A 115,343-nucleotide genomic window follows, 5' to 3' on the forward strand; every position below is an offset into this window, starting at 1 on the left:
TCGTCCGGCAATACAAACCGTACTGAATCCCTTATTCTCCGGTATACGCGAGATGCAATAACGGATACGGCTTTCCAAGGTCATCAACCTCTGAACGTCCCGTCACCTTAAATCCCATCTTCTTATAGAATCCAACGGCTTGTTCATTTTGCTCATTAACGTTGGTCGTTAACCTGGGGGCCAGCATCAGTGCATGCTCAACCAGCCATTTCCCCACACCACATCCGCGAACATCAGGATCGACGAATAAGGCATCCATATGTTCATCTGTGAGCAGCATAAAGGCGATGGGTTCATCCTGTTCCGTTACCGCAACCCATAGTGGAGCTTCTGGCAAAAACGAACGGACCAGTTCTTCCAGCTCAATACGGTAATCAGATGAGAGAAAATGGTGAGTGGCATCGACTGAACGACACCAGATAGAAACTAACTTATCGCTTTCGTCCGTGCATGAACGACGAATGGTCAGAGCCATAGCATTCTCCTTTTATCTTTACTGCACTATTCTACAGCAAGGGGATGTGAAACTTTCTCACCTTGGGCATACAGACTCGACATTCGTATGATTCCTGGGTATCTTCAGCTATCTGGATGTCTAAACGTTTAAGCGTATGTAGTGAGGTTATCAGGTTATGCCAATTCGCGTGCTGGACGAGCTACCCGCCGTCAATTTCTTGCGTGAGGAAAATGTCTTTGTCATGACGACATCTCGCGCTTCCGGTCAGGAAATTCGTCCACTAAAGGTACTTATCCTCAACCTGATGCCGAAGAAGATTGAAACGGAAAACCAGTTTCTGCGTTTACTGTCGAACTCACCGCTACAGGTGGATGTTCAACTATTACGCATTGATGCACGTGAGTCACGTAACACTCCTACCGAGCATCTAAATAACTTTTACTGTAATTTCGAGGATATCTGCGACCAGAACTTCGACGGACTGATCGTGACCGGCGCGCCGCTGGGTCTGGTTGAATTTAACGATGTGGCTTACTGGCCGCAGATAAAACAGGTTCTGGAATGGGCAAAAGACCACGTCACGTCGACACTGTTTGTCTGTTGGGCGGTACAGGCTGCACTTAATATTTTGTATGGCATTCCCAAACAAACCCGCACGGACAAACTCTCGGGCGTCTATGAACACCATATTCTGCATCCTCATGCCTTGCTGACGCGTGGTTTTGATGACGCATTTCTGGCACCGCATTCACGCTATGCTGATTTTCCAGCAGCACTTATCAGGGATTACACCGATCTTGAGATCTTTGCGGAGACGGAAGAGGGTGATGCCTATCTGTTTGCCAGCAAAGATAAGCGTATTGCATTCGTGACGGGCCATCCAGAATATGATGCCCATACTCTGGCCAGTGAATATTTTCGTGACGTCGAAGCGGGTTTAACTCCGGATGTTCCATACAACTATTTCCCGAAAGACGACCCGCAAAACAAACCGCGGGCAACCTGGCGCAGCCATGGTAATTTGCTGTTTACCAACTGGCTCAACTATTACGTCTACCAGATAACGCCATACGATCTGCGTCACATGAATCCAACGCTGGATTAATCTTCTGTAGCCAGCGATCCTTAAGCGTTTCAGCATATTGAATCAGGCACCTTCGGGTGCCTTTTTTATTTCCGAAACGCACCTCATCATGTAATTAATTTTTATTTTTAATGTTATCAATAAGTTAATTGATAATTAAATTAAAAATGGAAATTGTTTTTGATTTTGAAATTTAATTGAGTAGTCTTAGTTGTGCTGAACGAAAACCGCACAACGATCCTTCGTTCGCATTGGGGATGGTTTTGGATCAATGACGAGGAACTACGCAATGAATCAACAGGCAACAACAACCAATGAGCTGGTGTTTACCAGACCGCATGGCGAGCAAGAACAGCAAATTCTGACTGAAGAAGCGGTGGAGTTTCTGACTGAACTGGTGACACGATTTACACCAAAACGGAATAAGCTTCTCGCTGCACGTATTCAACAGCAGCAGGATATTGATGACGGTAAGTTGCCTGATTTTATTTCGGAAACAGCTTCCATTCGTGAAGGTAACTGGAAAATTCGTGGTATTCCTGATGACTTGCAGGATCGTCGTGTAGAGATCACCGGGCCTGTTGAACGCAAGATGGTGATCAACGCGCTGAATGCGAACGTCAAAGTCTTCATGGCTGATTTTGAGGATTCACTGGCCCCCGAATGGAGCAAAGTCATCGACGGGCAAATTAACCTGCGTGATGCGGTAAACGGTACCATCAGCTACACCAATGAAGCCGGTAAGATTTACCAGTTGAAACCCAATCCGGCGTTATTGATTTGCCGTGTGCGTGGCCTGCACTTGCCGGAAAAACATGTGACCTGGCGCGAAGAAGCGATTCCCGGCAGCCTGTTCGACTTTGCTCTCTATTTCTTCCACAACTATAAAGCGTTGCTGGCAAAAGGCAGCGGTCCCTATTTCTATCTGCCGAAGACTCAGTCCTGGCAAGAAGCTGCCTGGTGGAGTGAAGTCTTCAGCTATGCCGAAGACAGATTTAACCTGCCGCGCGGAACTATCAAAGCTACGTTGCTGATTGAAACGCTGCCAGCTGTCTTCCAGATGGATGAGATCCTGCACGCACTGCGTGACCATATTGTGGGCCTGAACTGCGGCCGCTGGGATTACATTTTCAGCTATATCAAAACGCTGAAAAATCACCCGGATCGTGTTCTGCCGGATCGTCAGGTCGTGACGATGGATAAACCTTTCCTCAGCGCGTACTCGCGTCTGCTGATTAAAACTTGTCACAAACGCGGCGCATTTGCGATGGGCGGTATGGCGGCATTCATCCCCAGCAAAGACGCCGAACGTAACAACCAGGTACTGAACAAAGTTAAAGCGGATAAAGCGCTGGAAGCCAATAACGGTCATGACGGGACCTGGGTTGCTCACCCGGGGCTTGCAGATACCGCAATGGCGATTTTCAACGATGTGCTGGGGGAAAACAAAAACCAGTTATTCGTGACCCGTGATGAAGATGCGCCGATCACCGCAGAACAGCTTCTCGCTCCATGTGAGGGTGAGCGCACTGAAGAAGGGATGCGCGCTAATATCCGCGTTGCTGTGCAGTACATCGAAGCGTGGATCTCCGGCAATGGCTGTGTGCCGATTTATGGTCTGATGGAAGACGCGGCGACCGCCGAAATCTCCCGAACCTCTATCTGGCAGTGGATCCACCATGAAAAAACGCTGAGCAACGGCAAACCTGTCACTAAATCCCTGTTCCGTCAGATGCTGGCAGAAGAAATGCTGGTTATTCAGGACGAACTGGGCGAACACCGCTACAGCAGCGGGCGTTTTGACGATGCCGCGCGCCTGATGGAGCAAATCACCACTTCTGACGAACTGATCGACTTCCTGACCCTGCCGGGTTACCGCCTGCTGGCTTAACTCACCACATCATAATATGGAGCATCTGCACATGAAAACCCGTACTCAACAAATCGAAGAATTACAAAAAGAATGGACACAACCGCGCTGGGAAGGCATTACCCGCCCATATAGCGCGGAGGAAGTGGTGAAATTACGTGGCTCAGTCAACCCGGAATGTACGCTGGCGCAGCTTGGAGCGGCGAAAATGTGGCGTCTGTTGCACGGCGAATCGAAGAAAGGCTACATCAACAGTCTCGGTGCGCTGACCGGTGGTCAGGCGCTGCAGCAAGCGAAAGCCGGTATTGAAGCGGTCTATCTTTCTGGCTGGCAGGTCGCGGCAGATGCTAACCTGGCTTCCAGCATGTACCCGGATCAATCGCTGTACCCGGCGAACTCGGTGCCGGCAGTGGTGGATCGGATCAACAACACCTTCCGCCGCGCGGATCAGATCCAGTGGTCTACCGGTATTGAACCGAACGATCCGCGCTATGTGGACTACTTCCTGCCGATCGTCGCTGATGCTGAAGCCGGTTTTGGCGGCGTACTCAACGCTTTCGAACTGATGAAATCGATGATTGAGGCTGGTGCAGCGGCTGTTCACTTCGAAGATCAGCTCGCCTCCGTGAAAAAATGTGGTCATATGGGCGGCAAAGTGCTGGTACCGACTCAGGAAGCTATCCAGAAACTGGTGGCGGCACGTCTGGCGGCTGACGTGATGGGCGTACCGACGCTGGTTATTGCCCGTACCGATGCTGACGCGGCAGATTTGATCACCTCTGACTGCGATCCATACGACAGCGAGTTCATTACCGGCGAGCGTACCAGTGAAGGGTTCTACCGTACCCATGCGGGCATTGAACAGGCAATCAGTCGCGGCCTGGCCTATGCACCGTATGCTGATCTGGTGTGGTGTGAAACTTCCACCCCGGATCTCGAGCTGGCTCGCCGCTTTGCCGATGCGATCCACGCTAAATATCCAGGTAAACTGTTGGCCTACAACTGTTCACCATCGTTTAACTGGCAGAAGAACCTGGACGACAAAACCATTGCCAGCTTCCAGCAGCAGCTGTCGGACATGGGCTATAAATATCAGTTCATTACTCTGGCGGGTATCCACAGCATGTGGTTCAACATGTTCGATCTTGCACATTCCTATGCGCAGGGCGAAGGCATGCGCCACTACGTCGAGAAAGTCCAGCAGCCAGAATTTGCGGCGGCGAAAGACGGTTACACTTTCGTATCCCATCAGCAGGAAGTGGGTACCGGTTACTTCGATAAAGTGACGACCATTATTCAGGGCGGTGCGTCATCCGTTACTGCGCTGACGGGGTCGACGGAAGAATCACAGTTCTGATTGTCCTGATGCCCGGTGGCACTGTGCTTACCGGGCCTACGGATCTTCGTAGGCCGGATAAGTGAATGCGCTATCCGGCAATCTCCGGTTCTGGATGAGGGCAAAAGATGTCGCGTGGCCTGGAATTACTGATTGCTCAAACCATCCTGCAAGGCTTTGATGCGCAGTATGGCCGATTTCTGGAAGTGACGTCCGGTGCGCAGCAGCGTTTTGAACAGGCCGACTGGCATGCGGTTCAGCAGGCGATGAAAAGCCGTATCCACCTCTACGATCATCATGTGGGCCTGGTGGTGGAACAGTTACGCTGTATTACCGACGGCAAAAGTACCAATGCGGAGTTTTTACTTCGCGTCAAAGAGCATTACACCCGGCTATTGCCGGACTATCCGCGCTTCGAGATTGCGGAGAGCTTTTTTAACTCTGTTTACTGTCGGTTATTTGACCATCGTTCGCTGACTCCCGAGCGTCTGTTTATTTTTAGCTCCCAGCCAGAACGCCGCTTTCGAACCATCCCACGTCCGCTGGCGAAAGACTTTTTCCCTGATTCAGGATGGGAATCGATGCTCGCGAGGGTACTCAGCGATCTGCCTCTGCGTCTGCCGTGGCAGAACAAAATTCGTGATATCCATTACATCATCGGACACCTGACGGAAACTTTTGGTGCGGATGTGTTGCAGCGCTGCCATTTGCAGGTGGCGAATGAACTTTTTTACCGCAATAAAGCCGCCTGGCTGGTTGGGAAACTCATAACGCCTTCCGGTACTTTGCCATTTTTACTGCCGATACACCGCACCGACGAAGGTGAGTTATTTGTTGATACCTGTCTGACAACCGCTGCGGAAGCCAGTATCGTGTTTGGCTTTGCCCGCTCTTATTTTATGGTTTATGCCCCGTTGCCTGCGGCGTTAGTGGAGTGGCTGCGCGAGATCCTGCCCGGTAAAACCACCGCCGAGTTGTATATGGCGATTGGCTGTCAGAAGCATGCGAAAACAGAAAGCTATCGCGAATATCTGCTCTATCTTGCCGGGAGCGACGAGCAGTTTATTGAGGCGCCGGGAATACGCGGCATGGTCATGCTGGTTTTTACGCTGCCGGGATTCGATCGGGTATTCAAAATTATTAAAGATAAATTTGCGCCGCAGAAAGAGATGTCTGCTGCCCATGTCCGTGCCTGTTATCAACTGGTGAAAGAGCACGATCGTGTCGGACGCATGGCGGACACCCAGGAGTTCGAGAACTTTGTATTGGATAAGCGGCAAATCGCCCCGGCGCTGATGGCACTGCTGCTACAGGAAGTCCCTGAAAAGATAACCGATCTTGGCGAGCAGATCGTTATTCGACATCTGTATATCGAACGCCGGATGGTACCGTTGAATATCTGGCTGGAGCAGGTGGAAGGGCAGCAACTGCGGGATGCAATTGAAGAGTATGGCAACGCTATTCGTCAGTTAGCCGCTGCCAATATTTTCCCTGGTGACATGTTATTTAAAAATTTTGGTGTCACCCGCCACGGGCGTGTGGTGTTCTACGACTATGATGAAATTTGTTACATGACGGAAGTGAATTTTCGCCATATCCCACCGCCGCGTTACCCGGAGGATGAGCTGGCAAGTGAGCCATGGTACAGCGTTTCTCCAGGTGACGTTTTCCCGGAGGAGTTCCGTCACTGGCTGTGTGCCGATCCGCGTATTGGACCGTTGTTTGAAGAGATGCACGCTGATCTGTTTCGTGCCGACTACTGGCGGGCGTTGCAGACCCGAATTCGGGAAGGACATGTGGAAGATGTCTACGCTTACCGCCGCAAGCAACGATTTAGTGTGCGTTACAATCAGCAGGACTAGCGTAATTTTGCGTTAATTGCCTGACGTCGCTGTGCCTATCAGGCTCCGGCGATCTCCGGTTTGTAGGCCGGGTAAGGCGTAGCCGTTACCCGACAAAAATGCCTTAACGAATCCCGCCGTATGCCAGCGTTACCTCTTTCGCCGCTTTAATCGCCATCGCGCCAAACTCAGTAACGCGATCGTCGGTGATACGGGAAATCGGTCCGGAGATAGAGATGGCGGCAAATGGCTCACGATACTCATCGTAAATGCACGATGCCACGCAGCGCAGGCCAAGTGCATGCTCCTCGTCATCAAACGAATAGCCACGTTTACGCGTCTGGGCGAGGTCTTCTTTCAGATGTACTGGCGAGACTAGTGTGGCGTGAGTATAAGCATGCAGGCCTTTACGGTGCAGCAGACCAGTAACCTGTTCTTCGCTTAATTGTGCCAGGAATGCTTTTCCCGCGCCGGAAGCGTGCATTGGCAGCTTGCCGCCAATGGGGGCAGACATACGCATCAGCTGTGTGCACTGCACCTGGTCGATAATAATGGCCTGATGGTCGCTCTGATCCAGCACCGCCAGGTTCACTGTTTCGCCGGAGTCTTCCATCAGCTTACGCAGAATCGGATGGACAATCGCCAGCAGGTTGCGGCTTTGCAAAAAGCTGCTGCCGACGATAAACGCATGTGCGCCCACGGCCCAGTGTCCCAGCTCGCCAACCTGGCGGACAAAACCCTGTTGCTGCATCGTGGTCAGCAAACGGTGCGTGGTGGAATTGGGCAAACCAGCTTGTTGCGCCAGTTCGGTCAGCGCTACGCTGCCGTTGGACTCAGCAATCCACTCCAGTAATTTCAGGCCTCGGGTCAGAGACTGAACCTGCCCGGTTGCAGGCGTAGTAGTGGCGGCAGGTTTTCTACCGCGTTTCGCGGGGACAGTGGCAACCATGGCAGACTCCTTTTCTGTATCGTGGAAATCATTTTCGTTTTATTCAATTATAATGCAAGAATTCCTGTACTGATCGGATGAGTGAAGCTGAACATGTCTCATGTTGGCTGTTGTTTGCTTTTCCGTCATTAATCTTTGTGCGAGTATGGTTCGTTGAGCTTTTTTCGGTCTGGTTGAGCGTTGTCGGGAGTCAGTGTGAGTAGCAAAGTTGAACAATTACGTCAGCAGTTAAAAGAACGTATTCTGGTGCTGGACGGCGGTATGGGCACCATGATCCAGAGTTATCGTCTGAGTGAAGAGGATTTCCGCGGCGAGCGCTTTGCCGACTGGCCGAGCGATCTGAAAGGCAACAATGACCTGTTGGTGCTCAGTAAGCCGGAGGTGATAACCGCGATCCATAACGCCTACTTTGAAGCGGGCGCAGATATCATCGAAACCAACACCTTCAACTCCACGACCATCGCCATGGCGGATTACCAGATGGAATCCCTGTCGGCGGAAATCAACTTTGAAGCGGCAAAACTGGCACGTGCCTGTGCGGACGAATGGACGGCACACACGCCGAACAAACCGCGCTATGTCGCGGGTGTCCTCGGCCCGACTAACCGCACCGCGTCTATCTCACCGGATGTTAACGATCCCGCCTACCGTAATATCACCTTTGACGGACTGGTGGCGGCTTACCGTGAATCTACCAAAGCGCTGGTGGAAGGTGGTAGCGATCTGATCCTGATTGAAACCGTTTTTGACACGCTTAACGCGAAAGCGGCCATATTTGCAGTGAAAACAGAGTTTGAAGCACTGGGTGTTGAGTTGCCGATCATGATCTCCGGCACCATCACTGACGCCTCAGGACGTACGCTTTCTGGTCAGACGACCGAAGCATTTTATAATTCACTGCGCCACGCCGACGCGCTCACCTTCGGCCTTAACTGTGCTTTAGGTCCGGATGAGTTGCGCCAGTATGTGCAGGAACTGTCACGTATTGCTGAATGCTACGTAACCGCGCACCCGAATGCTGGTCTGCCGAACGCCTTCGGTGAGTACGATCTTGACGCTGATACCATGGCGAAGCAAATCCGCGAATGGGCACAAGCGGGTTTCCTGAACGTGGTTGGTGGTTGCTGCGGCACCACGCCGGAACACATCGCAGCAATGAGCCGCGCGGTTGATGGCCTGGCCCCGCGCCAGTTGCCGGAAATCCCGGTTGCCTGCCGTTTAGCCGGGCTTGAACCTCTGAATATTGGCGACGACAGTCTGTTCGTCAACGTTGGTGAGCGTACCAACGTCACCGGCTCGGCCAAATTTAAGCGCCTGATCAAAGAAGAAAAATACAGCGAAGCGCTGGACGTTGCCCGCCAGCAGGTGGAAAGTGGCGCGCAAATTATCGATATCAACATGGATGAAGGGATGCTCGATGCCGAAGCGGCGATGGTGCGTTTCCTCAACCTGATCGCCGGTGAGCCGGACATCGCTCGCGTGCCGATTATGATTGACTCCTCGAAATGGGATGTCATCGAAAAAGGTCTGAAGTGCATTCAGGGTAAAGGCATCGTTAACTCCATTTCGATGAAAGAGGGTGTAGAAACCTTTATCCATCACGCGAAGTTGCTGCGACGCTACGGTGCGGCGGTGGTGGTTATGGCCTTTGATGAACAGGGTCAGGCCGATACCCGTGCCCGTAAAATTGAGATTTGTCGCCGGGCGTACAAAATTCTCACCGAAGAGGTGGGCTTCCCGCCGGAAGACATTATCTTCGATCCAAACATCTTTGCGGTTGCGACCGGTATTGACGAACATAACAACTACGCGCAGGACTTTATCGGCGCGTGTGAAGATATCAAACGCGAACTGCCGCATGCGCTAATCTCTGGCGGCGTCTCTAACGTCTCGTTCTCGTTCCGTGGCAACGATCCAGTGCGCGAAGCCATTCACGCGGTGTTCCTGTACTATGCCATTCGTAACGGTATGGACATGGGGATCGTCAATGCCGGACAACTGGCGATCTATGACGACCTGCCGGCCGAGTTACGCGATGCGGTGGAAGATGTGATCCTCAACCGCCGCGATGACGGCACCGAGCGTCTGCTGGATCTGGCCGAAAAATACCGTGGCAGCAAAACCGATGATACCGCCAACGCCCAGCAGGCGGAGTGGCGTAGTTGGGATGTGAAAAAACGTCTCGAATATTCGCTGGTGAAAGGCATTACTGAGTTTATCGAACTGGACACCGAAGAGGCTCGCCAGCAGGCAGCACGCCCGATTGAGGTCATCGAAGGGCCGCTGATGGACGGTATGAACGTCGTTGGTGACCTGTTCGGTGAGGGTAAAATGTTCCTGCCGCAGGTGGTGAAATCTGCCCGAGTGATGAAACAGGCGGTGGCATACCTCGAACCCTACATTGAAGCCAGCAAAGAAAAAGGCTCCAGCAACGGCAAGATGGTTATCGCTACCGTGAAGGGCGATGTGCACGATATTGGCAAGAACATTGTCGGCGTGGTGTTGCAATGCAACAACTACGAAATCGTCGACCTTGGCGTGATGGTGCCAGCGGAGAAAATCCTCAGAACCGCGCGTGAAGTGAATGCCGATCTGATTGGCCTCTCCGGGCTGATTACCCCGTCGCTGGACGAAATGGTCAATGTGGCGAAAGAGATGGAACGTCAGGGCTTTACTATCCCGCTGCTGATTGGTGGTGCAACGACGTCAAAAGCGCACACAGCGGTGAAGATCGAGCAAAACTACAGTGGGCCAACGGTCTATGTACAGAACGCCTCTCGCACCGTTGGCGTGGTTGCCGCTTTGCTGTCCGATACACAGCGCGATGATTTTGTCGCCCGTACGCGTAAAGAGTATGAAACGGTGCGTATCCAGCATGCGCGTAAGAAACCGCGTACTCCGCCAGTGACACTGGCTGCCGCGCGTGAGAACGATCTGGCGTTCGACTGGGCAAGCTACACACCGCCGGTGGCTCATCGTCTCGGTGTGCAGAGCGTTGAAGCCAGCATCGAAACGCTGCGTAATTACATCGACTGGACGCCGTTTTTTATGACCTGGTCGCTAGCCGGGAAATATCCACGCATTCTGGAAGATGAAGTGGTGGGTGAAGAGGCGAAACGTCTGTTTAAAGACGCCAACGATATGCTGGATAAACTCAGCGCCGAGAAAACGTTGAATCCGCGCGGTGTGGTTGGCCTGTTCCCGGCTAACCGTGTCGGCGATGACATTGAGATCTATCGTGATGAAACGCGCACACATGTGCTGAATGTGAGTCATCATCTGCGTCAGCAAACGGAAAAAGTCGGCTTTGCCAACTACTGCCTGTCTGACTTTGTGGCACCCAAACTGAGCGGCAAGGCGGATTACATCGGTGCCTTTGCGGTCACTGGCGGTCTGGAAGAGGACGCGCTGGCTGAAGCTTTCGAGGCGCAGCACGATGACTACAACAAGATCATGGTGAAAGCGATTGCCGACCGTCTGGCAGAAGCCTTTGCAGAATATCTGCATGAGCGTGTCCGTAAAGTTTACTGGGGCTACGCGGCGAACGAGAATCTCAGCAATGACGAACTGATCCGTGAGAACTATCAGGGTATTCGTCCGGCACCAGGTTATCCGGCGTGTCCGGAACATACCGAGAAAGCCACTATCTGGGAGCTATTGGATGTGGAAACGCATACCGGTATGAAACTCACGGAGTCTTTCGCCATGTGGCCTGGCGCATCAGTCTCCGGCTGGTACTTCAGTCATCCGGACAGTAAGTACTACGCGGTGGCACAAATTCAGCGCGACCAGGTTGAAGATTACGCCTTCCGTAAAGGGATGAGTGTGGCGGAAGTTGAGCGTTGGTTAGCGCCTAATCTGGGCTATGACGCCGACTGATTCACAAAACTGTCATCTTTCTTTACAACAAACAGGGCACTCAATGAGTGCCCTGTCTCTTTATTACATTTAAACCCTTATACTGAAGGGAACTTGTGCGCATTGTAGGCATGAGTTCAGGAACATATAAATATAAGGAGAACCTGATTCCGTGTTAACTCTGCTACACCTGCTTTCTGCTGTCGCTATGCTGGTTTGGGGCACTCACATTGTGCGTACTGGTGTGATGCGTGTCTTTGGTGCCCGTTTACGCACTGTGCTTAGCCGAAGTGTTGAAAAGAAGCCGCTCGCCTTTTGTGCGGGGATTGGCGTCACTGCACTGGTGCAAAGCAGTAACGCGACCACTATGCTGGTGACGTCGTTTGTCGCCCAGGATCTGGTGGCGCTCACGCCTGCGCTGGTCATTGTGCTTGGTGCCGATGTGGGGACCGCGCTGATGGCGCGTATCCTGACTTTTGATCTCTCCTGGCTGTCGCCACTGCTGATTTTTATTGGTGTGATCTTCTTTCTGGGGCGTAAGCAGTCCCGCGTCGGACAGTTGGGGCGCGTAGGCATCGGGCTGGGGCTGATCTTACTGGCGCTGGAGCTGATTGTGCAGGCGGTGACACCGATCACTCAGGCAAATGGAGTGCAGGTTATTTTCGCCTCGCTAACCGGCGATATCATGCTTGATGCGCTGATTGGCGCAATGTTCGCGATTATCAGCTACTCCAGCCTGGCGGCGGTTCTGCTGACGGCAACGTTGACCGCAGCGGGTATTATCTCGTTCCCGGTCGCCTTGTGTCTGGTGATTGGCGCGAACCTGGGCTCCGGTTTACTGGCGATGCTGAACAATAGCGCAGCCAATGCAGCAGCACGCCGTGTGGCGCTTGGCAGTCTGCTGTTTAAGCTGGTGGGCAGCCTGATTATTCTGCCGTTCGTTCATCCGCTGGCCAATCTGATGGATGAACTGCCACTGCCGAAATCTGAATTAGTGATCTATTTTCACGTCTTCTACAACCTGGTGCGCTGCGTAGCGATGGTACCGTTTGCCGAGCCGATGGCGCGCTTTTGCAAACGTATTATCCGTGATGAACCCGAATTAGACGCCCATCTGAAACCCAAGCATCTGGATGTCAGCGCGCTGGATACGCCGACGCTGGCGTTGGCCAATGCTGCCCGTGAAGCCCTGCGTATTGGTGATGCAATGGAGCAGATGATGGAGGGTCTGAAAAAGGTAATGCACGGCGAGCCGCGCGAAGAAAAAGAGCTGCGCAAGATGGCCGACGACATCAACGTGTTGTACACGGCGATCAAACTCTATCTGGCGCGGATGCCAAAAGATGAGCTGGCGGAAGAGGAGTCCCGGCGCTGGGCGGAGATTATCGAAATGTCGCTCAACCTGGAACAGGCTTCCGATATTGTTGAACGAATGGGCAGTGAAATTGCCGATAAGTCGCTGGCCGCGCGTCGGGCATTTTCTCTGGAAGGGTTGAAAGAACTGGATGCGCTCTACGATCAGTTACTAAGCAACCTGCAACTGGCTATGTCAGTGTTCTTCTCCGGTGATGTGACCAGTGCCCGTCGTCTGCGTCGCAGCAAGCACCGTTTTCGCATTCTTAACCGTCGTTACTCGCATGCGCACGTCGATCGACTGCATCAGCAGAACGTCCAGAGTATCGAGACCAGTTCACTGCATCTTGCATTACTTGGCGACATGCAGCGTCTGAACTCATTGTTCTGTTCTGTTGCCTACAGCGTGCTGGAACAGCCGGATGAAGACGATGAGCGGGATGATCATTAACTGACGGTGATACCTGATGACGCTGTGCTTCCAGCCTACCGGACTGCGTAGCGCCATCAGGCGTTAATTAAAAGCAGTGACCTGCTTCAAGGGCTACCGCTTCTTCACCCGCTTTGAATACGTAAGTGGTGTTCGGGCCGCCAAGAATGGCTTTATCGTTACTTACTTTGATCCAGTTCCCCTCCGGCAAACCAATCACTGTCAGTTCCGGTGCGACAACCAGCAGCTCGCGAATACGCTGTTCACGCGTTTCGCCTTTGTGGCCTTCCGGCAGCGCGTTGGTGAAGTGCGGGTTGATTTGTAGTGGGAACAGACCCAGGGCGTCAAAACCTTTTGGATCGACAATTGGCATGTCATTCGTGGTACGGATAGTCTGGCAGGCGAGGTTCGCACCCGCACTCCAGCCGATGTACAGCGCGCCGCGTTTGACCACGCCAACAATTGGTGCCAGCAAGCCACGCTCACGGCTCTCTTTCAGCAACTGGAAAGTGTTACCTCCGCCGACAATCACCACTTCAGCGTTCTCAATGGCTGCGACCGGATCGGCAACGGTATGAATGCCTGTGACATCGACGCCCATTGGCGCAAAGATGGCTGCCGTTTTCGCTGTATAGTCGTCCCAGGTTTGCGTGACACCAGCAAACGGAATAAACACCGCAGAGCGGCGACCGTTCAACTGCTCAGCGATCAGTGGCAGCGCGTGTTCCATCCAGCCTTTGCCTGGCAGTGTCGAGTTACTCAATAAAAGCAGTTCCATCATTTCTCCAGATAATCAGTAAATTACAAACCACAGTAATGCTACCACCGTCAGTGTAACACCTTACTGATATGGCTCACGATGTTGGAGATGAGGTTGTGGAAAGCGCCTCGCAATAATGCGTAATTTTTCAGGATGCTGCGATTGATACGAGAAACGATAACGGTGGAGAGGGGAGGCAGCTGTGTGCCAATAGCAGTCGTTGCTAACTTTGGCCCATATTCATCAATGGGCGCAGGTCAATCTGTACGCTAATTGTTTTGCGCTTAAGTTCGGAACTCTAGTGCCGATAGTAAAATTAAGTACTTTTGCCTTAAGGAAGCAAGGTTTGAAAGATTTTTCAAAATACTCAAAAGCGTTAGGGATGGCTAAGTTCTATGTTTATGCATTTTATGACACTGAAGATGCAGCTAAAAAGCCGTTTTATATAGGCAAAGGCAAGTCAGAACGCTGCCTTGATCATATAAAGTATAATGATGACTCTCCGAAATCAGAACGAATTAATCATCTGTTAAAAACAGGAAATCTGGGTATCGACATACTACGCCATGGCATGGATGAGGCAACCGCGAAGCTTGTTGAAGCAACATGTATTGATCTCTTAGGTGTTGGAGAACTGACCAACAAAGTACGAGGAAGCAGCTCCCTTATGGGGCGAATCACGCTGGATGAGCTCAACCATCTCCTTCTTAAGCAAGAGACGGAAATCGCACCTGAACATGCCGGGCTCGCTTTTTTGCTAAACAGCACCTACAAGTCTGGCATGAGTGCACTTGCATTATATGAAGCTACACGTGGCGTCTGGGCAAAAGTACCAAAAGATGAAAACCTACAATTTGCATACGCCACCTACGGCGGTTTAGTGATGGAAGTTTACGAGATACAGTGCTGGTTAAAGGCAGGCTCTCAGCAGTACTTTACCCGGGAACTGGTCATCCCTCCCGAAACCAACCGTTCAGAGTTTGTTGGACGAATCGCATCACCAAAAATCAGAGAATTATACGTAGGCAAGCTAATCAAAAAATCGCGTAGTCATGGTAGCCCTTTCGTAAAAGTCGGGCTGGCGCAATAAACTGACCTGCTTCCCGTTGATTAATACACCTCAATACTAGTCATGTTGTTGAGGCTACCAATGTCCGCTCCTCGCTCTCAGCGGACTTTCAGCCAACCGACATAAATCCCCTTAAACCTCAATCCCTTTTTGCTTCACTTCTTTCCTGATAATACGTTTAATCCAGGCAGCAAGCGATTCATCGCCGTCCTGTTTTTGTGCTTCTTCCATTGCTTTTCGCAGTTCTGGATCCAGACGGAATTGAAACGGGGGATTGCCTCTTCTTTCATTCATGTGTGTTGACACCTTAATTACACAAGAGTGGTGTGAGCATGTGTGATGACACATTACTCTCACACATTAAAAATGACAACGCCCCGAAAGTGCAGCAACACGATCAGGGCGTTTAACCACAACATTATACGAGGTAATGCTATGGCTGATGCTAATCGTACCACTAACGCCCGTTCGGCGTCTTTTTCTCTCCTGCCTGAAGCTGATCTATTCCACTTTCCACTCGCTGAGGCCTTTCGCCATCTCGACTGTAGTCAACTCTCCACTGAAGAAAACCTGGCACTGTCATTTGGCTGCGAAGAGATGCTGGCCGGTCTGTATCACACGCTGAATGTTATGGGTGAAAGCCTGCTGACAATGGCGGGTGAAAAACAGGAACGTATGTCCAATGAGAGCGTTTGCCAGTTGGGGCACAGCCTGATGAACATCAGCCAATTGATTCCTGCACTGGCTGAGTTAGAAGCGAAAGCGGATCAGCAACTGTTCGCTATGCCTCGAATTGCGTAGTGGCAAAGACAAATAAGAGCGCCCATCCCCGGCGCTCTACTCCTGCTCTCTTACCCCGCTCGCGCAAATTCAGCAGCTTCGGCAATCAGTGCGTCGTCCGGGCGCATGCCGGTGTACATGGCGAACTGCTCCACGGCCTGTAAGGCAATCACTTCTGCACCGCTGATAGTCTTTTTACCCAACTGCTGCGCCAGTTTTATCACCGGCGTTTCTGGTGGCAGGGCGACGACATCAAACACCACGTGGGCGTTAGCGACCATCACTTTGCTGTACGCCAGTTCATCGCTTTCTTTACCTCCGGCCATACCGACGGGGGTGACGTTGACCAGAATGTCACAGGCAATCCCTTCCGGCTGTGGCTGCCATTGAAAACCGTACTGTCTTGCAAGCACCGGGCCGCTTTCCCGGTTGCGGGCAGCAACGATCACATCGTGAAAACCGGCATCGCGAAACGCGGCGATGACCGCCTTGCCCATCCCACCGCTGCCGCGAATCATGACGCGAGCGCCGTTATCAAGCTGGTGGCTGGCAATCAGGCTTTTTACTGCAATATAGTCGGTGTTAAAACCCGTTAGCGTACCGTTGTCGTTGACGATAGTGTTCACGGAATCAATAGCTTGCGCAGAGGGATCGATGACATCCAGAAACGGCATGCAGCTCTCTTTAAACGGCATCGATATCGCGCAGCCGCGAATACCTAACGCTCGCACGCCTTTCACCGCAGCCTCGATATCCTGAGTGCTGAAGGCTTTGTAGATAAAGTTTAACCCCAACTTTTCATACAGATAGTTGTGAAATCGCGTGCCGAAGTTGCCGGGCCGACCGGCAAGCGACATACACAGCTGGGTGTTGCGATTAATCATGTTAAATCTCCCTGGCGTGCGCCAATACGTATTGCTCGGCTTCCTGTGACCAGATCCCATGATGGCGTTCCAGGATATCGCGCAAAGCCGGATCGTCTATCTGCGTCAGCGCGGTTAATGGCAACGCTTTGCCGGTGTACACCAGTTTTTTTCCGCCGCCTACAGCCGGAAGCTCCAGCGTTGTTTCACCTGCCGCATTCAGCCCGAGAATGTGCGTCACCACTTTTGCAGCCTGTACTTTTTTCTCTTCAATCAGTTTTACTGCCGCGCGCATATCGTCAGTATTACCGCCAGACGTCCCGACGTAATGGGTGAAAGCGTAGTGGACATCGTAGAAGTTAATCGGCGCGGTGAACTGCTTATCCTGCGGACCGGCAAAGAAGTTCATACAGCCATCGGCTGCCAGCAGGGAAGAGGCCAGCGTGACCAGTTGCTCGTTCGGCACAAACACAAAGATGTCGTCAAATCCGTGACCGCCGCTCAGCGCCATCAGCGTGTCATAAGACGCTTCCTGGGCGTGAAGATAGTGGATCTGTGTTTGTGGCTCCGACGGATAGTGTTTGCGGGCGTAGCTTAGTTTGTCTTTGTTGGTATCGGTTACCACCAGCAGTGCCGGATTAACCGGGCCGTGCAACGCATAATCAATCGCCAGCAGCCCCATTGGACCGGTGCCGCCGAGGATTAGCGTGCGCCCCTGCGGACGAATGCCCATCTTGTGGTTATAGGTGCCTTCCTGCAGGTGATAGTTGGCGTTGAATGCGCCAATCACGCAGGACAGTGGTTCAACCAGGGAGCCTTCAAAATAGGTCTCTCCTTCGTAGGCGAGCAGGCAGTCCTGCTCCATTACTTCATTGGGAATGACAACGCGCGTCGCCTCACCGCCAACCCAGGGAAAGGAGTAGCCGGGGCAGTCCGGGCGATCCGGGAGTTGCAGGTTAGCCTGAATCACATAGCGCTGGCCGGGTTGAAACTTATGCTGCCATTTTTTCCCCACGGCGAGAATATCGCCGCAAAACTCGTGGCCGATGATGATCGGGTTGATGGCCACATCGTCCGGTACTTTTTTGTGGTTCTCGCCCTGATTCGCTTCTTTCCAGGAAGAGAGGCACAGGCTGTCGGTGACGACCGAAGCCAGAATTTCATCGTCCTGCATTTCCGGAAGATCGAAAGTTTCCAGGCGCAGATCGCGTTTGCCATAAAGGCGTAAAGCTGTCGTTAACATATATACCACCTCTTTCCCTGTATCTTCTGGGAATAGTTATTTGAAGGTGCCCCGGTAGAGACCGGGGCGAATAATCAGGACAGGAAGCCCAGCGCATGACCGATAATCCCCAAACCAAACAGGGCAAAGATCAGCCATACCGGATTAATTTTCTTGTTAAGCAGCCGTACCATCAGCAGTGTCAGCGCCAGCGCCAGCAGGCCAGGGCAAAGCTGATCGAGAATGTTTTGTACGGTCATGGTGACAGTGGTGCCGTCTGCGCCAGGCGTTTGCGATACCACCAGCGGTACGTTGATGCTGGTCCATTTGGTGACCAGAACCCCCATCACAAACAGGCCGAGAATCGATGCGCCTTCGGTTAGTTTTTGCAGCAGATTGCCGCCCATATCGCTGACGATGTTGACTCCTTTACGAAAGCCAAGCTGTAAGCCGTACCACTTCATCGCCAGACGCACCGCGTTGAAAATAAAGAAGAACAATAACGGACCGAGAATGTTGCCGGAGAGCGCTAAAGATGCACCGAGCGCGGCGGTAATCGGCCGTAACGTGCCCCAGACCAGCGGGTCGCCGACGCCGGCAAGCGGACCCATCAGGCCGACTTTGATGCCATTGATCGCACCGTCGTCAATTTCTGCACCGTTGGCGCGTGCTTCTTCCATTGCGGCGGTGACGCCGATCACCGGTCCGCACACCGCCGGAGTGGTGTTGAAGAACACCAGATGACGCTTAAGCGCCGCGACCTGATCCTCCTTCAGTGGATACAGGCGTTTAATGGCGGGGATCATGTCGTAGCAAAAACCCAGCCCATGAATGCGTTCAAAGTTGAATGATGCCTGTTGCAGGTTGGAGCGAACAAACATGCTAAACAGGTCCGATTTGGTCAGTTTTTTCTGTTCCATGATGGGCTCCGTTAGTCGTCAAGTTGGTCAAGGGCGGTAGATGTGGTGGCTTGCGCCTGCGGTTCGGCTTTACGCCATTGCGGGTTCAACTGGATATAAACCAGCGCGATAATTACGCCCACACCGCCAAAGGCCAGCAGGCTCAGGTCGAGATAGCCCCCGGCGATAAAGCCGAGGAAGAAGAACGGCATCAAATACTTCACGCCCATCATGCGCAGCACCATGGCGTAACCGACCACCACGATAAAGCCACCAGCAATCTGCAGGCCGCGAGTGACGAATTCCGGGATAGCATTCAGCATATTGCTGACCATGTCGGCGCTAACAAACAGCGAAACAATCAACGCCGGAATAGCGACGCGTAGCGCCTGCACACCCAGCGCGGAGACGTGAAGGATATCGATGGTACGAAAGCGCGCGTCTTCCGCTGCTTTATCTGCCGCGTGCTGGAACACCACGGTGATAGTACGGGCAAAGACGGTGAGCACCTGGCCTGCGGCAGCTACGGGAAGCGCAATCGCGATACCGGTTGCGATGCTCTGCTGGCCGACGATCACCAGAATGGCGGAAATAATACTGGCGAGTGCCGAATCGGGGGACTGCGCTGCACCAACGTTCATCCAGCCGAGCGCGATCAGCTCCAGCGTGCCGCCGAGCATAATCCCGGTTTTTAAATCACCAAGAATTAAGCCAATAACGGTACAGGCGATGAGCGGGCGGTGGGTCTGGAATTCATCCAGCACGCTGCCCATTCCGGCAATACAGGAAAATAGAAATATGGCGATAATTTGTAGGGTACTTATTTCCATAATATGGCACCTTCAGAGTGTGATCATCCCTGCCTGTTACAGCCTTAATACACAGGCGCTTTTATACATGGCATCCTTCAGGCTGCCTCGGCGTTGGCTACGTTCGTTCACCCGAATCACTTGCCAGAGTGAGCTCATCGGGATTCACTCATTTTCAGCCTTGATGCAACTTGAATGATTTTGTGTATATTTATTCAGCGAAAGATTGTTCTTTTATTTTTTCGAGAATACTAATCGATGGGTCGGAAGCCACGACGCGTAAATCCAGAGTGACGCCTAATTGATCCAACTCACGGAACGCATTAATATCATCATCATCTAGCGAGACCGCTTTGGTTAATTGTTTTTTACCCGGTCGCCAGGCCATGCCACCAATATTTAAGGTGGCTATTTTCACGCCTTGTTTTACCATTGCCAAGGCATCCTGTGGGCGGGTAAATAAATAAAATACGGTTTCGTCTTTATATTGCGGATTGTGATATACCGCGACCGCCTTTTCGATATTGACTACGTTAACTTTCATCCCTGGCGGGGCAGCCTGGCGCAATAATGTCCGGCGTACTTCATCGTTATAGACGTCATCGTTACAGATAATAATCCGTTGGGCATTCGCCACCTTCGACCAGACGGTGGTGACCTGACCGTGGATCAGGCGGTCATCAATACGAGCAAGGGTAATGTTCATCAGAAATCCTCATCGATCGTTTCCAGTGGCTTCCAGACGACGCAAGTTTGTAGCGCAATGCTCGTCAGGTGTTCACACAGTTCATCCACGTTCATACTGCTCTGGTTGTCCACCAGTTCCAGCGCCAACGGCAGTGACAACCCACTAATGACCCGTATTGCCGGGTTACGCATCGCCAGTGTGGCGGCGGCATTCCAGGGGCTGCCACACTGTAAATCGACGGCTATCAGCCACTCATCGCTAGTGTGGGCGCTCACTAACTTTTCCAGTTTTACCACGATGTCACTGGCGTTTTCACCGGGGACAAATTCCACCGCTTCCACGTTGGCATCGCCGTAGACCATCTGCACCGATTCCAGCATGGCGCAGGCCAGTTTGCCGTGGGCGCAGAAGATTGCATTGACCATAAAATCTCCTTAGCCGCGCGTTTTTCCGCCCGCAATGTTAGTGGTTACTCCGGTAATATAGCTGGCGCGTTCTGACAGAAGATAACAAACAAAATCAGCAACTTCGCTCAGGCGTCCCGAACGGCCAATAGGAATTGAGTTTTTGGTATAGCCCTCGCGCAACTGCTCGACGGTGATGTTGCGGGTCCAGGCCAGCGCTTCTTCATACTCGGGGGTGCGCAGTCCGGTTTTTTCCAGAATGCCAGGTGCAATTCCGACTACACGAATACCGTGTTTGCCCAATTCCTTTGACCAGGAACGGGTAAAGCTATTCAGTGCGGCTTTGGTGGCGGCATAGCAACTTTGACCCTCTGAGCCTTCCAGTCCGCTTTCGGAAGAGACATTCACAATTACGCCGTCATGCTGTTTCACCATCTGGCGTGCCACTGCTTGCGACATTAAGAACACACCTTTCTGGTTGATGTTGACCATTTTTTCAAAAGCAGCTTCGTTGAGTTCATATTGTCCGGCGGGTGCTTTTTCATCGACAAGCAGGCGTGGGAAATTAACCCCTGCATTATTCACCAGTCCGTCAATACGTCCGTAGCGTTGAATAATTTCAGCAACAGTATGATTAACTTCTTTGGCGCTGGAAATATCCGTTGGCCAGAAGTGATATCCGCTATGGCCTTCATATTTACCTTCTCCGCCATGAATATCTGCCATTTGCACATTAGCGCCTTGTGCTAATAATTCTTCGACAATGGCCAGGCCAATTCCGGATGCGCCACCGGTAACAATAATGACTTTATCTTGCAGATTTAACCACGTTTTCATAATAGACTCCCAATTTCAGATAAGGGGATCCCTCATAAAATTAATTACGTCAGGATCAATTTGAATATATTTATTTCAACAATAATTCAGCAGTATGGCTGTTAGTGACTAAACCGTTAATATAATTTCCGCGTAAAGCACCGAGAATACCGCTCAGTTTTTCTTCCCCCATGGCGATGCCGATGGAGTAACGCGCCTGCTTTAATTTATTGGTTTCGATGGAGAGCGTCTTTTCACTCATATTGGTCTCTACCGTTACACCGTTGATATCATAAAAGCGTGAACAAATGTCCCCGGCAACCTGACGGGCATGCAGGTCATCACTCTCTTCGCTGCCGTAAAATGCATGCCAGTTAGCACCATCTCGTATCGCCGGGGAACCAATTCCCACCAGCGCGACATCCAGATTATCCCAGTAGGCGGAAATCGATTTAAAATGTCGTGACTGCATAATCCCGTTACGGATCAGCGGATTTTCCAGAAGCGCCGGGAAATCTGCCAGGTGAGATTCACCCTTGAGCTTTGCCGCTGCGCTGTAAGTCAGCGTGTTGACGTGGTAGCGACTTTCAAGTTTGCCGGAAGGCCCGCCGATGATAGGCACGCAGATAAGCTGACGTGACTGGCTGGCGGGGGATAATCCTTCAACCAGTCCCCTTACCGCGCGCCCCCATGAGAAACCGATAATATCGCCAGGTTCCAGCAAGCGTTCCAGTAACTGCGCGCCGTGCACGCCCATCATCTTGAGCTGTTCATCTTCTTGTTCGCTATCGCAGGAGACCACGACCGCTTCTTTCAGGCCAAATTTCTGTTTTAGCTGCTGTTCCAGCCACAGGTTCTCGTTGTAGTCGTAATTAATGGCGATGGTGACGATGCCCTGCTCGCGACCACGCTTTAGCAAGCGGCTGATCGTGGTGCGATAGATTCCCAGCTCCCGGGCGATTTGCGCTTGTGTCATATCCTGTTCGTAATAAAGCTGCGCTATTTTTACGATCAGGCGGATATCATCGCTGTTTTCCGTCGCCATCTTTGGGCTCCTGCACATTTGTGCAAATCACGAAATTGACTTCTTGATCTGATATAACCCCATCCGTTCCACATCTCAAAGCTATTTTCACTTATTTCATCGCCATGAACTGGCTGATTATGTTGCACATTTGATGTGCTGATAGCGCGTTGCTGGCACAAATGTGCTTGTTGCTGTAATGCGTTGATTCTGTTTATTTTCGCCCAACAAAATTGCAGGCGCGGATTGCTGACACTTTTGTGTAGAAAGGTGTGATTGATCACATATAGCGCTTGGGCATTCGAACACGATTATTTTTTATCGCCCGCAAGGTAGGGTATATTTCTCTGCCAAAGGAGAACTTATGCTGCCCGACTCATCCATCCGATTAAATAAATACATCAGTGAAAGCGGAATCTGCTCGCGTCGCGAGGCGGATCGCTTTATCGAACAAGGGAATGTCTTCATTAATGGCAAACGCGCCACCATTGGCGATCAGGTGATGCCTGGCGACGTCGTCAAAGTGAATGGTCGGTTGATTGAGCCGCGTGAAGCGGAAGATCTGGTTTTTATCGCGCTGAATAAGCCGGTGGGGATCGTGAGCACTACCGAAGACAGCGAACGCGACAACATTGTTGATTTTGTGAACCACAGTAAGCGCGTGTTCCCGATTGGCCGCCTGGATAAAGACTCTCAGGGGCTGATTTTTCTGACCAACCATGGCGACCTGGTCAATAAGATCCTGCGTGCCGGTAACGATCACGAAAAAGAGTATCTGGTGACGGTAGATAAACCGGTCACGGACGAGTTCATTCGTGGAATGGGGGCTGGTGTGCCTATTCTTGGCACTGTCACCAAAAAATGTAAGGTCCGGAAAGAGGCGCCGTTTGTTTTTCGCATCACGCTTGTTCAGGGGCTAAATCGCCAGATCCGTCGTATGTGCGAACACTTTGGCTATGAAGTCACGAAGCTTGAACGTACGCGTATCATGAACGTCGGTCTGTCCGGCTTACCGCTGGGGGAATGGCGTGACCTGACGGATGATGAACTGATCGAACTGTTCAAATTGATTGAAAACTCTTCTTCAGAAGCGAAACCGAAGGCGAAAGCGAAGCCAAAAACGGCAGGTATTAAGCGCCCGGTCGTGAAGATCGAAAAATCCGCTGAGAAAGAGAAAGCGCGCCCGGCTGCAAACGGTAAACGTTTTACCTCGCCGGGGCGTAAGAAGAAAGGACGTTAACGTCTGCCGCGCGTTGGCGTATTCGCTGACCAGGAAAACGATGCTTCCGCATCTGGTTTATAAGCCTGCTTTTTCTTCAACTGGCGGGCTTTTTTTGCCTCTGCTTCGCGCTGAACCATCAGCTTATCGATGTATTCCTTCTTAATACTGTTGGTCTCTGCGTTGGTCAGCAGGCGGCCATGTGCAATGCGGGCGCGGTCAAGCAGCGTTTTCAGCTCACGCTGTTCGCGCTCGGTCATCTCTTTTTGGGTAATGCGGGGGAGTGCCATACGGTTGCCCTCAGTTAGCCTGTTAGCTCAGTGTACGGTAATCTCGGGCTGTCTGATAGCATATAGGCCGGGTAAGCTTGCGCCTCCCGGCACTTTTTTAGTTTTCCTTCACCGCCTGATGGTGTTTCTCATCAATTGGTTTACCGGACCAGTAGCCTGCCAGCAGTGAGCCGGAAAGGTTATGCCAGACAGAGAACAGTGCGCCTGGAAGCGCGGCCAGCGGGCCGAAGTAGATTTTTCCCAGCGCGGCAGCAAGTCCTGAGTTCTGCATTCCCACCTCGATCGCCAGCGTGCGGCAGGTGGATTCATCGAAGCCAAACAGTTTTCCGCCCCAGTAACCACCGAGCAGACCGATAGTGTTGTGCAAAATCACGGCGATAATCACCACAAAGCCGACGGATGCGATGTGTGACGCGGAACCCGCCACGACTGCGCTGATGATCGCCAGAATGCACACCATTGAGAAAGCAGGTAGATACGACTCCACGGCTTTGACTACCCGTGGGAACAGATGGTGAATGACCAGGCCCAGAGCGATTGGGATTACGACAATTTGTAGAATGCTGAGCAGCATTCCCATCACATCCACCTGAATATGCGCATCGACATACAGTCGTGTCAGCAGCGGGGTGGCGACGACGCCTACCAGCGTTGAAACAGATGAAATAGTGACAGACAGCGCCACGTCACCCTTTGCCAGGTAGATCATTACATTGGATGCAGTGCCGCTGGCGACACTACCGACCAGTACCATGCCAGCGGACAGTTCCGGTGGCATATGGAAAGCCAGTGCCAGAATCCAGGCCGCGAGCGGCATCACCAGATAGTGCAGGAAAATACCTGCGGCGACCGGTGCAGGACGTGAGAGTACGCGCTTAAAGTCATCAACTTTAAGATGTACGCCCATCCCGAGCATAATCAGCATTAACAGCGTGGTGACCCATGGGCCAACAGGGGTAAAGGTGGATGGCGTATAATACGCGATAACAGAGAGTAGCAGCGCCCATAACGGGAACAGCCGGGTGAGAGTGGCGAGCATGTTGTTTTCCTTGCACTTTACTCGTCATATTTCAGGCAACAGCGATGTCGCTGTCACCAGAATTATTAAGAGTCGGTTGTGTTTGCTTGTTATAAACAGGCCGGGATCGAGCCCGACCATAGCTATTGTTTATCGCGTGCAGGAATTTTATTCAAACAAATTATGTTCATGTTCCGCTGCGGACACTCTCCCAGTTCAACCCAAAACGGGCCAGATATTTTCGCAGGCGGTCTGCATCGTTAGGATTGGTTTTCTTCTGGCGGGATACGGCAAACAGCTCGCGTCCAGCTTCGGACAATGATGCGCTGCGGCGGCAAACGTCGAGGACCGTTTCTAACTGACGCTTATCAAACAGGTCGATCTCCATATTGATTTCAGGCTGCGAGGTCGTTAGCTGCCAGCTCTCCTGTAACAGCACAATCTCTTCTTCGACAAGAGATAACGTGATGCGCCCCTGTTCGGCCAGTGTCGCCATTCGGGCAACGGATGAACTCAGTTCGCGAAAATTGCCGCGCCATTGCGCCTGTGATGAACAGGCAAACGCCAGATAACGTTCTCGTGCCTCTTTGTCGAAACGGATCTGCATCTGTTTCTTATCGGAAAAACGCTGTAGTTCATACTCTACATTCGGTGCGATATCTTCCCGTCGCTGTGCCAGACCCGGCAGGGCAAAGCGCCACATATTAATACGCGCATAGAGATCCTCGCGGAAACGTCCCTCGGCTACCCATTGCTGCATATCACGATGTGTCCCCGCAATCAGCTGGAAATCACTGTAAACCTCTTTATCCGAGCCAAACGGGAAAAAGGTTTTTTCTTCAATGGCTTTTAACAGCATGGCCTGCTCATCCAGCCCCAGTTCGGCTATTTCATCAAGAAACAACACGCCGCCATCGGCTTCCCGTAATAGCCCTGTACGTGGAGTGAGTGCGCCCGTAAATGCCCCTTTTACATGACCAAACAGCGTGGACATCGCGTTGTCGCCGCGCAGGGTGGCGCAGTTTACCGCCACCAGTTTGCCTGCCACCAGATGGCGCGACTGCCGTAACTGAAAAATACGTTTTGCCAGGAAGGATTTACCCGCGCCGGTAGGACCCGTGAGCAAAATTGGATCGGTAGATCGCAACGCAACGCGCTCAATGCGGTCAATCAGTTTGTTAAACGTAGCGTTGCGCGTATCTATCCCTGCTTTCAGAAAGGAGACGGACTGCTGTTGCTCGCGCAGGAAACGGCTGGTCAGCGTGGCATAACGGCTTAAATCCAGATCGATAACCGAGCAGACTCCGGCGGTGACAGCGTCTTCTGATGAGCCTTTGGGGGCTGGACTGGTTTGCAGCAGGCTGGCGGGCAGGTAGCGGGCTTCCGTCAGCAGGAACCAGCAGATCTGCGCCACATGTGTCCCGGTAGTGATGTGTACCAGATACTCTTCGTTTTCAGTATCAAAGGGGTAATGGGTCGCGAAGTCGAGAAATGCGGCATAGACCTCCTCAAAATCCCACGGATCGTTAATCGTCACTACATGTGCGCGCACCTCGGTGTGCGGGGAAAGTTGCGTAACGTCTTTGATTAGCCTTTGCGCCACGCTCTCATCGCGCGGCTGGTGGAGCAGTTCCAGTCTGTCGATGGGAAAATCAGTCTGCAGACAGAGGCCCACTGTGGGTCGCCATCTCTTAAAGCGGCTCGCCCGCTTGCCGCGATCGTCCAGCACCGTTCCAAGAACACCAATCACCACCCGACGTTTTTTCATGGTTTATCCAGATAGATAAGTTTAGATATTAAAAGATAAGAAATATCGATGAGCGCGGCAACCACCTGTATGAAGATTGAAAATTAAAATCATATAAATCAATAAAATAAAAAATAATCATGGCAATTTATCTTTCTGGCATGCTTCTGGCAATAACCCCTTCGTCAATAACGCTGAAAGCGCAGGGGGTTAAACCCCGCCGGCACGTCAGGAACGGCTGATGCTGTTTTCCGGGAGTGTTCCGTCAGTCGATGACTCAAAACGGGTTCGATTCCCAATTTCATCCTCCAAATGAAAACTGGTTGTTAATCATATAAATAAAAACGGGTTTCGCGCAGTAAGCGGACCCAAAACAGGCTGCCGGTAACGATGCCGTGTGGCAGGCAAAAGGGAATTCCCCTGTCGCTTCGCCTCTGCACCCGCGCCTGGTTCACTCATTAAGGAATAAAAAATGGCTAAGAAAATCACAATTAAAAAAGGTCAGTTAGGTCTTTTATCCCGTAAGGGGGATTACTATCAGGTGCTGGAAACAGGCGAACACCGTTTGCCGTGGCTTAACCCACCGGAAGTGCTGATCGTTAACATGGATGGTAGTGAAGTGCCCGAAGCGTTGGCGGAGTATCTGCGCCGCTTCCAGTCATCATGGGTTGATCAGTATTGCCTTGCGGCTGATTTAACCGATACCGAAGCGGCAGCGCTGTATGCCAACGGTATTCTGCAAGAAATTTTGCCGCCCTCGACACGCCGTTTGTACTGGCGGGCTGACGACGCGCTGCAGCTGGTACGCATGGATACGCGTCAGGTTCTGGTGCCAACAGAGGTTATGAATGCGGTGTTACAACCGCGACGCAATGGTGCGGTAAAGGGACGCGAAGCGATCTTAACGGTACAGATTCCGGCGTGGCACGTTGGTGTGCTGAAAATTGACGGTGAAACGCAGGCATTGTTATCGCCAGGTCTGACCGCGTACTGGAAAGTGAATCATCTGGTTGAAGCCGAAGTGGTTGATACCCGCTTGCAGGTACTGGAAGTTGGCGGGCAGGAGATCCTGACCAAAGATAAGGTCAACCTGCGTCTGAATATGGCCGCTAACTGGCGCTATAGCGACGTATTACAGGCTTTTGGTCAGCTCACCAAACCGGTGGATCATCTCTATCGCGAACTGCAGTTTGCACTGCGTGAAGCGGTGGGTACTCGAACGCTGGATGAACTGCTGGAAGATAAGCAGATTATCGACGAAATCGTGAGTACGCAGGTGAAGAGCCGTATGACGCCGTTTGGTATCGAGGTCGCTTCGTTGGGCGTAAAAGATATTGTGCTGCCGGGAGATATGAAGGCCATATTGTCCCAACTGGTTGAAGCTGAGAAATCGGCGCAGGCTAACGTGATTCGTCGTCGGGAAGAGACTGCTGCGACGCGTTCGCTGTTGAATACGGCGAAAGTTATGGAAAACAACCCGGTTGCATTGCGTTTAAAAGAGCTGGAAACCCTCGAAAGAGTGGCTGAGCGTATCGATAAAATCTCGGTATTCGGTGGACTGGACCAGGTTCTGCACGGTCTGGTGAATATAAAAGGACAGGAACTATAAACGTTAACGGAGTGTACGGCCCGATGATGTTTACACCTGTCGGGCCGTGCACCCATACCGTAAGCCGGATAAGACGATTCACCGCCATCCGGTCTACGGACGTTGTCACTCAAACAGATTATGGTGCAGCTTCTGCACAACCTGCTCAGCTTCAGTACCGGGAACGAGGAAGCACAGGTTATGGCTGGATGCACCATAGCAAATCATGCGAATGTTGAACGGCTCCAGCACGCCAAACACCTCTTTACCCACGCCACAGGCTTTAGACAGGTCGTTACCAATCAGCGCCACCAGCGCGAGACCTTCTTCTACTTCTACCCGGCACAGTGCAGACAGTTCCATGAGCAGAGTCTGTGTCAGCAACGTATCTCCGGTGGAAGTGGAACCTGTGGTGTCCAGGGTTAGCGCCACGCTGACTTCTGAGGTGGTAATCAAATCCACCGAGATATTATGACGTGCCAGAATGCCGAACACTTCCGCTAAAAATCCACGAGAGTGCAGCATATTCAGGCTATGCAGCGTGAGCAGCGTTTGCTTACGACGCAGCGCCAGTGCGCGAAATAGCGGTGGATTCTGGGTTTTATTACACACCAGCGTGCCGCCCGCTTTTGGATCTTTGCTGGAGCCAACAAACACCGGAATATCGCTACGTACGGCGGGTAACAGGGTCGCCGGATGCAACACTTTCGCGCCGAAGGTTGCCATCTCAGCAGCCTCTTCAAAGGCGATTTCATCAATACGTTTAGCGGCTGGAACTACGCGTGGATCGGTTGTGTAGATGCCGGGAACATCGGTCCAGATATCAACGCGCGTTGCGTGCAACGCTTCTGCCAGCAAGGCTGCCGTATAGTCGCTGCCGCCACGTCCCAGCGTGGTGGTGCGGCCTTTGCTTTCGCTACCGATAAAACCCTGGGTAATAACCAGACCTTCATCCAGACGCGGGGCCAGCTGTAGCGTCGCCAGTTCAGCCAGCGCCGAAACATCCGGCTCTGCGCGGCCAAAACGATCGTTGGTTCGCATCACTTTGCGCACATCAAACCACTGCGCCTGCACGTTACGCTCACGCAGGATCTCGACAAACAGCAGGGTAGACATCAGTTCACCGTGGCTGACCAGTTCGTCAGTCAGTGCGGTTGAGGTGGCCAGTGAAGCGGCTTCTGCCAGCGTGGTGATGTTTTCCAGCAGGCGTTCTATCTCTTCGCGGATCACGTTCGGATAGCGCAGGCGTTCCAGGATATCGAGCTGAATTTGACGAATGGAATCGAGCTTCTCGAAGCGTTCGGTTGGCTCCAGTCCTTCTGCCAGTGCGACCAGCAGATTGGTAATGCCCGCCGAAGCGGAAAGTACCACTAAACGGACGTTAGCATCGGAAAGTACCACATCCGCGCTGCGATTCATGGCGTCAAAATCCGCCACGCTGGTACCGCCAAACTTGGAGACAACTAGATTTGTCATAACGACCTCGTGTCAGGGAATGAAAAAAGCGACCATGGCACAAAGGCAGAACGGAAACCGGTGCAGGCGCAAATGCAAATACCGTATTTATAAATAAAATGTGTAGCCTGTACTGTCAACGCTGGGATTATGCGGATTTTTCATGCTGCGTTAGCGATGAGTAACAGCGCTTATAACAGCTATACTTTTGCTGCTTTTCATCCTCGATTCATACAGGCCAGTGCAATGGCATTAAAACAATCACACTTTTCTGTGACTGGCGTTACAATCGATCTCAGTCACAATTCTCAAAATCAGAAGAGTATTGCTAATGAAAAACATCAATCCAACGCAGACCTCAGCCTGGCAGGCACTACAAAAACACTTTGAAGAGATGAAAGACGTTACAATCGCGGACCTGTTCGCGAAAGATAGCGATCGCTTCACTAAATTTTCCGCGACGTTTGACGATCTGATGCTGGTGGATTTCTCCAAAAACCGCATCACTGAAGAGACGTTGGCCAAACTGCAGGATCTGGCGAAAGAGACCGATCTCGCAGGTGCTATCAAATCCATGTTCTCCGGTGAAAAGATCAACCGCACCGAGGACCGTGCGGTGCTGCACGTAGCGCTGCGCAACCGTAGCAATACGCCAATCATTGTTGACGGCAAAGATGTGATGCCGGAAGTGAACGCGGTGCTGGAGAAGATGAAATCCTTCTCTGAAGCGATTATCTCCGGCAGTTGGAAAGGCTACACTGGTAAGGCAATCACTGATGTGGTGAACATTGGTATCGGCGGCTCTGACCTTGGCCCGTTCATGGTGACCGAAGCGCTGCGTCCGTACAAAAATCACCTGAATATGCACTTTGTGTCTAACGTTGACGGCACGCATATTGCCGAAGTGCTGAAGAAAGTGAACCCGGAAACCACGCTGTTCCTGGTCGCGTCTAAAACCTTCACTACTCAGGAAACCATGACCAACGCCCACAGCGCGCGCGACTGGTTCCTGGCGACTGCAGGCGACAACAAGCACGTTGCCAAACACTTCGCGGCACTGTCCACCAACGGCAAAGCGGTTGGCGAGTTCGGTATTGATACCGCCAACATGTTCGAGTTCTGGGACTGGGTCGGTGGACGCTATTCCCTGTGGTCAGCAATCGGCCTGTCTATCATCCTGTCCGTGGGCTACGACAATTTCGTTGAGCTGCTGTCCGGTGCACACGCAATGGATAAGCATTTCTCCACCACGCCTGCAGAGAAAAACCTGCCGGTGCTGTTGGCGCTGATCGGTATCTGGTACAACAATTTCTTTGGTGCTGAAACCGAAGCGATCCTGCCGTATGACCAGTATATGCACCGTTTCGCGGCCTACTTCCAGCAGGGCAATATGGAATCCAACGGTAAATACGTTGACCGTAACGGCAACGCGGTGGATTACCAGACTGGCCCAATCATCTGGGGTGAGCCGGGCACTAACGGTCAGCACGCGTTCTATCAGTTGATTCATCAGGGCACCAAAATGGTTCCTTGTGACTTTATCGCTCCGGCGATTACCCACAACCCGCTGTCGGATCACCATCCGAAGCTGCTGTCCAACTTCTTCGCTCAGACTGAAGCGCTGGCGTTTGGTAAATCTCGCGAAGTGGTTGAGCAGGAATATCGTGACCAGGGTAAAGATCCGGCTCAGCTCGAGCACGTTGTGCCGTTTAAAGTGTTTGAAGGCAACCGTCCGACTAACTCCATTCTGCTGCGTGAAATTACCCCGTTCAGTCTGGGCGCGCTGATTGCACTGTATGAGCATAAAATCTTTACTCAGGGCGCAATCCTCAACATCTTCACCTTCGACCAGTGGGGCGTGGAGCTGGGCAAACAACTGGCAAACCGCATTCTGCCAGAGCTGAACGATGATAAAGAAATCAACAGCCACGACTGCTCGACTAACGGTTTGATTAACCGTTATAAGTCCTGGCGTTAATCTGCGTCTTCCTTTGAACCGCAGCAATAATGAAATTAAAAAGCCGATATTATTATCGGCTTTTTTTATAAGATAATTCCCTTTCTCTTGAACCTTATGTGAAAATTTAATTGAGCTTAATCCTAAAATAATTTTATTACTTTAATGTTTGCTCGATGATTTTCAGAGTTTACGGATATTGTATTTTTATATAATTATTTTAACTAACTGATTTATATTTGTTTATATATTAAAAGTTATTATTAGTGCGTTCTTTTTTCTAATTATCCTAAATTCCCGCGTGCCGTAATTCGCATACTTCGGTTGTGTATACTCGATCTCGCCCGAAATTCTTTTGGGTAAATCTCCATTCATACAATGAAGGGAATTTGTGATGAAAAAAGTTCTGTATGGCCTTTTGGCTATATCTGCGCTTGCGGCGACTTCTGTCCATGCCGCCCCCGTCCAGGTGGGGGAGGCTGCAGGGTCAGCTGCCGCGTCGGTTTCGGCAGGAAGTTCCTCCGCAACCAGCGTGAGCACCGTAAGTTCTGCGGTGGGGGTCGCCCTGGCGGCAACCGGTGGTGGAGATGGCTCTAATACCGGAACCACAACCACCACGACCACCAGTACCCAGTAATCGCGGTACGTTTAACCATAACCACACTTCGGTGTGGTTATTTTGGATTGCCGTAAGCCTGCGGGACTTATCGGCCTGCCGGGTAAGCATAGCGCCACCCGGCAATAATGCGGAGAAGCGTCGTGAAGCGACCAGCGCTCATATTGGTTTGCCTGTTACTGCAGGCGTGTTCTGCCTCAACTGAGGGGCTGGGACATTCGCTGTGGAATAGCGTGTTCGGTACACCTGGCGTACAGATGACGGACGATGATATCCAAAACATACCCTATGCCAGCCAGTATATGCAGCTCAATGACGGCCCTCAGCTGTTTGTGGTGCTCGCTTTCGCAGAAAACGACCAGCAGAAATGGGTGACGCAGGATCAGGCCGTTCTCGTGACACAGCACGGACGTCTGGTGAAAACATGGCTCGGCGGAGACAACCTGATCGAGGTGAATAATCTGGCGGCAGACCCGCTTATCAAGCCAAACCAGATCGTCGACGGTGTCACCTGGAGCCGTACGATGGGCTGGACCGAGCATAAGCAGGTGCGCTACGCCACCGCCCGCTCGGTCTTCAAATGGGATGGCACTGACAGTATCAGGGTTGCCAGCGATGAAACCTCGGTTCGCGTGCTGGATGAAGAGGTGACGACCGATCAGGCCCGTTGGCATAACCGCTACTGGATCGATAGCGACGGGCTGATTCGTCAGTCGAAACAGTACCTGGGCGCAAATTACTTCCCGGTGAAAACCACGCTGATTAAGGCGGCAAAATCATGATGAAACGGACTATTACAGCGCTCCTCGTCAGCCTGAGCGTGTCATCTGTTTTTGCAGCAGGCACTGTCAAAGTGATGACGACAGGCAACACGGAGGCGAAAACGCTGGCCGATGTGGAGCACCTGATCGATCTGGTGGGACAACCGAAACTGGCAAATAGCTGGTGGCCAGCGGCGATCATCAGTGAAGAACAGGCGACCATTACAGCGCAGCGCCAACAACAGGTGCTGTTAGGACGTTTAGCGGCGCTGAGTTCAGAGGAAAGTGGTGACGCCGCTGCCGCCATCAACACGTTACATCAGCAAGTGCAGGTGCTGAAGGTTACCGGCAGACAGCGGATTAATCTCGATCCGGACGTTGTGCGGGTAAGTGACGGCGGTAACCCGCCATTACAGGGCAACTACACGCTTTGGGTCGGGCCAGAGCCAACAGAAATTACGTTGTTTGGGCTGGTAAGTCGCCCGGGGAAGCAACCGTTTGTGGCCGGGCGTGATGTTGCCAGCTATCTCGATGGGCAAAGTTTGCTCAGTGGTGCCGATCGCAGTTATGCGTGGGTGGTCTATCCCGACGGACGTACACAGAAAGCGCCAGTCGCTTACTGGAACAAACGCCACGTAGAGCTGATGCCCGGCAGCACCGTTTTTGTCGGACTCGCCGATGCCGTCTGGAGTACAGCCCCGGATGAAATCAATGCCGACATCCTTCGCACTCTGACCCAGCGGATACCCGAATGATGAGAAAAACTTATCTGCTCAGCTTATTGGCGCTGGGTGTAAGCGTGGCGTGCCACGGTGAAACTTTCCCGGCGCCTGCTGGCCCTTCTCAGTCAGACTTTGGCGGCGTGGGGCTGCTGCAAACCCCGACCGCACGGATGGCGCGTGAAGGGGAAATGAGCCTCAACTATCGTGATAACGATCAGTACCGCTACTACTCCGCGTCTGTGCAGCTTTTTCCCTGGCTGGAAACCACACTGCGCTACACCGATGTGCGTACTAAAAAATACAGCAGTGTTGAGTCGTTTTCTGGCGATCAAACATACAAGGATAAGGCTTTCGACCTCAAATTACGGCTGTGGGAAGAGAGTTACTGGATGCCGCAGGTGGCGGTTGGTGCGCGGGATATCGGCGGGACTGGCCTGTTTGATGCGGAATACATTGTGGCGAATAAAGCCTGGGGTCCTTTTGATTTCTCGCTCGGCCTTGGCTGGGGATATCTGGGAACCAGCGGCAATGTGAGTAATCCGCTGTGTTCGTACAGCGATAAATTCTGTTATCGCGATAACAGCTATAAACAGGCCGGATCTATCGATGGTAGCCAGATGTTCCACGGTCCGGCATCGTTGTTTGGCGGCGTGGAATACCAGACACCCTGGCAGCCATTGCGTCTGAAACTGGAGTATGAAGGGAACAATTACCAGCAGGATTTTGCGGGTAAGCTGGAGCAGAAGAGTAAGTTTAACGTCGGCGCCATTTACCGCGTCACCGATTGGGCCGACGTTAACCTCAGCTACGAACGCGGCAATACCTTTATGTTTGGGGTCACGTTGCGTACCAACTTCAACGATCTGCGGCCCAGCTATAACGACAATGCCCGACCGAAATATCAGCCGCAGCCGCAGGATGCCATCCTGCAACATTCGGTAGTGGCGAATCAGTTAACGTTGCTGAAATACAACGCCGGGCTGGCGGATCCGAAGATTCAGGTGAAGGGCGAGACACTTTACGTCACCGGCGAACAGGTGAAGTACCGTGACTCTCGTGAAGGGATCGAACGAGCGAATCGGATCGTGATGAACGATCTTCCGGAAGGGATCCGCACGATCCGCGTAACAGAAAATCGCTTGAATTTACCGCAGGTGACGACCGAAACGGATGTATCAAGCCTGAAGAACCATCTGCAAGGGGAACCGTTGGGACATGAAACTTCGCTGGTGCAAAACCGCGTCGAACCCGTTGTTCCACAAACTGTCGAGCAGGGCTGGTATATCGATAAGTCACGCTTCGATTTTCATATCGATCCGGTGCTTAATCAGTCGGTTGGCGGCCCGGAAAACTTCTATATGTATCAGTTGGGTGTTATGGGAACGGCGGATCTGTGGGTCACGGATCACCTGCTCACTACCGGCAGTCTGTTTGCCAATCTTGCCAATAACTACGACAAGTTTAATTACACTAATCCGCCGCAGGATTCGCATTTGCCGCGGGTTCGTACCCACGTACGTGACTATGTGCAGAACGACGTGTATGTGAATAATCTCCAGGCTAACTACTTCCAGTCTCTTGGTCATGGGTTTTACGGACAGGTTTACGGCGGCTATCTGGAGACCATGTACGGCGGCGCGGGGGCTGAAGTGCTGTACCGCCCGCTGGATGGTAATTGGGCGTTTGGTATTGACGCCAACTACGTGAAACAACGTGACTGGCGCAGTGCGCAGGAGATGATGAAATTCACCGACTACAGCGTGAAGACCGGGCATCTGACGGCCTACTGGAATCCTTCGTTCGCCCAGGATGTGCTGGTGAAAGCCAGTGTCGGGCAGTATCTGGCTGGAGATAAAGGTGGGACGCTGGAGATTGCTAAACGCTTCGACAGCGGTGTCGTGGTGGGCGGCTATGCGACCATCACCGATGCATCACCAGATGAGTACGGGGAAGGGGATTTTACCAAAGGCGTGTATGTTTCTGTGCCGCTGGATCTCTTCTCCACCGGCCCAACCCGCAGTCGTGCGGCGATCGGCTGGACACCGTTGACGCGTGACGGAGGCCAGCAGCTTGGACGTAAGTTTGGTCTGTACGATATGACCAGCGACAGGAGTGAGAAATTTCGCTGATGTGAGCGTTGTTTGCCCGGTGGCGCTACGCGCATCGGGCAAGCAGCAGGCCAGATAAGGTGCTTACGATCCCTGAATAAAAAATAAACAAAAAATATAGATCTCTGTCACATTTTTGCGTTATACAGGAACTTCGCCACAGAGTAAGAGGTGCTGTTATGACGTCACTATCTCGTCCACGTGTTGAGTTTATCTCCACGATTTTACAGACCGTCCTGAATCTAGGACTGCTCAGTCTGGGCCTGATTCTGGTCGTATTTCTTGGGAAAGAGACGCTGCATCTGGCAGACGTTCTGTTCGCGCCGGAACAAACCAGCAAGTATGAGCTGGTGGAAGGGCTGGTGGTGTATTTTCTCTACTTTGAATTTATCGCACTGATTGTGAAGTACTTTCAGTCAGGTTTTCACTTTCCACTACGCTACTTTGTCTATATCGGGATCACTGCGATTGTGCGCCTGATCATTGTCGATCATAAAGCGCCAATGGATGTATTGATCTATTCTGCGGCGATCTTGTTGTTGGTGATTACGCTGTGGCTGTGTAATTCCAAGCGGCTGAAGCGAGAGTAAAAAAATGGCGCTCCGTAGAGCGCCGAAAAACAGTCACAGGTTGGGATAACATAAGTTGAGGGTTGCAGTGGCATTGCACTGCCCGTTGCCGGGCAAGTACTTCGATGAAACTTAGCCTTTCACACCACCCGCCGTCAGACCGTTGACCAGCCAGCGCTGTGCCAGCAGGAAAACCAGGGTGATCGGAATGGCGGAAAGAACGGCGGCGGCGGCAAAGTCGCCCCACAAATAGTTCTGTGGATTGAGGTACTGCTGCATACCTACCGCCAGGGTGTAGCTGTTCACATCACGCAGTAGCAGTGAAGCGACCGGAACTTCAGTAATTGCGGCGATAAACGACAGAATAAACACCACCGCCAGAATCGGTACCGAAAGTGGTAATAGCACCAGACGGAATGCCTGCCATGGTGTTGCGCCATCCAGCGCCGCCGCTTCTTCCAGCGAACCATCAATCGTTTCAAAGTAGCCTTTAATCGTCCATACATGCAGGGCGATACCGCCGAGGTAGGCGAAGATCACGCCACCGTGAGTGTTCAGACCGATAAACGGAATGTACTGTCCGAGGCGGTCAAACAAGGCATACAACGCCACCAGTGACAGAACCGCCGGGAACATCTGGAAAATTAGCATCCCTTTCAGCAACGTGGCTTTACCCGGAAAGCGCATACGGGCAAAGGCGTAGGCGCAGGTAGTGGAGAGTGCCACGATGCCGATGGCGGTAATTCCGGCGATTTTCACTGAGTTCCACAGCCACAACAGAACCGGGAAGGGAGGCGGTGTGACACGGCCGTCAGCATGTTCAACGCTGAAACCCAATGCCAGCCTCCAGTGTTCCCAGGATATATTTTCCGGGATCAGGCTCCCGGTAGCAAAGTTACCTTCGCGCAATGAAATCGCGATAACCATCAGCAGCGGGAACATAATTGCCGCGATGAAAATCAGCAAGCCTAAGTGCGTCGCGAAGAGGCGCATTTTTTGAGATTTGGGTTGGACCATAGCCATGTTCAATGCCCTCCTTAGTCAAACTTCATTCGTGTGGCTTTCAGGTTCACTATCGCCAGTACACCTACCAGCAGGAAAATCAGCGTCGCAATCGCTGCTGCCAGACCGAAGTCCTGACCGCCGCCGCCTTCAAAGGCGATACGATAGGTGTAACTTACGAGCAGGTCGGTATAGCCTGCTGGCGTGGTGGTACCAAGACGGTCCGGGCCACCGTTAGTCAACAGTTGGATCAGCACGAAGTTGTTAAAGTTAAAGGCAAAACTGGCGATCATCAGCGGCGTCAGCGGCTTAATCAGCAGCGGCAGCGTAATCTTAAAGAAGTTCTGGAACGGGCCCGCGCCATCCATCGCAGAAGCCTCATACAGATCGTCAGGAATCGCCTTCAGCAGACCCATGCACAGGATCATCATGTACGGATAGCCCAGCCAGGTGTTGACGATAATAATCATCGAACGCGCGGTGGTTGGGTCACTGAACCAGGCCGGTTTGATGCCAAACAGTGCGCTTAGCATCATGTTGATTTCACCGAAGCTCTGGTTGAACAGCCCTTTGAAAATCAGAATCGAGATAAACGACGGTACGGCATAAGGCAGAATCAACAGTACGCGGTAAATCGCTTTACCTTTTAGTGATTCCCATTGCACCAGGCAAGCCAGAACCATACCCACGGCAACGGTCAGGATCACGGTCAGGACCGAGAAAACGACTGTCCAGACAAAGATAGCGAAGAACGGTTTCTGGATCCCTTCATCGGTAAATACGCGGGTGAAGTTCTCCCAGCCGATGGTGACGGTATAGCCGGGACTGAGTTTTTCAGTGCCCCAGTTCCCGTCAGCCGTGACCGACTGGTAATAACCGATATCGTTGTTTGCACGGTATTTTACGCCGCTCTGGTTGTTGGTGAGCGTCCCGTCATCCGCCAGGGAGTAGAGTGGCTGCGTGCCAGAGAACTGACGCAGTGAGCTCATAATCACTTTGCTTTCATCAGGCAGTATAGCCGTCAGTTGAGTCAGCGCCTGGCGATTTTGCGTGATGATGCGCAGCGTCGCGCGTTCACCTGTTGGCAGCGTATCGGTTTCTTTCAGTTGCAGTTTTTGCTCGCCGCCAAATTTAAAGGCATCGGAGACATAGTTCTTACCCGTCTCTCCATCGGTGAGGGCCAGTTGCCACTCCGTGCCCGCTGGATACAGACCAAAGTTGTAGGTTTTACCCGCCTGATAAGAACGGTCCATCAGGACTTGCTGGGCGCGTTCAAAGGTCAGTTGGTTGGTACTGCTGTAGTTGGTAAAGGCAATGGCAATGGTGCAAATGAGCGGAAACAGAACAAACAGCCCCATGCCAGCAACACCAGGATAAACATAGCGCCAGGCATAAGTTTTACGGTTAGCAAAAATATACAGACCAGCAGAGCTTAAAATCAGCGTCATGATGGCAAAAAGGTACTCCCCCTGGGCGTACATCAAAACAACAAGGTAACCCACCAGCAGACCAAGCAGACCTATCACTGACCATTTCAGCGTGTCGCTTTGCCACCAGTATTTCTTTTTAATGACATCCATGGGGATCTTCCTCAACAACGGTGAAACTTCCTCGCCGGAGATGTGCCGGATAGCGGCATAAATGCCTTATCAGGCCTACAATCCTCCGTAGGCCTGATAAGCGAAGCGCCATCAGGTACATCGACAGCACTACTTGGTGATACGACCTTGCGCGTCTTTCAGTGCTGCATCGACAGTCTGACGGCCACTAGCGGCGTTGATTACAGCGGTACGAACGGCATACCAGAATGCAGACATCTGCGGAATGTTCGGCATGATTTCGCCTTTCTGGGCGTTATCCATGGTGGCAGCAATACGCGGATCTTTCGCTAATTGTTCCTGGAAGGATTTCAGCGCAACGGCGCCCAGCGGTTTGTCCTTGTTCACTTCATCCAGACCCTGATCGGTCAGCAGGTAGTTTTCGAGGAACTCTTTTGCCAGTTCTTTGTTCGGACTGGCGGCGTTAATACCGGCACTGAGTACACCAACAAACGGTTTAGAGGCTTTGCCTTTGAAGGTTGGCAGCAGCGTTACGCCGTAGTTAATTTTGCTCTTGTCGATGTTCGACCATGCCCACGGACCGTTAATCGTCATTGCCGTTTCACCTTTGTTAAAGGCCGCTTCGGCGATGGAGTAGTCGGTATCCGCGTTCATGTGTTTGTTCTTGATGAGGTCAACCAGGAAGGTCAGACCCGCTTTCGCGCCAGCGCTGTCTACGCCAACGTCTTTGACGTCGTATTTGCCGTTTTCAAATTTGAATGCGTAACCGCCGTCGGCAGCAATCAGCGGCCAGGTGAAGTACGGCTCTTGCAGGTTGAACATCAGGGCGGATTTACCTTTCGCCTTCAGCTCTTTATCCAGCGCAGGGATCTCTTCCCAGGTTTTCGGCGCTTGAGGAACGAGGTCTTTGTTGTAAATCAGAGACAGCGCTTCAACGGCGATTGGGTAGGCGATCAGTTTGCCGTTATAACGCACTGCATCCCAGGTGAACGGATAGAGCTTGTCCTGGAACGCTTTGTCTGGGGTGATCTCAGCCAGCAGACCAGATTGTGCGTAGCCACCAAAGCGGTCATGCGCCCAGAAGATAATGTCCGGGCCGTCGCCGGTCGCTGCAACCTGCGGGAATTTTTCTTCCAGTTTGTCCGGATGCTCAATAGTGACTTTGATGCCGGTGTCTTTCTCGAATTTTTTACCCACTTCAGCGAGGCCGTTATAGCCTTTATCGCCGTTGATCCAGATAACCAGCTTACCTTCTTCAATCTTGGCGAGAGCCGAGGCGGAAAACATCATCGTCGTCAGTGCGGACAATGCGAGGATGCGTGCGCCAGTTTTGATTTTCATAGTTCCCATCCTGTTTGGTGATTTTTCAGAGGTGGCTTAACGGTTACTAGTTTCTTTATACGACAACCTCTTTCCATCCTCCTTACCCCTACGCCCCACCCATTCTTTATGTGATCTGTGTTGCATAAATGTGAGTAATGCGTGCTGGCGCACATAAAAACCCACTGATTTTTGCAGGCGCCATCACGAAATTCCTCCACGGAGTACAGCCAGGGTCTCAGACACTGCTCTCTCATCCTCCCGCCTCCTCCCCCATAAAAAAGCTGGGGGGTGGAGGATTCCCACCATTAATGAATAACGCATAGTCAGCCCATCATGAATGTTGCTGTCGATGACAGGTTGTAACGAAGGGAGAAGGGCATGGCGAGCGTACAGTTGCGAAATGTAACGAAAGCCTGGGGTGACGTGGTGGTATCGAAAGATATCAATCTCGACATTCACGAAGGGGAGTTCGTGGTGTTTGTCGGACCGTCAGGCTGCGGTAAGTCGACTTTGCTGCGTATGATCGCCGGGCTTGAGACTATCACCAGTGGAGATCTGTATATCGGGGAAACCCGAATGAACGATATCCCGCCCGCCGAACGCGGTGTGGGAATGGTCTTCCAGTCCTATGCGCTCTATCCCCATTTATCCGTCGCAGAAAACATGTCGTTTGGTCTCAAGCTGGCGGGTGCCAAAAAAGAGGTAATGAATCAGCGCGTTAATCAGGTGGCTGAAGTTCTGCAACTGGCACACCTGCTGGAGCGTAAACCAAAAGCGCTTTCTGGTGGACAGCGTCAGCGTGTGGCGATTGGTCGTACGCTGGTGGCAGAGCCGCGCGTATTCCTGCTTGACGAACCGCTTTCCAACCTTGATGCCGCGCTGCGCGTGCAGATGCGTATAGAAATCTCCCGCCTGCATAAACGTCTTGGCCGCACGATGATTTACGTCACCCACGACCAGGTCGAAGCGATGACCCTGGCAGACAAAATTGTGGTGCTGGATGCTGGTCGCGTTGCTCAGGTGGGCAAACCACTGGAGCTGTATCACTACCCGGCTGACCGCTTTGTCGCGGGCTTTATTGGTTCGCCGAAGATGAACTTTCTGCCGGTGAAAGTCACGGGGACGGCAATCGATCAGGTCCAGGTAGAGTTGCCTAACCGCCAGCAAATCTGGCTACCGGTCGATAGCGCACACGTTCAGGTTGGCGCCAACATGTCTTTAGGTATTCGCCCGGAACATCTGCTGCCCAGCGAAATTGCTGATGTCACTCTCGAGGGTGAAGTACAGGTCGTCGAGCAGCTTGGTCACGAAACACAAATTCATATCCAGATCCCCGCCATCCGTCAAAACCTGGTTTACCGCCAGAACGACGTGGTGTTGGTAGAAGAGGGTGCCACATTCGCTATCGGTCTGCCGCCAGAGCGTTGCCATCTGTTCCGTGAGGATGGCACTGCATGTCGTCGGTTGCACCAAGAGCCGGGCGTTTAAGGTCCCCATAAAAAAAACGAAACGCAAAGCCATTCGAGGCTGCATCGAGGCTGCAAGTGAATGAATCCCGGGAGCGTACAAAAAGTACGTGACCGGGGTGAAAGAACGCAGCCAACAAAGAGGCAGCCCGAAGGGGACGCGTTTAAAGAAAAGCAATGATCTCAGGAGATAGAACGATGATTACTCTGCGCAAACTCCCTCTGGCGGTTGCTGTAGCAGCAGGCATTATGTCTGTTCAGGCAATGGCTGTAGATTTTCATGGTTATGCTCGTTCCGGTATCGGCTGGACGGGTAGTGGCGGCGAACAACAATGTTTCCAGGCTACTGGTGCTCAAAGTAAATACCGTCTCGGTAACGAATGTGAAACCTATGCAGAACTGAAACTGGGCCAGGAAGTATGGAAAGAAGGTGATAAGAGCTTCTATTTCGACACTAACGTCGCCTACTCCGTAGCACAGCAGAATGACTGGGAAGGAACAGATCCGGCATTCCGTGAAGCAAACGTGCAGGGTAAAAACCTGATTGAATGGCTGCCAGGTTCTACGATCTGGGCCGGTAAGCGCTTCTATCAGCGTCATGATGTTCACATGATCGACTTCTACTACTGGGATATCTCGGGTCCTGGTGCCGGTATTGAAAACATCGATCTGGGCTTCGGTAAACTGGCTCTGGCAGCAACCCGTTCTCAGGAAGCGGGCGGCTCTTACGCGTTCAGCAGCCAGAATATTTATGATCGTACCAAAGATACCGCCAACGACGTGTTCGACGTGCGTTTAGCGCAGATGGCCATTAACCCGGACGGTATGCTGGAACTGGGCGTTGACTATGGTCGCGCAAATACAACAGATGACTACAGCCTGGCAGACGGTGCATCAAAAGATGGCTGGATGTTCACCGCTGAACATACCCAGAGCATGTTGAAAGGCTATAACAAGTTTGTCGTTCAGTATGCGACAGACTCCATGACCACTCAGGGTAAAGGCCTGAACCAGGGCTCTTACGGTTCTTCTACCACTACTATTGAAGACCCTGTTACTGGCGTTAAGACAAACTTCGCTAACAACGTCGTCAATAACAACGGTAGCCTGGTGCGTGTCCTGGATCACGGTGCGATTTCCCTGGGCGACAAGTGGGACCTGATGTACGTCGGTATGTACCAGAATCTCGATATGGATAACGACCTGGGTACCGAATGGTACACCGTCGGTATTCGTCCGATGTACAAATGGACGCCAATCATGAGCACCCTGATGGAAGTCGGTTACGACAACGTCAAATCCCAACAGACCGGCGATCGTAACAGCCAGTACAAAATCACCCTGGCGCAACAGTGGCAGGCAGGCGACAGCATCTGGTCTCGTCCGGCAATCCGCGTCTTCGCAACCTACGCAAAATGGGATGAAGAGTGGGGCTACGTCAAAAATGGTAACGACGTAACCAAATTCGCTGCGGCGACTAATTCCGGTATCAGCACCACCAGCCGTGGCGACAGTGACGAGTGGTCCTTCGGTGCCCAGATGGAAATCTGGTGGTAATCCAGCATTAATCTGACGTCATGACCGAAAGAGGGGCGTAAGCCCCTCTTGATTACGGTTTAGCGCGCTATTGCCTGGCCACCGCTGAACCCATGCTATCTGAGGTGATAACAATGAAAATGAAGAAAAGTCTCGTTGCCCTTTGTTTATCTGCAGGTTTATTTGCAAGTGCTCCTGGCATCAGCCTGGCCGATGTGAATTTTGTGCCGCAAAATACCACCGCTGCGCCTGCTATCCCCACTGCTGCACTGCAACAGTTAACCTGGACACCTGTTGATCAATCGAATACGCAGTCTACTCAGCTCTCTACTGGTGGTCAGCGTCTGGACGTTGCCGGGATTACCGGCCCGGTCGCCGCCTATAGCGTCCCGGCAAATATTGGTGAATTGACCCTGACGCTGTCCAGTGAAGTGAACAAACAAACCAGTGTATTTGCACCAAACGTATTGATTCTTGATCAGAACATGACGCCATCTGCGTTCTTCCCCAGCAGCTATTTCACCTATCAGGAGCCCGGCGTGATGAGTGCCGATCGTCTGGAAGGAGTCATGCGTCTGACGCCTGCGCTGGGCCAGCAGAAGCTCTATGTGCTGGTATTTACAACAGAAAAAGATCTTCAGCAGACCACAACTCTGCTTGACCCGGCGAAAGCGTATGCCAAGGGTGTGGGTAACTCCATTCCGGATATTCCAGACCCGATCGCCCGTCATACCACCGATGGCTTGCTGAAACTGAAAGTCAAAACCAGCTCTTCTTCCAGTGTATTGGTCGGGCCGCTGTTTGGCTCCTCCGGTCCGGGGCCGGTGACGGTTGGGAATACTGCCGCGCCAGCAGCGGCTTATGCAGCTCCAGCTCCGGCTGCTGTGGCGACCGCCGCTCCAGCGCCTGCGAAGAAAAGTGAACCGATGTTGAATGACACGGAAAGCTACTTTAATAAAGCGATTAAAGATGCAGTAGCGAAAGGTGATGTTGATAAAGCGCTGAAGCTGCTTGATGAAGCTGAACGTTTGGGGTCCACATCTGCCCGTTCCACCTTTATCAGTAGTGTAAAAGGCAAGGGGTAACCATCTCCCCACATTGCTGATTTTGCAACAACTGGTGCGTCTCCTGGCGCACCTTTTTTTATCGTGCAATGCGATTTGTTACACTAATGTTGATTAGCCGATCACTTAATCACGTTTGCTCACCCTGTAATGCCTTTTCTGCGATACAATGCCATCACGTTATAAATCGGAGAGTAAGGCATGCCACACCCTGCGTTAACGCAACTGCGTGCGCTGCGTTATTTTGATGCGATCCCCGCGCTTGACCCTCAACTGCTTGACTGGTTGTTACTGGAAGACTCCATGACCAAACGCTTTGAGCAGGAGGGAAAACAGGTCACCGTAACGTTGATACGAGAAGGATTTGTTGGGCAAAATGAGGTGGCTGAAGAACTGACGCTGCTGCCGAGCGAATCCCGTTATTGGTTGCGTGAAATTCTGTTATGTGCGGATGGTGAACCCTGGCTTGCCGGGCGCACCGTGGTGCCTGAATCAACTCTGTGTGGTCCTGAGCTGGCCTTACAAAATCTGGGGAAAACCCCGCTCGGGCGCTACCTGTTTACATCATCGACATTGACCCGAGATTTTATTGAGATAGGTCGCGATGCAGCGCTGTGGGGGCGTCGTTCCCGCCTGCGGCTGAGCGGTAAGCCGCTGATGCTTACCGAGCTTTTTTTACCTGCATCGCCGTTGTACTGAGAGGAAGAAAAAATGGAGTGGAGTCTGACGCAGAATAAGCTACTGGCGTTTCACCGCTTGATGCGTACGGATAAGCCAATCGGCGCCTTACTGCTGCTCTGGCCGACCCTGTGGGCGCTGTGGGTGGCGACCCCTGGGGTACCGCAATTATGGATCCTGGCGGTTTTCGTCGCTGGCGTTTGGTTAATGCGCGCCGCCGGATGCGTGGTGAATGATTATGCTGACCGCAAATTTGACGGGCATGTCAAACGCACCGCGAACCGGCCGCTGCCAAGTGGTGCGGTGACAGAGAAAGAAGCCCGAACGTTGTTTGTGGTACTGGTGTTGCTTGCGTTCCTGCTGGTACTGACGCTAAACACGATGACAATTTTGTTGTCTGTCGCTGCGTTAGCACTGGCGTGGGTATATCCCTTCATGAAGCGCTATACGCATTTGCCGCAGGTGGTTCTGGGCGCTGCATTTGGCTGGTCTATCCCAATGGCGTTCGCTGCCGTGAGCGAATCTGTTCCGCTGAGTTGCTGGCTGATGTTCCTTGCCAATATTCTCTGGGCGGTAGCGTATGATACACAGTACGCGATGGTTGACCGGGATGATGACCTGAAGATTGGTATTAAATCGACCGCGATCCTGTTCGGCCAAAACGATAAGCTGATTATTGGTATTCTGCAGGTTGGCGTACTGGTATTGATGGCGTTGATTGGCTGGCTGAACGGGCTGGGTCTGGGCTATTACTGGTCTCTGCTGGTGGCGGGCGCGCTGTTTGTGTATCAGCAGAAATTGATCGTCAATCGCGAACGGGATGCCTGTTTTAAAGCGTTTATGAATAACAACTATGTCGGTCTGGTGCTGTTTTTGGGGCTGGCAATGAGTTACTGGCACCTTTGATTTTAGGTGAGGCGACAAAAGAAAAACCGGTCATTTTTTCGACCGGTTTTTTTATGCTTACTCGCCCTGCGTTGCGCTCTCGATGGTCAGACGTACATCGGACGTGACCAGTTCGGCCAGCATCTGATAGATCTTCATCGTTTCTTCCGGCTCGGCATCACCGGTATCGCTGATGTATCCCTCGTCACGCAGAGTCAGCACCAGAGAGCTGAACACCGCCTTATCGAAGAATTCAGGGGCGTTAATACCGTGCAGTACGGAAAGACGCTGAGCCACGGTACGGCTCTCTTTCTCCAGTGTGCTGCGGTTGATGGATGGGTTTGCACTCAGCAGCCAGAAGGTAATGGCATAGCGTTGCAGGGTTTCACGAGCACCTGCCGCCAGCAACTGTAGCGTGCGGGAGTGTGCCGGATTGATATGCAGCTCATCGTTCTGCATGGTGATTAAACCCTGACGCTGCATTTCGCTGGCCAGTGCGTCGATCACTCCTGCAAGCTCGTCACGTTCCCAGCGCAGGAACAGCTCAGCTTTCAGCATCGGGTACAGCGCTTCAATATGCTGCTGTAGTGCCGCACGTGAAATACGACGATGCTGAGTCACAATCGCCGCCATCAATGAAGGCAGAACCAGCATGTGCGCAATGTTGTTGCGGTAGTAAGTCATCAGTACAGCCTGCTCGCGCGGCAGAATGATGATGTCGCCGATGGTATCTTTCTCGACCTCAAACTTGTTCATCTGCAAAGCGTGGTCGATCAGTTCACTGGCGCTTTGCGCGGGAACCGTCGAATCCGCAGCATACGGCACGTTGCGCAGCAAGCTCAGGTAGCAATCAAGTTGTTCGGTTAACTGCTCACGGGTCAGAGATCGCTGGCGGGATGCCAGTAGCGCGGTACAACACAGGTTCATGGCGTTGGCCGCGCCTGCGTTGTTAATACGAACCATCAGGTCAGCGGCGATGTTATTCACTGTCGGCGTCAGCCAGGCTGGACGAATAGACTCGATAGGATCGATAGATTCGCGCCATTCCGGAACATGTTGGTTCAGGTAAGTCATCAATGGCATCGGTTCGCCAAAGTTAACGTAGCCCTGGCCCAGGTTACGCAGCTTGCTTAAGCCACGCAGCATTTGTGGCAGGCTCTCTTTCTCTTTCGTCGCACCACGCAGCTCTTTTGCGTATGTTCCCACTTCCATCACATGCTCGTAGCCAATGTAGATAGGCACCAGCGTGATCGGACGCGTACCGCCGCGCAGCATCGCCTGAATGGTCATGGACAGCGTGCCGGTTTTCGGGTCGAGCAGACGGCCTGTACGTGAGCGCCCACCTTCGACAAAGTACTCAACCGAGTAGCCACGGCTGAACAGTTCGCCCAGGTATTCGCGGAATACGGTGGAGTAAAGTTTATTGCCCTTAAAGGTGCGGCGAATAAAGAATGCACCCAGACGGCGGAAGATCGGGCCTGCCGGCCAGAAGTTCAGGTTGATTCCAGCTGCAATGTGTGGAGGAACCAGGCCCTGGTGATACAGAACGTACGACAGCAGCATGTAGTCCATATGGCTGCGATGGCATGGCACATAGACGATTTCATGTCCGTCGTGCGCCAACTGGCGCACACGTTCTGCATTATGAACGTTAATCCCCTGGTACAGCCGGTTCCATGTGAACCCCAGAATACGGTCCGTCAGACGGATCATCTCATAGGAGAAGTTTGCGGCAATTTCTTCCATCAGCGCTATGGCATTTTGCTGCGCTTTTTCGTGGGAGATTTTTTTACTGCGTGCTTCATCTTCTACCGCGCGGGCGATAGCTTTTGAGGCCAACAGCTTATTAAACAGATCCTGGCGGGCAGGAAGACGCGGACCAACTGCAGCTAAACGTTGGCGGGCAAAGTGCATACGCGCCACGCGCGCCAGTTTCTGCGCAATGGTTTTATCTGTGCCGTGTTCGTCAGCCATGCGACGCAGGGACACCGACGGAGAGAAGCGAACAAAACTGTCGCGACCCAGCCACGAAACGGCAAAGAATTTCTGTACGCCATTCAGCATGCGCAGAGGCGGATTCACTTCGCCTTTTTCGCGTCCGGGAGCGCGGCCAAACATCACCGATACCGGCACCATCTGCACATCCAGGTCAGGATTGCTGCGATGAAGGTCGAGATAGTTATGGAACAGCTTGATAGACTCTTCTTTAGGCGTGTAATAAGTGAAGACACGCGGGCCGCCGTGAATAAACACGTAGCGCGGCAGGAGAGTCCCGTCGATTTCCAACGGCTCCAGGGGGTCGGGGAGATCGTGAACCAGGCATTGAGCGCGCAGCGTTAGCAAGTCCGCTTTTGAGTTGTACGGCAAGACGTACATAATGGGACGCGAAGTGTCGAGCCCCAATTCCGGAGCAGGATCCGCCGGAATAGACTTGCTTTTTACCAGCACACTTAATGGTAAATTCAGTAATTTGTAGTAAATTCTTGGCCAGCCGGACATAAACGATGTAAAGCCTCTGGTTAATAATGCAAATGCGCTGCAAGGATATCAGAAAGTTTAGTGAATTTCTGGTGTATCCCGTCATACTTCGCGCTGCTTTGCATCAGCCCTGAAGTAAATAGGGTAACGGTACAATGACATTGACGCTAATAATGTAAAAAGGTTCTTTTGATGGCTAATAATACCACTGGGTTCACTCGAATTATCAAGGCAGCAGGCTATTCGTGGAAAGGTTTTCGTGCCGCATGGATTAATGAAGCGGCGTTTCGCCAGGAAAGTGTTGCCGTACTGCTGGGCGTCGCGATTGCTTGCTGGCTGGATGTTGATGCGATTACCCGTGTGCTGCTGATTGGCTCAGTGATGCTGGTGATGATTGTTGAAATTCTTAATAGCGCTATTGAGGCGGTGGTCGACCGTATCGGCTCTGAGTATCACGAACTCTCTGGCCGGGCGAAAGATATGGGATCGGCGGCGGTACTACTTTCTATTTTTGTTGCCTTGATCACCTGGGGCATCTTGTTGTGGTCGCATTTTCGATAAGCATTCCACAACTTCATAAATCTCCTGTTTTTTGTGCAGTTTGCGGTTCCAAAATCGCCTTTAGCTGTATATACTCACAGCATAACTGTATATACACCCAGGGGGCGGAATGAAAGCGTTAACGGCCAGGCAGCAAGAGGTGTTTGATCTCATTCGGGATCACATCAGCCAGACAGGTATGCCACCGACGCGTGCGGAGATCGCGCAGCGTTTGGGGTTCCGTTCCCCAAACGCTGCTGAAGAACACCTTAAAGCGCTGGCACGTAAAGGTGTGCTGGAAATTGTTTCTGGCGCATCGCGTGGGATTCGTCTGTTGCAGGAAGAAGAAGAGGGATTACCACTTGTCGGCCGTGTTGCGGCGGGTGAGCCTCTTCTGGCACAGCAGCATATTGAAGGCCATTATCAGGTTGATCCTTCACTGTTTAAACCCAGTGCCGATTTTTTACTGCGCGTCAGCGGAATGTCGATGAAAGATATCGGGATTATGGACGGTGATTTACTGGCCGTACATAAAACTCAGGACGTGCGTAATGGCCAGGTGGTTGTTGCACGCATTGACGATGAAGTTACGGTTAAGCGCCTGAAAAAACAGGGCAACAAGGTCGAACTTCTGCCAGAAAACAGCGAATTCAAGCCTATCGTAGTTGACCTGCGCGAGCAAAACTTCACTATTGAAGGGCTGGCGGTCGGCGTCATTCGTAACGGTGAGTGGCTGTAATTAAGTAGGCCGGATAAGGCGTTTACGCCGTCATCCGGCATCACTCTGGTCCGGTAGCGCCACGCTTACCGGGTCTACGAAAAACAATATTATCCATTTAACTCCTTCTCAGGCTTTCTGCATGCCTTTCTTTACCTCTTCCGACAAAGCACTTTGGCTCCTTGCCCTACCGATGATCTTCTCCAATATCACTGTCCCCCTGCTGGGGCTGGTGGACACCGCAGTGATTGGTCATCTGGAGAGTCCGGTCTATCTTGGCGGCGTAGCCGTTGGCGCAACGGCGACCAGTTTTCTCTTTATGCTGTTGCTCTTTTTACGCATGAGCACCACTGGGCTGACGGCCCAGGCATTTGGCGCGAAAGATCCGCAGGCACTGGCTCGCGCGCTGGTGCAACCGTTGCTCCTGGCGCTGGGAGCAGGGGCTGCGATTGCCCTGTTCAGGACGCCAATTATCGATCTGGCGCTGCATATAGTTGGTGGCAGTGAGGCGGTACTGGAGCAAGCCCGGCGCTTCCTTGAAATTCGTTGGCTCAGCGCGCCAGCCTCTCTGGCAAACCTGGTGCTGCTGGGCTGGTTGCTGGGCGTCCAGTATGCCCGTGCGCCGGTTATCCTGCTCATTGTTGGTAATATTCTCAACATTGTGCTCGATTTATGGCTGGTGATGGGCTTGCATATGAACGTGCAAGGCGCTGCACTGGCAACTGTGATTGCCGAATATGCCACATTGCTGATTGGTCTTCTGATGGTGCGCAAGGTTCTCCATTTGCGTGGTGTCTCGCTTGCGATGCTGAAGCTTGCATGGCGCGGCAATTTTCGCCGTCTGCTGGCGCTTAACCGCGACATTATGCTGCGTTCGCTGTTGCTACAACTCTGTTTTGGCGCCATTACGGTACTGGGCGCGCGCCTTGGTGGTGACATCATTGCGGTAAATGCCGTCCTGATGACTCTGCTGACGTTTACAGCTTATGCGCTGGACGGGTTTGCCTACGCCGTCGAAGCTCATTCTGGTCAGGCTTATGGCGCGCGCGATGGCGGTCAGTTACTGGATGTCTGGAGGGCGGCATGTAGGCAGTCGGGTATTGTGGCAATTCTGTTTTCCCTGATATACGCCCTGTTCGGTGAACAGATTATTGCGCTGCTAACCTCTCTGCCCCAGATTCAACTACTGGCCGATCGTTATCTTATCTGGCAGGTGATTTTGCCGCTGGTGGGCGTCTGGTGTTACCTGCTGGACGGCATGTTTATTGGTGCGACGCGAGCGGCAGAAATGCGTAACAGTATGGCCGTCGCTGCCGCGGGATTTGCATTAACGTTATTTGCTTTACCACTGTTGGGAAACCACGGTTTATGGCTGGCGTTAACCGTTTTCCTCGCGCTGCGCGGGCTCTCACTGGCCTTCATCTGGCGGCGTCACTGGCGTAATGGTACCTGGTTCGCCTGACCCAGATGGTTAAAAATTCTGAATAGTTAATAATTCCTGGAATCACTGACTACACTTAATCTCACGTCCAGCGAAAACATAACATGTCTGGATATAGCACTCTCGCTATTCACAACCTAACGATGAGGACTTGATGATGAATAAAGACGAAGTCGGCGGTAACTGGAAGCAGTTCAAAGGTAAAGTGAAAGAGCAATGGGGCAAACTGACCGATGATGATATGACGGTCATTGAAGGTAAACGCGACCAACTGGTGGGTAAAGTCCAGGAACGTTACGGTTACGCGAAAGATCAGGCGGAGAAAGAAGTTAAAGATTGGGAAAAACGCAACGATTACCGCTGGTAATTAATCCCTCCCTCCTGAGAGTACAAGGATGTACGCTCTTTTATCGCCCAACTTTCTTCTTCACCTGAATCGTATGATCATGCTGACAGTCGCCTGGATGGCGGCACGATTCAACTTCCACACATGCCGGACAGAGGCCGTGGGCTTCAATCACGTTATGACGTAGTGCAAAGCCCATCCTGGCGGCCAATGTATGCATGATGTCTTCCACGCCTTCAGCACACTCTTCTTTAACCACACCACAGCGGTCACAAATGAACATTGCTGAGCTGTGGGTCGGCTGATCGAACAGATGACAAAGCACGTAGCTGTTGGTGGATTCCACCTTGTGCACGAAACCTTGTTCAAGCAGAAAATCGAGAGCGCGATAAACGGTAGGCGGTTTGGCCTGTGGTTCGGTTTCCCGTAACAGATCAAGCAGATCATAAGCGCTAATCGCGCCTTGTTGCAGGCTCATCAGGCGCAGCACTTCGAGGCGTTGTGGTGTCAGCCGCACGTTACGTTGCGCACAGAGTTTTTCAGCCTGGGCCAATAACTCCTGCGTGGTGGTTTTTTCCATTTGACGCCTCGATTTGCATGGAAGGTTAATCCCTTACTTTATCATATTCTGCTCAAAACACCGAGATCCCCACCGTGTGCTATACCTGACGCATCGCAATACTGGAAAATAAAAATGAAAAGACCTGATTGTATTCGCCACTGGCGTGAAGTAGAGGGAGCTGATGACTCCACTTATCCTGGTAGCAATGAATTTTTTTCTATTGGCGCACCGCTTGCCCGCAAGCTGGGATTAGGGCGGCTCGGTATTCATCATGAACGACTGCCACCAGGACGTCGTACTTCATATCCTCATGCAGAAAGTGATGAAGAAGAATTTATCTATGTGCTGGAAGGTTACCCTGAGGCCTGGATTAATGGCTATTTATGGAAACTGGAGCCCGGCGACAGCGTGGGCTTTCCAGCAGGAACCGGCGTGTGTCACACCTTTATCAATAACACCAGTGAAGAGGTGCGTCTGTTAGTGGTGGGTGAAGCAAACAAAAAGTTTAATCGTATCTATTACCCCCTCAATCCGGTCTATGCTGCAACGCGCGAGGATCGCTGGGTTGATCATCCCCCGCAATTTTTTGGCCCGCATGACGGGAAACCGGGACGGAAATAGCCTTGTCTCGGCAGGGGCGTGAGTTCCCGCGACGATGTGGCTCACTATCGTAACGGTCTATGCTATAGTAGCGCCCCTTTTTAACCGGATGCTTAATTATTCGCCATGCTGCCTGAATCTCAGCCTACTGCTTTTCCTGCTCATCGTTTTTCTATCGCGCCGATGCTCGACTGGACGGACAGACACTGCCGCTACTTTTTGCGCTTACTGTCCAGCCAAACGTTGCTCTATACGGAGATGGTGACCACCGGGGCAATTATTCATGGGAAAGGCGACTATCTGGCGTATAGCGAAGAGGAGCATCCGGTCGCGCTCCAGTTAGGGGGGAGCGACCCGGCAGCGCTGGCGCAATGCGCGAAGCTGGCTGAAGAACGTGGCTACAACGAAATTAACCTCAATGTGGGTTGCCCTTCCGATCGTGTCCAGAATGGCATGTTCGGTGCCTGTTTGATGGGGAACGCACAGCTGGTTGCCGATTGCGTCAAAGCGATGCGTGATGTGGTGTCAATTCCGGTAACGGTCAAAACTCGTATCGGCATTGATGACCAGGACAGCTACGAATTCCTGTGTGATTTCATCAATACGGTCTCCGGTAAAGGCGAGTGTGAGATGTTTATCATCCACGCGCGTAAGGCCTGGCTTTCCGGGCTAAGCCCGAAAGAAAACCGTGAGATCCCACCGTTGGATTATGAACGTGTCTATCAGTTGAAGCGTGACTTTCCACACCTGACCATGTCGATCAACGGTGGTATTAAATCGCTGCTCGATGCAAAAACGCATCTTCAACATATGGATGGTGTGATGGTAGGGCGTGAAGCCTATCAAAATCCTGGTATGCTGGCCTCTGTGGACCGCGAAATTTTTGCTGCAACTACCACCGATGCCGATCCTGTTGCCGTAGTGCGCGCAATGTATCCGTATATTGAGCGTGAACTGAGCAAGGGAACCTATCTTGGTCATGTTACCCGCCATATGCTCGGCTTGTTTCAGGGGATCCCTGGGGCACGTCAGTGGCGCCGTTACCTGAGTGAAAATGCGCATAAAGCAGGTGCTGATATTAACGTCCTGGAACATGCGTTAAAGCTGGTGGCCGACAAGCGTTAATTTCTCGCCAAAAGTTAGTCAATTTCACCATGCCCTGCGCTATGTCGCGGGGCGTTTTCTTTATAAATCAATAAAATAATTTTGGCATGCTTTTTGTAAGACTCTGGAGAGTTTTCATTTCGGGAGAGCACCATGCTGGAACTACTTTTTGTCGTTGGCTTTTTTATCATGCTGATGGTCACCGGTGTATCACTGCTGGGTGTGCTGGCTGCATTGATGGTGGCTACCGCAGTGATGTTTTTGGGTGGCTTGTTTGCGTTAATGATTAAATTGTTGCCCTGGTTGTTACTGGCCATTGCTGTGGTATGGGTTATCAAGGCGATAAAAGCGCCAAAAGTCCCACAGTATCAGCGCAATAACCGTCGGTTTTACTAAGGTATTGAGTGGTTCGTCACAACATGCAACTTTGCCTTTAGAACCAAATAGGAATTGATAATCAAATCTGTCACTATTACGCCGTTAACGAATTCATCGAGCTGTACCCTACATACAGCCGAACTAAAAAAAGAAAGGGCTTCCTGCGGGAAGCCCAATTTCTTTGTATTCCCGCCATCATTCAAACCGCTGGTGTGCTGGCTGTTTTCACTGACCCCGGACACAAGCTTCAGTAACGTATCGTTTTTTTTCCTGCTACTGAAATGAATTAGGAACGGTAGAAATTAAGGGATCAGAAGACTTGAACCCTGCGTCGCCCGGCTTTCCAGGACTTCATGCGCGCGTTGCGCATCTTTCAGGGCATACTTCTGACTCTCTGCCACATCAACCTTGATAACCCCGCTGGCAATCAGCGAAAAAAGCTCATTGCTGGCTTCGGCTAACTCATTGTGGTTGGTGATGTAACCCTGAAGAGAAGGGCGCGTCACATATAACGAGCCTTTCTGATTCAGAATACCTAAGTTTACGCCAGTCACTGGTCCGGAAGCGTTACCGAAACTTACCATCAGTCCCCGGCGCTGCAGACAATCCAGCGAAGCTTCCCAGGTATCTTTCCCTACCGAATCGTAAACCACCCGAACTTTTTTACCGCCAGTTATCTCTTTAACGCGCTCGACAATGCTTTCTTCACGGTAGTTAATCACCTGCCATGCTCCGGCCTGCAAGGCAATTTGCGCTTTTTGCGCGTTGCCGACGGTACCAATCAGTTTTGCACCCAATGCTTTTGCCCACTGACAGGCAATCAGACCGACACCCCCTGCCGCAGCATGGAACAAAAACGGTTCGCCAGGCTGGATTTCATAGGTTTTGCGTAACAGATAAAAAACGGTAAGCCCTTTCAGGAAGGAGGCGGCAGCCTGCTCAAACGAAATGGCATTGGGCAGAATGGCGACTTTATCAGCTGGAACGTTATGCACTGAACTGTAAGCGCCGAGTACGGACTGAGCATAGACGACCCGATCGCCGGTTTTAATGTGCTTCACACCGCTGCCGACTTTGCTGACTACGCCAGCAGCCTCGGTGCCCAGACCACTGGGTAATGATGGCGGCGGATAAAGCCCGCTACGGATGTAAGTATCAATATAATTGATGCCAATCGCTTTGTTTTCGACCTGGATTTCATGTTCCGCCGGGTCAACGGGCGCAAACTCCACAGCCTTCAGAACATCAGGCCCGCCGTGCTTATGAAATTCAATACGTGTTGCCATGTAAACTCCTTTGCTGAGCGACAGATCTTTCCTAAGCCTAACAGTAGTCGACATCCTCTGTGGTCATTTTTTTGCCAGTGAAGCAGTTATCAGTAAATGATTACTCAGTTGTGTAAAAAACACTGGCTGTTAACCAATTGAGCCACTGACGTTCAAAATCGCCTGATGATAATGATCCCCTTTCACGGCAGATCCTCGAATAGATTTGATAATTGTCGGAAACCCGGCGAATACAGATCATTCTTTGACGGTCAGTTTGAGTTTCAGGTCGAAAGCTCCAGGTCTGAAGTGGTCCACGAGCGCTTTGTGGTGAGATGCCTGATTTCCCGTCATAAATCGCTCTGGCTCCCCGACTTCCGCCACCGTTGTGGATATAAAACTGAAGTGAAAGCAGTACGGCCAGCGCGAGACGAGCGCTCTGTTGCCATTGGAGTGAGCGAGTAAGGCTGTTTGCATCAGACTGAATGCCGAACTGCTTAATATCGTCACACAGTTTTTTAATTGTCTGCACGGCATCTTCGATCCCTTCCGCGTGGCATAAAATGGCGGCGTGGGTGCTCATCGTGGTCTGGATGATTTCCCGCACATTCTCACGTAGTAAGCCTTGTGGGGCTGATGTCAGACATTTTTGCGCCTCATGTATTGCAGACAATATTTGCTGTCGATCGACGCCTGCATGTTGGGCTTGTTGTGGCTGATGTGCGATGTGTTGCGCGCAGCGGCGAGCAAAAACCTGCCCGGCATTGAGTGCGGCTCCACCGGGACGCGTTACACCGTGTGTACCGGCGTTTTCTCCGGCAGCATAGCAACCGGCAAGAGATGTTTTTCCCCAGATATCGACATCAATTCCACCGTTAAGATGTTGGTTGTTCAGAGTAAATTGTAGCGGTGATTTGCTGATATCTTGCCCATGTAGTTGATAGAGTCGGATAGCGAGTGGATTCATACGCTGCAATCTGGCAAGCGGCATCACCAGCAGAGCATCGTTATTTTTCAGGTAGGTAACGACATCTTCATCCAGATTGTTGAGGTTGAAGGGGATGCCGTCCGCTGCCGGTTCGGGTTCAGACAGAAAATCGAGAAAAACGGCGTTCCCTTTTTGCGTCTCTTCGAAAACGGCAACGTCCAGCAAACTGGAACCATAATCAAGCATACGCTCAGCATGAAACGGCCACTGATATCCTTTGCGGAAAATGGCCGAAGCGAGCATACGGGTAGTAGGGTAATAATCTGCCAGAAAATTGTATCGCTGACCTTTGCTGTCCTGAGAGAAGATACGGGGCATCGCCTGCATGTAGGTCCCTGAAAGGTTCCAGGGAAACCGCGTGCGCGGCGTACCGATACCGAACTGGCTCTCAGTAAGGTTAACCAGCGTAATCCCTGCTTCCAACGCCATACCCAGTCCGCTAAAGCAGCTCACCGGATAAACGCTTTCCCGATAAAGCTCACCGGGGCCACCTGTGGCGAATACCAGATGCTGACAACGGATAATAACCATACGCCAGGGATTTTCCCTGCATGATTTGTCGATAGCGACCACGCCCGTCACATGTCGCATCTCACCTTCGCCATCGGTAAGGATTTTTATTGCCGTAGTATGATTGAGCAGAGGAATATTCAGGTGCATCGCTTCCTGAGCCAGTACTTTAACCATCAGGCGAGACGTCCGTGGGCCACAACTGGTGGCCCGACCGAATTCATCGTGGTCCGTCTGATAACGCAATGTCGCACCGAATGTGTCTTCTGGTAGATCCAGCCCAAGGTATTTCAGCACCTCGCACGTATTCACTGATCCGACAGCCTCAATATAGGCTGTATCTTCATCCATTGACCCGCCTGCTGAGAGCGCATCGCTCAGAGCCAGGAAGCGATCGCCATTACCGCGTGTGTTTGCGGTATGCAAGGTTTGCTTATCGGAACCCGAGCAGGCAGATGTTCCCCAAAACGCTTTGCTGGAGGCCACGATCACATCAACATCGCGGCGCTTCAGTTCAACAGCGGCGCGCCAACCCGCAGCACCACTGCCCAGCACTAACGTATTGCAACAATACTCTGGAAAAGCATCGTCATTAATATCGATACTTCCGCTGGCTTGCGCCAGCGGAGAGTAATGAGGCATTTTTACATCAGTCAGGTTATCAACAATGGCGCTGGAAACGTTATGCGTCATGATATGACTCCGTGGTCCCTTGGTGTGGTGCGGTTGCATTCACTTTTGCATCCGCTAAATCATCCAGGTCGCGATCGCGTGTCTCCGGCGCGAAAAACGTGGCGATGATAGTTCCCACGGTGAGCAGACTGAGGTAGATAGCAATCGGCATCCAGGCTGAGATTCCGCTCGGATCATTAGTGTGGATAACCCAGGTAATAATGGCTGAGCCGATCAGAGGAGCAATCCCACCCGCGATAACGGCAGAAACTTCTCGAGCCAGGGCGACACCAATATAGCGGTGACGGGCACCAAATAACTCTGGCAAGAATGCACCTTGTGCGCCGAACATTCCCCATGCCCCCACGCCAAGAGCCAGTGAGAGAGACACGATGGTAACTGGCACATTACCGTGGCTGAATGACCACCATACAGGGAAGGTGATGAGTAACTGGAAAATTGCCAGACTGCGGTAAACAATCACCCGACCGAAGCGGTCAGTAAGCCATCCTGCAATTGGCACCATAATGGCCCCAACCACCACGGCGGACATCAGGCACAGAGTGCCGACCGATTTATCCAGCCCGACAACACCCACGATATAACTGATGGCAAGTGCCTGGTAAATCGAGGAGCCACCGTTTTCCGCAAGGCGCAGGCCAATACCGACAAACACATTGCGGCGTGAGGTTTTCAGCAAATTGCGTAATGGTGAATCGGTGACTTGCTTACGAGCTTCCAACTTCGAAAATGAAGGTGACTCTTTCAGGTGCAAACGGATATAAATCGCGACGGCAATGATCAGAACACTGGCGAGGAACGGCAGACGCCACAACCAGCTTTCAGCAATATTGGTCACATTATGCAGCAGGATAAAGTAGACGGCTGATGCCATAAATGTACCGATCTGAATGCCCAGGAACGGTAATGCAGCGTAATAACCGCGTTTGCCTCGAGGGGCGTATTCCGTCATCAGTACGGCAGCACCCGCTTGCTCCGCGCCAGCACCCAGCCCCTGCAGCAGGCGCAGTGCGACCAGCATCACGGGAGCCCAGATACCTGCAGTTTCATAGGTGGGGAGTAAGCCGATAAGTGTACTGGCTGTGCCCATTAATAGTACCGTTGCCAGCAGGACAAATTTTCTTCCTAGCCTGTCACCTAACGAGCCGAAAAGAATACCGCCGACTGGTCTGACGGCGAAGCCTAAAAAGTAGGTACCAAAACTGGCAATAAGGGCGATGCCGGGTTCCTGATTAGGGAAAAATAGCGGGCCAAAAATAATCGCCGAGGCCAGACTGTACAGGGCAAAATCGTAATATTCCAGGGCGCTGCCCAGTGAGCAGGTCCATGCCGCGCGGCGGAGATCCTGCGGTGTTACATGTCCTTGCTCTGTCAGGTTTTCTGATGATGCCATCTCTGTATTTTTTGACTGCATGGTGATGTCTCCTTTCCGGCGGATACAAGAATCCCGCCCGAAATTAATGGGGAACTTACTGTTTTTAATTGCAATCCTTGTGGATTAGCCAGAATGGGTGTTATCTGGCTGTAAAGTGAGGCTGCCGTTTATCCCTGAATGCCTGGCTACCCTCAAGTGCATCTTCTGTCGCTGCCGAACAGGCACCCGCCAGAGCTTCAAGTGTTCGTCCAGTCGAGATTCCTTCACCCGCATCAATAACTTGCTTGGCGATCTGTACCGCGATTGGCGCGCGCTGTGAAATCTTCTGGGCCAGATCTTGACCGGCAGCAACGAGGTCAGCAGCCGGTGTAACGCGACTCACAAGGCCACAATCTAGTGCTCGCTGAGCATCCAGCGGCTCACCGATGAACACCATCTCTTTCACCAATGAGCGTCCCAGCAGAGACGTCAAACGCTGGGTTCCAGACCAGCCAGGAACCGTCGCCAGCCCGGTTTCTGGCAGTGCCATTTGTGCCTCTTCGCTGCATAAGCGGATATCGGCGGCGGCAGCCAGTTCCAGACCGCCGCCGTATGCCAGCCCATGTATTAATGCAATAACTGGCTGTGGCAGTTGCGCCAGTGCATCAAAGGCCTGATGTCCCCGGCGGATCCAGCTTCGCCACATATCCAGGGGTGAAAGCGCTGTCCAGCGATGAATATCAGCACCTACGCAAAAGGCTTTTTCACAGGCGCTGGTTAACAAAACCACTCTGATTTCCGTATCCATTTCGATTGTGCAGCAATGCGCTAAGAGCTGTTCCAGCATTTCGGGTGTTAATGCGTTGAGTTTTGTCGGTCGATTAATTATTAATGTTGCAACATAGCCGTCGCGATGAAGATCAATAGTGCCGTTATTCATGAGGACATCCTTGTATGAAATAGTTCGCGTTCATGATTTTCAGATTGGCGGATAACCGCAAAGGTGCCTCGCTTTGTGCCAGGATATCGCGCTCAGGATCCAGTCCAGGGGCGATTTCTGTGACAATCAGGCCATCTGCTGTTAATTCCATAACGCAGCGTTCGGTGACATATTGCACTTGCTGCCCGCGAGCCAACGCGCGTTTGCCAGAGAACGTGACGTGTGAGACCTCCTGCACCAGCTTTTTGGCTTTCCCTTCTTTGGCGATATGAAGTCGCCCGCCTTCCAGACTCAATTGCGCGCCTGCGTTGAAAAAACCTGAGAAAATAATGCGTTTTGCATGAGAGGTTATATCAATAAACCCGCCGCACCCTGCGGTGACGTGCGGTCTTGCGGGCAGATATGAAACGTTAACGGAGCCGTCCGCACCAATTTGCAGGAAGGACATCAGCGTCAGATCAAAGCCACCGCCCTGAAAGTAAGTGAACTGCTGTGGGGACGGTAAAAAAGCTTCGGCGTTAGACGCGCAGCCGAACTGGAATTCCAGCAATGGCACCCCGCCGATTGCGCCTTGTTCCAGTAGCCAGGTGACATCACCATGACGGCCTTGTTCAAGCAAAATACGCGGTACATTGGCGGAGATGCCGAAACCGATATTCACCGCATCGCCTGCCCGTAACTCTTCAGCAACGCGCAGAGCAATAACACGTGCAGGACCGTTTTCCATCAGGTTAAAGCTATCGAGAGGACGGACTATTTCCCCACTAATCGCTGGTTCGTAAACTGTCTGAGTAGTTTGAGTTTGTTCCGGCGCAACCACGATGTAGTCCACCAAGACGCCAGGGATACGAACGTCTTTTGGTTTCAGGCTGCCTGCCGCTACTTGTCGCTTAACCTGGGCAATCACAATTCCGCCGTTGTTGCGTACCGCCATGGCTTGTTCCAGTGGCCCAAGGTAGGCGCCTTCGTGTTCATAGCTGAGGTTGCCGCGTTCATCGGCAGTCGTTGCCCGGATAATGGCAACCTGTGGCACTATACTGGGGAAAAAAAGCCATTCGTCATTGGCGAATCTGATCCGCTCGACTAAGGGGATCTGCGCTGCTTTTTCATTCATCGCACCGCCCTGTAGTTGTGGGTCAACGTAGGTATCCATCCCCGTTTGCGTCAGCACACCAGGACGATGCGCGGCGGCCTCGCGATGCATATCGAATAAGATCCCGGATGGGAGATTCCAGGCGGGTATCTCATTGTTATTGATCATTTGCCAGATTGCTGGTGGTGACATGGATGAGGGACCGGAGGGGTACGAGCCGGCGATCACTTTCGCCAGTAAACCCGGTTGCGCCAGATGATCTATCCCCTTCACGCCATACATATCTCCTGCCGCAATCGGATGCAGTGTGGTGATGGCTTGCGGATGTCCTTCGTTTTTGAATCTTTCGCCGATGGCGGCCAGGACGGCGTCCGGACACCCCATGCCGCTGGAAGAGGACACCGTTACGATAGCGTGATCGATAATCAGTTCAGAGGCTTCTGTGGCGGAGATTGTACGTACAGCACACATATCTTTTCTCCTTATTTCGATTTAAATAAAAAATATTTAATTGCATAAAAACATAAAGTTAATACTTTTGTGTTTATTGGAACGTTCCAAATCGTGTGTGATTTGTACGATTGAGATAAATAAAAAACAAGATGAGAAGTGCAAAATTGTGATCGATCTGGCGATCTCTTTACGATCCTGATTCTGATCGTTTGCCTTGAGCTGGAACAGAATATGGTAAAGTAACCGCCTTTGATCTGAGGGCTATTTGGGAGCAGGCATGGTAAGGGCGGAGACAGGAAGAAAGCGCGTTACCTTAACGGATGTAGCTCGCGCGGCAGGCGTGTCAAAATCGACAGTATCGTTGGTACTGAATGACAGCCCTTTGATCAAAAAAGAGACGCAGGAGAAAGTCCAGCAGGCCATGGAAGCATTGGGCTATGTCTATAATCGCTTCGCGGCAAATTTGCGTTCACAAAAATCGTTAACCATCGGTGTGGTTATTGATGATCTTACCAACCCATTTTTCGCTGAGTTTACCATGGGACTGGAAATGACTCTGGCGGAGCAGGGGTACATTACGGTAATGGCGAACACTTCTCAGCGTAGCGACCGGCAAAAGCAGGTGCTGGATGCGTTACTGGAACACCACGTCGCGGGAATCGTCCTGTGCCCGGTGAACAGCTCTTCAGAGGTCGATCTCCAGCGTTATGCCAACAGCGCAACGCCACTACTTATCGCGATGAGGCCTTTGGACTGGCAGTGTTTGCCAGTCGACTATGTCGGCGTGGATAGCTATGCCGGGGTACGAGAAGCGACGGAATATCTAATTCACCAGGGTCACAAGCAGATCGCGTTTATCGGCGGGCCACTGAATCACTCACGCTATCAGGGCTACCTCGAAGCAATGATTCATCATGGGTTACAACCCTGGTGTATCGATGATGCTTCATTGCGCTGTGAACCGACCCGCGCGAATGGGTTCTTGCTAATGCAGCAATTGCTTGATAGCACGTCACCGCCAACAGCGGTAATTTGCTATAACGATCTAATGGCGTTTGGGGCTGAATCTGCACTGGGGGAAAGAGGGTTATTTGCCGGGAAAGATATCTCCCTGATTGGTTATGATGGCGTTGCAGCCTGCGCATACAGTAACCCACCGCTTTCGACTATCGCGGTTGAACCCATGGCGCTGGGTAAACAAGCAGCTCAACAAATTCTGCGGCGGATAACACAACCGGATACGCCTCTTAACCATTATGTGTATCGACCTACGCTTCAGATCCGGGCATCAACCGGGCCGCGCGGGCGTTAAATGCCTGTAGCGAGATGGTGTTTCTCGCTATACTCTCTTGTCTTTTTCAACGCAGGTAACTCCATTCACTATGGCAGGAAATAAACCCTTCAACAAACAACAGACTGATGCTCGTGACCGCGATCCGCAGGTTGCGGGACTGAAAGTGCCGCCGCACTCGATTGAAGCGGAACAGTCGGTGTTGGGCGGTTTAATGCTGGATAACGAACGCTGGGACGATGTGGCCGAGCGCGTGGTTGCGGAGGATTTTTACACCCGACCACATCGGCATATCTTCACAGAAATGCACCGCCTGCAGGAGATGGGAAAACCCATCGATCTGATTACACTGGCAGAGTCGCTGGAAGTTCAGGGACAACTGGACAGCGTCGGCGGTTTTGCTTACCTGGCTGAGTTATCTAAAAATACGCCAAGTGCGGCGAACATTAGCGCGTATGCCGATATTGTCCGCGAACGTGCCGTAGTTCGCGATATGATTTCTGTCGCCCATGAAATAGCCGACGCGGGTTTCGATCCGCAGGGGCGCTCCAGTGAAGACCTGCTCGATCTGGCGGAATCTCGCGTCTTTAAAATCGCTGAAAGCCGCGCCAATAAAGACGAAGGTCCGAAAAACATCGCCGATGTGCTGGATGCGACCGTCGCGCGTATAGAACAGTTGTTCCAGCAACCGCATGATGGCGTCACCGGGGTGAATACCGGTTATGACGATCTCAATAAAAAGACTGCAGGTTTGCAGCCGTCAGATCTGATCATCGTCGCGGCGCGTCCATCGATGGGTAAAACGACATTTGCGATGAACCTCGTCGAAAACGCAGCGATGTTACAGGATAAGCCCGTACTCATCTTTTCTCTTGAGATGCCCTCTGAGCAGATTATGATGCGTTCCCTGGCCTCGCTTTCGCGCGTGGATCAGACCAAAATTCGTACTGGTCAACTGGATGATGAAGACTGGGCGCGAATTTCCGGAACAATGGGTATTTTGCTGGAGAAACGAAACATCTATATTGATGATTCCTCCGGTCTGACGCCGACGGAAGTGCGTTCGCGCGCGCGCCGTATCGCTCGTGAGCACGGCGGTATCGGGCTTATCATGATCGACTACCTTCAGCTTATGCGCGTGCCGTCGCTTTCCGACAACCGTACGCTGGAAATTGCTGAAATTTCTCGCTCACTGAAAGCGTTAGCAAAAGAACTACATGTGCCGGTGGTGGCATTGTCGCAGCTTAACCGTTCTCTGGAACAACGCGCCGACAAACGCCCGGTCAACTCGGATTTGCGTGAATCAGGCTCCATCGAGCAGGACGCCGACTTAATCATGTTTATCTATCGTGATGAGGTTTATCACGAGAACAGCGATCTGAAAGGGATCGCAGAAATTATTATTGGTAAGCAGCGTAACGGTCCTATCGGCACGGTACGTCTGACGTTTAACGGCCAGTGGTCACGCTTTGATAACTATGCCGGACCACAATACGATGATGAGTAAATAATTTGGCCATTTTGTTTGCGATTTAAGGATTGGGGAGTGCTCGTCATCCCCACGTACTTTAGTACGCTCTGGTGGCTGAGCGTTTGCCGCACCCAAACTCGCTGCACCAATAACACCAAATTCCAGACACATAATTCAAGGAACACAAATGCAAGCGGCAACTGTAGTCATTAACCGCCGCGCTCTGCGACACAACCTGCAACGTCTGCGTGAACTGGCGCCTGCCAGCAAACTGGTTGCGGTCGTGAAAGCGAACGCTTACGGACACGGTCTGTTAGAGACCGCGCGAACGCTCCCCGATGCGGACGCTTTTGGTGTCGCTCGTCTTGAAGAAGCCCTGCGGCTGCGCGCGGGAGGGATCACGCAACCCATCCTGCTGCTGGAGGGTTTTTTCGATGCAGCTGATCTGCCGACTATCTCCGCACAGCGTCTGCATACCGCTGTGCACAACCAGGAACAACTTGATGCCCTGGAAGCGGCAGAACTGGCTGAACCGGTCACCGTATGGATGAAGCTCGACACCGGAATGCACCGTCTGGGCGTACGCCCTGAGCAGGCCGAGGCCTTTTATCAGCGTTTAACTCAGTGTGAAAACGTGCGTCAGCCGGTCAATATTGTTAGCCACTTTGCTCGTGCAGATGAACCCGAGTGTGGTGCAACCGAAAAACAGCTCGATATCTTTAATAGCTTCTGTGAAGGCAAGCCGGGCCAGCGTTCTATCGCCGCTTCTGGCGGCATCCTGTTGTGGCCACAGTCTCACTTCGACTGGGCGCGTCCGGGGTTAATTCTGTATGGCGTATCACCGCTGGAAAATCACTCCACAGGTGCAGATTTCGGCTGCAAGCCGGTGATGTCACTCACCTCCAGCCTGATTGCGGTACGCGAACATAAAGCAGGAGAACCTGTTGGTTACGGCGGAACGTGGCTCAGTGAGCGCGACACGCGTCTGGGCGTCGTGGCGATGGGGTATGGAGACGGTTATCCGCGTGCGGCTCCCTCTGGTACGCCAGTACTGGTTAATGGCCGGGAAGTGCCGATAGTCGGGCGCGTTGCGATGGATATGATTTGCGTTGATTTAGGCCCTGATGCGCAGGATAAAGCTGGCAACCCGGTGATCCTGTGGGGTGATGGCCTGCCGGTTGAGCGTATTGCTGAAATGACAAAAGTAAGTGCTTACGAACTTATCACGCGCCTGACGTCAAGAGTAGCGATGAAGTACGTGGACTAAATTTGGTTATAAGCCGGATAAGGCGGTTCCGCCGCCATCCGGCAATATTCCCCTCAACATCCTCTCGATCTTCTCTCACTTCCGGTTTATTGTGTCTTTATCCCCTGCCTGTAAACCTGGAGAACCATCGCGTGTTCCAAAAAGTTGACGCCTACGCTGGCGACCCGATTTTATCGCTCATGGAGCGTTTCCAAGAAGATTCACGTAGCGACAAAGTGAACCTCAGTATCGGCCTGTATTACAACGAAGACGGGATTATTCCTGAGCTTAAAGCCGTAGTTGAAGCGGAAGCGCGGCTTAATGCTAAGCCACATGGTGCTTCCCTGTACCTGCCAATGGAAGGGTTGAATAGCTATCGCCATACTATCGGAAAACTGCTGTTTGGCGCAGAACACCCGATTCTCCAGCAACAGCGTGTAGCGACGATTCAGACGATGGGGGGATCGGGCGCGCTAAAAGTGGGCGCTGATTTCCTGAAACGCTATTTTCCTGATTCTGGCGTGTGGGTCAGCGATCCGACGTGGGAAAACCATATCGCAATTTTTGAAGGCGCCGGGTTCGAAGTCAGTACTTACCCTTGGTATGACAATACAACCAATGGTGTGCGTTTCAACGATCTGCTAGCCACGCTCAATACCTTACCGGCGCGCAGCATTGTGCTGCTGCATCCGTGCTGTCATAACCCAACCGGTGCAGATCTGACTCATGCTCAGTGGGATACGGTCATCGAGATACTGAAAGCACGCGACCTGATCCCGTTTCTGGATATTGCCTATCAAGGTTTTGGCGCCGGAATGGATGATGATGCCTACGCCATCCGCGCTATTGCCAGCGCCGGATTGCCTGCTCTGGTCGGCAATTCGTTCTCAAAAATTTTCTCACTGTATGGCGAGCGTGTCGGCGGGCTTTCCGTTGTCTGTGAGGACGCTGAGACGGCAAGTCGCGTACTGGGACAGTTAAAAGCCACCGTTCGTCGTAACTATTCCAGTCCGCCGAACTTTGGTGCTCAGGTTGTTGCTGCCGTACTGGGGGATGATGAGCTCAGAGCCAGTTGGCTGGCTGAAGTAGAGGGTATGCGTACCCGTATCCAGGCGATGCGTCAGGAACTGGTCAACGTTCTTAATACTGAGATCCCTGGTCGCGATTTTGATTATCTGCTGCAACAGCGCGGTATGTTCAGCTATACCGGACTGAGCGCAGCCCAGGTTGATCGTCTGCGTGATGAGTTTGGTGTTTACCTGATTGCCAGCGGTCGTATGTGTGTGGCCGGTCTGAACCACAGTAACGTTCAGCGCGTGGCGAAGGCGTTTGCTGCGGTAATGTAATATTTTTTTCCCGAAACACGTAGGTCAGATAATGGCAACACCATCAGGTTTTGTGTGCCAGATGGTAGCGTAAATACCTTATCTGGCCTACGTGACATGCCTCTATTCATATGTGATCGTTCTCTTTTTCTGTAACAAAACCAGATAAAGCCCTTCCTTTCCCCCCCCTCAGGGGGTAAGGTCAGATAGCTTTTTGACCAGTTGTTAATAAAAAAATCATAACTAACTGACTAATTAGGGAAAAATATGCGCAAGATTTCTTTGGCACTGAGTGCCGTTTGTTTATTGTTCACGTTAAACCATTCCGCCCAGGCTTTAGTTTCTTCTCCCTCTCAGCTTAATCCAGGCACTAACGTTGCAAAACTTGCTGAGCAGGCTCCTATTCATTGGGTTTCTGTCGCACAAATTGAAAATAGTCTGACTGGTCGTCCGCCGATGGCTGTCGGATTTGATATTGATGATACGGTTCTCTTTTCCAGCCCGGGATTCTGGCGTGGCAAAAAAACGTACTCCCCGGAAAGCGAGGATTACCTGAAGAATCCGGCCTTCTGGGAGAAAATGAATAATGGCTGGGATGAGTTCAGTATCCCGAAAGAAGTGGCGCGACAGCTTATTGATATGCACGTGCGTCGCGGCGACAGCATCTTTTTTGTGACCGGGCGTAGCCAGACCAAAACCGAAACGGTTTCTAAAACGCTGTCCGACAACTTCCATATTCCACCCGCCAATATGAATCCGGTTATCTTCGCGGGTGACAAACCCGGACAGAACACCAAAACGCAGTGGTTGCAGGATAAAAACATCCGTATGTATTACGGCGATTCCGACAATGACATCACTGCGGCCCGTGAGGTCGGTATTCGCGGTATTCGCATTTTACGTGCTTCCAACTCCACCTATAAACCGTTGCCACAGGCTGGAGGGTTTGGTGAAGAGGTGATCGTGAACTCCGAGTACTAAGGAGCCGCTTTTTCGATTGCTGTTTTTTTAAACAAATTTGCGTTACTGGCTTTTACCTTTCGCTGACTTGCTGCACACTGAGTAAAAGATGTTCTCATCAGGCGATATGCTGGTAAGGGGAATAAAAATGACGAATTCGGAGTTGCTGCAATACTGCATGGCAAAAACAGGTGCGGAGCAGAGCGTCCACAGTGACTGGAAAGCCACACAAATTAAAGTCGAAGATGTGCTTTTTGCCATGGTAAAAGAGGTGGAAGGTCGCCCGGCGGTGTCTCTGAAAACCAGCCCTGAACTGGCCGAGTTATTACGTCAGCAGCATAGTGACGTAAGGCCAAGCAGACATCTGAATAAAGCGCACTGGAGCACGGTATATCTGGATGGCTCGTTACCGGATTCTCAGATTTACTATCTGGTCGATGCCTCCTGGCAACAGGCCGTAAACACGCTGCCGGAAGATAAGCGCAAACTGCTGGCGTAAATTTGCCGCTCCCTGATGATTCAGGAAGCGGCATTCGCGCAATTACAGCATGGGTTTGAGGAATCGGGCCGTGTGCGAAGCTTCACACTCGGCAACCGTTTCTGGCGTACCGGAGACGAGGATTTCGCCGCCGCCGCTCCCGCCTTCCGGTCCGAGGTCCACAATCCAGTCCGCGGTTTTAATCACGTCCAGGTTATGCTCAATGACTACGATGGTGTTGCCCTGATCTCTGAGCTGGTGCAGTACGTCCAGTAACTGCTGAATATCTGCAAAATGCAGACCTGTGGTCGGCTCATCCAGAATATACAACGTCTGGCCGGTTCCGCGTTTTGACAGCTCGCGTGCCAGTTTCACGCGCTGCGCCTCACCACCGGAGAGCGTTGTCGCGGACTGACCCAGACGAATGTAGGTCAGACCAACGTCCATCAACGTTTGCAGCTTACGCGCCAGCGCCGGAACGGCATCAAAGAACTCGCGGGCTTCTTCGATCGTCATATCCAGCACTTCGTGGATGGTCTTGCCCTTGTACTTAATCTCCAGCGTTTCACGGTTATAGCGCTTGCCTTTGCACTGGTCGCACGGCACGTAGATATCCGGCAGGAAGTGCATTTCGACTTTGATTACGCCGTCGCCCTGGCAGGCTTCGCAGCGTCCACCGCGCACGTTAAAGCTAAAGCGACCCGGCGTATAGCCGCGTGCGCGTGATTCCGGTACGCCAGCAAACAGTTCGCGCACGGGCGTAAACACGCCAGTATAGGTCGCCGGGTTAGAACGCGGCGTACGACCAATCGGGCTTTGGTCAATATCGATAACTTTGTCGAAATGTTCCAGTCCCTGAATATCGCGATACGGCGCGGGTTCCGCCAGTGTTGCGCCATTAAGCTGGGTCTGGGCAATCGGGAACAGCGTGTCGTTAATCAGCGTCGATTTACCCGAACCGGAAACACCGGTAATACACGTGAACAGGCCAACTGGCAGCGTCAGGGTGACATCTTTCAGGTTGTTGCCGCGTGCACCGGTTAACTTCAGCACTTTTTCTGGATCGGCCGCAACGCGCTGTTTCGGCACTTCAATCTTGCGCTTGCCACTCATGTACTGGCCGGTCAGTGACTCAGGTACTGCCATGATGTCGTCCAGCGTTCCTTCCGCGACCACCTGTCCACCGTGGACACCGGCGCCAGGACCGATATCAATAACGTGATCGGCGGCGCGAATAGCGTCTTCATCGTGTTCCACCACTATCACGGTATTACCCAGATTGCGCAGATGGATAAGCGTACCTAACAGGCGTTCGTTATCGCGCTGGTGCAGACCGATGGACGGTTCATCCAGCACGTACATTACGCCCACCAGGCCTGCGCCGATCTGGCTTGCCAGACGGATGCGCTGGGCTTCGCCACCGGAGAGCGTTTCGGCTGAACGGGACAGCGTCAGGTAGTTCAGACCGACGTTAACCAGGAACTTGAGACGGTCGCCAATCTCTTTGAGGATTTTCTCTGCGATCTTCGCCCGCTGGCCCGCGAGTTTGAGATTGTTGAAGAAGTCCATCGCATGGCCGATGCTCATGTCGGAAATGGCGGGTAGCGGTGTGTTCTCAACGAATACATGGCGTGCTTCACGACGTAAACGTGTTCCTTCACAGCTGGCACAAGGCCGGTTGCTGATGAATTTTGCGAGTTCTTCACGTACCGCACTGGATTCCGTCTCTTTATAGCGACGCTCCATATTGTGCAATACGCCTTCGAACGGATGGCGGCGTACCGATGTATCGCCGCGATCGTTCATATATTTGAATTCAATGTTTTCTTTGCCGGAACCGTATAAGACCACTTTGTGAACGGCAGGATTCAGGCTAGCCCATGGCGCTTCCACATCAAACTTGTAGTGTTCCGCCAGCGACTTGAGCATCTGAAAGTAATAGAAGTTACGGCGGTCCCATCCGCGAATAGCCCCGCCTGCCAGCGACAGTTCAGGGTTCTGAATCACCCGATCGGGATCGAAATACTGCTGTACGCCGAGACCGTCACAGGTTGGACACGCACCAGCCGGGTTGTTGAACGAGAACAGGCGCGGTTCCAGTTCGCGCATGCTGTAGCCGCAAATCGGACAGGCAAAGTTGGCGGAGAAGAGCAACTCTTCCGCTTTTGGGTTGTCCATATCGGCAACTATCGCTGTGCCGCCGGAAAGCTCCAGCGCGGTCTCAAAAGATTCCGCCAGACGCTGAGAGAGGTCGTCGCGCACTTTGAAACGATCAATCACCACTTCGATGGTGTGTTTCTTCTGCAACTCCAGCTTAGGTGGATCGGAAAGGTCGCACACCTCACCGTCAATTCGCGCACGGATATAACCCTGGCCTGCCAGGTTTTCCAGCGTTTTGGTGTGCTCACCTTTACGCTCTTTAATTACTGGTGCCAGCAGCATCAGACGCTTGCCTTCCGGCTGCGACAGGACATTATCAACCATCTGGCTAACGGTCTGTGCTGCCAGTGGGACGTCGTGGTCCGGGCAGCGCGGTTCACCGACGCGGGCAAACAGCAGACGCAGATAGTCGTGAATTTCGGTAATGGTGCCTACCGTGGATCGCGGGTTGTGGGATGTCGATTTTTGTTCAATTGAGATGGCAGGAGACAGCCCCTCAATGTGGTCGACATCCGGTTTTTCCATCAGCGACAGAAACTGACGCGCGTACGCGGAAAGGGATTCAACGTAACGACGCTGCCCTTCGGCATATAACGTGTCGAAAGCAAGCGAGGATTTGCCTGAGCCCGAAAGCCCGGTGACGACAATCAGCTTGTCGCGCGGGATGACGAGGTTGATGTTTTTGAGATTATGGGTGCGGGCGCCCCGAACTTCGATCTTATCCATTCATCTTTCCCGGATTAAACGCTTTTTTGCCTGGCTGCATGGTGCTACCGGCGATCACAAACGGTTAATTATGACACAACCTAACCTGAATGGATATACAGTATTGGAATGCAAAACGCAGGTGTCTGTGCAACAATGTCTGGCTGAGGTTGTTTACTGGAATCGACCTCCCAACGTAGTAAAAGCGCTATTGGAAATGCTACAATCCCGCGCTTACACTTATTAAGAAACGTTTTTCAGGAGACACGATCATGGCCAGCAGAGGCGTAAACAAGGTGATTCTCGTCGGTAATCTGGGCCAGGACCCGGAAGTACGCTATATGCCGAATGGTGGCGCAGTTGCCAACATTACGCTGGCTACTTCCGAATCCTGGCGTGATAAAGCGACCGGTGAGATGAAAGAGCAGACTGAATGGCACCGCGTTGTGCTGTTTGGCAAACTGGCAGAAGTTGCCAGCGAATATCTGCGTAAAGGTTCTCAGGTCTACATCGAAGGTCAGCTGCGTACCCGCAAATGGACCGATCAGTCTGGCGTAGAAAAGTACACCACTGAAGTGGTTGTAAACGTAGGCGGCACCATGCAAATGCTGGGTGGCCGTCAGGGTGGTGGCGCTCCTGCTGGTGGTAACGCGGGTGGTGGTCAGCAGGGTGGTTGGGGTCAGCCTCAACAGCCGCAGGGTGGCAATCAGTTTAGCGGCGGTGCTCAGTCTCGTCCGCAGCAGTCAGCTCCGGCAGCACCGTCTAACGAACCGCCGATGGACTTTGACGACGACATCCCGTTCTAAGCATTCTGCTAAAAAGGCCCGTAAAGGGCCTTTTTTGTTTCGGGAAACGTTAAATGTCCGGCTCGATTGCATCCCAAATCTCTGCCCTTGAAAGTATTACACCACCACGCACATCGGCCTTCCTGATATTGGCTCCGGGTGGATTTCTGCTTCCACGCTAAACACTCTTTTTAGCATTTCCGGCTGCATTACCGCTTCTGGTGTTCCCTGCGCCGTCACGCGTCCATTTGCCAGCACGACGAGGTGATCGCAATAGCGGTTCGCCTGATTCAGATCGTGCAGTACCGTTACTACCGTTTTTCCCTGCGCCTTGAGCTCGTCCATCAACCGCATTAGTTCGACCTGATGATTAATATCCAGCCAGGTCGTCGGCTCATCAAGCAACACGACAGGAGTGTCCTGCGCCAGCATCATGGCCAGAAATGCTCGCTGGCGCTGACCGCCAGACAGCTCGGTTAAACGTCTGTCTGCCAGAGCATGCATCTGCGTTTTCTCCATTGCAACGTTGACCCGGGAATGATCTCCGATAGAAAGTCGTCCCCATAAGGAAAGCCAGGGGCTGCGACCGTAACTCACCAACTCCCGGACGGTGATCCCCTCAGGAGTAAGGTGATGTTGGGGTAGCAGCGCCAGACGTTGGGCTAACTGGCGTGATGACAGGCTGTCAATTGGCTGGTCGTCGAGCATCACGGTACCCGATGTTGGGATGAGCAGACGCGAAAAACAGTTCAACAGTGTTGATTTTCCGCAGCCGTTTGGTCCCAGTAGTGCGGTAATTTTCCCTGACGGCAGTGCGAGCGTAAGTCCGTCCAGAACCTGGCGAGTACCATAGTTGACGGTCAGATTTTCGGTATGTAATTTCATTTAACGCATTCTCACAAGCAGCCAGATAAAACATGGTGCGCCGATGATGGCTGTCAGTATCCCTGCCGGAAGCTCCAGCGGGGGATGGATAATTCGCGCCAGCAGATCGGCGACCAGCAACAGCAAAGCGCCAGTTAGCGCGGAAACTGGCAGCAGCCAGCGATGGCGACCGCCGGTCATTTTGCGCACCATGTGTGGCACCACCAGACCAATAAAACTGATTGGTCCACAAACGGCTACTCCGGTTGCGGCCATCGCCACCGCCAGCATTAGCCCGCAAAATTTTACGCGCGGAACGGCCACGCCAAGGGTCGCCGCGCGCGCATCGCCCAGTGCCAGCAGGTCGAGGTCGCGGCAAAAACGCAGGCTAAGGGGAAGAAACACCGCCAGCAATGGCACCGCGATTTTTACAAACGTCCAGTCGCGCCCCCACAAACTTCCGGTGAGCCACAACAAAGCACTGTTTACATCCTGCGGATGTGAAAGCATCAGGTAATCCGTCATGCTCGCCCAGCAGGCGGAAAGCGCCACGCCTGTTAACGCCAGCCGCATTGGCTGCGTGGTATCGGCCAGTATGCGTAGCAGCAACAACGCTGCAATGCCGCCGCCAAATGCCAGTAGCGGCAGAAAAATTGCTGGCAGCGAGGGCAGTAGCAGCAATCCACTCACTGCCGCAAGACTGGCCGCATGGTTGACGCCGAGAATGTCCGGTGAGGCCAGCGGGTTGCGTACAATGCCTTGTACCAGCACGCCAGAAACCGCTAACGCGGCACCAACGAATATCGCCAGAATCAGTCTTGGCAGACGGTATTCCATCAATACGTAATAGTGTGTGCTGTCGGGACGCCAGTCAGTCAGCAGTGCTCGCCAGGGAACAGGGATCATCCCCATCTGTAGCGACAGCGAGGCGAATACCAGCAGAGCCAGCGCAATCAACATCACCAGGGAGGTTCTCATCCGCGCCTCCTGACCAGCCAGACAAAACACGGTGCGCCGATTAGCGCCAGCACTGCACCGGCAGGTAAATCACCAGGAAAGGCCAGGGCGCGGGCCAAAACGTCAGCCAGCAGCATGAACGTAGCACCCAACAACATGCTCATAGGCAGAACCTTGCGCTGATCGTACCCAATCCAGAATCGTGCCAGATGTGGCATCAGCAGACCGACAAATGCCACGGGGCCCACCACGCTGACGCAGGCACCGACTAACGCCAGTACCAGAATATTGATGGTTAATCGCAATTTCGGCAGATTTACTCCCAACGTGTGGGCGGTACTATCCCCTATATTCAGCAAGTTAAGCTGGGTTGCCAGCAGCAGGATCGCCGGCGCTGCTATCGCCACAATCGGGAACAGATGCCAGAAATCCTGCCAGCGAACATGTGACACACCGCCAGCCAGCCAGTAAAAAATGCCCCAGGTATGATCTTCAGCCAGCAGTAGCGTGATCCGGGTGAATGCCATACAAAAGGCGGAAAGCGCGATCCCGGCGAGGATCAGCCGGTTTCGCTCCTGTGTATGACGAAAACCGCCTCCGGCGATCATGACCAGCATCCAACTTATACCACCACCACAGGTTGCGACGATGGCAAGTGGATATCCTGCCACTGGCGTGGGATTGAGGGCGCTGGTGAGCGCCATTGCCAGTGCGGCACCGCTGTTGATACTGAGCAGGGAAGGCGAGGCCAGTGGGTTATGGGTCAGGGTTTGCAGTAGCGATCCGGCTAGCGCCAGGCTTGCTCCCACCAGAATCGCGACCAGGCTTCTGGGTAAGCGGAGATTGTGGACCAGCGTTTGCGGGAGCGTCAGCGTATGGCCGGGGATCAACGCGCCTAAAGCATCCATACCGGAAACAGGGATGGCTGAGTAGCAAAACAGACTCAGCCAGAAAATAGCGATAAGCGCCGCAGCGGGAATACCCCACAACAGCGCTGGATGTTTAGGGTAAGTCATTTCATATCGTCAACTGACTGGTGCTGAAAGACCTTTACCGTATCGCTGGCAATGCGCTCGGCAGCAAAAATGCCGCGCATTCTGGCCCAGGCATTACTGTCAACGGCGGCAATTTGCTGTTTTTTCACCGCATCAAGCATTTGCCACAATGAGTCCTGTTGCCAGCGTTTAACGATACTTTCCTCGCGATAGTGTGCCACCAGCAGCCATGACGGATTGATCGCCAGGAGTTGTTCAAGGCCTATCGAGGGGATGGGCGCACCTGCGATTGCTGGGGGGACGTTCAGGCCAAGAGTCGTTAATACGCCCCCGGTATAGGTCTCGCTGGAGTGCAGATTGAACTGCTGTTCGCGAGAGGTTCCAAATACCACGCTGGCCCCTTGCGGGAGAAGTTCGGCCCATTGAGCCATCTTCTGGCGATGTTGTTCCAGTCGTGCGGTCATCTGCTCTTTCTTACCGACAATATTCCCGATAATTGCGGCTGATTGCAGATTTTCTGCGTAGGTTTCGTTGCGGGATTTAAGCAACAGAACCGGGGCGATCTGCTGTAATGCACTATAGATGCCCGCGTGGCGGTGGCTGTCGGCAATAATCAGGTCTGGCTTCAGGGCGCTGATAGCCTCCAGACTTGGCTGGGCGCGCGTACCGACAGATTGCCAGGGTTTTAGATGCGCGCGAACCTCCGGAAGAATGCGGCCCGCATCACCATCATCGGCAATCCCCACCGGACTTATCTCCACCGCGGCCAGCGCATCGGCAAACGACAGTTCCAGCACCACAATCCGCTGTGGTGTTTTGTCGAGTGTAAAAGAGCCATGTTCATCCTGAACCGTGGCGGCAAAGGTGTGGCTGGCTACCAGCATCAGACCTGCAAATAGAAAACGAAAACATGCCAACATATGTACTCCCGGTGCCGGATAGCGCGGTGTTTTCTGGCCTGCATTGGTGTACCTGCAGGCCAGATAAGTGTTTATACCCGTCATTCTTCAAGCTGCTTGGGTGTTGGCTGCCCTTACTCACCCCAGTCACTTACTTGTGTAAGCTCCAGGGGCTTCGCTCTGTTGCCGCCTACAAGCAACTCGAATTATTTGGGGTATACGTCGCTCTCGGAAAAAGAACCCTTATCAGAACTTCAGCGAGCCTTGCAGGTACAGCGTGCGGGGCTGTCCGGTGTAGATACCTTTGTTGTTATCGTCATACGAGCGGGTGTAGTACTCATGGTCGAAAATGTTCTTCACACCGAATGCCAGATTCAGGTCTGCCATTTGTGGGCCGAAGTCATACGCCACGCGAGCTCCCCACAGCATATAGCCGGGGATCCGTCCGGTGCTGCCGTCTGCGCTCTCTTTCTCAGTGTTTGCATTATCTGCAAACTGGCTGGACTGGAAATCGCTGTTCAGGTTGAAGGTCCAGCTACCCGGCTTGTAATCCACACCGAGCGTGCCTTTATGTTTCGGCGAGAAAGGAACCTGGTTGCCGTAGGTATCGCCTTTTTCACGAATTTCGGCGTTTACATAGGCGTAGTTTGCATAGATGGATACGTTATCGAACGTGGGCGTCAGGCTGCCGAGATCGTAACGAGCCTGAGTTTCCAGGCCGGTATGGCGCGTTTTGCCGCGTGCGGTAACGGTGTCATTGGTTTGGTTAGAGTCGTACTGATTATTAAAGTTAATCAGGAACAACCCCATTTCCGCCGTTAACGCTCCGCCGTCGTATCGGGTTCCGAGCTCCCAGGTTCGCGCTTTTTCCGGTTCCACGTTGCCGCTTTCCACAGCCTTGCCAATTTGGCTGTACTGTACGGTGCCGAATGAGCCTTCTGTGTTGGCATAGAGATTCCAGCTGTCTGTAAGATGATAGAGAACGTTCAATGCCGGAAGCGGAGCGTTATAGCTCACTTCCTGATGTGTTTTTTTGATGTTGTTGTTCTGATACGACTCGATATGCTCAAAACGCATACCTGGCGTAATGGTCCAGTTGCCGATATCAATTCTGTCATCCAGATACCAGGCATGCGCTTCAGTACCGGAGCGGGTATCACGATCGTGTGGGCTGGATGTTGAAGGTAACTGCCCGCTCGCTGCTGCGCTGAAATAGCGCATCTCATGCGTTGATTCGTTGACATAGCGATAACCTACACCGACTTCATGCGCGGAAGAGCCGATCATAAAGCTCTGGCTGTAGCGTGGTTCAATGCCGCGAACCCAGTAGTAACGTGGCGAAAGCGTGAGGTTTTTTCCCTGATCCAGAAAACCGCTACGCAGGGTTTGTGTATAAAAGCCCTGGATATTGAATTTATGTTGGCTGTCCGGCTGGAACTGGTACCCGAGGCTGGCCAGTTTTCTGCGGCCCCAGAAGCGATCATATGGACGGGTGGATTGCCAGCGGTCGGCGTCATAGTCGGCGCGAGACAGTCCACCAGGCATGTCGGCTTCACCATCGTAGTATTGTAAAAGACTATTGAATGAGTGGACTTCGTTCGGCGAATATTTGCTTTTTAGCATGATATCGTCGATACGGGTGGCGCTGTGTTCACGCCAGTCACTACCACGGGTGCCGGAATAGAGCAGAGCGGAGCCGAAGCCGTTATCTGCCGTGCCGCCAATCATCAGATTGTGCGTTTCTTTCGGATTATTTTGTGATGAGGTTGGACTCAGTTGCCCCTCCGTCCCGGCTTCAATACCGAAGTCTTGTGGGATCGCGCGGGTGACGAAGTTCACTACGCCGCCGACACTTTGCGGTCCATAGCGCACCGCGCCGCCACCGCGAACCACATCAATGGCATCCATATTGCCCAGAGAGACCGGTGCTAGCGAGAGTTGTGGTTGACCGTAGGGGGCAAACGGAACGGGGATGCCGTCCATAAGCACCGTTGAACGGCTTGCCAGGCGTGGGTTGAGGCCGCGAATGCCGAAGTTCATTGCCAGATCGTGGCTGCCGGTACCGTTATTTTCTGGGGCGTTGACGCCAGGAATACGGTTAAGCGCTTCGCGCATTGTCGTTGCACCGGTTTTGATAAAATCATCGCGGCGGATAACGTCACGTGCTCCGGCATGTTCAAAGACGTCGTTTTCACGGGCATCGCCCAGCCAGTCGCCGACCACAGTCAATGAGTCTTCAGTCGCAACGGGGGCGGGTTCCAGCGTCCAGGTGTTATCTCCGAGCGATTTCTCCTGCAGGCCACTGCCTTTTAATAGCGCATGCAGACCCTCGTCGAGATTAAAGTCCCCTTGCAGACCATCGCTGTGTTTGCCGCGCGTCAGCGAGGCATCAACCGACAGAATAATACCGCTGCGCGTAGCGTACTGGTTCAGCGCTTTGTCTAAATCCCCTGCGGCAATATTAAATTGTGTCGCGATTGCAGGGAGCGAAGCAAGCCCGGCGAGCGGGAGCAGGCTTAAACGAATCCACATCCCCAGAGATGCTGTGTTATGAAAGGCCATCACGTCTCCATCATATTATTTTGTATTTTCATTAATGAAGTCGAACGACCAGAGGAAAAGGGACAATGGAAATGATAATTTTTTTCGTTATCGTTTAACTGATGGGGCTGAGAGTGACCCAATAGCGGGTAACAAACTGAATTTTAACGGGGAGTGTTTTGGCTATCGCATTCAGCACTGCATCAGTATTTCCTAATGGAAAAGTTCCTGTCAGACGTAATCCGGCGATGGCAGGATCGCAGCGCAGAATGCCGGGGCGATAGCGAGAGAGAGTGGTAATAACGTCTTCCAGTGGTTTGTCGCTGAAGCTGAGCACGCCTTGCGTCCAACTCGCTGATTCGTTATTAAGCGGCTGTACATGACCAAATTGTGATGCGCTGAAAACCAGCATTTCACCCTGCTGGATCACCCGTATTTGGTGGGGCTCGCTGGCAAGACGCACTTCAACCGCATGCTGATGGACGCTAAGGTGCGTTTCATCGCTCAGTTGGGTAACAGTAAATTCTGTACCCAGTGCGGTGAGTTGCCCCTGACGCGTCTGTACACGGAAGGGGCGCTGTAGATCATCTTTCCCGGTGGTAATTGCAATTTCACCGTACCACAGGCGTACCAGGCGTTGCTGATCGTCAAATTTTACGTTTACTGCGCTGTCGGTATTCAGTGAAAGTAGAGTGCCATCTTGCAGTTTTTGTCGCTGGATTTGCCCTTTCGCGGTCCGGTAATCCGCGCGTAACCCTTCCCCTGTTTCTGAGTGCCAGAGCGACCAGCCGCTTCCTGCACAGGCGAGGATCAGCAAGCCTTTCAGTACATGGCGACGAGTCAGGCGGGTATCATTCAACGTCCGACTGGCAAGGTTTCCTGGTACGCTGTTCATCTGGCAACGCAGATTTTCAACCTGCTGCCATGCCCACTGGTGATCTCTGTCCTGTTCATACCATTGTTGCCAGCGGGCTTCCTGCTGAGGGCTGACACGTTCACCGGTCAGTACAGCGTACCAGTGAGAGGCTGAACGTAATGCCTGGCGACGGGAATCGGTAAGTGTTGTTTTCACAGGTCGTGCTCCAGACGGAACAGCAGGCAGTGCTCAGTGGCTTTAGCGACGTACTTTTTCACCGAGCTTACCGATACGCTCAGTCGCTGCGCGATATCGCTATAAGTAAGACCATCGAGTTGAGAAAGCAGGAAGGCATATCTGGCTTTGGTGCTCAGTCCGTCCAGCATCTGGTCAACAAGTTGTAACGTTTCAAGATGAGACTGCTTTTCTTCTGCAGAAGGTGCCAGCGCTTCGGGTAACTGTGCGAGCATCTCCAGATACGCTCTTTCCAGTGCATTACGGCGGAACAGGTCGATCATTACCCGCTTAGCGATGGTGCATAAAAATGATTTTGGATCGCGAATGGCGGCGAGCGACTCACCATTGATAACACGTAGAAAAGTATCCTGAGCGACATCATCGGCATCGAATGCTGATTGTAATTTTCGCGTCAGCCAGTGGGTTAACCAACCGTGATGCGCACGGTACAACGATTCAAACGAGAGAGGGGCGCACTGAGCAGGATTAGACATGGCCGATAGTTTCAACAGTTAATCATCACGGCGGCATGTTAATATGAGAATGGTTATCATTTCAATGTTGGCGGAGGAATTTGTACAAGAGAGAGAATAATTGACTGATTTTGTGGGTAATAAAAAGCCTCCATGCAGGAGGCTCATTGGGGTCAGGTCAGTACCATCGGCCAGTCAGGCGGTGTATGGCTCATTACTTCCACCATTACAGATTCGATGTTCTTCCAGATAGCAGAGACATCCACCAGAGTGATACCAAGTAATCCGGTCGCAAACCAGCAGGCAAAAACAACCCCTAAACCGCTGCTGATGACAGCCAGGCCAATATAATCTGATTTACGAAACCGAATATTGAGCATACTGGCTAAAAACATGAGCACCGCGCTGAGCAGTTGCCACCGCAGAAGAACCACGCCAGTTGTTATTGTTGCCATGAAAAATGTCCTCAGAAAATCTGATGCCCAGGACAGCGCGGGGGGATTCACAGGGGGTGTGGCTCTCTGGCTATCGACGGGCATTTACATGAATGAAACGTTGTTTCTGTTACATGATTTTTGTGAACTATATCACATATGCTCGTTTGTTCACCAGTGTTGAGCGCTATTTTTGTCGGCTTATAGCCATGGTAAAGTTGTGGTTATATTGAGAGCGAGCAGATAATAAAGTATTCACAATATAAGATGCATTCATACTGCCTGTTATCTTTATCCTAAATTAATCTTTAAATTTTTAATGTGTTTTTTTTATGCAGCCAGTATTACGCCCATAAAACATTACGACTTCTGGATAATGTTGTTCCTGAATAAGCTAAACTCTAAGTTTGGCTTACGGAAAAATAATATCATCATCAACTAATATCAGACTTTTACATAGAGAAGTCTGTTGCTAATACTGATAGATTCATGCAACTTAGCTAGCTGGTGTTTATAGCATCCTGCCTTGATGGGTACTGGCATATACGATACAGGGAAATAGGGCTGACATGACTCACAGTGCGCGACGCAAGACGCTGAGGCTCCTCGGAACGTTCATGGTGGTAATGCTCCCCGTGGTACTGGCGTTATGGTTTGCTCACTTGAGGGCAATGTCCGAAACCCGCAATCAACTCCGCTCTTTTGCTCAACTGGTGTTAAATAAAACGGAACTGGTGATCCAGCAGGCTGATTTAGCTCGCGATATGGCCCAACTGTATCAAGGGAAGATGTGTACCCCTGAACATCAGAAAAGCATGCTGAATATTATTCGCGGTCGCTTATATATCAGTGAGCTAATTTATGCGCAGGCTGATCGTTTTTTGTGCTCTACATCGTTAGTACCCCCTACCTCGTATATTATGCCGACCGCTGACTATAAGCGTACACCGGACATCTCCATCTATTACTATCGCGATACGCCTTTTTTCTCCGGCTACAGAATGACGTATATGCAAAGGGGAAACTACGTTGTCGTTATCAATCCATTATCTTACAGCGAGGTAATGTCAGACGATCCAGGTCTGGCCTGGGGAGTATATGATACGGTTACGGATTCCTTCTTCTCTGCAAGTGAAGGGGTAAACGTTGCGCAATTATTGCCGTTGGTGCGCGGCGCAGCCTCTACGTTCCAGCAAGGTAATCGCTTCTATACCATCGTTCGTTCTGAAAAGCGGCCAATTGCGATTATTGTGTCGACGACAGGCGATCGCGTAATTCAAAATTTCTATCATGAAGCTGCGTTAACACTTCCCTTCGGGGCAATTAGCAGCATTCTGATACTGTTAATGTGGTGGCGTACGCGTCAGCAATACTACTCTCCCCGCCGCCTGTTAAAACGCGCGATCAAAAAACGTCAGCTTTGTCTGCATTACCAGCCAATCATTGATATCAAAAATGGTAAATGCGTCGGGGCCGAAGCTTTGCTGCGCTGGCCTGGAGGAAAAGGTGAAGTAATGAGTCCGACAGAATTTATTCCGCTGGCAGAAAAAGAGGGAATGATAGAGAAGATCACGGATTACGTGGTGGAAGAAGTGTTCAACGATCTGGGCTATTTTTTATCGGCGCACCCTCAGCTTTATATCTCAATAAACCTTTCCGCTTCTGATTTTCATTCATCCCGACTGATTGCCTTAATTGCCGATAAAACACGCGAGTATTCGGTGCAAGCGCAGCAGATTAAAGTTGAGGTGACTGAACGCGGATTTATTGATGTGCATAAAATGACCCCGGTCATCCAGGCATTTCGTCAGGCGGGTTATGAAGTCGCGTTTGATGATTTTGGTACGGGGTATTCCAACCTGCATAACCTGTCTTCATTGAATGTTGATATTCTGAAGATCGATAAATCTTTTATCAGTACGCTAGCCACCAATAGCACCAGCCACCTGATTGCGGAACATATCATCGAGATGGCGCAAAGTTTACATCTGAAAACTATTGCAGAAGGTGTAGAAACGTCGGAGCAGATCAAGTGGCTGCTGGAGCGCGGCGTACAGTACTGTCAGGGATGGTACTTCGCGAAGGCGTTGCCGCCACAGGAATTCATGCACTGGCTCCAGCGATCGCCCGCCATACTGTCGCAAAGCGGGCAATAATCTTACAGGCGATGACGGTAGTCGCTGGGAGTACGATCAAACTCGCGGCGGAACACGCGTGAGAACGTTTGTTGCGATACATAACCCAGATCCATCGCGATATCAAAAATAGGCCGCTCGGTGTTACGCAACTCGACAGCGGCCAGCAGAAGTCGACGCTGACGGATATAGTCGCCCAGCGTCTGACGCATCACCGTGCGGAACATCCGCTGTAAATACCACTTCGAATAGCCTGATTTTTTCGCGACCACCTCAATATTCAGCGGTTGGTCGATATGTTCATCAATCCATTCAATAAGGGTCTGAATAATTTGCTGATGGGACATATAGTTGCCTCTTGCTCAGTGTTCGATTCGTCGTTTTGTCTGTGGGCGAGTATAATTCCTCAAGTTAACTTGAGGTAAAGCGATTTATGGAAAAGAAATTACCCCGCATAAAAGCTCTGCTAACGCCTGGTGAAGTCGCAAAACGTAGCGGTGTGGCGGTATCAACTTTGCATTTCTATGAAAGCAAAGGCTTAATCAGTAGCATGCGCAATAGCGGCAATCAGCGTCGATATAAACGTGATGTGCTGCGCTATGTCGCGATTATCAAGATTGCTCAGCGCATAGGTATTCCGCTGGCGACGATTGGCGACGCGTTCGGTGTCTTGCCAGAAGGGCACTCGCTTAGTGCGAAAGAGTGGAAGCAACTCTCGTCGCAATGGCGTGAGGAACTGGATCGACGCATTCATACCCTGGTGGCGTTACGAGATGAGCTGGACGGCTGCATTGGTTGTGGTTGTTTGTCGCGCAGCGATTGTCCGTTGCGTAACCCAGGCGATCAGCTTGGTGAGCAGGGGACAGGGGCGCGATTGCTGGAAGATGATTGATGTGAAATATTCGATGGGCATATCCCCTAAACAACATGAAGTATGACGGGGATAAAACTAAAGCGCCACAGAGGGCGCTTTAGTTTGGTTCCGGTCTTTGTCTTTCACTCTATCCCGCTGGTTCACGGGAGGGTTTCCCCCGACATCAACACCCCTCAGTCGAGCACATTAGGGGAGGTTCCGGCTTGTGTTGATAAGTTAATTGTAAGCCAGCTCAGGGTATTTGCCAGTGTATTGACGGTTTTTTCGCCTAAAAATTTCCCACAACTCCACCAATTTTTCTGCGTAACTTTGCGTCCAAAACAAAACGATTGTTGCGACAACTCAGCGAAATTTGTTGCCAGATTGCGCATTGACGATAACGTTTGCGCATCGACTGTCTATTTCTTGTACGTTATAAGAAGAAATGAGTAAAAACTGGCAAAGTTCAGTTGAAAACCGTCGTATGATCGCTGGATAATCGTTTGCTTTTTTTTACCACCCGTCTTTTTATGCGCGGAGCTAAACGTTTGCTTTTTTGCGACACCCCTATTGACGCAAACCTGGCACATGGAGAAAACGTTTAGCAGGCAGTGGATTGTCCATCACGCATAAGGACGAAAAAATAAACTCTCAGGGGATGTTTTCTATGTCTACGCCTTCAGCGCGTACCGGCGGTTCACTCGACGCCTGGTTTAAAATTTCACACCGTGGCAGTACCGTCCGTCAGGAAGTCGTTGCCGGATTAACGACGTTCCTGGCGATGGTCTACTCTGTTATCGTGGTTCCAGGAATGCTGGGTAAAGCCGGGTTCCCGCCTGCTGCTGTATTTGTGGCGACCTGTCTGGTGGCAGGGGTTGGTTCGATTGTGATGGGCCTGTGGGCAAACCTACCGCTGGCTATTGGCTGCGCCATTTCGTTAACGGCATTTACTGCATTCAGCCTGGTTCTGGGACAGCATATCAGCGTGCCTGTCGCGCTGGGTGCGGTGTTCCTGATGGGTGTCCTGTTTACCATCATTTCTGCAACCGGTATTCGTAGCTGGATCCTGCGCAACCTGCCACAAGGTGTTGCGCACGGCACCGGTATTGGTATCGGCCTGTTCCTGCTGCTGATTGCGGCAAACGGTGTTGGTCTGGTCATTAAGAATCCGCTGGATGGTCTGCCGGTTGCCCTGGGTGACTTCGATACCTTCCCGGTCATTATGTCGCTGATTGGTCTGGCGGTGATTATTGGCCTTGAAAAACTGAAAGTACCAGGCGGCATTTTACTGACCATTATTGGTATTTCCGTGGTCGGCCTGATTTTCGACCCCACCGTACACTTTTCCGGTATTTTCGCTATGCCTTCTCTGAGCGATGCTGAAGGTAATTCGCTGATTGGTAGCCTGGATATTATGGGCGCACTGAACCCTGTCGTCCTGCCGAGCGTGCTGGCGCTGGTGATGACTGCAGTCTTCGATGCGACGGGTACTATCCGTGCTGTGGCCGGGCAGGCGAATCTGCTGGACAAAGACGGGCAGATTATTGATGGTGGCAAAGCGTTAACCACCGACTCCCTGAGCAGCGTGTTCTCCGGTTTGGTGGGCGCAGCACCGGCGGCGGTGTACATTGAATCCGCAGCCGGTACGGCGGCTGGCGGTAAAACTGGTCTGACGGCGATCACCGTCGGCGTTTTATTCCTGCTGATCCTGTTCCTCTCCCCGCTCTCTTATCTTGTTCCTGCTTATGCAACGGCTCCAGCACTGATGTACGTCGGTCTGTTGATGCTGAGCAATGTGGCGAAAATCGACTTCACTGACTTTGTTGATGCGATGGCGGGTCTGGTGACAGCCGTGTTCATCGTGCTGACCTGTAACATCGTTACCGGCATTATGATTGGCTTTGCCACGCTGGTTATTGGTCGTATCGTTTCTGGTGAATGGCGCAAGCTTAACATTGGGACCGTGGTGATTGCTGTAGCGCTGGTAGTCTTCTACGCAGGCGGTTGGGCTATCTGATCCTGATACGCTGATGATCCTGAAAACGGGTGGCTTTTGCCGCCCGTTTTTATTTTCAGAACACATCTCGTTGTCTTTTGCGTTACTCTGAAGTAGATAGAATTGAGGCACGACGCTTCTCGTCACATATCATAAGAAACATCGCAAACAGGGAACGCATGGAAATCTTCTTCACCATACTTATCATGACCCTTGTGGTCTCGTTGTCGGGGGTATTAACTCGCGTATTGCCCTTTCAGGTCCCTTTACCTCTCATGCAGATCGCCATTGGCGCCTCGCTGGCATGGCCGACGTTTGGTTTGCATGTGGAGTTCGACCCCGAACTGTTCCTGGTTCTGTTCATCCCTCCTTTGCTGTTTGCCGACGGCTGGAAAACGCCAACGCGTGAGTTTCTCGAGCACGGTCGGGAGATCTTCGGCCTGGCTCTGGCGCTCGTTCTGGTCACGGTTATCGGGATTGGTTTTATGATTTACTGGCTGGTGCCGGGGATCCCGCTGATCCCCGCTTTCGCACTGGCTGCCGTGTTGTCGCCAACCGATGCCGTCGCGCTTTCCGGCATTGTCGGTGAAGGGCGTATACCGAAGAAAATCATGGGTATCCTGCAGGGTGAAGCGTTAATGAACGACGCTTCTGGCCTGGTATCGCTGAAATTTGCCGTCGCCGTGGCGATGGGTACGATGGTGTTTACCGTCGGCGGTGCGACGGTTGAGTTCTTCAAGGTAGCGATTGGCGGTATCCTGGCCGGTTTTGTTGTCAGTTGGTTGTACGGCCGCTCTCTGCGTTTTCTCAGCCGCTGGGGCGGTGATGAGCCAGCAACGCAAATCGTCCTGCTGTTCCTGCTGCCGTTTGCTTCTTACCTGATTGCTGAACACATTGGCGTATCCGGGATCCTTGCCGCGGTCGCTGCCGGGATGACGATTACCCGTTCTGGCGTAATGCGGCGCGCGCCTCTGGCGATGCGTTTACGTGCTAACAGCACCTGGGCAATGCTGGAGTTCGTCTTTAACGGCATGGTATTCCTGCTGTTAGGGCTGCAGTTGCCAGGAATCCTGGAATCGTCGCTGGTGGCGGCAGAAGCCGATCCAAATGTCGAAACCTGGATGTTGTTTACTGATATCGTCCTGATTTATGTCGCGCTGATGCTGGTGCGTTTTGGCTGGCTGTGGACGATGAAAAAATTCAGCATGCGCTTCCTGAAGAAGAAGCCGATGGAGTTTGGCTCCTGGACGACGCGTGAAATCCTGATCGCGTCCTTTGCCGGCGTGCGTGGTGCAATCACACTGGCAGGTGTGCTCTCTATTCCGTTACTGCTGCCGGATGGTAGCGGCTTCCCGGCGCGTTATGAATTAGTATTTCTTGCTGCTGGCGTCATTCTGTTCTCGCTGTTTGTTGGCGTGGTGATGCTGCCAATTCTGCTGCAACATCTCGAAGTGGCCGATCACTCTCAGCAACTGAAAGAAGAGCGCATTGCCCGTGCGGCGACGGCCGAAGTGGCGATTGTCGCCATCCAGAAAATGGAAGAGCGTTTGGCTGCGGATACCGAAGAGAATATCGATAATCAGTTGCTGACTGAGGTGAGCTCCCGCGTTATTGGTAATTTGCGTAGACGTGCCGATGGGCGAAACGATGTAGAAAGCTCCATGCAGGAAGAGAACCTGGAACGGCGCTTCCGTCTGGCGGCACTGCGTTCAGAGCGGGCGGAGCTGTACCATCTGCGTGCTACGCGTGAGATCAGCAATGAAACGTTGCAGAAGCTACTGCACGATCTGGATTTGCTGGAAGCGCTGTTAATCGAGAACCAATAAACGGTTGTGCCTGACGGCGCTACGCTTATCCGGCCTACGAATCGGCAATACTGATGTAGGCCGGATAAGGCGTTAAGCCGCATCCGGCAATTTATGACTCTTGCGTTAACCAAAACCCTTCGCAACATTTCAGCCACGCCTGGGCGCTGTGCGACAGATACACGCCTTCACGCCAAATCATGCCCAACTGCCAGCGTAAATTACTTTCCAGCGGGATCCAGCGCAGCGTCTGCTTATCCAGCCGCTGGCAGATCGGCTCTGGCAAAATAGCGATCCCGACCCCGGCTTGCACCATCGCCGCCAGAAAGTCCCACTGCCCGCTACGCACCGCGATTCGCGGCTTAACGTTGTGCTGATTAAACAGTTCAAGTAGCTGACGGCTGAGAGCAAAATCTTCGTTGTAGATCAGTAACGGATGCTCAGCCAGTGCTTCGGGTGAAATGGAATCGCAGGTTGTCCACTGGCCGGATCGTGGCACAAGTACGCAGAGTGGGTGGCTGAAAAGAGGTAAGGTTGCCAGTCCGCTCTCTTCTTCGACCGGTAGCGCCGTCATTGCCACGTCCAGATCGCCATTCATCACTGCCTGCTGGACGGTTAAGCCGCCAAATTCAGATACCTTCAGTTCCACGCCGGGATAGCGCTGGCGAAACAGGCTGATTGGCCCCGCCATAAGCATGCCGACCATCGGGGGGATCCCGAGTCGCAGGATCCCTTTATTGAGATGGTTAATGTCGCTGAGTTCTGCTTCGAGTTGCCGAAATTCGGCCAGGATCGCCAGACCACGCTCAAACACCACCTGTCCGGTGTCGGTCAACAACAGCCGACGTCCGTCACGAATTAACAGCGTGCAATTAAGCTCGTCTTCAAGGTTCTTCAACATTTTGCTGATGGTGGGTTGGGTGACAAAGAGCTTCTCCGCTGCGCGGGTGAAACTCTGCTGACGTACTACCTCAACAAAATATCGCAGCGTTCTGATATCCATGATTATTCCTTAAGACTATGCCTGCAATGAGTTTAATTCATTTCAGTCCTGGGGGGAGGCTCTCTATACTGGCGCTCTCTATTTTTTAAGGACATTCCCTCATGGCTGTGGCGATAAGCCGCGTGACGCCTGCCGTTATTCACCGACTCCAGATACCCGTTCAGGTACTGTTGTACGCAGGTTTATTTGTTTTTGCCCAATATCTTGTCTCCTGGCTACACCTGCCGCTTCCTGCCAATCTGGTAGGGATGATTTTGATGTTGGCGTTGATTGTCTGCCGGGTTATCCCACTTAACTGGATACGTGCAGGCGCCCGCTGGTTGCTGGCTGAAATGCTGCTGTTTTTTGTTCCGGCTGTTGTGGCTGTCGTGAACTATACGCAACTGTTGCTGGTCGATGGTTGGCGCATTTTTGCTGTTATTGCGATCAGTACGCTGATGGTACTTGGTGCAACCGCATGGGTAGTAGATAAAGTGTATCGCTATGAAATGAGCAGGTTAAACCGTGAGTAACTTCCAGTTAAGCGTGCTTTGCCTGGTGATAACGCTGGGTATCTATTTTGCCAACAAGCGTCTGTATCGCCGCTTTCGTAAATTACCGCTGATGCCGCTGGTTCTTACTCCGGCCCTGTTGGTACTGATGCTGGTTTTTGGCCACATTTCCTGGCAAAACTATATTGGTGAATCTCACTGGCTGCTGTGGCTGTTAGGCCCGGCGACCATCGCTTTTGCCGTTCCGGTTTACGATAATCTCGCGGTGATTAAGCGCCACTGGATGTCTCTGACAGCAGGTGTTGTCACAGCAACGCTGGTGGCTGTGACCAGCTCCGTCTGGCTGGCACGTTTGTTCATGTTACCCGATGAGATCCAACGCAGTCTGGCAGTACGCTCTGTCACCACACCGTTTGCGCTGGCGGCGGCGGAGCCGTTAGGCGGTCAACCGGATCTGGTGGCGTTGTTCGTAGTGGTTACTGGCGTGTTCGGTATGGCGGTCGGCGATGTGCTGTTTCTGCGGCTCTCTATTCGCGAAGGTATGGCGAAAGGGGCGGGATTTGGTGCGGCGTCCCACGGTGCGGGTACGGCGCGCTCTTATGAACTTGGTCAACAGGAGGGGGTTGTCGCCAGTCTGGTGATGATGCTCTCCGGTGTGGTGATGGTTCTGGTCGCACCGCTGGTGGCTACATTGATGTTTTGAGTGAAAATGAACTCCTCCGACCCGCAGGCCGGAGGAGGAGAGAGACTATTAGTTAGTGCGCGCGACCCTGCTCTACACCGTACCCGGTCTGGGAACGGATGAACTGAGCACGGAACTGCTCCCGCTCACGGTTACCTTCTGCTGAGTTATCCGTAGCGGAGAAGAACCAAATCCCGAGGAACGCAACGCTGATAGAGAACAGCGCCGGGTATTCATACGGGAAAATAGCTTTTTCGTGGCCGAGAATTTGCACCCAAATAGTCGGGCCAAGAATCATCAGCACTACCGCCGTCAACAGACCTAACCAGCCACCCAACATAGCGCCACGCGTGGTCAGTTTTGACCAGTACATAGAAAGCAGAATGATTGGGAAGTTACAGCTGGCAGCGATAGCGAAGGCCAGACCCACCATGAAGGCGATGTTCTGATTTTCAAACAATACGCCGAGCACGATAGCGATCACGCCCAGTACCAGCACAGTAATTTTTGAAACACGCAGTTCGTCACGCTCGGTTGCGCCTTTGCGGAACACGTTAGCATACAGGTCGTGAGAAACTGCTGATGCGCCTGCCAGCGTCAGACCGGCAACCACCGCCAGAATGGTGGCAAATGCCACGGCTGAGATAAAGCCGAGGAACAGGTTGCCGCCTACCGCATTCGCCAGGTGCACCGCCGCCATGTTATTACCGCCAATCAGCGCGCCAGCCGCGTCTTTGTACACCGGATTAGCACCGACCAGCATGATGGCGCCAAAGCCGATGATAAAGGTCAGAATGTAGAAATAACCCATAAAACCGGTGGCATAGAACACGCTCTTACGCGCTTCGCGGGCATCGCTGACCGTGAAGAAGCGCATCAGAATATGTGGCAATCCTGCAGTACCGAACATTAACCCGAGTCCCAACGACAACGCGGAGATCGGATCTTTTACCAGCCCGCCAGGACTCATAATGGCCGACCCTTTCGGGTGTACCGCCATGGCTTCGGTGAACAGGTTGTTGAAGCTGAAGCCGACGTGTTTCATCACCATGAATGCCATAAAGCTGGCACCGAACAACAGCAGTACGGCTTTGATGATTTGCACCCACGTAGTTGCCAGCATGCCGCCGAACAACACGTACATCATCATCAGTACGCCAACCAGCACCACGGCAATGTGATAGTTCAGACCGAACAGCAACTGGATAAGTTTACCGGCGCCTACCATCTGGGCAATCAGGTACAGCGCCACCACCACCAGTGAACCGCAGGCAGACAGAATACGAATTGGCCCTTGTTTCAGGCGATAAGAGGCGACGTCAGCAAAGGTGTAACGACCAAGGTTACGCAGACGTTCAGCAATCAGGAACAGAATGATTGGCCAGCCGACCAGGAAGCCCAGCGAGTAAATCAGACCGTCATAGCCAGAGGTAAAGACCAGCGCGGAAATCCCGAGAAACGAGGCTGCTGACATATAGTCGCCAGCAATCGCCAGCCCGTTCTGGAAGCCGGTGATATTGCCGCCAGCGGTGTAATAGTCGTTACGCGACCGTACGCGTTTAGAGGCCCAGTAGGTAATACCGAGCGTAAAGACGACGAAGATCAGGAACATAACAATCGCCTGCCAGTTGGTTGGCTGGCGTTGGACTGCACCGCTAATAGCATCCGCCGCATTTGCGGCGAAGGGCAGCGTGGCGGCAAGCGCCGTCAGGACTCTCTTCATGATGCTTTAACCTCGTGCAGAACCGCATTGTTAAGACGATCGAATTCACCGTTTGCCCGCCAGATATAGATCCCGGTCAGAATGAAGGAGATAAGGATCACGCCCACCCCAATCGGAATACCCCGGGTAACGCTGGTTCCCGCATGCAGCGGCGTTCCCAGCCAGCCAGGCGCAAAGGCAATCAGTAAAATAAAGCTGATATAAACCACCAGCATGATGATGGACAGAACAGCGGCAAACCGTTGCCTTTTTTCAACTAATTCCCTGAAACGCGCACTGTCTTCTATCCGCTGATAAATATTGTCATTCATCACAGAGCTCTCCAGAGGTCCCCCTGCGTCTTTCGCGTTACAGGCTTGTTGGCCGCACTCACCCACCCCAGTGACATAGTGAACTCTGTTCTTGGGGATGTGCTCGTTTGTCGCCTTCCTGTAACGCGAAATCCTTTGGGGGAGGTTTTTATATTTCCCTCCCGGTGAAGAGAGGGTAGGGTCAGATTTGTAGGCCGGATAAGACGCTTTGGCGTCGCCATCCGGCATTTTCAGGACTTTGTTAGGATGGCATCGCGATAGCCTGCTTCTCTTCGAGCAGTTTCTCTACCACACCTGGATCGGCGAGGGTCGAGGTATCGCCCAGATTGCTGGTATCGCCCGCCGCAATTTTGCGCAGAATACGGCGCATGATTTTGCCGGAGCGGGTTTTCGGTAGTGAGTCAGTCCAGTGCAGCACATCTGGCGTTGCCAGCGGGCCAATTTCTTTACGCACCCAGTTGCGAACTTCAGCGTACAACTCAGGTGACGGCTCTTCGCCGTGGTTGAGTGTGACGTAAGCGTAGATCGCCTGGCCTTTGATGTTATGTGGAATACCGACTACCGCGGCTTCGGCGATTTTCGGATGCGACACCAGCGCCGACTCGATTTCCGCCGTACCCAGACGGTGACCGGAGACGTTCAGCACGTCATCAACGCGTCCGGTGATCCAGTAATACCCATCTTCATCACGACGCGCGCCGTCGCCGCTGAAGTACATATTCTTGAAGGTAGAGAAGTAGGTCTGCTCGAAGCGCTCGTGATCGCCAAACAGGGTTCTCGCCTGACCCGGCCAGGAGTCGGTAATAACCAGATTGCCTTCGGTAGCACCTTCCAGCGGATTACCCTCGTTATCAACGATGGCGGGTTGCACACCAAAGAACGGGCGCGTCGCGGATCCGGCTTTTAGCTCGGTTGCACCCGGCAGTGGGGTGATCATGAAGCCACCGGTTTCGGTCTGCCACCAGGTATCGACGACCGGGCATTTTTCGTTACCAATCTTCTTCCAGTACCACTCCCACGCTTCCGGGTTGATAGGTTCGCCCACCGATCCCAGAATACGCAGCGATGAACGGTCAGTACCTTCAATCGCTTTATCACCTTCTGCCATCAGGGCGCGAATTGCGGTTGGTGCGGTATAGAGAATATTCACTTGGTGCTTGTCCACAACCTGCGACATACGTGCAGGCGTTGGCCAGTTGGGGACGCCTTCAAACATCAGTGTCGTTGCACCGCAGGCCAGCGGGCCGTACAGCAGATAGCTGTGTCCGGTAACCCAGCCCACATCAGCGGTACACCAGTAGATATCCCCCTGATGATAATCAAAGACATACTTAAAGGTCGTCGCCGCGTAAACCAGATAACCGCCAGTGGTGTGTAGCACGCCTTTCGGTTTACCGGTGGAGCCGGAGGTATACAGGATAAACAGCGGATCTTCCGCGTTCACTTCTGCCGGCTGATGCTCAGGACTTGCTTTTTCAATAAGATCGGACCACCACAGGTCACGACCTTCCTGCCAGTCTGTCTTCCCACCGGTACGTTTGAGGACCACTACATGTTCAACGGTTTTCACGTTCGGGTTTTTTAGCGCATCATCCACATTCTTTTTCAGTGGGATGCCGCGTCCGGCGCGCACACCTTCATCAGCGGTGATCACCAGGCGTGAATTTGAGTCAATGATACGTCCGGCAACGGCTTCCGGTGAGAAACCGCCGAAGATAACCGAATGCACAGCGCCAATGCGGGCGCAGGCCAGCATGGCAACAGCAGCTTCCGGAACCATTGGCATATAAATAGCCACGACGTCGCCTTTTTTAATCCCCAAATCCAGAAGGGTATTGGCAAAACGGCAGACATCGCGATGCAGTTCGCGATAAGTAATATGTTTGCTTTGGGTAGCATCATCGCCTTCCCAAATAATGGCGGTGCGATCGCCATTTTCCAGCAGATGACGGTCAAGGCAGTTCGCCGCCAGATTCAGCGTGCCGTCTTCGTACCATTTTATGGATACGTTGCCAGGTGCAAAAGAGGTGTTCTTAACCTTGCTGTACGGTTTGATCCAATCAAGAATTTTTCCCTGCTCGCCCCAAAATGTGTCGGGATCGGTAATGGACTGCTGGTATTTCGCTTCGTACTGCTCCGGGTTTATCAGGCAACGGTCCGCAATATTTGCGGGAATAGCGTGTTTGTGTATTTGGCTCATGGCTTTTGTTCTCCTTGTAGGATGTTAATAATATGTCGCACAAACGTTAAATGTAGGGGCTTTGGCGTTTTTGTTTAGTATTTGCGCGGCAGATCACGCAATAAAGGAATTGTGCAAATTAGCGGCAAACTGATTTTTGAAGGGAACTAGCAAAAATTGATTAAATCTCGTAATAACATGCAGTTATCAATAAATTGTTGAAAAGGTGATCCGTATCGAAAATAGACAAAAGAGTGAGGCTCAGAAGGGGGTGAATAACTCTAAAGTGGTATTTTACATACACTTACAATTGATTAAAAACAACATTTCTTGTGGGGTTTCTTGTTACAAATAGGGTGGAGCAATGTCATGACAGTATTCGTGTGGTTGCTGTTATGGAAAACAATAAAAGAACCGCCATTGAAAGTAATGGCGTCATCTGGATGAGACCCCTATGGCAAGGACAAAATCACGCGTACGCCGTTTCTTCAGCCTGATATTACCGTTTTTATTTATATCTGTTGTTAACGCTGAACAAACCCCTGTACCCGCAAAGACCGTCACCGTTGAAGCGAAGAATGAAACCTTCGCCCCTCAGCATCCCGATCAATATCTCTCCTGGAAAGCCACGTCGGAGCAGTCAGCTCGTGAAGATGCGCTGGCAGAAGATCCTCGACTGGTGATCCTGTGGGCGGGATATCCTTTCTCCCGCGATTACAACAAACCGCGTGGGCACGCGTACGCGGTTACCGATGTGCGTGAAACCTTACGTACCGGCGCGCCAAAAACGGCAGAAGATGGTCCGCTGCCGATGGCCTGCTGGAGCTGTAAAAGCCCGGATGTGGCACGTCTGATCCAGAAAGACGGGGAAGACGGTTACTTTCACGGCAAATGGGCGCGTGGCGGCCCTGAAATTGTTAACAACTTAGGCTGCGGCGATTGCCATAACACCGCATCGCCAGATTTCGCCAAAGGGAAGCCTGAATTGACGCTGTCTCGCCCTTACGCGGAACGCGCCATGGAAACGATTGGCAAACCGTTTGATAAAGCCGGTCGCTTTGACCAGCAGTCAATGGTTTGCGGTCAGTGCCATGTGGAGTACTACTTTGACGGTAAAAACAAAGCCGTTAAGTTCCCGTGGGATGAGGGCATGAAAGTTGAGAACATGGAGAAATACTACGACGCCATCGCGTTCTCCGACTGGACCAACTCTCTGTCTAAAACGCCAATGCTGAAAGCGCAGCACCCGGAATATGAAACCTGGAGCGTGGGCATTCATGGCAAGAACAATGTGACCTGTATTGACTGTCACATGCCGAAAGTACAGAACGCCGAAGGCAAGATCTATACCGACCATAAGATTGGTAACCCGTTCGATAACTTCCCTCAGACCTGCGCTAACTGCCACACCCAGGATAAAGCCTCACTGCAAAAAGTGGTTGCTGAGCGTAAACAAGCGATTCATGACCTGAAAATCAAAGTTGAGGATCAACTGGTTCATGCGCACTTTGAAGCAAAAGCTGCATGGGATGCGGGCGCGACGGAAGCTGAAATGAAGCCGATTCTGGAAGATATTCGCCATGCACAATGGCGCTGGGATCTGTCGATTGCTTCACACGGTATTCACATGCACGCGCCGGAAGAAGGTCTGCGTATGTTGGGTAGCGCGATGGATAAAGCCGCTGATGCACGCACCAAACTGGTACGTCTGCTGGCGACCAAAGGCATCACTCATGAAATCCCTCTGCCGGATATCTCCACCAAGGAGAAAGCCCAGCAGGCGATTGGTCTGAATATGCAGCAAATCAATGCTGAGAAGCAGGACTTCATCAAAACGGTGATTCCGCAATGGGAAGACCAGGCACGTAAAAACGGTCTGTTAAGCCAATAACCCCATTCCGCCTCGCAAGGGGCGGATAACTCAACGGAGTGAATATGAGCGTATTACGTTCGTTATTAACTGCTGGGGTGCTGGCGTCAGGCCTGTTCTGGAGCCTGTGCGGGATAACCGCCACGCCAACGCCACAGGAATCGGAGCAACGCTGGACGGTAACCCAACAGCGTAACCCGGATGCCGCCTGTCTGGATTGTCATAAGCCAGACACTGAAGGCATGCATGGTAAACATGCACAAGTCATCAACCCGAATAATAAACTGCCGGTTACCTGCACCAACTGTCACGGCCAGCCATCCCCGAATCACCGTGAAGGGGTGAAGGATGTGATGCGCTTTAATGAGCCGATGTACAACGTGGAGCAACAGAACAGCGTCTGTATGTCCTGCCACCTGCCTGAGCAGTTGCAAAAAGCGTTCTGGCCGCATGATGTCCACGTGACTAAAGTGGCCTGTGCCAGCTGTCACTCATTGCATCCGAAGCAAGACACGATGCAGACGCTAAGCGATAAAGGACGGATTAAGATTTGCGTCGATTGCCACAGCGATCAGCGTAACAATCCAAACTTTAACCCGGCGTCTATTCCCTTGCTTAAGGAGCATCCATGAGTTGCTCTCGTCGCCAGTTTATCACCGGCGTCAGCGCGCTGGTGGCTGTGAGCGGGACGGCGGGACGCGTTGTGGCGAAGACGTTGAATATCAACGGCGTCCGTTACGGCATGATACATGATGAGTCATTATGCATCGGCTGCACTGCCTGTATGGATGCCTGTCGGGAAGTCAACAACGTGCCAGAAGGCGTCTCGCGTCTGACGATTATTCGTAGTGAGCCGCTGGGGACGTTTCCCGATGTGAAGTACCGCTTCTTCCGTCACTCTTGCCAGCACTGCGATCATGCTCCCTGTGTTGACGTCTGCCCGACGGGGGCGTCGTATCGCGATGCCGCCACCGGGATTGTAGATGTAAACCCGGATCTTTGCGTCGGCTGCCAGTATTGCATTGCCGCTTGTCCTTACCGTGTGCGATTTATCCACCCGGTCAATAAGACGGCGGATAAATGCGATTTCTGTCGGAAAACCAACTTGAAAGCGGGCAAACAGCCTGCCTGCGTTGAGTCGTGTCCGACGAAAGCGTTAACGTTCGGTAATCTGGACGATCCCAACAGCGACATCTCTCGTTTGTTGCACCAGAAAAACACCTACCGTTACAAGCTGGCGCTGGGCACAAAACCGAAGGTCTACCGCGTTCCCTTTAAATATGGGGAGGTGAGCCAATGACACCCGCTTCTGCTTTTCATTTTGAATCACTGGTGTGGGATTGGCCCATTGCCATCTATCTGTTTCTGATTGGCATATCCGCTGGACTGGTGACGTTGTCGGTATTGCTGCGACGGCTGCACCCGGAAGCGGGCGGTGCCGACAGTACGCTGCTGCGCACCACGCTGGTACTCGGGCCGGGAGCGATTATTCTTGGTCTGTTGATTCTGGTATTCCACCTGACGCGACCGTGGACCTTCTGGAAACTGATGTTCCACTACAGCTTCACTTCGGTGATGTCGATGGGGGTCATGCTGTTTCAGTTGTACATGGTGGTGCTGGTGTTGTGGCTGGCAAAAATCTTCGAAAAAGATGTTATTGCCCTGCAACAGCGCTTCATCCCGCGTCTGAGTATCGTGCAGAAACTGCTGGCGCTGATAACGCCGTTCCATCGTCTGCTGGAAACAGTGATGCTGGTGCTGGCGGTACTGCTCGGGGCATATACCGGGTTCCTGCTGTCGGCGCTGAAATCCTATCCGTTCCTGAATAACCCGATCCTGCCGGTCCTGTTCCTGTTCTCCGGGATCTCCTCCGGGGCGGCGGTTGCGTTAATTGCCATGGCATTACGCCATCGCAGCAACCCGCACAGTACTGAGGCGCACTTTGTTCACCGTATGGAAACCCCGGTTGTCTGGCTGGAGATCTTCCTGCTGGCAGCGTTCTTTGTGGGGCTGGCATTAGGCGATGACGGCAAAATGCGTGCACTGGCAGCAGCGCTGGGTGGTGGTTTCTGGACCTGGTGGTTCTGGCTTGGCGTTGCCGGGCTTGGGCTGATACTACCGATGCTGCTGAAACCCTGGGCTAATCGTAGCTCGACGTTTCACGGCGTTCTGGCGGTGTGCGGCGCCAGTCTGACAGGAGTGCTGTTACTGCGCTTTTTTATTCTGTACGCAGGCCAGCTTACAGTTGCATAAGGTAGGGTGATTTCTGGAAATATTCCTTCCTGAAGCCGGTTTTCTGGCACTGCTGTTAAGTCTCGGGGTCAACGTGTTGACCCCGCTTGCCGCGCTGGTGGGTGTTCGCCTGCGCTGGCAGGGCGTGATGCGTCTGGCAAGCGTTGGCGTATGGACGCAATTTACACTGCTGCTGCTGGCTTTTGCCATTCTGGCTTTCTGTTTTCTGACCAGCGATTTCTCCGTTGTTTACGTTGCCCAGCATAGTTACAGCCTGCTGCCGTGGGGGTTAAAACTTGCGGCGGTATGGGGCGGTCATGAAGGATCGCTCCTGTTGTGGGTACTGTTTCTTTCCGGCTGGAGTGCGCTGTTCGCCTGGCGCTATCGGCGGGAACCGGACACGCTGTTTCCGCTGACTCTCAGCGTTCTGTCAATCATGACAGCTCTGCTCCTGCTGTTTGTGGTGGTGTGGTCTGATCCGTTTGTGCGTATCTTCCCGCCAGCGATTGAAGGGCGCGACCTTAATCCGATGCTGCAACACCCTGGACTTATCTTCCACCCGCCGCTGCTCTATCTTGGCTACGGTGGCCTGATGGTGGCGGCTGGCGTAGCGCTGGCTTCGCTGCTACGCGGGAGCTTTAGCGCGGCGACCGCCTGGGTATGCTGGCGCTGGGCGCTGCCTGGCTGGTGCGCTCTGACGTTGGGTATCATCCTCGGTTCCTGGTGGGCGTATTGCGAGCTGGGTTGGGGCGGTTGGTGGTTCTGGGACCCGGTTGAAAACGCTTCTTTATTACCCTGGCTTTCTGCCAGCGCGTTGCTGCATAGCCTGTATGTCACTTGCCAGCGGGGAATCTTCCGCCACTGGTCGCTGCTGCTGGCGATTGTGACGCTGATATTATCGCTGCTGGGTACGCTGATTGTACGTTCCGGCATTCTGGTTTCTGTCCACGCCTTCGCGCTGGATAACGTCCGCGCCGCGCCGCTGTTCGCGCTGTTTACCGTGCTAAGCCTGGCATCACTTGGTCTGTATGCCTGGCGGGCGCGGGATGTCCACCAGGCTGCGCGTTTTGGCGGCTGGTCGCGCGAGATGTCGATTCTGGCGGCGTTGCTGCTCTTTTGCGCAGTACTGCTAATCGTGCTGATCGGTACGCTCTATCCGATGATTTATGGCCTGTTTGGTTGGGGACGACTCTCCGTTGGCGCACCTTATTTTAATCGTGCCACGCTGCCGTTCGGCCTGCTCATGCTGGTGGTGCTTGGTCTGTCGGCGGGCGGGTTCTGGAAACGCTCTGCACGCATTTCCTTGCGCCGACGGGTCTGGCCATTTGCCATTGGTTTGTTGGTGGCTGCGCTGTGCTGGTCGCTGGGTACGCTGGACGCAATGGCTGGTGGGCTGGTCGCTGCGGTAATGGTGCGACTCTGGTTTCAGCCTCTGGAGGCACTACGCCGCCAGCTTCCGGCATTGCTGGCGCACACCGGTGTGCTGGTATTCGCTGCGGGGATCATCTTCTCCAGCGGCAGTCGGCACGAGATAAGCCTTAATTTAAGCCCCGGGGAACAGGTTGAACTGGCAGGTTATACGTTTCGTTTTGATCGCCTCGATCTTGCCGCACACGGGAACTACACCACCGAAAAAGCGCGAATCGTTATCTCAGAAGATGGGCAGCACATCGGCAGCGTTGTGCCAGAGCGACGTTTTTATGCGGCACGGCGTCAACAGATGATGGAGCCGGGCATTCGCTGGGATCTGCTTCATGACTGGTATGCGGTGATGGGCGAAAAAACCGGGGAAGAGAGATATGCGATGCGCTTTTACATTCAGACCGGCGTGCGTTGGGTATGGGGCGGCGGGTTGTTGATGGTACTCGGTGCGCTGCTCAGCGGATGGCGAGGGAGGAAGCGTCCTGGATTGTTGCCTGATGATTCTGCGCTTATCGCTCCTGTGTGTGATGAATCAGACAAGCTGAATAAGGCGTCGACGCCATCATCCGGCAAAACGATGTTACTGCTGGCAGTGCTGATTTTTCTGCCCTTTAGCGGCCATGCTCAGATTGTGGATACCTGGCGCTTTGAAAACCCGCAACAGCAGGAAAAAGCGCTATTTATTGCCAGCCAACTACGCTGCCCCCAGTGCCAGAACCAAAACTTACTGGAATCCAATGCGCCAGTGGCGGTCAGTATGCGTCATCAGGTTTACAGCATGGTGGAAGAGGGGAAAAGCGAGGAGGAAATCACCACCTGGATGACTGAGCGCTACGGCGATTTTGTGCGCTATAACCCCCCGTTGACTGGACAAACGCTGCTGCTGTGGGCATTGCCGTGCGTCCTGTTGTTGCTGGGAGGGATTATCCTGTGGCGGGTGAGAGTCAGCCAACGCAACCGCGGAGAACGTAAATGAGTCTGCATCAGGTCAGTGTAATATTACTGCGTCACAGCCAGCAGCAGGCTCAGCGGCTACTGGCACAACCCGAGGCGGAGCAGTTACAACAGGAGCTGAGCCATGATCTGGCAGAACCATCGCGGCTTGTTACCTCATCACGTCGGCTTCCGCTGAAGTGGCTGAGTGTCTCGGTCATGCTGGTGGCAGCAGCCTGCGTGGGGGCTTATTTTCTGATGCCAAAATGGCAGGCGATCCGCGTGGAACAGGCGCGTCTGGCGGACCCTTTACACGCCTTTTCTGCTGAAAATGTGCAGGAAAAACAGCTACTATCCCTGCAGGAGAAAATCCGCGCTAACCCGCAGGACAGCGCGCAGTGGGCGCTGCTTGGTGAGTATTATCTCTGGCAAAATGCGTATCATAATGCGCTGCTGGCCTATGAACAGGCGCTGCGTTTACGCGGCGAAAACGCTGAAATCTACTCGGCTCTGGCGACGGTGTTGTACTATCAGGCCGGGCAGCACATGACACCGAAAACCCGTGAAATGATAGATAAAGCCCTGGCGCTGGACGCCAGTGAAGTCACCGCGTTGATGCTTCTGGCTTCCGATGCGTTTATGCAGGCTGATTACGATCAGGCTATTTCGCAGTGGCAAAAAGTACTGGATTTAAACTCACCAAGGGTGAATCGTGTGCAGTTGATTGACTCTATCAATATGGCGAAGTTGTTGCAGAATCGGCAGAAATAAAATTGTTTTTTTGTGATTTGCATCGTTTTTGCTGTTTAAAAAACAGGCGAACGAACAAATGAGCAAAAAAAACTCACGCCATGACTTCTTCATTTTTGAACATATTAAAATTCTTTTATAACAAAAAGTTATTCATCGTTATCCCGATAAAATTGCATTTTTATGCATAAATTCAGCTGAAGGCTCTGTTCCTGGAGGGTTGCGCGAGATAGCACGCAAATGATAATGATAATAAGCGTTAAAAAACTCCATAAACGAACGCAACACAATTCATACCCTTTCAGTATGTACTATTACCACACACTGCATGTGGAATAGCGCTCCACCGAGGAAGTCCGTTGTTATGAAAAATTTGAAAGTCAGCCTGGCCTGGCAGATTTTGATCGCCATGGTGCTGGGCATTTTGCTAGGGAGTTACCTGCATTACCATAGTGACAGCCGAGAATGGCTGGTGTTAAACCTGCTGTCCCCGGCAGGCGATATCTTTATCCACCTGATCAAAATGATCGTAGTTCCGATTGTTATCTCAACGCTGATTGTAGGTATCGCCGGGGTCGGTGATGCAAAACAACTGGGTCGTATTGGCGCAAAAACCATTATCTATTTCGAAGTGATCACCACCGTTGCGATCATCCTCGGTATCACGCTGGCGAACGTATTCCAGCCCGGTACCGGCGTTGATATGTCGCAACTGGCGACCGTGGATATTTCGAAATATCAAAGCACAACCGCAGAAGTGCAGAGCCACGCGCATGGCCTGATGGGCACTATTTTGTCACTGGTGCCGACCAACATTGTTGCATCAATGGCAAAAGGCGAAATGCTGCCGATTATCTTCTTCTCGGTGCTGTTTGGCTTAGGGTTGTCTTCTCTGCCAGCAACCCACCGCGAACCGCTGGTTACCGTGTTTCGCTCCATCTCTGAAACCATGTTTAAAGTGACGCACATGGTGATGCGTTATGCGCCGGTCGGTGTTTTTGCGTTGATTGCCGTTACCGTTGCAAACTTCGGTTTTGCATCCCTGTGGCCGCTGGCGAAGCTGGTACTGCTGGTGCATTTCGCCATCCTGTTCTTCGCGTTGGTCGTACTGGGTATCGTGGCACGCGTGTGTGGGCTGAGCATCTGGATCCTGATTCGTATTCTGAAAGACGAGTTGATTCTGGCCTATTCCACCGCCAGTTCCGAGAGCGTGCTGCCGCGTATTATTGAGAAGATGGAAGCCTATGGCGCTCCGGCGTCGATCACCAGCTTCGTGGTGCCGACCGGTTATTCATTCAACCTTGATGGTTCGACGCTGTACCAGAGTATCGCCGCTATCTTTATCGCTCAGTTGTACGGTATTGATCTGTCATTGTGGCAGGAAATCGTGCTGGTGCTGACGTTGATGGTGACGTCGAAAGGGATCGCAGGCGTGCCGGGCGTATCTTTTGTGGTGCTGCTGGCTACGCTTGGCAGCGTGGGGATTCCACTTGAAGGCCTGGCGTTCATTGCCGGTGTCGACCGTATCCTTGATATGGCGCGTACCGCACTGAACGTGGTGGGTAACGCGCTGGCAGTACTGGTTATTGCGAAATGGGAACACAAATTTGACCGCAAAAAAGCGCTGGCCTATGAGCGTGAGGTGCTGGGGAAATTTGAGAAGACCGCCTTGTAGGGCCGGATAAGGCAACGCCGCCATCCGGCAACCTGCTCTGGGTTGCCTGATGGCGCTACGCTTATCAGGCCTACAACGACTACGTTCATCCGGCAACTCAAAACTAGCCGTTCGTTAACTTATCAAACTCCTCGCAGCCGGTATCAAATCCTTCCGTACAGCTCAGATTCAGCCAGTGCAGAGCCTTCTGTTTATTCTTCTCGATAAAGCCCTGCTCGCCGTTTAAGAACATCATCCCTGCCCAGTACTCGGAATAACCGGTACGCGAAATGGCAGAACTGCGTTTGAAATACCATGTCGCTTTCTCATCATCTGCGGGTATGCCCACACCGTTGGCATAAATCAGCCCTAGCAGCATTTGTGCATCAACAGCTGAATCGCTTTCCAGATTCTCGGATGCATTTTGTAGCAACGTAATGGCTTTGGGATAATCTGGTCGCCCCGCCTGAGTGTTCACCAGAATTCGCGCCAGCGTGATTTCCCCGGCCTTACTGCCAGCCTGAGTGGCTTTTTCGGCCAGCGTTTTGGCTTCCGGGTAATCCAGACTGACCGGATTGGTTATCTTAATTTGCGCCAGTAAGGCCCAGGCATCTGCATCACCGTTGTCGGCGGCTTTTTGCGCCCAGTATTCGGCTTTGCTCAAATCGCCGGAACTAAACCAGGTATCAGCGAGGAAGTATTGCGCACGTCGGTCTCCGGATTCGGCAGCCTGCAGAAACTGGCTACCAGGCTCTTCGGCATGGACAAAGTATGTGATTAACACCATTAAGGCGAAAAGTCGTTTCATCTTATTTTTAGATTTAGTGTAGGGAATGAACAGTATAGAGAGATTATTTGCATAAAAAAACGGCCTCCGAATGGAGGCCGTAGAGACAAGCTTAACCCATTGCGCTTTCGCGCAGGCTGGCTTTCAGCTTGGTGTACTCATCAATAACGTATTGTTCGGCAGCACGCTGATCGGCAATGCGTTCAACGTTGACGGCACAGTACTTATACTCCGGCGTTTTGGTAATCGGGCTTAAGTTCTCGGTTACCAGTTCATTACATGCCCCAATCCACCACTGGTAGGTCATGTAAATCGCACCTTTGTTCGGACGGTCACTCACTGCCGCGCGGGTGATAACTCTACCCTTGCGAGAGTTAACCCACACCAGATCTTCATCCTGAATACCCAGACGTTCAGCGTCGGCGGTGTTGATCTGGGCATAGCCCGGCTCATCCGCCAGTGCAGCCAGCGCTGCACAGTTGCCGGTCATGGAGCGGCAAGAGTAGTGGCCAACTTCACGCACCGTAGACAGTACCATTGGGTACTCTTCGGTGAGTTTATCGATTGGCGCTACCCAGTCGCAGGTGAAGAACTGCGCCAGTCCGTTCGGGGTGTCGAACTTCTCTTTGAAGAGGTAAGACGTACCCTGGTCGGCATCTGAGGTGTCGCGACACGGCCACTGGATATAACCCAGCTCGCCCATTTTCTCGTAAGTGGCACCGTAGAAATCAGGGCACAGATGACGCAACTCATCCCAGATTTCCTGGGTGTTGTTGTAGTGCATCGGATAGCCCATACGGGTAGCGATTTCACTGATAATCTGCCAGTCCGTTTTCAGGTCCCACTTCGGCTCAACGGCTTTAAAGAAGCGCTGGAAGCCACGGTCAGCTGCGGAGAAAACGCCTTCATGCTCACCCCATGACGTAGACGGTAAAATAACGTCTGCGGCAGCGGCTGTTTTGGTCATGAAGATATCCTGCACAATGACCAGTTCCAGATCCTCAAAGCCTTTGCGCACCGCGGAGAGTTCAGCATCGGTCTGTAATGGATCTTCACCCATAATGTACGCTGCGCGAACTTCGCCATGTGCCGCACGGTGCGGCAGTTCGCTGATGCGATAGCCGGTATGTGCAGGCAGGCTTTCAACGCCCCAGGCTTTGGCGAATTTCTCGCGGTTAGCCGGATCTTTCACATACTGGTAGCCCGGATAGGTATCCGGCAGTGCACCCATGTCGCACGCGCCCTGAACGTTGTTCTGGCCACGGACCGGGTTAACACCCACGCTTGGCTTACCGAGGTTACCGGTCAGCATGGCGAGGCTGGTCAGTGAACGCACGGTTTCCACACCCTGATAGAACTGGGTAACACCCATGCCCCAGAGGATGGCCGCGCTTTTTGCCGATGCGTACATACGCGCAGCCTGACGAATTTCCTGAGCGCTAACGCCAGTAATATCTTCGACGGACTCCGGCGTGTAGCCTTCGACAATCTTGCTGTACTCTTCGAAGCCTTCCGTACGCGAGGCCACGAACGCCTGGTCATACAGTTTTTCTTCGATAATGACATGTCCCATGGCGTTGAGTAGCGCGATATTCGAGCCGTTTTTCAACGCGATGTGCATGTCGGCAATGCGCGCAGTTTCAATTTTGCGCGGATCACAGACGATAATTTTCGCCCCGTTACGTTTAGCGTTAATCACGTGATTCGCCACGATAGGGTGGGAATCCGCCGGGTTGTACCCGAAGATGAACACTAAATCTGTGTTATCAATTTCATTGATAGCATTACTCATTGCGCCGTTACCGACCGATTGGTGCAGACCTGCAACCGAAGGGCCGTGTCAGACGCGAGCGCAGCAGTCAACGTTATTGGTACCAATAACGGCGCGCGCGAATTTTTGCATTACATAGTTGGTTTCGTTACCTGTGCCGCGAGATGAACCGGTCGTCTGAATGGCGTCCGGGCCATACTTCGCTTTGATGGCGCTCAGGCGATCGGCGACGTAATTAAGCGCTTCATCCCAGGATACAGATTCCAGCTTGCCGCCACGCTGGCGACGGATCATTGGGGTTTTCAGACGAGGGGTCAGGATCTGGGTATCGTTAATAAAATCCCAGCCATAGTAGCCCTTCAGACACAGGGTACCCTGGTTGGTTTTCCCCTGCGCCGCCTCAGCCCGGACGATTTTGCCGTTATCGACCACCAGGTTGATTTTGCAACCTGATGCGCAATATGGGCAAACCGTGACGACTTTTTTCATCGGTCTCGCTCCAGTTAATCAAATCGCGCATACGCGCTTGTCGCTTTAGTTATGCATCTTTTATGCCATGTTTTTATTAGGGGCATTTACTGATATTACGGGTGAATTTTGAACAAAACCCTGACGAAAAACAGGCTGTCGTCATATTTGACGTGACGAATTCCAAATGTGTGACGGCCTGGCAGTGTGACCAAGGTTATGTTTCCCGCATGTCCTTGTGCCTTATCGCTGTCACTCTGTGCAGAATCATTCACACTCATTTGAGTTGGCATAAAATGGGGAAGAATAATGAAGCCAGCCATACTGGTTGTGGATGATGACGTGGCGATCTGCGCATTGTTACAGGATGTGCTGAGTGAGCATGTCTTTGCTGTGACGGCCTGTCATACCGGGCAGGAGGCGTTGCGCTGTATTGATACCCAGCCGGATATTGCTCTGGTATTGCTGGATATGATGCTGCCCGATACCAACGGGTTGATGGTGCTGCAACAGGTGCAAAAGATGAGGCCAGGGTTGCCGGTCGTGATGTTGACCGGGCTGGGCAGTGAGTCGGATGTGGTTGTGGGACTGGAAATGGGCGCTGATGACTACATTGGCAAACCGTTCAACGCCCGCGTGCTGGTGGCGCGGGTGAAGGCGGTGCTCAGGCGTGTCGGAGTGCTCAGTGCAGAAAGCACTGACCCGCAAACGACGGGGCTCTCCTTTAATGGCTGGCATCTTGATACCGCAGGCTGCCAGTTGCATAACCCCCAACAGTTGAAAGTGGATCTGACGCAAGGCGAGTACAGTCTGCTACTGGCGCTGGCGCAAAACGCCCGTCGGGTACTGAGCCGTGAACAGTTACTGGAGCTAACGCGTAGCGACAACGTCGAAGTCTTTGACCGTACTATCGATGTATTAATTATGCGTTTGCGGCGAAAAATAGAGAACAATCCGCATCAGCCGACGTTGATCAAAACTCTGCGCGGCCTGGGTTATGTGTTCGCCGCTGACGTGCAGCATCACGATAAAGCAGCGTAATTTTATCACCCAGGCCTACACGTTTCCCGTAGGCCTGATAAGCGTCGCGCCATCAGGCGTCAGCCATTCCGGCTTTTAACTCTTCCAGCGTTTTTGCACCGTCAATCGCGTTGGCGCACAGCAAGCTTGCCCGTGCACAGGCGTGCGCCAGTCTGACGCTATCCGTCAGCGACCAGCGTTCGTGGCAGCCGTACAGAAAACCCGCGCAAAACGCATCCCCCGCGCCGACGCTGCCCACGATCTCCTCCTGTGCCAGATACTGTGACGGTATCCAGACGCCATCCTGATCCGGCGTTTCTCCCCAGGCGCCTTCCGGGCAGTGGATCACCACTCGCTGGCGCACGCCTGCGTCCAGGAGTTCACTCGCGGCGCTGGCGATATGGGGGATATGTAACTCACCGTTGGGCTGGCGGATCTCCAGACCGCTGAATTCTCCGGCCTCCAGCTCGTTGATGACCAGATAATCCAGATGACGCAGCGCGGGCATTACCAGTGGTTGATAGCGTGGATCACCCTTGCGAGACACAAGATCCAGCGATGTTTCAAATCCATTCTCACGCATTTGTGTCAACAATCGTGCGCTGCGCGTACCGAACTCTTCGTCTGGCATGTCCAGACTGTCGAGCAGCAGCAGATAACCCAGATGGAAAATTTTCATCGACGTATCAAGTGCGCCAAATGCGGGCAAATCCAGTAGCCGGTTTGCGCCGGGAGAGTGGAAAAAAGTACGCTGGCCGCCTGGGTCGGTCATCACCTGAGACATCGAGGTAGGGGCTGAGGTGGTGCGCTGTACGTGCTGGCGATTAACGTGATACTGCTCGAGCATCGCCATGATGTAGTCCCCGTCGCTGTCCTGGCCGATCAATCCCACCGCCTGCAGCGGCAAACCCGTGTGCATTTTCGCCAGCGTGAGCAGCACGTTTAACGGCGCACCGCCCGTTGCGCGTTCGCTACGGGTTATTTCAGCCAGCCAGCCGCGCTCCGGCCATTGCACGATCTGATGTACATGATCGACCAGCATGTTGCCCGCGGCGATAATGCCCCTGCGTTCCATCAGACCTGCCCCGCGCTGCCAAAGATGCGCATCTGTTCGGAAACGGTATCGGTGATGGCCTCTTCAATACCTAATAACAGCTCGGCAAATTCATCGTACAGCGGCTGACGATTGGCCATGCGCGACTCTACTGCAGCCAGTGCCGCCTGTGACATGCCGGTATAAAAGTTGATTTTATGAATCCCCAGTTCGATCGCGCGGCGGAAGTCATCATCACTGATGCCTGAACCCCCATGCAGTACCAACGGGATCGCTGCCTGCTGGCGAATGGCGTCCAGACGCGGGAAGTCGAGTTTTGGCTCGCCTTTGTACTTGCCGTGCGCATTGCCAATAGCAACTGCCAGCGCGTCAATACCGGTTCTGTCGACGAAATCGCGTGCCAGCATGGGATCGGTAAATAATGATTCGTCGGCATGACCGTACAGCGCACCGCCTTCATCACCGCCCACCGCACCCAGTTCCGCTTCCACCGAAACGCCGACGGCGTGACACATCTTCACCACTTCGCGGGTCTGACGGATGTTTTCTTCGTAATCCAGCGTTGAACCATCGAACATTACTGAACTGAATCCTAATCGCAGTGCCCGGACGACTGACTCAAAGTGCAGACCGTGGTCAAGGTTAAGCACCACAGGGATATCATGCCGTGCGGCTTCAAATTTCACCGCTTCGACCAGCGAATCCAGCGAGACATATTTAAAGTGGACTTCGGCAATGTTGATAATAAACGGTGAACGTTCCTGTTTGGCTGCGGCAAACAGCGCGCGCAGAAAGTGTGAATCGAGGACGTTAAAAGCCCCTAAGGCATAGCGGTGCTCGCGAGCATGGGCGAGGCCATCGGCAAGAGAAATCAACGGCATAATACGCTCCTTGGTTAACGGAACAGGCGATACTCGTTACACAGCACCAGCTGCGCCGGTTCATCTTCTTCAATGTCGTTATAACGGGCGATCGGCAGCAGAAAGTGATTGTCATGGTCGTCGTCATTAACAGAAGACACTTCGCCAACCAGTACGTCGCCGAAACCTTCCTCAGCCCAAAAGCTGTGATACAGACCGGGTGTCAGGCAGATACTTTCCCCTGGAGTCAGGCGTAACTGGCTGCCAGCGGAGTGGATTTGCCGACAACCGTCAATGACCACGCTGACGTTGCTCGCTTCTGTTTGCTCGCGAATATCGGCGTTCCACAGTTCAACAATCAAATTGCCGCCGCCGCGATTGATAATGTCTTCGCGCTTGCGCCAGTGAAAGTGCATTGGGGTGACCTGTGCATCACGGACATGCATGATTTTTTCGGCGTAGCATTTCTCATAAGGCATGCCTTTCGGCGAGCCATTACGTAGGGTGAACAGCGTTAATCCCAGTGCGGCGAAGTTGTTGCCACCGAATGCAGTGACATCCCAGCCGAGTTTGAGGTCAAAGACTTCGCTCCATGCGGAGGCATCGAGTTTGCGCCATTGGGTTGGCGGAAAGCTGGCAAAAGGCGGGAGATGCACATCGTGCAGGGAAAAAAACTGGCGTGTGTGGCCGAGAATTTCGTTTATTGCGGAGCGTTTCATGGGCAGCATTCTCCTTATAACGCCGGACAGGGCATTGATGCCGCCATCCGGCAGTGTCGTGGTGGGGGGTTATTTCACCGTCCAACCCTTATAGCTACCGACGTTGTTTTTATCGATCATCGTCACCGGGATCAGCACAGGCTCTTTCGGCGCGGGTTTCCCCTGTAATATGTCATAGCCGATTTCTACCGCCTTGGCAGCCATCACTTGCGGATCTTGTGCCGGGGTCGCCACAAACAGTGAATTCTCACGCTTCAGTGCTTCTTCTCCGTCCGGAGATCCGTCAACACCAACAATAAAGAATTCACTGCGTTGCGCCTGTTTTGCTGCCAGATCGGCGCCGATCGCCGTGGGATCGTTAATCGCGAATACGCCGTCGATCTTCGGATTGGCCGCCAGCAATGCAGTCATGATCTCCAGTCCACCTTCACGGCTGCCTTTGGCGTTCTGGTTATGTGAAAGCACCTTGATGTCCGGGTGGCGTTTGAATTCGGTCTGGCAGCCTTCCACGCGGTTCTGTACTGCGGAAACCGGAGGCCCGTTGATGATCACGACGTTGCCTTTGCCTTTCAGGCGATCGGTGATGTACTTACAGGCCATTTCACCTGCCTGGGTGTTATCGGAGGTGATGGTCGCATCTGCACCTTCAGCCGCCACGTCAACAGCGACCACGACGATCCCCGCATCTTTTGCCCGCTTGACCGCCGGTCCGATGCCTTTGGAATCGGCAGCGTTAAGAATAATCATGTCAACTTTGGCGGCAATAAAGTTGTCGATCTGAGACACCTGCTGCCCCAGATCGTAGCCGCTGGAAACCAGCGTTACTTTGACACCATCACCCGCCAGTTTGCGCGCTTCCAGCTCCGCACCTTTGGTTATCTGTACGAAGAACGGGTTGGCAAGATCGCCCACCGTTACGCCGATTGATTTCAGTTCTTTTGCCTGCACATAAGGCGTAGCAGCAAGCAGTGCGCCAGCACAGAGCGCAGTCACTAATGGCTTCAAACGCATACTCGTTTCCTCACGTAGGGTATTGTTGTTATAAGCCGGATAAGGCAATTGCGCCGCCATCCGGCAAGTTGGCTTATGCACTTTGATGGTGTCGGGTACGGTATTTGTCGATTAGCACCGCTATGATGATCACCGCCCCTTTGATCACCAGTTGCCAGAAATAGGAAACGCCCATCAGCGTCATTCCGTTATTGAGCGTCGCGATAATAAGCGCCCCAACCAGCGTGCCGGTGATGGTGCCAATTCCGCCGACAAAACTGGTGCCGCCGAGGATCACCGCCGCGATGGCGTCCAGCTCATAGCCCATGCCTAAGTTGCCGTTGGCGCTGTACAGTCGTGAGGCGCTCATCACCCCGCCAAGACCCGAAAGCAGACCGCTCATGCCGTAGACGAACAGCAGCACCAGCCACACTTTGATGCCGGTTAACCGTGCCGCCTGCATGTTGCCGCCGACTGCGTAGATATGAACGCCCAGTGTGGTGCGGCGCAGAATAAACCAACACACGACAATCACCGCCAGGGCAATGACCACCAGCCACGGAATCGGCCCGAGATAGTTGTTGCCGATCCACTCAAAGCTAATGTTGGAGTTAATTACTGTCGTCCCGTCTGCCAGCAGATAGGCCGCACCGCGTAGTGCCGTGTAGGTCCCAAGCGTAACGATAAACGGTGGCAATCCGGCAAAGGCGACCAGCGCGCCGTTAAACAACCCCAGAACCAGACCGAGCATCAGCGCAGCCGGAATCGACAGCATGGACAGTTCAGGAATAAGAGAAACGACCATCGCCGCGACTGCGGTAGTACCAAGAATGGAGCCCACGGAGAGATCGATCCCGCCGGTCAGAATGATGAAGGTCATTCCGGCAGCCAGTACGATGTTAATCGATGCCTGACGGGTAATATTGAGCAGGTTGCTCTCAGTAAAAAAGTTTGGGGCGATAAAACCAAATACCGCCACAATCAGGATCAAAATGGGTAAAATGCCGACCGTTTGCATCAGATCGCTCATCAGCATTTTTTTTGCGGAGGCCGATTTTGCCACCTGCTGGGGAGTGGTTGGATTAGTCATGGTGCACCGCCTGATGATGGGAGTCGTTCACGCCGGTCGCCAGCGTCATAATGTTTTCCTGAGTAATGCTTTGTCCGTTCAGCTCTCCGGCAATACTGCCTTCGCGCATCACATACACCCGATCGCTCATGCCGACGACTTCCGGCAGTTCGCTGGAGATCATCAGGATCGCCACGCCTTTGCGCGCCATATCGTTCATGATCCGGTAGATCTCGCTTTTTGCTCCGACGTCCACACCACGGGTCGGTTCATCAAGGATCAAAATGCGTGGGCCAATCGCTACCCAGCGTGAGATCAGTAATTTTTGCTGGTTACCGCCAGACAGACCGCCTGCGCGAACCTGAGCATGTGGGACGCGGATATTGAGCAACTGGATGGCGTCATCAGAAATGGTCTGTGCCTTTTTGCGGTTGAGCATGCCCCAGTTTGCATCACGTTCCAGGGTTGCCATGGTGATGTTCTCTGCCGCCGCCAGCTCTAAAAACAGCCCCTGTTCTTTGCGATTTTCGGTAAGAAAACCGATACCGTGGTCAATGGCTTCGCGCGGGGAGTGGATCACCACCGGCTCACCGTCCACTTCAATCATGCCGCTGATCGCTTTACGTACGCCAAATATGAGTTGCGCCAGTTCGGAACGCCCGGCTCCGACCAGCCCAGCCAGGCCAACGATCTCCCCGGAACGTACCAGTAAACTGCATGGCTGGACTTTGTTGCCATCAGTCAGGTGATGGACATTCAGACGCGCTTTGCCTAATGGGATATCGCGTTCTTTGTTGAACAGATCGCTTAAAGGGCGGCCCACCATCATACGTACCAGTTCGGAGGCGTTGAGCTTGTCGCGGGTCAGACTGCCGACGTACTGCCCGTCGCGTAATACGCTGACGCGATCCGACAGTTCGTAGACTTCTGCCATACGGTGGCTGATGTAGATAATCGCCATGCCTTCATCACGCAGACGCATGATCAGCTCAAACAGGCGGTGGGTTTCACGGGAGGAGAGTGCGGCGGTGGGTTCATCCATTACCAGGATGCGGCTGTTACGGTGCAGAGCGCGGGCGATTTCCACCTGCTGCTGTTCGGCGATAGTGAGTGTCATCACGCGATCGCTGGCCTTAAACTGCGCGCCAAGCCGGTCGATGACCTTTTGCGCCTGCATCACCATCTCTTTACGCTGGACCAGGCCACCACGCGACAGCTCGCTGCCGAGGAAGATATTTTCCGCTACTGTAAGATTCGGTGCGAGCTGCATCTCCTGATAAATCAACGTAATGCCTGCACTAAGCGCATCCTTTGGCCCACGAATATGAAAAGGCTGACCGTCAATCAGGATCTCACCACTGGTGGCGGTATAGGCGCCAGCAAGGATCTTCATCAGGGTGCTTTTTCCCGCGCCGTTTTCGCCCATCAGCGCGTGGATCTCACCGGTCCAGACCGTCAAATCGACCCCTTTCAGCGCATAAAATTTGCCAAATGCTTTGGCAATATTGCGCATTTCCAGAACCGGTGTCTTGCTCATAACGGATCTCCTGCGGGGTGGCCGATATCAGCAGTCCATCACAGGAATGTAAATGCAAAATGTCAGAAGCCGTTCATATTTGTCATATTGCGATTTTTCTTCATGGAGCGTGATATGCCGCAACCCGGACGTCACTTTTTCGCCAGTGCGCGTGGGCGACTGCTGTTCTTTAACCTGCTGGTGGTCGCGGTCACGCTGATGGTGAGTGGCGTTGCGGTGCTGGGTTTTCAGCATGCCAGTCAGATTCAGGAACAGGTGCAACAGCAAACCGTAGACGATATGACCGGTAGCATGAATCTGGCGCGCGATACAGCAAACGTGGCAACGGCGGCGGTGCGGCTCTCGCAAGTGGTGGGGGCGCTGGAATACAAAGGTGAAGCGGAGCGGTTACAGGAGACCCAGCGGGCGCTAAAACATTCGCTGGAACAACTGGCCAGCGCACCGCTGGCACAGCAGGAACCGGAGTTGGTTGGACGAATTATTCAACGCAGCAATGAGTTGCAAAGCAGTGTGGAAGGCATGTTACAGCGCGGTCAGTTACGACATCTGGAACGTAACGCATTGCTCAGTTCGTTGTACCAGAATCAAAGTTACTTACGCCATCTGCAAAAACTCACCGATGGGCAGGATGACGTGCTGCTGGGGCAAATGGATCGCTTGATCGTCGCCGCTATCGAAACGCCAACGCCGCGATCGGTGATCAAACAGCTGGACGATGTAATGCCTGCGTTGCCACTGCACAATGCCAGCCTGTTGATTAACCGTATTCTCAACGACTTCAATCAGGAGCTACATAAGCTTGAACCGCTTTCGTCAGCGCTGGAACAGAGCGATCTGGCGATCAACTGGTATATGTTCCATATCAAAGCGCTGGTAGCGATCCTCAACAGTGATATCAACCAGTATGTCTCACAGGTGGCGATTATCTCTGAACAGCGGGTGGCACAGAGCCATCATGAATTGCAGTCCGGCGTGCTGTTTATCATGATCTTTGCGCTGCTGGCGGTGGTGATCACGGGCTTTGCCGGCTGGTATATCTACCGTAATCTTGGCTCCAACCTGACGGCTATCTCGCGTGCGATGACCCGGCTGGCGCATGGTGAATCAGACGTTAGTGTTCCTGCCCTGCAACGGCGCGATGAGCTGGGAGAGCTGGCGCGTGCTTTTAGCGTTTTTGCGCGTAACACGGCTTCGCTTGAGCACACCACCCGGTTGCTGAAAGAAAAAACCACGCAAATGGAAATCGATCGAACCGAACGTCAGGGCCTTGAAGAAGCACTGTTGCACAGCCAAAAGCTGAAGGCGGTGGGGCAACTGACCGGCGGGTTAGCGCATGATTTCAATAACCTGCTGGCGGTGATTATCGGCAGTCTGGATCTGGTTAATCCGGATTCTCCCGATGCGCCGCGTATCAACCGGGCGCTCAAAGCGGCGGAGCGCGGCGCACTACTCACCCAACGGCTATTAGCCTTTTCGCGTAAACAATCTTTGCATCCGCATGCGGTAGAGCTGAAAACGTTGCTGGAGAATCTGGGTGAGTTGATGCGCCACTCGTTACCCGCCACGCTGACGCTGGAGATTGAAGCCCAGACGCCCGCCTGGCCGGCGTGGATTGACGTCAGCCAACTGGAAAATGCCATCATTAATCTGGTCATGAACGCCCGTGATGCGATGGAAGGGCAGGCGGGCACGATTAAAATTCGTAGCTGGAATCAGCGGGTGACGCGCAGCGATGGACGCAGGCAGGACATGGTGATGCTGGAGGTTGCCGACCAGGGTAGCGGCATGTCGCAGGAGATCAAAGCACAGGTCTTTGAACCGTTTTTCACTACCAAACAGACCGGCAGCGGCAGCGGGCTGGGGTTGTCGATGGTATACGGATTTGTGCGCCAGTCCGGCGGTCGCGTCGAGATTGAAAGCGCGCCAGGGCAGGGAACTACCGTCAGGTTACAGCTTCCTCGCGCGATTGTGCCGGTGCAGATTCAGGTGGAACCGATAACGGAACACGCCACAACCCGCGGCGAAAAACTGGTTCTGGTACTCGAAGATGAGGCCGACGTGCGCCAGACGTTGTGCGAGCAGCTACACCTGCTGGGCTATCTGACGCTGGAGGCGTCCAACGGCGAACAGGCGATGCATATGCTGGCGTCGTCATCTGAGATTGATATTCTTATCAGTGATTTAATGTTACCTGGTGGCTTAAGCGGGGTGGATGTGGTTAACCACGCGCTGAAGCATTATCCGCAGTTGACCATCCTGCTGATCAGCGGCCAGGATTTACGCCCGGCGCACAACCCAGCGCTACCGGAAGTAGCGTTATTGCGTAAACCTTTTACCCGTAGCGAACTGGCGCAGGTGCTACGCCACCCACGGAATTGAGAATCCTCCGCTACTTGTGTGACAGTGCTTTGATTACCGTGGAGCGAGTTTCTCTTCAGGGCTGGTTTTATGAAACGCTCCACGACACTCTTTTTATTCAGTCTACTGATGCTGACCACCATTTCGGCACAGGCGGATATTATCGATGACGCCATCGGCAATATTCAACGTGCCGTCAGCGATGCCTATAAACCTGAAAATAATCGGGATTACGACGATTCTCGTGATGAAAGCTGGCAGCGCCAGATGAGCGACGATCGTCGCAGGCAGTATGATAACCGCCGTCGCCAGTTTGAAGACCGTCGTCGTCAGTTAGACGACCGCCAGCGTCAGCTCGATCAGGAACGGCGTCAGCTTGAAGATGAAGAGCGCAGAATGGAAGAAGACTACGAGCGTTAACGCCCCATTCACCTTTTTTCGCGACGATGATTCCCG

At 52.6% G+C, this 115,343-nt stretch carries 99 protein-coding genes; 51 read left to right on the forward strand and 48 right to left on the reverse strand.

Translation table 11 applies throughout. The features are described 5' to 3' along the window. Positions 1 to 31: 31 nt before the first annotated feature. Positions 32 to 475 carry an acetyltransferase gene (locus tag AACS05_RS00940; protein ID WP_045438411.1) on the reverse strand — a complete coding sequence of 148 codons (444 nt, stop codon included), beginning with the start codon at positions 473 to 475 and terminating at the stop codon, positions 32 to 34. Between the two features lie 157 nt (positions 476 to 632). Between AACS05_RS00940 and metA the strand changes: the two genes are divergently transcribed. The 4 genes from metA to aceK all read left to right on the forward strand — a co-directional run bounded on the left by metA (position 633) and on the right by aceK (position 6,609). After that, on the forward strand, positions 633 to 1,562 hold the full coding sequence (gene metA, locus AACS05_RS00945; protein WP_045438413.1) for a homoserine O-acetyltransferase MetA: 930 nt from the start codon (positions 633 to 635) through the stop codon (positions 1,560 to 1,562). Positions 1,563 to 1,830: 268 nt separating this feature from the next. Continuing rightward, entirely contained in the window at positions 1,831 to 3,432 is a 1,602-nt protein-coding gene (gene aceB / locus AACS05_RS00950) for a malate synthase A (RefSeq protein WP_045438415.1), read from the forward strand. A 31-nt stretch (positions 3,433 to 3,463) separates the two neighbouring features. After that, positions 3,464 to 4,768 (forward strand): isocitrate lyase, encoded by a 1,305-nt coding sequence (aceA, locus tag AACS05_RS00955; RefSeq protein ID WP_045438418.1) that lies wholly within the window; start codon positions 3,464 to 3,466, stop codon positions 4,766 to 4,768. Between the two features lie 107 nt (positions 4,769 to 4,875). After that, entirely contained in the window at positions 4,876 to 6,609 is a 1,734-nt protein-coding gene (gene aceK, locus AACS05_RS00960) for a bifunctional isocitrate dehydrogenase kinase/phosphatase (RefSeq protein ID WP_045438421.1), read from the forward strand. A 103-nt stretch (positions 6,610 to 6,712) separates the two neighbouring features. On the opposite strand, the gene iclR is transcribed toward aceK, so the two are convergent. Further along, positions 6,713 to 7,537: a glyoxylate bypass operon transcriptional repressor IclR gene (iclR, locus tag AACS05_RS00965; protein ID WP_045438423.1), complete on the reverse strand. Its 825-nt coding sequence runs from the start codon at positions 7,535 to 7,537 to the stop codon at positions 6,713 to 6,715. A 195-nt stretch (positions 7,538 to 7,732) separates the two neighbouring features. Between iclR and metH the strand changes: the two genes are divergently transcribed. Continuing rightward, entirely contained in the window at positions 7,733 to 11,416 is a 3,684-nt protein-coding gene (gene metH, locus AACS05_RS00970; protein ID WP_045438426.1) for a methionine synthase, read from the forward strand. Between the two features lie 151 nt (positions 11,417 to 11,567). After that, positions 11,568 to 13,199 (forward strand): Na/Pi cotransporter family protein, encoded by a 1,632-nt coding sequence (locus AACS05_RS00975; RefSeq protein WP_045438428.1) that lies wholly within the window; start codon positions 11,568 to 11,570, stop codon positions 13,197 to 13,199. 67 nt (positions 13,200 to 13,266) lie between these two features. On the opposite strand, the gene pepE is transcribed toward AACS05_RS00975, so the two are convergent. After that, on the reverse strand, positions 13,267 to 13,956 hold the full coding sequence (pepE, locus tag AACS05_RS00980) for a dipeptidase PepE (RefSeq protein WP_045438431.1): 690 nt from the start codon (positions 13,954 to 13,956) through the stop codon (positions 13,267 to 13,269). Between the two features lie 328 nt (positions 13,957 to 14,284). Between pepE and AACS05_RS00985 the strand changes: the two genes are divergently transcribed. Then, positions 14,285 to 15,028 (forward strand): LEM-3-like GIY-YIG domain-containing protein, encoded by a 744-nt coding sequence (locus AACS05_RS00985; protein WP_045438433.1) that lies wholly within the window; start codon positions 14,285 to 14,287, stop codon positions 15,026 to 15,028. Positions 15,029 to 15,139: 111 nt separating this feature from the next. On the opposite strand, the gene AACS05_RS00990 is transcribed toward AACS05_RS00985, so the two are convergent. After that, positions 15,140 to 15,301 carry a phage protein gene (locus tag AACS05_RS00990; protein ID WP_045438435.1) on the reverse strand — a complete coding sequence of 54 codons (162 nt, stop codon included), beginning with the start codon at positions 15,299 to 15,301 and terminating at the stop codon, positions 15,140 to 15,142. 141 nt (positions 15,302 to 15,442) lie between these two features. Here AACS05_RS00990 and AACS05_RS00995 point away from each other — a divergent pair, with 141 nt between their 5' ends. Next, positions 15,443 to 15,808: a hypothetical protein gene (locus AACS05_RS00995; protein WP_045438437.1), complete on the forward strand. Its 366-nt coding sequence runs from the start codon at positions 15,443 to 15,445 to the stop codon at positions 15,806 to 15,808. Between the two features lie 50 nt (positions 15,809 to 15,858). On the opposite strand, the gene AACS05_RS01000 is transcribed toward AACS05_RS00995, so the two are convergent. The 8 genes from AACS05_RS01000 to AACS05_RS01035 all read right to left on the reverse strand — a co-directional run bounded on the left by AACS05_RS01000 (position 15,859) and on the right by AACS05_RS01035 (position 22,533). Then, entirely contained in the window at positions 15,859 to 16,671 is an 813-nt protein-coding gene (locus tag AACS05_RS01000; protein WP_045438439.1) for a shikimate 5-dehydrogenase, read from the reverse strand. Between the two features lies 1 nt (position 16,672). Next, positions 16,673 to 17,893 (reverse strand): L-sorbose 1-phosphate reductase, encoded by a 1,221-nt coding sequence (gene sorE, locus AACS05_RS01005; RefSeq protein WP_045438442.1) that lies wholly within the window; start codon positions 17,891 to 17,893, stop codon positions 16,673 to 16,675. A 74-nt stretch (positions 17,894 to 17,967) separates the two neighbouring features. Then, complete coding sequence (locus AACS05_RS01010; RefSeq protein ID WP_045438444.1) at positions 17,968 to 18,792, reverse strand: PTS system mannose/fructose/sorbose family transporter subunit IID; 825 nt, start codon at positions 18,790 to 18,792, stop codon at positions 17,968 to 17,970. A gap of 11 nt (positions 18,793 to 18,803) precedes the next feature. Next, complete coding sequence (locus tag AACS05_RS01015; RefSeq protein ID WP_045438446.1) at positions 18,804 to 19,601, reverse strand: PTS mannose/fructose/sorbose transporter subunit IIC; 798 nt, start codon at positions 19,599 to 19,601, stop codon at positions 18,804 to 18,806. Between the two features lie 190 nt (positions 19,602 to 19,791). Then, positions 19,792 to 20,286, reverse strand: coding sequence for a mannose/fructose/sorbose PTS transporter subunit IIB (locus tag AACS05_RS01020; RefSeq protein ID WP_045438448.1), 495 nt, complete (start codon positions 20,284 to 20,286; stop codon positions 19,792 to 19,794). Beyond that, positions 20,286 to 20,693, reverse strand: coding sequence for a mannose/fructose/sorbose PTS transporter subunit IIA (locus tag AACS05_RS01025; protein ID WP_045438451.1), 408 nt, complete (start codon positions 20,691 to 20,693; stop codon positions 20,286 to 20,288). The genes AACS05_RS01020 and AACS05_RS01025 overlap by 1 nt, the downstream gene beginning before the upstream one ends. A 9-nt stretch (positions 20,694 to 20,702) precedes the next feature. Next, positions 20,703 to 21,509, reverse strand: coding sequence for an SDR family oxidoreductase (locus tag AACS05_RS01030; RefSeq protein WP_045438454.1), 807 nt, complete (start codon positions 21,507 to 21,509; stop codon positions 20,703 to 20,705). 70 nt (positions 21,510 to 21,579) lie between these two features. Next, positions 21,580 to 22,533, reverse strand: a complete 954-nt coding sequence (locus tag AACS05_RS01035) for a sugar-binding transcriptional regulator (protein WP_045438457.1) — start codon at positions 22,531 to 22,533, stop codon at positions 21,580 to 21,582. 343 nt (positions 22,534 to 22,876) lie between these two features. On the opposite strand from AACS05_RS01035, the gene rluF reads away from it, so the two are divergent. Continuing rightward, positions 22,877 to 23,752, forward strand: a complete 876-nt coding sequence (rluF, locus tag AACS05_RS01040) for a 23S rRNA pseudouridine(2604) synthase RluF (protein WP_045438459.1) — start codon at positions 22,877 to 22,879, stop codon at positions 23,750 to 23,752. Here rluF and AACS05_RS01045 read toward each other — a convergent pair. The 3 genes from AACS05_RS01045 to rtcR all read right to left on the reverse strand — a co-directional run bounded on the left by AACS05_RS01045 (position 23,749) and on the right by rtcR (position 26,807). Further along, positions 23,749 to 24,021, reverse strand: coding sequence for a DUF3811 domain-containing protein (locus tag AACS05_RS01045; RefSeq protein ID WP_045438461.1), 273 nt, complete (start codon positions 24,019 to 24,021; stop codon positions 23,749 to 23,751). The two genes, rluF and AACS05_RS01045, sit on opposite strands and share 4 nt — an antisense overlap. 97 nt (positions 24,022 to 24,118) lie before the next feature. Next, positions 24,119 to 25,060, reverse strand: coding sequence for a ketopantoate/pantoate/pantothenate transporter PanS (gene panS, locus AACS05_RS01050; RefSeq protein WP_045438462.1), 942 nt, complete (start codon positions 25,058 to 25,060; stop codon positions 24,119 to 24,121). A gap of 166 nt (positions 25,061 to 25,226) precedes the next feature. Beyond that, complete coding sequence (gene rtcR / locus AACS05_RS01055; protein WP_045438463.1) at positions 25,227 to 26,807, reverse strand: RNA repair transcriptional activator RtcR; 1,581 nt, start codon at positions 26,805 to 26,807, stop codon at positions 25,227 to 25,229. A 451-nt stretch (positions 26,808 to 27,258) separates the two neighbouring features. On the opposite strand from rtcR, the gene AACS05_RS01060 reads away from it, so the two are divergent. Beyond that, positions 27,259 to 28,395 carry a slipin family protein gene (locus AACS05_RS01060; protein WP_045438464.1) on the forward strand — a complete coding sequence of 379 codons (1,137 nt, stop codon included), beginning with the start codon at positions 27,259 to 27,261 and terminating at the stop codon, positions 28,393 to 28,395. A gap of 105 nt (positions 28,396 to 28,500) precedes the next feature. Here AACS05_RS01060 and lysC read toward each other — a convergent pair whose 3' ends face one another. Further along, a complete protein-coding gene (gene lysC, locus AACS05_RS01065) occupies positions 28,501 to 29,850 on the reverse strand; it encodes a lysine-sensitive aspartokinase 3 (protein ID WP_045438466.1) in 1,350 nt (449 codons plus the stop codon). Between the two features lie 310 nt (positions 29,851 to 30,160). Here lysC and pgi point away from each other — a divergent pair, with 310 nt between their 5' ends. From pgi to psiE, 6 genes are all read left to right on the forward strand, one after another. Further along, a complete protein-coding gene (gene pgi, locus AACS05_RS01070) occupies positions 30,161 to 31,807 on the forward strand; it encodes a glucose-6-phosphate isomerase (RefSeq protein ID WP_045438468.1) in 1,647 nt (548 codons plus the stop codon). A gap of 373 nt (positions 31,808 to 32,180) precedes the next feature. After that, positions 32,181 to 32,423, forward strand: a complete 243-nt coding sequence (yjbE, locus tag AACS05_RS01075; RefSeq protein WP_045438470.1) for an exopolysaccharide production protein YjbE — start codon at positions 32,181 to 32,183, stop codon at positions 32,421 to 32,423. Positions 32,424 to 32,545: 122 nt separating this feature from the next. Beyond that, positions 32,546 to 33,184, forward strand: a complete 639-nt coding sequence (locus tag AACS05_RS01080) for a YjbF family lipoprotein (protein WP_045438473.1) — start codon at positions 32,546 to 32,548, stop codon at positions 33,182 to 33,184. Next, complete coding sequence (locus AACS05_RS01085) at positions 33,181 to 33,918, forward strand: capsule biosynthesis GfcC family protein (protein ID WP_045438476.1); 738 nt, start codon at positions 33,181 to 33,183, stop codon at positions 33,916 to 33,918. The genes AACS05_RS01080 and AACS05_RS01085 overlap by 4 nt, the downstream gene beginning before the upstream one ends. Then, on the forward strand, positions 33,918 to 36,014 hold the full coding sequence (locus AACS05_RS01090; RefSeq protein WP_045449396.1) for a YjbH domain-containing protein: 2,097 nt from the start codon (positions 33,918 to 33,920) through the stop codon (positions 36,012 to 36,014). Before AACS05_RS01085 ends, AACS05_RS01090 begins: the two co-directional genes overlap by 1 nt. A 158-nt stretch (positions 36,015 to 36,172) precedes the next feature. Next, on the forward strand, positions 36,173 to 36,583 hold the full coding sequence (gene psiE / locus AACS05_RS01095; RefSeq protein WP_003031674.1) for a phosphate-starvation-inducible protein PsiE: 411 nt from the start codon (positions 36,173 to 36,175) through the stop codon (positions 36,581 to 36,583). Between the two features lie 111 nt (positions 36,584 to 36,694). Here the strand turns inward: psiE and malG are convergent, their stop codons facing one another. From malG to malE, 3 genes are all read right to left on the reverse strand, one after another. Then, positions 36,695 to 37,585, reverse strand: coding sequence for a maltose ABC transporter permease MalG (gene malG / locus AACS05_RS01100; RefSeq protein ID WP_045438481.1), 891 nt, complete (start codon positions 37,583 to 37,585; stop codon positions 36,695 to 36,697). A 14-nt stretch (positions 37,586 to 37,599) separates the two neighbouring features. Further along, complete coding sequence (malF, locus tag AACS05_RS01105) at positions 37,600 to 39,144, reverse strand: maltose ABC transporter permease MalF (protein WP_045438484.1); 1,545 nt, start codon at positions 39,142 to 39,144, stop codon at positions 37,600 to 37,602. Between the two features lie 129 nt (positions 39,145 to 39,273). Further along, the gene (gene malE, locus AACS05_RS01110) at positions 39,274 to 40,464 is read right to left on the reverse strand and encodes a maltose/maltodextrin ABC transporter substrate-binding protein MalE (protein WP_045438487.1); all 1,191 of its coding nucleotides are present in this window, start codon (positions 40,462 to 40,464) and stop codon (positions 39,274 to 39,276) included. Between the two features lie 360 nt (positions 40,465 to 40,824). On the opposite strand from malE, the gene malK reads away from it, so the two are divergent. The 5 genes from malK to ubiA all read left to right on the forward strand — a co-directional run bounded on the left by malK (position 40,825) and on the right by ubiA (position 46,096). Next, a complete protein-coding gene (gene malK / locus AACS05_RS01115; RefSeq protein WP_045438493.1) occupies positions 40,825 to 41,934 on the forward strand; it encodes a maltose/maltodextrin ABC transporter ATP-binding protein MalK in 1,110 nt (369 codons plus the stop codon). A gap of 176 nt (positions 41,935 to 42,110) precedes the next feature. Then, positions 42,111 to 43,469 (forward strand): maltoporin, encoded by a 1,359-nt coding sequence (locus AACS05_RS01120; protein ID WP_045438497.1) that lies wholly within the window; start codon positions 42,111 to 42,113, stop codon positions 43,467 to 43,469. 113 nt (positions 43,470 to 43,582) lie between these two features. Beyond that, the gene (gene malM / locus AACS05_RS01125) at positions 43,583 to 44,533 is read left to right on the forward strand and encodes a maltose operon protein MalM (RefSeq protein WP_045438502.1); all 951 of its coding nucleotides are present in this window, start codon (positions 43,583 to 43,585) and stop codon (positions 44,531 to 44,533) included. Between the two features lie 180 nt (positions 44,534 to 44,713). Then, positions 44,714 to 45,211, forward strand: a complete 498-nt coding sequence (gene ubiC, locus AACS05_RS01130; RefSeq protein WP_045438508.1) for a chorismate lyase — start codon at positions 44,714 to 44,716, stop codon at positions 45,209 to 45,211. A gap of 12 nt (positions 45,212 to 45,223) precedes the next feature. Beyond that, positions 45,224 to 46,096 (forward strand): 4-hydroxybenzoate octaprenyltransferase, encoded by an 873-nt coding sequence (gene ubiA, locus AACS05_RS01135; RefSeq protein ID WP_045438512.1) that lies wholly within the window; start codon positions 45,224 to 45,226, stop codon positions 46,094 to 46,096. 57 nt (positions 46,097 to 46,153) lie between these two features. On the opposite strand, the gene plsB is transcribed toward ubiA, so the two are convergent. Further along, the gene (plsB, locus tag AACS05_RS01140; RefSeq protein ID WP_045438517.1) at positions 46,154 to 48,574 is read right to left on the reverse strand and encodes a glycerol-3-phosphate 1-O-acyltransferase PlsB; all 2,421 of its coding nucleotides are present in this window, start codon (positions 48,572 to 48,574) and stop codon (positions 46,154 to 46,156) included. A 171-nt stretch (positions 48,575 to 48,745) separates the two neighbouring features. Between plsB and AACS05_RS01145 the strand changes: the two genes are divergently transcribed. The 4 genes from AACS05_RS01145 (at position 48,746) to AACS05_RS01160 (ending at position 51,619) form a co-directional block, all read left to right on the forward strand. Next, positions 48,746 to 49,114, forward strand: a complete 369-nt coding sequence (locus tag AACS05_RS01145) for a diacylglycerol kinase (protein WP_045438520.1) — start codon at positions 48,746 to 48,748, stop codon at positions 49,112 to 49,114. Between the two features lie 109 nt (positions 49,115 to 49,223). Beyond that, positions 49,224 to 49,832 (forward strand): transcriptional repressor LexA, encoded by a 609-nt coding sequence (gene lexA / locus AACS05_RS01150; RefSeq protein ID WP_045438524.1) that lies wholly within the window; start codon positions 49,224 to 49,226, stop codon positions 49,830 to 49,832. A 121-nt stretch (positions 49,833 to 49,953) separates the two neighbouring features. Next, a complete protein-coding gene (dinF, locus tag AACS05_RS01155; protein ID WP_045438526.1) occupies positions 49,954 to 51,273 on the forward strand; it encodes an MATE family efflux transporter DinF in 1,320 nt (439 codons plus the stop codon). A 136-nt stretch (positions 51,274 to 51,409) separates the two neighbouring features. After that, on the forward strand, positions 51,410 to 51,619 hold the full coding sequence (locus AACS05_RS01160) for a CsbD family protein (RefSeq protein WP_045438529.1): 210 nt from the start codon (positions 51,410 to 51,412) through the stop codon (positions 51,617 to 51,619). Between the two features lie 40 nt (positions 51,620 to 51,659). On the opposite strand, the gene zur is transcribed toward AACS05_RS01160, so the two are convergent. Beyond that, positions 51,660 to 52,178 carry a zinc uptake transcriptional repressor Zur gene (zur, locus tag AACS05_RS01165; RefSeq protein ID WP_045438532.1) on the reverse strand — a complete coding sequence of 173 codons (519 nt, stop codon included), beginning with the start codon at positions 52,176 to 52,178 and terminating at the stop codon, positions 51,660 to 51,662. A gap of 114 nt (positions 52,179 to 52,292) precedes the next feature. Between zur and AACS05_RS01170 the strand changes: the two genes are divergently transcribed. The 3 genes from AACS05_RS01170 (at position 52,293) to pspG (ending at position 54,260) form a co-directional block, all read left to right on the forward strand. Continuing rightward, positions 52,293 to 52,781, forward strand: coding sequence for a cupin domain-containing protein (locus AACS05_RS01170; protein ID WP_045438534.1), 489 nt, complete (start codon positions 52,293 to 52,295; stop codon positions 52,779 to 52,781). 105 nt (positions 52,782 to 52,886) lie between these two features. After that, on the forward strand, positions 52,887 to 53,885 hold the full coding sequence (gene dusA, locus AACS05_RS01175; protein WP_045438536.1) for a tRNA dihydrouridine(20/20a) synthase DusA: 999 nt from the start codon (positions 52,887 to 52,889) through the stop codon (positions 53,883 to 53,885). 132 nt (positions 53,886 to 54,017) lie between these two features. Further along, positions 54,018 to 54,260, forward strand: coding sequence for an envelope stress response protein PspG (pspG, locus tag AACS05_RS01180; protein ID WP_045438538.1), 243 nt, complete (start codon positions 54,018 to 54,020; stop codon positions 54,258 to 54,260). A 284-nt stretch (positions 54,261 to 54,544) separates the two neighbouring features. Here pspG and AACS05_RS01185 read toward each other — a convergent pair whose 3' ends face one another. The 5 genes from AACS05_RS01185 to AACS05_RS01205 form a co-directional block, all read right to left on the reverse strand. Further along, on the reverse strand, positions 54,545 to 55,528 hold the full coding sequence (locus tag AACS05_RS01185) for a quinone oxidoreductase (RefSeq protein WP_045438543.1): 984 nt from the start codon (positions 55,526 to 55,528) through the stop codon (positions 54,545 to 54,547). A gap of 100 nt (positions 55,529 to 55,628) precedes the next feature. Beyond that, on the reverse strand, positions 55,629 to 57,698 hold the full coding sequence (locus AACS05_RS01190) for an FAD-dependent oxidoreductase (protein WP_045438546.1): 2,070 nt from the start codon (positions 57,696 to 57,698) through the stop codon (positions 55,629 to 55,631). Then, positions 57,688 to 59,112 carry an MFS transporter gene (locus AACS05_RS01195; RefSeq protein ID WP_223306969.1) on the reverse strand — a complete coding sequence of 475 codons (1,425 nt, stop codon included), beginning with the start codon at positions 59,110 to 59,112 and terminating at the stop codon, positions 57,688 to 57,690. The genes AACS05_RS01190 and AACS05_RS01195 overlap by 11 nt, the downstream gene beginning before the upstream one ends. 100 nt (positions 59,113 to 59,212) lie before the next feature. Next, complete coding sequence (locus AACS05_RS01200) at positions 59,213 to 59,992, reverse strand: enoyl-CoA hydratase/isomerase family protein (RefSeq protein WP_045438548.1); 780 nt, start codon at positions 59,990 to 59,992, stop codon at positions 59,213 to 59,215. Continuing rightward, complete coding sequence (locus AACS05_RS01205; protein WP_045438550.1) at positions 59,985 to 61,556, reverse strand: acyl CoA:acetate/3-ketoacid CoA transferase; 1,572 nt, start codon at positions 61,554 to 61,556, stop codon at positions 59,985 to 59,987. Before AACS05_RS01205 ends, AACS05_RS01200 begins: the two co-directional genes overlap by 8 nt. 259 nt (positions 61,557 to 61,815) lie before the next feature. Between AACS05_RS01205 and AACS05_RS01210 the strand changes: the two genes are divergently transcribed. From AACS05_RS01210 to AACS05_RS01235, 6 genes are all read left to right on the forward strand, one after another. Next, entirely contained in the window at positions 61,816 to 62,850 is a 1,035-nt protein-coding gene (locus AACS05_RS01210) for a LacI family DNA-binding transcriptional regulator (protein ID WP_045438552.1), read from the forward strand. Positions 62,851 to 62,920: 70 nt separating this feature from the next. Further along, positions 62,921 to 64,336 (forward strand): replicative DNA helicase, encoded by a 1,416-nt coding sequence (gene dnaB / locus AACS05_RS01215; RefSeq protein WP_045438554.1) that lies wholly within the window; start codon positions 62,921 to 62,923, stop codon positions 64,334 to 64,336. 151 nt (positions 64,337 to 64,487) lie between these two features. Then, positions 64,488 to 65,567, forward strand: a complete 1,080-nt coding sequence (gene alr, locus AACS05_RS01220) for an alanine racemase (RefSeq protein WP_045438557.1) — start codon at positions 64,488 to 64,490, stop codon at positions 65,565 to 65,567. 131 nt (positions 65,568 to 65,698) lie between these two features. Next, positions 65,699 to 66,892, forward strand: coding sequence for an aromatic amino acid transaminase (gene tyrB / locus AACS05_RS01225; protein WP_045438560.1), 1,194 nt, complete (start codon positions 65,699 to 65,701; stop codon positions 66,890 to 66,892). Between the two features lie 246 nt (positions 66,893 to 67,138). Next, on the forward strand, positions 67,139 to 67,852 hold the full coding sequence (gene aphA, locus AACS05_RS01230) for an acid phosphatase AphA (RefSeq protein ID WP_045438563.1): 714 nt from the start codon (positions 67,139 to 67,141) through the stop codon (positions 67,850 to 67,852). 127 nt (positions 67,853 to 67,979) lie between these two features. Continuing rightward, complete coding sequence (locus AACS05_RS01235) at positions 67,980 to 68,330, forward strand: MmcQ/YjbR family DNA-binding protein (protein WP_045438566.1); 351 nt, start codon at positions 67,980 to 67,982, stop codon at positions 68,328 to 68,330. 42 nt (positions 68,331 to 68,372) lie between these two features. On the opposite strand, the gene uvrA is transcribed toward AACS05_RS01235, so the two are convergent. After that, positions 68,373 to 71,195 (reverse strand): excinuclease ABC subunit UvrA, encoded by a 2,823-nt coding sequence (uvrA, locus tag AACS05_RS01240; RefSeq protein WP_045438569.1) that lies wholly within the window; start codon positions 71,193 to 71,195, stop codon positions 68,373 to 68,375. A 251-nt stretch (positions 71,196 to 71,446) separates the two neighbouring features. On the opposite strand from uvrA, the gene ssb1 reads away from it, so the two are divergent. Next, positions 71,447 to 71,980: a single-stranded DNA-binding protein SSB1 gene (gene ssb1, locus AACS05_RS01245; RefSeq protein ID WP_045438572.1), complete on the forward strand. Its 534-nt coding sequence runs from the start codon at positions 71,447 to 71,449 to the stop codon at positions 71,978 to 71,980. A gap of 96 nt (positions 71,981 to 72,076) precedes the next feature. Here the strand turns inward: ssb1 and fecE are convergent, their stop codons facing one another. From fecE to AACS05_RS01285, 8 genes are all read right to left on the reverse strand, one after another. Next, entirely contained in the window at positions 72,077 to 72,844 is a 768-nt protein-coding gene (gene fecE / locus AACS05_RS01250) for a Fe(3+) dicitrate ABC transporter ATP-binding protein FecE (protein WP_045438575.1), read from the reverse strand. Then, on the reverse strand, positions 72,845 to 73,801 hold the full coding sequence (gene fecD, locus AACS05_RS01255; RefSeq protein WP_045438577.1) for a Fe(3+) dicitrate ABC transporter permease subunit FecD: 957 nt from the start codon (positions 73,799 to 73,801) through the stop codon (positions 72,845 to 72,847). Further along, positions 73,798 to 74,796: an iron-dicitrate ABC transporter permease FecC gene (gene fecC / locus AACS05_RS01260; RefSeq protein ID WP_045438579.1), complete on the reverse strand. Its 999-nt coding sequence runs from the start codon at positions 74,794 to 74,796 to the stop codon at positions 73,798 to 73,800. The genes fecD and fecC overlap by 4 nt, the downstream gene beginning before the upstream one ends. Next, entirely contained in the window at positions 74,793 to 75,695 is a 903-nt protein-coding gene (locus AACS05_RS01265; RefSeq protein ID WP_045449399.1) for a Fe(3+) dicitrate ABC transporter substrate-binding protein FecB, read from the reverse strand. Before AACS05_RS01265 ends, fecC begins: the two co-directional genes overlap by 4 nt. Positions 75,696 to 75,920: 225 nt before the next feature. Beyond that, positions 75,921 to 78,236, reverse strand: a complete 2,316-nt coding sequence (gene fecA, locus AACS05_RS01270; RefSeq protein WP_045438582.1) for a TonB-dependent Fe(3+) dicitrate receptor FecA — start codon at positions 78,234 to 78,236, stop codon at positions 75,921 to 75,923. Between the two features lie 94 nt (positions 78,237 to 78,330). Next, complete coding sequence (gene fecR / locus AACS05_RS01275) at positions 78,331 to 79,287, reverse strand: ferric citrate uptake sigma factor regulator FecR (RefSeq protein ID WP_045438585.1); 957 nt, start codon at positions 79,285 to 79,287, stop codon at positions 78,331 to 78,333. Beyond that, on the reverse strand, positions 79,284 to 79,802 hold the full coding sequence (gene fecI / locus AACS05_RS01280) for a ferric citrate uptake sigma factor FecI (protein WP_045438588.1): 519 nt from the start codon (positions 79,800 to 79,802) through the stop codon (positions 79,284 to 79,286). The genes fecR and fecI overlap by 4 nt, the downstream gene beginning before the upstream one ends. A 152-nt stretch (positions 79,803 to 79,954) precedes the next feature. Then, complete coding sequence (locus AACS05_RS01285; RefSeq protein ID WP_045438590.1) at positions 79,955 to 80,236, reverse strand: YjcB family protein; 282 nt, start codon at positions 80,234 to 80,236, stop codon at positions 79,955 to 79,957. Positions 80,237 to 80,784: 548 nt separating this feature from the next. Here AACS05_RS01285 and AACS05_RS01290 point away from each other — a divergent pair. After that, the gene (locus AACS05_RS01290; RefSeq protein ID WP_045438593.1) at positions 80,785 to 82,371 is read left to right on the forward strand and encodes an EAL domain-containing protein; all 1,587 of its coding nucleotides are present in this window, start codon (positions 80,785 to 80,787) and stop codon (positions 82,369 to 82,371) included. 2 nt (positions 82,372 to 82,373) lie between these two features. Here AACS05_RS01290 and soxS read toward each other — a convergent pair whose 3' ends face one another. After that, a complete protein-coding gene (gene soxS, locus AACS05_RS01295) occupies positions 82,374 to 82,697 on the reverse strand; it encodes a superoxide response transcriptional regulator SoxS (RefSeq protein WP_045438598.1) in 324 nt (107 codons plus the stop codon). 86 nt (positions 82,698 to 82,783) lie between these two features. Here soxS and soxR point away from each other — a divergent pair, with 86 nt between their 5' ends. From soxR to AACS05_RS01310, 3 genes are all read left to right on the forward strand, one after another. After that, positions 82,784 to 83,242 (forward strand): redox-sensitive transcriptional activator SoxR, encoded by a 459-nt coding sequence (gene soxR, locus AACS05_RS01300; protein ID WP_045438603.1) that lies wholly within the window; start codon positions 82,784 to 82,786, stop codon positions 83,240 to 83,242. Positions 83,243 to 83,870: 628 nt separating this feature from the next. Next, on the forward strand, positions 83,871 to 85,220 hold the full coding sequence (ghxP, locus tag AACS05_RS01305) for a guanine/hypoxanthine transporter GhxP (RefSeq protein WP_045438606.1): 1,350 nt from the start codon (positions 83,871 to 83,873) through the stop codon (positions 85,218 to 85,220). Between the two features lie 158 nt (positions 85,221 to 85,378). Continuing rightward, entirely contained in the window at positions 85,379 to 87,025 is a 1,647-nt protein-coding gene (locus tag AACS05_RS01310; RefSeq protein WP_045438610.1) for a Na+/H+ antiporter, read from the forward strand. Positions 87,026 to 87,116: 91 nt separating this feature from the next. Here AACS05_RS01310 and AACS05_RS01315 read toward each other — a convergent pair whose 3' ends face one another. Further along, positions 87,117 to 88,007 carry a LysR family transcriptional regulator gene (locus AACS05_RS01315; RefSeq protein ID WP_045438614.1) on the reverse strand — a complete coding sequence of 297 codons (891 nt, stop codon included), beginning with the start codon at positions 88,005 to 88,007 and terminating at the stop codon, positions 87,117 to 87,119. A 101-nt stretch (positions 88,008 to 88,108) separates the two neighbouring features. Here AACS05_RS01315 and AACS05_RS01320 point away from each other — a divergent pair, with 101 nt between their 5' ends. Beyond that, a complete protein-coding gene (locus tag AACS05_RS01320; RefSeq protein WP_045438618.1) occupies positions 88,109 to 88,519 on the forward strand; it encodes a CidA/LrgA family protein in 411 nt (136 codons plus the stop codon). Then, positions 88,512 to 89,201: an LrgB family protein gene (locus AACS05_RS01325; protein ID WP_045438622.1), complete on the forward strand. Its 690-nt coding sequence runs from the start codon at positions 88,512 to 88,514 to the stop codon at positions 89,199 to 89,201. Before AACS05_RS01320 ends, AACS05_RS01325 begins: the two co-directional genes overlap by 8 nt. 52 nt (positions 89,202 to 89,253) lie before the next feature. Here the strand turns inward: AACS05_RS01325 and actP are convergent, their stop codons facing one another. The 3 genes from actP to acs all read right to left on the reverse strand — a co-directional run bounded on the left by actP (position 89,254) and on the right by acs (position 93,414). After that, positions 89,254 to 90,903: a cation/acetate symporter ActP gene (gene actP / locus AACS05_RS01330; protein WP_045438625.1), complete on the reverse strand. Its 1,650-nt coding sequence runs from the start codon at positions 90,901 to 90,903 to the stop codon at positions 89,254 to 89,256. Then, entirely contained in the window at positions 90,900 to 91,214 is a 315-nt protein-coding gene (locus AACS05_RS01335; protein ID WP_045438627.1) for a DUF485 domain-containing protein, read from the reverse strand. Before AACS05_RS01335 ends, actP begins: the two co-directional genes overlap by 4 nt. 241 nt (positions 91,215 to 91,455) lie before the next feature. Then, the gene (gene acs / locus AACS05_RS01340) at positions 91,456 to 93,414 is read right to left on the reverse strand and encodes an acetate--CoA ligase (protein ID WP_045438629.1); all 1,959 of its coding nucleotides are present in this window, start codon (positions 93,412 to 93,414) and stop codon (positions 91,456 to 91,458) included. Positions 93,415 to 93,847: 433 nt separating this feature from the next. On the opposite strand from acs, the gene nrfA reads away from it, so the two are divergent. From nrfA to gltP, 7 genes are all read left to right on the forward strand, one after another. After that, the gene (nrfA, locus tag AACS05_RS01345) at positions 93,848 to 95,284 is read left to right on the forward strand and encodes an ammonia-forming nitrite reductase cytochrome c552 subunit (protein WP_045438632.1); all 1,437 of its coding nucleotides are present in this window, start codon (positions 93,848 to 93,850) and stop codon (positions 95,282 to 95,284) included. A gap of 44 nt (positions 95,285 to 95,328) precedes the next feature. Next, complete coding sequence (gene nrfB / locus AACS05_RS01350) at positions 95,329 to 95,895, forward strand: cytochrome c nitrite reductase pentaheme subunit (RefSeq protein WP_045438645.1); 567 nt, start codon at positions 95,329 to 95,331, stop codon at positions 95,893 to 95,895. Beyond that, positions 95,892 to 96,563: a cytochrome c nitrite reductase Fe-S protein gene (nrfC, locus tag AACS05_RS01355; RefSeq protein WP_045438650.1), complete on the forward strand. Its 672-nt coding sequence runs from the start codon at positions 95,892 to 95,894 to the stop codon at positions 96,561 to 96,563. The genes nrfB and nrfC overlap by 4 nt, the downstream gene beginning before the upstream one ends. Continuing rightward, entirely contained in the window at positions 96,560 to 97,516 is a 957-nt protein-coding gene (gene nrfD, locus AACS05_RS01360; protein ID WP_045438653.1) for a cytochrome c nitrite reductase subunit NrfD, read from the forward strand. Before nrfC ends, nrfD begins: the two co-directional genes overlap by 4 nt. Positions 97,517 to 97,529: 13 nt before the next feature. Beyond that, positions 97,530 to 99,893 carry a heme lyase NrfEFG subunit NrfF gene (gene nrfF / locus AACS05_RS01365; protein ID WP_071828877.1) on the forward strand — a complete coding sequence of 788 codons (2,364 nt, stop codon included), beginning with the start codon at positions 97,530 to 97,532 and terminating at the stop codon, positions 99,891 to 99,893. Between the two features lie 176 nt (positions 99,894 to 100,069). Beyond that, positions 100,070 to 100,621 (forward strand): heme lyase NrfEFG subunit NrfG, encoded by a 552-nt coding sequence (nrfG, locus tag AACS05_RS01370; protein WP_231593098.1) that lies wholly within the window; start codon positions 100,070 to 100,072, stop codon positions 100,619 to 100,621. 343 nt (positions 100,622 to 100,964) lie between these two features. After that, the gene (gene gltP, locus AACS05_RS01375) at positions 100,965 to 102,275 is read left to right on the forward strand and encodes a glutamate/aspartate:proton symporter GltP (protein WP_045438658.1); all 1,311 of its coding nucleotides are present in this window, start codon (positions 100,965 to 100,967) and stop codon (positions 102,273 to 102,275) included. Positions 102,276 to 102,378: 103 nt separating this feature from the next. Here the strand turns inward: gltP and yjcO are convergent, their stop codons facing one another. Continuing rightward, on the reverse strand, positions 102,379 to 103,062 hold the full coding sequence (yjcO, locus tag AACS05_RS01380; RefSeq protein WP_045438666.1) for a Sel1 family TPR-like repeat protein YjcO: 684 nt from the start codon (positions 103,060 to 103,062) through the stop codon (positions 102,379 to 102,381). Positions 103,063 to 103,153: 91 nt separating this feature from the next. Continuing rightward, the gene (fdhF, locus tag AACS05_RS01385; protein ID WP_081918179.1) at positions 103,154 to 105,301 is read right to left on the reverse strand and encodes a formate dehydrogenase subunit alpha; all 2,148 of its coding nucleotides are present in this window, start codon (positions 105,299 to 105,301) and stop codon (positions 103,154 to 103,156) included. 288 nt (positions 105,302 to 105,589) lie between these two features. Between fdhF and AACS05_RS01390 the strand changes: the two genes are divergently transcribed. Then, positions 105,590 to 106,321: a response regulator gene (locus AACS05_RS01390; protein ID WP_045438674.1), complete on the forward strand. Its 732-nt coding sequence runs from the start codon at positions 105,590 to 105,592 to the stop codon at positions 106,319 to 106,321. Positions 106,322 to 106,373: 52 nt separating this feature from the next. Here AACS05_RS01390 and AACS05_RS01395 read toward each other — a convergent pair whose 3' ends face one another. The 6 genes from AACS05_RS01395 to AACS05_RS01420 form a co-directional block, all read right to left on the reverse strand. Continuing rightward, positions 106,374 to 107,378 carry a carbohydrate kinase family protein gene (locus AACS05_RS01395; protein ID WP_144243042.1) on the reverse strand — a complete coding sequence of 335 codons (1,005 nt, stop codon included), beginning with the start codon at positions 107,376 to 107,378 and terminating at the stop codon, positions 106,374 to 106,376. Next, positions 107,375 to 108,235: a ketose 1,6-bisphosphate aldolase gene (locus tag AACS05_RS01400; protein WP_045438681.1), complete on the reverse strand. Its 861-nt coding sequence runs from the start codon at positions 108,233 to 108,235 to the stop codon at positions 107,375 to 107,377. Before AACS05_RS01400 ends, AACS05_RS01395 begins: the two co-directional genes overlap by 4 nt. Before the next feature lie 14 nt (positions 108,236 to 108,249). Beyond that, positions 108,250 to 108,933 (reverse strand): D-lyxose/D-mannose isomerase, encoded by a 684-nt coding sequence (locus AACS05_RS01405; protein WP_045438687.1) that lies wholly within the window; start codon positions 108,931 to 108,933, stop codon positions 108,250 to 108,252. A gap of 69 nt (positions 108,934 to 109,002) precedes the next feature. Further along, positions 109,003 to 109,944 (reverse strand): ABC transporter substrate-binding protein, encoded by a 942-nt coding sequence (locus AACS05_RS01410; protein ID WP_045438690.1) that lies wholly within the window; start codon positions 109,942 to 109,944, stop codon positions 109,003 to 109,005. Positions 109,945 to 110,017: 73 nt separating this feature from the next. Further along, positions 110,018 to 111,013, reverse strand: a complete 996-nt coding sequence (locus AACS05_RS01415; RefSeq protein WP_045438694.1) for an ABC transporter permease subunit — start codon at positions 111,011 to 111,013, stop codon at positions 110,018 to 110,020. Continuing rightward, positions 111,006 to 112,529 (reverse strand): sugar ABC transporter ATP-binding protein, encoded by a 1,524-nt coding sequence (locus AACS05_RS01420; RefSeq protein ID WP_045438697.1) that lies wholly within the window; start codon positions 112,527 to 112,529, stop codon positions 111,006 to 111,008. The genes AACS05_RS01415 and AACS05_RS01420 overlap by 8 nt, the downstream gene beginning before the upstream one ends. A gap of 114 nt (positions 112,530 to 112,643) precedes the next feature. Between AACS05_RS01420 and AACS05_RS01425 the strand changes: the two genes are divergently transcribed. Then, positions 112,644 to 114,908 (forward strand): hybrid sensor histidine kinase/response regulator, encoded by a 2,265-nt coding sequence (locus AACS05_RS01425; protein ID WP_045438700.1) that lies wholly within the window; start codon positions 112,644 to 112,646, stop codon positions 114,906 to 114,908. 69 nt (positions 114,909 to 114,977) lie between these two features. Next, positions 114,978 to 115,307, forward strand: a complete 330-nt coding sequence (gene yjdP / locus AACS05_RS01430; RefSeq protein WP_045438703.1) for a DDRRRQL repeat protein YjdP — start codon at positions 114,978 to 114,980, stop codon at positions 115,305 to 115,307. Positions 115,308 to 115,343: the final 36 nt, after the last annotated feature.

The organism is Citrobacter sp. S-77, assembly GCF_963864895.1.
GTDB classification, from domain to species: Bacteria; Pseudomonadota; Gammaproteobacteria; order Enterobacterales; family Enterobacteriaceae; genus Citrobacter; species Citrobacter murliniae.

Excerpts from the sequence above, each read along its gene's own strand:
- AACS05_RS01030 (WP_045438454.1), bottom strand. The coding sequence starts at position 21,509 with ATGAAAACGTGGTTAAATCTGCAAGATAAAGTCATTATTGTTACCGGT.
- yjbE (WP_045438470.1), top strand. The coding sequence starts at position 32,181 with ATGAAAAAAGTTCTGTATGGCCTTTTGGCTATATCTGCGCTTGCGGCG.
- AACS05_RS00940 (WP_045438411.1), bottom strand. The coding sequence starts at position 475 with ATGGCTCTGACCATTCGTCGTTCATGCACGGACGAAAGCGATAAGTTA.
- fecI (WP_045438588.1), bottom strand. The coding sequence starts at position 79,802 with ATGTCTAATCCTGCTCAGTGCGCCCCTCTCTCGTTTGAATCGTTGTAC.
- AACS05_RS01415 (WP_045438694.1), bottom strand. The coding sequence starts at position 111,013 with ATGACTAATCCAACCACTCCCCAGCAGGTGGCAAAATCGGCCTCCGCA.
- nrfG (WP_231593098.1), top strand. The coding sequence starts at position 100,070 with ATGCTGGTGGCAGCAGCCTGCGTGGGGGCTTATTTTCTGATGCCAAAA.
- AACS05_RS01015 (WP_045438446.1), bottom strand. The coding sequence starts at position 19,601 with ATGGAAATAAGTACCCTACAAATTATCGCCATATTTCTATTTTCCTGT.
- AACS05_RS01235 (WP_045438566.1), top strand. The coding sequence starts at position 67,980 with ATGACGAATTCGGAGTTGCTGCAATACTGCATGGCAAAAACAGGTGCG.
- fecD (WP_045438577.1), bottom strand. The coding sequence starts at position 73,801 with ATGAGAACCTCCCTGGTGATGTTGATTGCGCTGGCTCTGCTGGTATTC.
- malG (WP_045438481.1), bottom strand. The coding sequence starts at position 37,585 with ATGGCTATGGTCCAACCCAAATCTCAAAAAATGCGCCTCTTCGCGACG.
- sorE (WP_045438442.1), bottom strand. The coding sequence starts at position 17,893 with ATGTTAACGACAGCTTTACGCCTTTATGGCAAACGCGATCTGCGCCTG.
- rluF (WP_045438459.1), top strand. The coding sequence starts at position 22,877 with ATGCTGCCCGACTCATCCATCCGATTAAATAAATACATCAGTGAAAGC.
- AACS05_RS01410 (WP_045438690.1), bottom strand. The coding sequence starts at position 109,944 with ATGCGTTTGAAGCCATTAGTGACTGCGCTCTGTGCTGGCGCACTGCTT.
- ssb1 (WP_045438572.1), top strand. The coding sequence starts at position 71,447 with ATGGCCAGCAGAGGCGTAAACAAGGTGATTCTCGTCGGTAATCTGGGC.
- malE (WP_045438487.1), bottom strand. The coding sequence starts at position 40,464 with ATGAAAATCAAAACTGGCGCACGCATCCTCGCATTGTCCGCACTGACG.
- acs (WP_045438629.1), bottom strand. The coding sequence starts at position 93,414 with ATGAGCCAAATACACAAACACGCTATTCCCGCAAATATTGCGGACCGT.
- AACS05_RS01010 (WP_045438444.1), bottom strand. The coding sequence starts at position 18,792 with ATGGAACAGAAAAAACTGACCAAATCGGACCTGTTTAGCATGTTTGTT.
- AACS05_RS01085 (WP_045438476.1), top strand. The coding sequence starts at position 33,181 with ATGATGAAACGGACTATTACAGCGCTCCTCGTCAGCCTGAGCGTGTCA.
- dinF (WP_045438526.1), top strand. The coding sequence starts at position 49,954 with ATGCCTTTCTTTACCTCTTCCGACAAAGCACTTTGGCTCCTTGCCCTA.
- AACS05_RS01405 (WP_045438687.1), bottom strand. The coding sequence starts at position 108,933 with ATGAAACGCTCCGCAATAAACGAAATTCTCGGCCACACACGCCAGTTT.
- AACS05_RS01120 (WP_045438497.1), top strand. The coding sequence starts at position 42,111 with ATGATTACTCTGCGCAAACTCCCTCTGGCGGTTGCTGTAGCAGCAGGC.
- ubiA (WP_045438512.1), top strand. The coding sequence starts at position 45,224 with ATGGAGTGGAGTCTGACGCAGAATAAGCTACTGGCGTTTCACCGCTTG.
- AACS05_RS01145 (WP_045438520.1), top strand. The coding sequence starts at position 48,746 with ATGGCTAATAATACCACTGGGTTCACTCGAATTATCAAGGCAGCAGGC.
- iclR (WP_045438423.1), bottom strand. The coding sequence starts at position 7,537 with ATGGTTGCCACTGTCCCCGCGAAACGCGGTAGAAAACCTGCCGCCACT.
- ubiC (WP_045438508.1), top strand. The coding sequence starts at position 44,714 with ATGCCACACCCTGCGTTAACGCAACTGCGTGCGCTGCGTTATTTTGAT.
- uvrA (WP_045438569.1), bottom strand. The coding sequence starts at position 71,195 with ATGGATAAGATCGAAGTTCGGGGCGCCCGCACCCATAATCTCAAAAAC.
- AACS05_RS01000 (WP_045438439.1), bottom strand. The coding sequence starts at position 16,671 with ATGATTAATCGCAACACCCAGCTGTGTATGTCGCTTGCCGGTCGGCCC.
- AACS05_RS01060 (WP_045438464.1), top strand. The coding sequence starts at position 27,259 with ATGGCTAAGAAAATCACAATTAAAAAAGGTCAGTTAGGTCTTTTATCC.
- metA (WP_045438413.1), top strand. The coding sequence starts at position 633 with ATGCCAATTCGCGTGCTGGACGAGCTACCCGCCGTCAATTTCTTGCGT.
- AACS05_RS01425 (WP_045438700.1), top strand. The coding sequence starts at position 112,644 with ATGCCGCAACCCGGACGTCACTTTTTCGCCAGTGCGCGTGGGCGACTG.
- AACS05_RS01400 (WP_045438681.1), bottom strand. The coding sequence starts at position 108,235 with ATGCCGTTGATTTCTCTTGCCGATGGCCTCGCCCATGCTCGCGAGCAC.
- aceA (WP_045438418.1), top strand. The coding sequence starts at position 3,464 with ATGAAAACCCGTACTCAACAAATCGAAGAATTACAAAAAGAATGGACA.
- AACS05_RS01160 (WP_045438529.1), top strand. The coding sequence starts at position 51,410 with ATGAATAAAGACGAAGTCGGCGGTAACTGGAAGCAGTTCAAAGGTAAA.
- AACS05_RS01025 (WP_045438451.1), bottom strand. The coding sequence starts at position 20,693 with ATGGTCAATGCAATCTTCTGCGCCCACGGCAAACTGGCCTGCGCCATG.
- psiE (WP_003031674.1), top strand. The coding sequence starts at position 36,173 with ATGACGTCACTATCTCGTCCACGTGTTGAGTTTATCTCCACGATTTTA.
- fecC (WP_045438579.1), bottom strand. The coding sequence starts at position 74,796 with ATGACTTACCCTAAACATCCAGCGCTGTTGTGGGGTATTCCCGCTGCG.
- aceK (WP_045438421.1), top strand. The coding sequence starts at position 4,876 with ATGTCGCGTGGCCTGGAATTACTGATTGCTCAAACCATCCTGCAAGGC.
- AACS05_RS01205 (WP_045438550.1), bottom strand. The coding sequence starts at position 61,556 with ATGTGTGCTGTACGTACAATCTCCGCCACAGAAGCCTCTGAACTGATT.
- AACS05_RS00990 (WP_045438435.1), bottom strand. The coding sequence starts at position 15,301 with ATGAATGAAAGAAGAGGCAATCCCCCGTTTCAATTCCGTCTGGATCCA.
- AACS05_RS01020 (WP_045438448.1), bottom strand. The coding sequence starts at position 20,286 with ATGAACATTACCCTTGCTCGTATTGATGACCGCCTGATCCACGGTCAG.
- dnaB (WP_045438554.1), top strand. The coding sequence starts at position 62,921 with ATGGCAGGAAATAAACCCTTCAACAAACAACAGACTGATGCTCGTGAC.
- fecA (WP_045438582.1), bottom strand. The coding sequence starts at position 78,236 with ATGGCCTTTCATAACACAGCATCTCTGGGGATGTGGATTCGTTTAAGC.
- AACS05_RS01335 (WP_045438627.1), bottom strand. The coding sequence starts at position 91,214 with ATGAATGACAATATTTATCAGCGGATAGAAGACAGTGCGCGTTTCAGG.
- AACS05_RS00995 (WP_045438437.1), top strand. The coding sequence starts at position 15,443 with ATGGCTGATGCTAATCGTACCACTAACGCCCGTTCGGCGTCTTTTTCT.
- yjcO (WP_045438666.1), bottom strand. The coding sequence starts at position 103,062 with ATGAAACGACTTTTCGCCTTAATGGTGTTAATCACATACTTTGTCCAT.
- AACS05_RS01315 (WP_045438614.1), bottom strand. The coding sequence starts at position 88,007 with ATGGATATCAGAACGCTGCGATATTTTGTTGAGGTAGTACGTCAGCAG.
- panS (WP_045438462.1), bottom strand. The coding sequence starts at position 25,060 with ATGCTCGCCACTCTCACCCGGCTGTTCCCGTTATGGGCGCTGCTACTC.
- AACS05_RS01185 (WP_045438543.1), bottom strand. The coding sequence starts at position 55,528 with ATGGCAACACGTATTGAATTTCATAAGCACGGCGGGCCTGATGTTCTG.
- plsB (WP_045438517.1), bottom strand. The coding sequence starts at position 48,574 with ATGTCCGGCTGGCCAAGAATTTACTACAAATTACTGAATTTACCATTA.
- fecE (WP_045438575.1), bottom strand. The coding sequence starts at position 72,844 with ATGAAATTACATACCGAAAATCTGACCGTCAACTATGGTACTCGCCAG.
- AACS05_RS01195 (WP_223306969.1), bottom strand. The coding sequence starts at position 59,112 with ATGCAGTCAAAAAATACAGAGATGGCATCATCAGAAAACCTGACAGAG.
- lysC (WP_045438466.1), bottom strand. The coding sequence starts at position 29,850 with ATGACAAATCTAGTTGTCTCCAAGTTTGGCGGTACCAGCGTGGCGGAT.
- aceB (WP_045438415.1), top strand. The coding sequence starts at position 1,831 with ATGAATCAACAGGCAACAACAACCAATGAGCTGGTGTTTACCAGACCG.
- dusA (WP_045438536.1), top strand. The coding sequence starts at position 52,887 with ATGCTGCCTGAATCTCAGCCTACTGCTTTTCCTGCTCATCGTTTTTCT.
- zur (WP_045438532.1), bottom strand. The coding sequence starts at position 52,178 with ATGGAAAAAACCACCACGCAGGAGTTATTGGCCCAGGCTGAAAAACTC.
- ghxP (WP_045438606.1), top strand. The coding sequence starts at position 83,871 with ATGTCTACGCCTTCAGCGCGTACCGGCGGTTCACTCGACGCCTGGTTT.
- soxS (WP_045438598.1), bottom strand. The coding sequence starts at position 82,697 with ATGTCCCATCAGCAAATTATTCAGACCCTTATTGAATGGATTGATGAA.
- soxR (WP_045438603.1), top strand. The coding sequence starts at position 82,784 with ATGGAAAAGAAATTACCCCGCATAAAAGCTCTGCTAACGCCTGGTGAA.
- yjdP (WP_045438703.1), top strand. The coding sequence starts at position 114,978 with ATGAAACGCTCCACGACACTCTTTTTATTCAGTCTACTGATGCTGACC.
- nrfD (WP_045438653.1), top strand. The coding sequence starts at position 96,560 with ATGACACCCGCTTCTGCTTTTCATTTTGAATCACTGGTGTGGGATTGG.
- lexA (WP_045438524.1), top strand. The coding sequence starts at position 49,224 with ATGAAAGCGTTAACGGCCAGGCAGCAAGAGGTGTTTGATCTCATTCGG.
- AACS05_RS01285 (WP_045438590.1), bottom strand. The coding sequence starts at position 80,236 with ATGGCAACAATAACAACTGGCGTGGTTCTTCTGCGGTGGCAACTGCTC.
- nrfC (WP_045438650.1), top strand. The coding sequence starts at position 95,892 with ATGAGTTGCTCTCGTCGCCAGTTTATCACCGGCGTCAGCGCGCTGGTG.
- AACS05_RS01390 (WP_045438674.1), top strand. The coding sequence starts at position 105,590 with ATGAAGCCAGCCATACTGGTTGTGGATGATGACGTGGCGATCTGCGCA.
- malM (WP_045438502.1), top strand. The coding sequence starts at position 43,583 with ATGAAAATGAAGAAAAGTCTCGTTGCCCTTTGTTTATCTGCAGGTTTA.
- gltP (WP_045438658.1), top strand. The coding sequence starts at position 100,965 with ATGAAAAATTTGAAAGTCAGCCTGGCCTGGCAGATTTTGATCGCCATG.
- actP (WP_045438625.1), bottom strand. The coding sequence starts at position 90,903 with ATGAAGAGAGTCCTGACGGCGCTTGCCGCCACGCTGCCCTTCGCCGCA.
- malF (WP_045438484.1), bottom strand. The coding sequence starts at position 39,144 with ATGGATGTCATTAAAAAGAAATACTGGTGGCAAAGCGACACGCTGAAA.
- AACS05_RS01190 (WP_045438546.1), bottom strand. The coding sequence starts at position 57,698 with ATGACGCATAACGTTTCCAGCGCCATTGTTGATAACCTGACTGATGTA.
- nrfA (WP_045438632.1), top strand. The coding sequence starts at position 93,848 with ATGGCAAGGACAAAATCACGCGTACGCCGTTTCTTCAGCCTGATATTA.
- AACS05_RS01210 (WP_045438552.1), top strand. The coding sequence starts at position 61,816 with ATGGTAAGGGCGGAGACAGGAAGAAAGCGCGTTACCTTAACGGATGTA.
- AACS05_RS01090 (WP_045449396.1), top strand. The coding sequence starts at position 33,918 with ATGAGAAAAACTTATCTGCTCAGCTTATTGGCGCTGGGTGTAAGCGTG.
- AACS05_RS01035 (WP_045438457.1), bottom strand. The coding sequence starts at position 22,533 with ATGGCGACGGAAAACAGCGATGATATCCGCCTGATCGTAAAAATAGCG.
- AACS05_RS01420 (WP_045438697.1), bottom strand. The coding sequence starts at position 112,529 with ATGAGCAAGACACCGGTTCTGGAAATGCGCAATATTGCCAAAGCATTT.
- pepE (WP_045438431.1), bottom strand. The coding sequence starts at position 13,956 with ATGGAACTGCTTTTATTGAGTAACTCGACACTGCCAGGCAAAGGCTGG.
- AACS05_RS01200 (WP_045438548.1), bottom strand. The coding sequence starts at position 59,992 with ATGAATAACGGCACTATTGATCTTCATCGCGACGGCTATGTTGCAACA.
- AACS05_RS01290 (WP_045438593.1), top strand. The coding sequence starts at position 80,785 with ATGACTCACAGTGCGCGACGCAAGACGCTGAGGCTCCTCGGAACGTTC.
- pspG (WP_045438538.1), top strand. The coding sequence starts at position 54,018 with ATGCTGGAACTACTTTTTGTCGTTGGCTTTTTTATCATGCTGATGGTC.
- AACS05_RS01320 (WP_045438618.1), top strand. The coding sequence starts at position 88,109 with ATGGCTGTGGCGATAAGCCGCGTGACGCCTGCCGTTATTCACCGACTC.
- AACS05_RS01310 (WP_045438610.1), top strand. The coding sequence starts at position 85,379 with ATGGAAATCTTCTTCACCATACTTATCATGACCCTTGTGGTCTCGTTG.
- AACS05_RS01170 (WP_045438534.1), top strand. The coding sequence starts at position 52,293 with ATGAAAAGACCTGATTGTATTCGCCACTGGCGTGAAGTAGAGGGAGCT.
- alr (WP_045438557.1), top strand. The coding sequence starts at position 64,488 with ATGCAAGCGGCAACTGTAGTCATTAACCGCCGCGCTCTGCGACACAAC.
- nrfB (WP_045438645.1), top strand. The coding sequence starts at position 95,329 with ATGAGCGTATTACGTTCGTTATTAACTGCTGGGGTGCTGGCGTCAGGC.
- rtcR (WP_045438463.1), bottom strand. The coding sequence starts at position 26,807 with ATGAAAAAACGTCGGGTGGTGATTGGTGTTCTTGGAACGGTGCTGGAC.
- aphA (WP_045438563.1), top strand. The coding sequence starts at position 67,139 with ATGCGCAAGATTTCTTTGGCACTGAGTGCCGTTTGTTTATTGTTCACG.
- malK (WP_045438493.1), top strand. The coding sequence starts at position 40,825 with ATGGCGAGCGTACAGTTGCGAAATGTAACGAAAGCCTGGGGTGACGTG.
- AACS05_RS01045 (WP_045438461.1), bottom strand. The coding sequence starts at position 24,021 with ATGGCACTCCCCCGCATTACCCAAAAAGAGATGACCGAGCGCGAACAG.
- AACS05_RS01265 (WP_045449399.1), bottom strand. The coding sequence starts at position 75,695 with ATGTTGGCATGTTTTCGTTTTCTATTTGCAGGTCTGATGCTGGTAGCC.
- pgi (WP_045438468.1), top strand. The coding sequence starts at position 30,161 with ATGAAAAACATCAATCCAACGCAGACCTCAGCCTGGCAGGCACTACAA.